We start from the raw sequence: 113,311 nt of genomic DNA on the forward strand, positions 1-113,311 counted from the left end.
GTCGACTTGCCCGCGCCGTTGGGACCGAGGATCGCCACGGTCTCGCCCGTCCCCACCGAGAAGGCCAGGTCGACGCCGCGCTCGGCGACCCGGGCCGACACCTCGAGGCTCACCGGGTGCTCCCCCGTCCCTGTCGGGCCAGCCCGATCACCACGACGGCGACCACGACCAGCACCAGCGCGAGCGCGACGGCGGCGTCGGGGTCGGTCACCCGCTCCTGGTAGATCAGCGAGGGCAGGGTCTGGGTGGTGCCCTGCAGACTGCCGGCGAAGGTGACCGTGGCACCGAACTCGCCGAGGGCCCGGGCGAAGGCGAGCACCGCCCCGGACAGCAGCCCCGGCAGCACCAGCGGCAGCGTGACCCGCCGGAAGACGGTGGACGGGCCGGCCCCGAGGGTGGCCGCGACGACCTCGTACCGCTGACCCGCCGTCCGCAGCGCGCCCTCGAGGCTGACGACCAGGAACGGCATCGACACGAAGGTCTGCGCCATCACGACCGCGGTCGAGGAGAACGCGATCTCGATCCCCCACGCGCTGAACGTCTCGCCGAGCAGGCCACGGCGACCGAACGTGTAGAGCAGCGCCAGCCCACCGACCACCGGCGGCAGCACCAGCGGGAGCAGCACCAGGGAGCGCAGCACGCCCTGGCCGCGGAACTCGGTGCGCGCCAGGACGACGGCCATCGGCACGCCGAGCAGCACGCACAGCACGGTGCTCACCGCCGACGTCCGCAGGCTCAGCCACAGCGCGGCCCGGGACGAGTCGGAGGTGATGAGCGGGACGAAGTTGGCCCAGTCGACCCGCGCCACGATCGCGACCAGCGGCAGCAGCACGAAGACCGCACCCAGGGCGGCGGGGACGAAGACCCAGCCGGGCAGACCCGTCGGGCGGGCGCGCGCCGTCACCACGCGGTCACCGGCTCATCACGCAGACATCATGGAGCAGGCGCGAACCCGGCGTCCCCGAGGACGCCTTGTCCGGCCTCGCCGAGCACCAGGTCGACGAACTCCTGGGCCAGGTCGCCCTCCTCGCTGTCGGCCAGCACCACGATCGGGTAGGTGTTGACGACCTCGGCGGCCTCGGGGAACTCGATGCCCTCGACCGCCTCGCCGGCCGCGATCACGTCGGTGACGTAGACGAGACCGGCGTCAGCCTCGCCCGAGGTCACCTTGCCGAGGACGTCGGTGACCGACTGCTCCTCGCTGACCGGGCTGAGGGTGATCCCGGTGTTCTCGGAGACCTTCTGCGTCGCGGCGCCGCACGGCACCTCGGGCGCGCAGACGACGAGCTTCACGTCGGCGCCCGCCAGGTCGGCGAAACCCGTGACCCCGGCCGGGTTCCCGGGCGGGACGACGATCTGCAGCGTGTTGGTGGCGAAGTCGACGGGGTCGCCGGCCTCGAGCCCGTCGGTGGTGATCTTGTCCATGTTGGGGAGGTCGGCGGAGGCGAAGACGTCGGCGTCCGCGCCCTCCTGGATCGCGGTCACCAGGTCGGAGGAGCCCGAGAAGTTCAGCTCGACGTCGACGCCGTCGTGCTCCTGCTCGAACACCTCCGCCACCTCCTCGAACGTCGCGGTGAGCGAGGCGGCGGCATAGACGTTCAGGGTCGTGCCCTCGTCGTCCCCACCGCACGCGGCGAGAGCGGGCGCCAGCAGGAACGCGGCGGCGAGCAGGGCGGTACGGCGCATCCGGGGTGCCTCTCGGTTGGACAGCTGCGGAGGTGGTTCAGGGGGTCTCGACCACGACGTTGGTGGACTTCACCGACGCGACGACCCGGGAGCCCGGCTCGAGCCCGAGCTCGTCGGCGGCCTCGGCGCTCATCAGCGACACCAGGCGGTAGGGCCCGCAGACCATGTCGACCTGCGCCATCACGACGTCCTTCTTGACCGCGACGACGATGCCCGCGAGCCGGTTGCGCGCGCTGACGTGCGCGGCCCGCGTGCTCTCACGGTCGGGGTCGTCGGCCAGCGAGACGGCCAGGGCCGCCAGGTCGGCCCCGGCGATCTCGGCGCGGCCGGTCGAGGTGTCGGCGACGACCCGGCCGGCGTCGATCCAGCGGCGCAGGGTGTCGTCGCTGACGCCGAGCAGGCCGGCGGCCTCGGAGACGCGGTACGTCGTCATGGCCCCACAGTAGCCGCACCTGCGGCAACTCGTCACCGAAAACTCCGCATCTGCGGTTCTGTTCGTCGTCGCCCGGGTCCGGGTCTAGGTTGACGGCGATGAGCACCGTCGCCGACCACGCCCTCTTCGGGCTCGGCCTGCTGGTGCTGTGCGGCTCCACCCTGGCCCTGGCGCGGTGGGCCCGCCTCGACCTGGGGTGGTTCCCCCTCTGGGCGCTGGTGCGTGCGACGGTCCAGCTGAGCGCGATCGCCCTCATCCTGAGCGGGGTGCTCGCCGCCCCGGCGACGGTGGCGGCGTTCCTCGTCCTCATGGTCTCCACCGCCTCGCTCACCGCCGCCGGTCGCCTCAAGGGGTTGCGGCACGGACGCCGGGTCGCCGTGCTCGGGGTCGTCGTCGGCTCGGCGGTCACCCTGGCGCTGGTGCTGGCGCTGGGCCTGGTCGACCTCGAGGCCCGCTACGTGGTCGCGGTCGCCGGCATCGTGATCGGCAACACCATGAGCGCCGCGACGCTCACCGGCCGGCACTTCCTCCACGACACCCGTCAGCGACGCGACGAGGTCGAGGCCTGGTTCGCGCTCGGCGCGAGCCCCAGCCAGGCCCACGACGAGATCGGACGCACCGCCGTGCGGGAGGCGCTGCTGCCCAACCTCGACCAGACGAAGTCCACCGGCCTGGTCACGCTGCCCGGGGCGTTCGTGGGTGCTCTCTTCGGCGGCGCCGACCCCGTGGAGGCGGCCCAGTTCCAGCTCGTCGTCCTGGCCGGGCTCGGCCTGGCGATGACCACGACCGGCGTCATCGTCGCGCGGCTGGCCGGCCGGACGCCGTACCTGCCCGAGCAGGACGGCTGAGGAACGCGATCCCCGTCGTGCGGGATCCCCGTCGTACGGGATCCCCGTCGTACGGGATCCCCGTCGTACGGGATCCCCGTCGTACGGGATCCCCGTCGTACGGGATCCCCGTCGTACGGGATCCCCGTCGTACGGGATCCCCGTCGTACGGGATCCCCGTCGTACGGGATCCCCGTCGTACGGGATCCCCGTCGTACGGGATCCCCGTCAGGCCTCGCGCATCGGCACCCGGACGTCACGTTCGACCGCGACCTCCACGGCGCGGTCGTAGCCGGCGTCGACGTGCCGGATGACGCCCATGCCGGGGTCGTTGGTGAGCACGCGCTCGATCTTGGCCGCCGCCAGCTCCGTCCCGTCGGCGACGCAGACCTGGCCGGCGTGCAGGGAGCGGCCCATGCCGACGCCGCCGCCGTGGTGGAAGGAGACCCACGTCGCGCCGGAGGCGGTGTTGACCAGGGCGTTGAGGATCGCCCAGTCGGCGATCGCGTCGGAGCCGTCGAGCATCGCCTCGGTCTCGCGGTACGGCGAGGCGACCGACCCGCAGTCGAGGTGGTCGCGACCGATCACGACGGGGGCCGAGAGCTCGCCGGAGGCGACCATCTCGTTGAACCTCAGCCCGGCGAGGTGGCGCTCGCCGTACCCGAGCCAGCAGATCCGGGCCGGCAGGCCCTGGAAGGCGACCCGCTCGCCGGCCATGGTGATCCACTTGTGCAGGCGCTCGTTCTGCGCCGACTCGTGGGCGGGGAAGAGCTCGAGGATCGCCCGGTCGGTGGCGGCGATGTCGGCCGGGTCGCCCGAGAGCGCCGCCCAGCGGAACGGCCCCCGGCCCTCGCAGAACAGGGGCCGGATGTAGGCCGGCACGAAGCCGGGGAACTCGAAGGCGCGGTCGTAGCCGCCCTTGCGGGCCTCGTCACGGATGGAGTTGCCGTAGTCGAAGACCTCGGCGCCCTTGTCCTGGAACTCCACCATCGCCCGCACGTGGGCGGCCATCGAGGCCTGCGCGTCCTTGGTGAAGCCGGCCGGGTCACGGTCGGCGGCGTCGGCCCAGTCGTCGACGCCGACGCCGACCGGGAGGTAGCTGAGCGGGTCGTGCGCCGACGTCTGGTCGGTGACGACGTCGATCGGGGCGTCCATCTCGAGCAGCAGCGGGAAGATCTCGGCGGCGTTGCCGAGCAGCCCGATCGACAGCGGCCGCCTGGCGTCGCGCGCGGCGACGGCGCGGGCGACGGCGTCCTCGACGGAGTCGGCCTGCTCGTCGAGGTAGCGGTGCTCGATGCGGCGGGTGATCCGCGCCTGGTCGACCTCGACGCAGATCGCCACGCCGTCGTTCATCGTGACGGCGAGCGGCTGCGCGCCGCCCATCCCGCCGAGGCCGGCGGTGAGCGTGATGGTGCCGGCCAGGGTGCCGCCGAACCGCTTGTCGGCGACCGCCGCGAAGGTCTCGAAGGTGCCCTGGAGGATCCCCTGCGTGCCGATGTAGATCCAGGAGCCGGCGGTCATCTGGCCGTACATCGTGAGGCCGAGGTCCTCGAGGCGCCGGAACTCCTCCCAGTTCGCCCAGTCGCCGACGAGGTTGGAGTTCGCGATCAGCACCCGCGGCGCCCACGCGTGGGTGCGCATGACGCCGACCGGGCGACCCGACTGCACCAGCATCGTCTCGTCGTCGCCCAGCGTCGTGAGCGTGCGGACCAGCGCGTCGTAGGAGGGCCAGTCGCGCGCGGCCTTGCCGGTGCCGCCGTAGACGACGAGGTCCTCGGGACGCTCGGCGTTCTCGGGGTCGAGGTTGTTCATCAGCATCCGCAGCGGCGCCTCGGTCTGCCACGAGCGCGCGGTCAGGTCGGTGCCGCGCACGGCGCGGATGGGCAGGCGGGGGTTGGCCGGGTTCACCGAGGGGGTCACTGGAGCTCTCCGATCACTTCTTCGACGGCGGTGACGACGGCGCCCGACGCGACCAGCGTGACCGCGGCCTCGATCTCGGGCGCCAGGTGGCGGTCGGGGCCGGGGCCCGCGACGCCGGACGAGCGGAGCAGGGCGACGACGGCGGCGGTGGCCGGCGACGGCACGAGCGGGGCGCGCAGGTCGAGCGCGCGGGCGGCGGTGAGCACCTCGACCGCGACGACGCGGGTCAGCCCGTCGACCGAGTGGCGCAGCTTCCGCGCCGCCGACCACCCCATCGACACGTGGTCCTCCTGCATCGCGCTCGACGGGATCGAGTCCACCGACGCCGGCACCGCGAGCCGCTTGAGCTCCGACACGATCGCCGCCTGCGTGTACTGCGCGATCATGTGGCCGCTGTCGACGCCCGGGTCGTCGGCGAGGAACGGCGGCAGCCCGTGGCTGCGGTTGCGGTCCAGGAACCGGTCGGTGCGCCGCTCGCTCATCGAGGCGACGTCGGCCGCGGCGATCGCGAGGAAGTCGAGCACGTAGCCGACGGGCGCGCCGTGGAAGTTGCCGTTCGACTCCACCCGCCCCTCGTCGGGCAGCACGACGGGGTTGTCGACGGCCGCGCAGAGCTCGCGGCCGGCGACGGTGGCGGCGTGCTCGAGGGTGTCGCGCGCGGCGCCGTGCACCTGCGGTGCGCAGCGCAGCGAGTAGGCGTCCTGGACGCGGTTGCAGTCGGGCCCCCGGTGCGAGGCGACCACCCCGGAGTCGGCCAGCAGCCGCACCAGGTTGGCCGCCGAGGCCGCCTGGCCCGGGTGCGGGCGCAGCGCCTGCAGCTCGGCCGCGAAGACCCGGTCGGTGCCGAGCTGGCCCTCCACCGACATCGCCGCGGCGACGTCGGCGGTGCGGAGCAGGCGGCGCAGGTCCTCGATCGCCAGGACCAGCATGCCGAGCATCCCGTCGGTGCCGTTGATGAGCGCCAGGCCCTCCTTGGCGGCGAGCTCGACGGGCTCGAGCCCGACCGCGGCGAGCGCCGTGGCGGCGTCGACCAGCGCACCGGACGCGTCGCGCACCGGCCCCTCGCCCATCAGCGCGAGCGCGCAGTGCGAGAGCGGCGCGAGGTCGCCCGAGCAGCCCAGCGAGCCGTGCTCGTGGACCACGGGCGTGATGCCGTGGGTGAGCAGCCCGGCCAGCAGCTGCGCGGTCTCCCGCCGGACGCCGGTGTGGCCGGTCGCCAGCGTCGAGAGCCGCAGCAGCATGAGCGCCCGCGTCACCTCCCGCTCCACCTCGGGCCCGGAGCCGGCCGCGTGCGACCGCACCAGCGAACGCTGCAGCTGCGCCCGCATCTCGGTCGGGATGTGACGGGTCGCGAGGGCCCCGAACCCGGTCGAGACGCCGTAGGCCGGGGTCGCCCCGGCCGCCAGCTCCTCGATCACCGCGCGCGCCCGGTCGATCGCGGTGAGCGCGTCCTCCCCGATCACGACCGGGGCCCCGCCACGGGCGACCGCGACGACGTCGGCGAAGGAGACGGGACCGGTGCCGACGACGACGGCGTCGAGGGCGGGGCGCGAGGAGGCAGTCACCCGCCCATCCAAACGCCTCCGCACCGCCACGGCCACCCCGCGCCCCGACGCCCGCGCCCCGACGCCCCGGCCGGCCCCACGCGTGCAATTGCCGAGCTTGGCTCGATTCTCGGCGGCGGAGTCGAGCCAGTCGCGGCAATTGCGGCGATGGGGCCAGTTCGCGCCGGCGGGCGGGGCCGGGTCGGGTGGGCTGACCTCGCACGGCAAGTTACCAGCGGGTAGGATCCATCTCACCCCGACGCAGTCCTGACGACCCCCGAGCCCGACCCCTAGGCTCGCAGCCGCCCCTGGGTGCACCGGGAGCACCCGAACGACTGGAGTCCCCCGCATGCAGATCGCCGCGATCGTCATCGCTCTCGCCCTGACGGCCGTCGCCGTCGTGTCCGTGACCCGGGCCGTGCGCCAGATGGTGGCGGTCATGAAGCAGGGCCAGCCCATCACGGGACGGACCGACCGGCCCGGCCGTCGCACGGCGACGATGTTCGTCGAGACCTTCGGCCACACCCGGATGCTGCAGTGGCACTGGGTCGGGATCATGCACTGGTTCGTCTACCTGGCCTTCATCGTCCTCAGCTCGGCCGTGCTCACCGGCTACTTCCAGCTCTTCGACCCCGAGTTCGCGCTGCCGCTCATCGGCCACTTCTTCCTGTTCGAGTGGCTCAGCGAGGGCATCGGCCTGCTCGGCACGGTCGGCATCGTCTTCCTCATCGTCTACCGCCAGATCAACCACCCGCGGCGCCAGGGCCGCGACAGCCGCTTCTACAAGTCGAACTTCTGGCAGGCCTACTTCGTCGAGGCGATGGCGCTGCTCGAGGGGTCCGCGATCCTGTTCATCCGCGGCGCGGAGTACAACCTCGGCCAGATCGCCAGCGACCACCCCGAGGACTTCGACCGGTTCCACTTCCCGATCAGCTCGTTCTTCGGCAACCTCTACCCCGACGGCGTCGAGGGCAACGAGGCGACGCTCGAGAACATCATCATCGCGATCGCCCTGTTCAAGATCGTGCTCGCGATGGTCTGGCTGCTCGTGATCTCCCGCAACCTCACCATGGGCGTCGCCTGGCACCGCTTCACCGCCTGGCCCAACATCTGGTTCAAGCGCGAGGGGTCGGGCCGCACGGCCCTCGGCGCCGTCAAGCAGCTGACGTCGGCCGGCAAGCCGATCAGCCTCGACGACATCGACGACCTCGACGAGGACTCCCCCCTCGGCGTCGGGACCGTCGAGGACTTCTCGTGGAAGGGCATCCTCGACTTCACGACCTGCACCGAGTGCGGCCGCTGCCAGTCGCAGTGCCCGGCCTGGAACACCGAGAAGCCGCTGTCGCCCAAGCTCCTCATCACCGCCCTGCGCGACCACGCCTACGCGAAGGCCGGGGCCACCGGCGACGACCGCGAGGACGCCGCCGCCCGCTCCCTGATCGGCAAGGCCGGCGAGGGCGACTGGTTCTACAACCCCGAGGGTGCCGACTTCGTCATCGACGAGGACGTCCTGTGGTCCTGCACCTCCTGCGGGGCCTGCGTGCAGCAGTGCCCGGTCGACATCGAGCACGTCGACCACATCATCGACATGCGCCGCCACCAGATCCTGGTGGAGTCGAACTTCCCCGCCGAGCTCAACGGGCTCTTCAAGGGCCTGGAGAACAAGGGCAACCCGTGGAACATGTCCGCCTCGGCGCGGATGGACTGGGCCAAGGGCCTCGACTTCGAGGTCAAGGTCGTCGGCGAGAGCATCGAGTCCCTCGACGAGGTCGACTGGCTCTTCTGGGTCGGCTGCGCCGGCGCCTACGAGGACCGCGCGAAGAAGACCACCCGCGCCGTGGCCGAGCTGCTCGACATGGCCGGTGTCTCGTTCGGCGTCCTCGGCAACGGCGAGACCTGCACCGGTGACCCGGCCCGCCGCGCCGGCAACGAGTTCGTCTTCCAGGGCCTCGCCACGCAGAACGCCGAGACCCTCAAGGAGTACAAGGTCAAGAAGGTCGTCTCGACCTGCGCGCACTGCTTCAACACGCTCAAGAACGAGTACCAGGAGTTCGGCGTCGAGCTCGAGGTCGTGCACCACACCCAGCTCCTCAACCGGCTGGTGCGCGAGGGCAGGCTGACGCCCGTCAGCGACGGTGCCGGCGCCCAGAAGCGCTCGATCACCTACCACGACCCCTGCTACATCGGCCGTCACAACGGCGTCTACACGCCGCCGCGCGAGCTGCTCCAGATCCTCCCGGGCGCGACCTACGTCGAGATGGAGCGCAACTCCGAGCGCTCCTTCTGCTGCGGCGCCGGCGGCGCGCGGATGTGGATGGAGGAGAACATCGGTGAGCGGATCAACGTCAACCGCACCACGGAGGCCATCGAGACCGGCGCCGACCAGATCGCCGTCGGCTGCCCGTTCTGCCGCGTGATGCTCTCCGACGGCCTCACCGCCGCGCAGGACAAGGGCAACGCCCGCGAGGAGGTCGAGGTCCTCGACGTCGCGCAGATGCTGCTCGCCTCGGTCAAGGGCGAGCAGGCCACCAAGCTCGCCCCCGGCGCCGGCGCAGCCGCGGCTGCCGCCGCGAACGGTGCCGCCCAGGACGTCGCGACCAAGGCCGAGCCCGAAGCGGGCGACGAGACCGACACCGCCGACACGATCACCAGCACCGAGGACGCCGGCCCCCTGGCCAAGGCGTCGGGCGGGTCGTCGCTCTTCGACGACCCGGAGGCGAAGGACGAGCCCGCCGCCACCGCGTCCGCCGACGCCACCCCCGCCGAGGAGGCGAGGGCCGCGACGCCGGCGTCGTCCGGCGGTTCGCTCTTCGACGTCGACGACGCCGCGGACGCCACGGGCACCGACGAGCCGGCCCAGGACGAGCCGACCACCGCGCCGGCGTCCGGCGGGTCGCTGTTCCACCTCGGCGGCGACGACCAGCCCGCCGCGAAGTCCGAGCCGGCAACGCCGGAGCCCGCAAAGGCCCCGGACGACGAGCTGAGCCCGACGACCGACCTCGGGTCGGGCGGCTCCCTCTTCGACCTCGGCAACGACGAGCCGGCCGCGAAGGCAGAGCCGGCTGCGAAGGCGGAGTCGGCTGCGAAGGTGGAGCCGGCTGCGAAGGCCGACCCGGAGCCGACCACCGAGCTCGGCGCGGGCGGCTCGCTCTTCGACGTCGCAGCCGACGAGCCGGCCGCCAAGGCCGCCGAGCCGGAGCCCGCGGAGGAGCCGACCGAGCCGGCGAAGCCCGCCGAGCAGCCGTCGGTCGACCTCGGGTCGGGCGGCTCCCTGTTCGACATCGCCGCACCCGAGCCGACGACCACCTCGGCACCCGCCGCCCCGGCGCCGGCCGAGCCGGAGCAGCAGCCGGCCGCGGCGGAGCCCGTGGTGGAGCAGCCCGCCGCGACCACGACGACCCGTGCGGCAGCCACGCCGGTCGCCGAGGTGCCGGAGGGCGGCTCGCTCTTCGACATCGTCGCTCCGGAGCCGGTCGCCGTCGCGGCGCCCGCCGAGCCTGCCGCTGCCCCGGAGCCCGAGCCGGAGCCGACCCCCGAGCCCGCCCCCGAGCCCACGCCCGAGCCCGAGCCCACGCCCGAGCCCGAGCCCGAGCCCACGCCCGAGCCCGAGCCCGAGCCGGCAGCGGACCCCACGCCGGCGGCGTCCGCGACGCGGACGGCCACGGTCCCGGGGTCCGAGATCCCGGAGGGCGGCTCGCTCTTCGACATCATCGCGCCCGAGCCGGTCGCCGTCGCCGCCGCACCCACCCCGACGGTCACCCCCGCGGCCGAGCCGGATGCTTCCGCCGAGCCGGCGCGGGAGACGAGCCCCGAGCCCGCCGAGGAGCCGACGGCCGCCGCCGAGCCCGAGCCCGAGTCGGAGGCGGAATCTGAGTCGGCACGGTCCGTCCGCGAGGGCGAGCCGGGCACGCTGTCCGGTGGCGCGGCGGTCAGCGCCGCCGCGACCGCGATCGCCTCCGACGAGCCCGAGCCCGAGCCCGCCGCCGCGGTGGCCGAGCCCGAGGTCCAGACCGAGCCCGAGGCCCAGGCCCAGGCCCAGGCGGAGCCTGAGGCCGAGCCCGACGTCGGGCCGGACCCGGAGCCCGAGGACGAGCCCCGGCCGACGAGCACGAGCAGCGGCGAGGCCCACCAGCCCCGCACGGACGTGGAGATCGGCGAGGGCTCGCTCTTCGACCTCTGAGCCCCGAGCTCGATCCCCTGATGACGGCGGCGGACCCGGAACCCGGGTGCGCCGCCGTCGCTGCGTCGGCGACACTGACGCGTGCTCGCCGACATCTGGCCCACCTACGGTCTCCGCGTCCGGACCGGACGCCTCTGCCTCCGCCTGCCCGACCTCGACGAGCTGGCCGCGCTGGCCGAGCTCGCCGGCCGCGGCGTGCACGGCCCGGAGGAGCGCCCGTTCCTGACGCCGTGGACCGACGGCACCCCCACCGAGCGGGCCGCGCGCGTGCTCCGCGGTCACTGGTCCCAGCTGCACGCGTGGCGACCCGAGGACTGGTCGCTGGGGCTCTGCGTCTTCCTCGACGACCGGCCGGTGGGCGCGGTGTCGCTGCGCGCCCGGGACTTCCGGGTCGTGCGCGAGGTGACGACGTCCTCGTGGCTCGGCGTCGAGCACCAGGGGGCCGGTCTCGGCACGGAGGCCCGGGTCGGGCTGCTGACGCTGGCCTTCGACCACCTCGGCGCCCTCGACGCCACCACCGAGGTCTTCCCCGACAACCGGGCGTCCCAGGGCGTCTCGCGCAGGCTCGGCTACCTGCCCGACGGGATCTCGCGCGACGCGCGCGGCGAGGAGGCGCTCGTCTCCGACCGGCTGCGCCTCACCGCGGCGCGCTGGGCCGGGCAGCAGCACCCCGACGTCACCGTCGAGGGCGTGGACGCCGCCCGGGCCATGTTCCTCGGCTGACGACCCGGACCGCCCGCGTCAGCGCTTCGGCGGGGTCAGGTCCTCGGGCGAGTCGACGTGCTCGGGCACGACGATCGGGCGCACCCGCGACCAGATCATGAACCCGGCGCCGACGGCGGCCAGCGCGAGGCCCGCCCACAGGTTGGCGTTGACGCCCGCGGAGTTCTCCCCGCCCTCGTCGCCCGAGACGAGCCGGGTGACGAGCAGGATGGCGCCGTAGACGAACAACAGCGCGCCGATGACGTTGCGGATGTCGAGCGCGCCCGCGGTGTGCTTCTTGGAGCCGGTCGGCTGAGCCATGGTCGCTCCTTCCCTAGAAGATGAAGTTGAGGACGACGACGAGACCCAGCGCGACGCCCGCGAGCGGCACGGTGCGCCGGTACCAGGGGTACCCCGCCTCGTTCTCGTCGACGAGCGTGTCCTTCGGCGTCTCGGAGTAGACCAGCCCGACGAGCTCGGACGCCGGCCGGGGCTTGGTCACCAGCGAGATCACGACGCTGAGCACGATGTCGACGGCGAAGGCGGCGCCGGCGGCCACGAACGAGGCGCCCTGACCGCTGAGCCCGATCACCCCGAGGCTGGCGCTGCCGAAGGCGTCCTCGCTGAGGAACGCCACCGCCACCGCCGAGAGGGTGCCGGCAACCAGGCCGATCCAGGCGGCGGTCGGCGTCATCCGCTTCCAGAACATGCCGAGGATGAACGTCGCGAACAGCGGCGCGTTGAAGAACCCGAACAGCGTCTGGAGGTAGTCCATGATGTTGTCGAAGTTGGCCGCCAGCCCGGCGGTGAAGATCGCGACCACGGTGGCGCCGATGGTGGCGAGGCGCCCGACCTTCAGGTAGTAGCCGTCGCTGCGGTCCTTGACGGCGTAGGACTGCCACAGGTCGTAGCTGAAGACGGTGTTGAACGCCGAGATGTTGGCCGCCATGCCGGCCATGAACGCCGCCAGCAGGCCGGCGATCGCGATGCCGAGCAGGCCGTTCGGCAGGACGTCGCGCATCAGGTAGAGCAGCGAGTCGTTGAACTTCACGCCGTCCCCGGACGCGCCGCCCGCCACCGTCTCGCCCGCCTTGGTCTGGACGATCTCGGCCACCGCGACGGCGGCGATCATGCCGGGCAGGATCGTGATGAAGGGGACCAGGATCTTTGGGAAGGCACCGATGATCGGGGTCTTGCGCGCCGAGGAGATCGAGTCGGAGGCCATCGCCCGCTGCACCTCGACGAAGTTCGTCGTCCAGTAGCCGAAGGAGAGCACGAAGCCGAGGCCGAGGACGATGCCGATGACCGACAGCACCTCGTTGTCGATGCCGGTCAGGTTGGTGCCGGGCCACGAGTTGAGCTGGGCGTCGGCGTCGGCGGCCGTCGGCGCCGCCTCGGTGATCTTGTCCTTCAGCCCGCTGTAGCCGCCGACCTGGTGCAGGCCGATCAGGGTCAGCGGCAGCAGGGCGGCCACGATCACGAAGAACTGCAGCACCTCGTTGTAGATCGCCGCGCTCAGCCCGCCGAGCGTGATGTAGGTGAGGACGACGACCGCGGCCACCACGAGGGAGATCCAGAGCTCCCACCCGAGCATCGCCTTGATGATGCTGGCGAGCAGGTAGAGGTTGATGCCGGCGATGAGCAGCTGCGCCACCGCGAAGGAGAGCGCGTTGACCAGGTGCGCCGCGGGACCGAAGCGCCGGAGCATGAACTCCGGCACCGAGCGGACCTTCGAGCCGTAGTAGAAGGGCATCATCACCACGCCGAGGAAGAGCATGGCCGGGATCGCGCCGATCCAGAAGTAGTGCAGCGTCGGCAGCCCGAACTCCGCGCCGTTGGCCGACATGCCCATGATCTCGACCGCGCCGAGGTTGGCCGAGACGAAGGCCAGGCCGGTCACCCAGGCCGGCAGCGACCTCCCGGACAGGAAGAAGTCGACCGAGTCGGAGACCTGACGGCGCGCCATCACCCCGATCCCGAGCACGAACGCGAAGTAGATGCCGACGATCAGGTAGTCGACGAAGTTCGCGTCGATGATCGTGGCCATCGGCAGCACCGAGGACATGTGGGTTCCCTCCCGGGGGGTCAGCAGAGCCTTCCGAACCTAGGACCGCCCGGCCGTGACGGCCTTCACCCCTACGGACGGGCGGAACCACCCGGCTGACACCACCTGACATCATCTGATGTCACTGTGACGTCAGAATGGGTTGACATGACATCACCGGCGATGTCAGAGTGGTGCGCATGGACATCACCCCCTACGTCGACCACCTCCGGCGCGACCTGCTGGCCGCGGCCGAGGGGGCCGGCGACGAGCTGCGCAACGCCGCCGAGCGGCTCAGCTTCGCGCTCGACCCCGCCGCCCGACTCGCGCTGATGGAGGCGATCAGCCAGGCCTGCGCCGAGATCACCGCCGAGATGCCGGCCGGCGGCGTCGACGTCCGGCTCGACGGCCGCGACCTCGCCTTCGTCGTCGACAGCGCCGCCGCCCAGCACCTCGCGGGCCCGCCCGCGCCGCCGGCACCGCCCACGCCGCCGCTGCCGCCGGCCCCGCCCGAGGAGGCCGAGGACGGCGGGATGGCGCGGATCACCCTGCGCCTGCCCGAGTCGGTCAAGGCTCGCGCCGAGGACGCCGCCGCCGGCGCCGGGCAGTCGCTCAACACGTGGCTGGTCAACGTCATCCGGTCCGCCACCCGGGGCCAGGGCGACGCCGCGATCAACGTCGACATCGACCTGTCGAGCCTGCCGTTCTTCGGCGGCGACGGCTTCCCCAACACCCGCGGCAACCGTGGGTCCAAGCGGATGAACGGCTGGGTCTGACCACTCGGTAGCACCCCGCCCAGCAGCACCCCGGGACCGGCAGCAGGCCGGCCCCGTGGACGAGCACACCCTCCACCACCCGAGCACGACCAGCCAGGGAGCAGCCACCATGAGCGAGCACCAGTTCGAGACCCACCAGCCCGTCGAGGTCTACGTCGAGATCGGCAAGGGCGCGGTCGAGGTCCACGCCACCGACACCGTCGAGACCCGGGTCACCCTCGACGGCCCCGACGCCGCCGAGACCCTCGTCGAGCTCGACGGCGACCGCCTGCGGATCATCGCCCCCCGCCAGCGCGGCGGGTTCCTCGGCGGCGAGCGCCGGCTCGACGTCGTCGTCACCGTCCCCGACGGCAGCGGCGTCGTCACCAAGCTCGGCAGCGCCGACCTGCACGTCACCGGCACCATCGGCACCTGCCACCTGCGGTCGGGCTCCGGCGACGTGCGCGTCCAGGACGTCGCCGGCGCGGGCCTGGTGGAGACCGGCTCGGGCGACATCACCCTGGTCTCGGTCACCGGGTCGCTGCGCGTCAAGAGCGGCTCCGGCGACGTCACGATCGGCACCGCGGGCAGCGACGCCGCGGTCTCGACCGGCTCGGGCGACGTCCAGATCCGCGAGTCGAACGGCGCCACGGCCGTCAAGACCGGCTCCGGCGACCTCCACATCGGCCAGGCCCGCACCGACGTCGGCCTCACGACCGGCTCCGGCGACCTCCAGATCGCCTCGGTCAGCGCCGGCCGGGTGCAGGTCAAGGGCGCCTCGGGCGACGTCCGCGTCGGCATCCCCGCCGGCGTCCCGGTGTGGACCGACGTCTCCACCGTCACCGGGCGCATCCACTCCACGCTCGAGGGCGCCGGCCAGCCCGAGGACGGCGCCGACTACGTCGAGCTGCGGGCCAAGACGGTCAGCGGCGACATCGTCCTCACCCAGCTCTGAGCCCGTCCCCGTCCCCCGTCCACGTCACCCACGAACCGGCCGCGCACCCGTCCCGGCCACGAGGAGCACCGCCATGAACAACGCCACCCAGCTGCTCGACTACGAGCTGCGCCGCAACCACTCCGCCGTCCTCGCGACCGGGCTCACCGGCCAGGACCGGGCCCGCACCGACCTCCTCAGCGCCCGCCGCCAGACCCGGCGCCGCCGGATGGCCCAGCGCGTGCGCGCCGTCGCCGACCGCCTCGACGCCTGAGTCCTCCCGGCGTCAGGACCGCATCGCGACGCCGTGGCGCCAGTAGCCCATGAAGGCCACCTGGTGGCGGTCGATGCCGAGGTCCTTGACCAGCGCGCGGCGCAGCCCGGTGACGATCTTCGACTCGCCGGCGATCCAGGCGTAGAGCCCGTCCCAGTCGTGACCGACGGGACCCGCGTGCTCGGCGACGTCCTCGCCGGACGACGAGTGCGTGGGGGTCTCCCACAGGTCGGGGTCGACCTCGTCGTCGGACACGTCGAGGTCGACCGGGCCGGCGCCGAGGTAGCCCAGCACGGCGACGTCCAGGGCCTCGCCGCGCGGCGCGCCGTCACGGGGCACCCAGTGCACGCTGATGCCGGGCGGGTGCTGCAGCGTCAGGACGTCGTCGCTGAACGGCACCTCCAGGAACGCGGCGCCCTGCGCGCCGACGTCGAGCTGCTCGAGGATCGCCGCGATCGCCGGGACGGCGGTCTCGTCGCCGACCAGGAGCAGCCGGCTGGCGTCCCCGGGCACGAACTCGATGCCGCCGTAGAGGTACCCGCGGCGCGGCGCCATCAGCACCAGCCGGTCACCGACGCGGGCGCGCGCACCCCAGGTGCCGCCGGGACCGCAGTCGCCGTCGTGGACGATGAAGTCGACGACCAGCCGGGTGTCGACGCCCTCGCCGCGCACCTCGCGGACCGTGTAGGTGCGCATGTGGCCACGCTCCGAGAGCGGCTTGGTCATCCAGGTCGCGTACCAGGAGTCGTCGGCCCCGGCGAAGGACGGCAGCGGGTGGTCGCCGTCGGCGAAGATCAGCTTGACCCGCTGGTCGTAGGAGCGGTCGTTCCGGTCGAGCTCGGCGAGCGCCGGCGACCCGAGCTCGACGCGCACGAAGCTCGGCGACACCCGCTCGACCGACACGCACTCCACCTCCTCGATCAGCATCGGGAGATCGGTGGTGGTGGTAGTCATGGTGGCCTCTCGAGTCAGGTTGACCTTACTTAGGGTCACCTTATCCGGAGCCGCCGGGATTTCCCCGGTCGGCCGGGGATCCCTGAACTTGGGGGGCGATATCCCGGCCCCCCAGTTCAGACTTCCCCGGTCGACCGGGGAAATCCCGGACGCCGGCCGACCCGGCTCAGATCGGCGTGCGGTGGAAGCTCTGGAACGACCGGGACGGCGTCGGGCCGCGCTGGCCCTGGTAGCGCGAGCCGTACTTCTCCGAGCCGTAGGGGTGCTCGGAGGGCGAGCTGAGCCGGAAGAAGCAGAACTGGCCGATCTTCATGCCGGGGTAGAGCTTGATCGGGAGGGTCGCCACGTTCGCGAGCTCGAGGGTCACGTGCCCGGAGAAGCCGGGGTCGACGAAGCCGGCGGTCGCGTGGGTGAGCAGGCCGAGCCGGCCGAGCGACGACTTGCCCTCCACCCGGGCGGCGATGTCGTCGGGCAGCGACACGACCTCGTAGGTCGAGCCGAGCACGAACTCGCCGGGGTGCAGGATGAACGGCTCGTCGCCCTGGGGCTCGACCACCCGGGTCAGGTCGGACTGGTCGGCGGCCGGGTCGATGTGGGGGTAGCGGTGGTTCTCGAAGACCCGGAAGTAGCGGTCGAGGCGCACGTCGACCGAGGACGGCTGCACCATCCCGGGGTCCCAGGGGTCGAGGCCGACCCGGCCCGCGTCGATCTCGGCCATGATGTCGCGATCTGACAGCAGCACGCTGGCACCCTACCGTCGGCGCGCCCGGGCCGGCCGAGCACAATCGCCGGGTGAGCACGCACCCCTACCGCCGCTACGTCGCGCTCGGCGACTCCTTCACCGAGGGCGTCGGCGACCTGCACCCGGGCCGGCCGAACGGCGTCCGCGGCTGGGCCGACCGGGTGGCCGAGGTGCTGGGGCACGACGAGCCCGCGTTCGGCTACGCCAACCTCGCCATCCGCGGGCGCAAGCTGCGCGCGATCATCGCCGAGCAGGTCGGCCCCGCCGTGGACCTCGAGCCCGACCTGGTCACCATCTACGCCGGCGGCAACGACATCCTGCGGCCCCAGGTCGACCTCGACGCCCTCGTCGCCGACTACGACGCCGCCCTCGGCCGGCTCGCCGCGACCGGCGCCCGCCTGCTCGTGTGGACGGCGTTCGACCCGGGTGGGTCGGCCACGTTCAAGTTGCTCCGCGGCCGGTTCGCGCTCTACAACGAGCTGGTGCGCGAGAGCGCCGACCGGCACGGCGCGAGCATCGTCGACTTCTGGCGGATGCGCGAGTACCGCGACTGGGGCCTCTGGGACCCCGACCGGCTGCACATGGGACCGGCCGGCCACCAGCGGATGGCGACCGCCGTCCTCGACGTGCTCGGGGTGCCGCACGAGCTCGCGCCGCTGGCCCCGACCCCGCTGGCGACGTCGGACCGCCGCGCCGACGTGCTGCGCCAGAACGCCGTCTGGGTGCGCACCTCGGCCGCGCCGTGGGTCCACCGCCGGCTGACCGGGCGCTCCTCGGGCGACGGCCTCGCGCCCCGCCACGGCACGTTCTCCCGACCTGTCGCCGACTGACCCGACCGGGGTGGGCTAGCATCGTCGCCGCAGCAGTGCGGATGTAGCTCAGTTGGTAGAGCGCGACCTTCCCAAGGTCGATGTCGCGAGTTCGAGTCTCGTCATCCGCTCGAGATCGCCGACACCTCGTGAGGAACGAACGAGGTGTCGCGGGCGATCGAAGGTCGAGCAAGCGACGCGCCCGAGGAACGAGGGCGCACAAGCGTGCCGAGACCCCCGCAGCCGGTCCGGGGAGAGCAACGGGGCCGCTCGTACCTGACGGTCGTCGGCCGCGACGGCCGACGTAGCCTCGACCCGTGCAGTTCCAAGGCTTCCCCGTCGCCGCGCTCGACTTCTACGACGACCTCGAGATGGACAACACCAAGTCCTTCTGGGAGGCCCACAAGGAGGTCTACGACGAGTCGGTGAAGAAGCCGTTCGCGGCTCTGTCGGCGGCGCTCGAGCCCGAGTTCGGGGCGGTGAAGATCTTCCGGCCCTACCGCGACGTCCGGTTCGCGAAGGACAAGACGCCGTACAAGACCCACCAGGGCGCGTTCGTCGCGGCCGGCCCGTCGATGGGCTGGTACGTCGAGCTGTCGCCGCGGGGCGTGCGCGTCGGCGCCGGCTTCTACGAGGCCAGCGGCGCCCGGCTGGGCGCGATCCGCGCCGCCGTCGCCGACGACAGGACCGGCCCGGCCCTGCGGCGCGTCGTCTCGAAGCTGGAGCGGTCCGGGTTCGAGCTCGGCGGCGACCGGCTCAAGACGACCCCGCGCGGCTTCGACGCCGACCACCCCCGCATCGACCTGCTGCGGCACCGGCAGATCATCCTCGGCCGGCCGTACGGGTTCGAGAAGGTCATCCACACCCCGGCGGTCCTCACGCTGATCCGCGACGACTGGCGCGCTCTGAAGCCCCTGGTGACCTGGCTCCAGCGCGCGGTCGCCGGCGTGCCCGAGGACCTCCGGGTCCGCTAGGACGCCGCCCCGTCGCGACCCCGCCCACCGGGTGCCGCGCGGACGACGTCCCGCGTTCACCTGCCGGCCACGACGGCGGGGGACGCTGCGCCCATGCCCCGCAAGCGTCAGGCGTTCGTCCACGTCGGCCTGGACGACGGGTCCGGCGACGTCGTCGGCACCGCGCTGGACTCCCACGCGCACGCGCTGCTCGATCTCGGCGTGCGTCGTCCGGCCGAGCCGGCCGAGGGCGACGGCACCTGGGCGGGCCTGCGCCGCGACGCCGGTCGCGGCCGGGACACCGTCGTCCTGAGCCGGCCGCTGCTCGCCGCCGCGCCCCCGGACCGCGCCCGGACCCTCGTCGCCGCGCTCGACGCCTTCGACGTGCACGTGGTGGTGACCGCCCGCGCCCCCGACGCCTGGACCATCCCCGGCGACCCCGGTCGCGACCTCGCGTCGGTCCTGGACCGCTGGGCGGCGGCCGTGCCCGACCCCGGCCGGCTGCACGTCATCGTCGGGTCCGACGGCGCCGGCACCTGGCGCTCGTTCGGCCGTGTCGTCGGGTTCGGGACGGCGTCGCTGCGGGTCGGTCCGGAGACTCCCTCGGTCACGTCGGGTCAGGACGTCGTCCCCGCGGCCCGGGCGGCCGACCTGCGCCGGCTCGCCGGCACGTGGGCCGACCTGCTGGCCTCCTCGCCGTACGACGTCGTCGGCGACCTCGCCGCCCTCGAGCCCGACCTCCGGTGCGCCGACTCCGTCGACGACCTCACCGCCGCCCTCGACCTCGCCCGCCACGAGGTCGAGCTGCTCCGCCGTCGCGCCGACGACCTCGAGCGGCAGCTGGCGAAGTCGGAGAAGAAGAAGCGCAAGCTGAAGCGCCGCCTCTCCGAGGTGGCGTAACCCGGAGGCTGAGCAAGCGAGCGCCAGCGAGCGCCGACGAAGCCCCCGGCCCCGCCACGCCGACCGCAGCCAGCGTCAGTGCGGCTGCCAGGCGTCCTCGTCGGCGGTGCGCGAGGTGACCGCCTTGGGCAGCTTGCCGTCGGCCAGCTGCTGGATGGAGACCTGCTCGAAGACGTCGCGCAGGGAGCGACGCGCCGCGATCCAGACGTGCTGGAGGACGTCGGCGGACTCGTTGTAGGTGACCGACTCCGGGCGCAGGCCGTAGACCGAGACGAGCGGACCGTCGACGGCGCGGATGACGTCGGCGACCGAGACGTCGGTGGCCGGGCGTCCCATCCGCCAGCCGCCCGACTGCCCGCGCTGCGACATCACGACGCCGGCGCGGCGCAGGTCGGCCAGGATCGCCTGGAGGAAGCCGTGCGGGATCTCCTGCAGCCGGCCGAGCTCCTCGGCGCTGACCGCCTTGCCGTCCTCGCGCCCGGCCATCTCGATGAGGGCACGCAGCGCGTAGTCGGACTTGGCGGAAACTCGCATAGGGCCAGTGTGTCAGATATGTCGGGTCGATCACTGGACATGGCACCCCCGGAAGCATCCGGTCTCCGCCCTGGTCGCCGCGCCGAACGCCGTGCCGCTCGTCCGGGACGCCCCTCGTCGACGTCACCCGGTTCTTGCACAGGCCGAGCCGGGCTCCTATCATCAAGTTACTGGTCGGTAGCCCGCACTGTTGAGCGGCGGGCAGGACCGAGCTCCACGACGAGATCAAGGAACGGTGAGCCCGTGAGCCACTACAAGAGCAACCTGCGCGACATCGAGTTCAACCTCTTCGAGGTGCTCGGTCGCGACGAGATCCTGGGCACCGGCCCGTTCGCCGACGTCGACGGTGAGTCGGCGCGCTCGATCCTGGCGGAGGTGGAGCGGCTCTCCCGCGAGGACCTCGCCGCGTCGTACGAGGACAGCGACCGCAACCCGCCGGTCTTCGACCCCGCCACGAACACCGCGCCGATCCCCGAGTCGTTCCAGAAGAGCTACCGCGCCTGGATGGACGCCGAGTTCTGGCGCCTGCAGATCAACGAGGACCTCGGCGGCACGCCGGCGCCCTCCTCGCTGGTGTGGGCCACGGCCGAGATGGTGCTCGGCGCCAACGCGCCGGTGTGGATGTACGCCGCCGGCCCCGCGTTCGCGCAGGTCGTGCACCGCAACGGCAACGACCGCGACAAGCGGATCGCCCAGATCATGGTCGAGCGCCAGTGGGGCTGCACCATGGTCCTCACCGAGCCCGACGCCGGCTCCGACGTCGGCGCCGGCCGCTCCCGCGCCACCGCCAACGCCGACGGCTCGTGGAACATTGAGGGCGTCAAGCGCTTCATCACCTCGGCCGAGCACGACATGAGCGAGAACATCATGCACCTCGTCCTCGCCCGCCCGGTGGGCGTCGAGGGCGTCGGCGGCCCGGGCACCAAGGGCCTCTCGCTGTTCCTGGTGCCCCACCACCACTTCGACCACGAGACCGGCGAGCTCACCGGCGAGCGCAACGGCGTCTACGTGACCAACGTCGAGCACAAGATGGGCATCAAGGTCTCCAACACCTGCGAGGTCACCTTCGGCGACTCCTCCGTCGGCAACGGAGAGCCCGCCCGCGGCTGGCTGCTCGGCGAGGTCCACCACGGCATCGCGCAGATGTTCCAGGTCATCGAGAACGCCCGGATGATGGTCGGCACCAAGGCCATCGCCACCCTCTCGACCGGCTACCTCAACGCCCTCGAGTACGCCAAGCAGCGCCAGCAGGGCGCCGACCTGACGCAGTCCGGCGACAAGACCGCGCCGCGCGTCACGATCACCCACCACCCCGACGTCCGCCGCTCGCTGATGGTGCAGAAGTCCTTCTCCGAGGCGATGCGCTCGCTGGTGCTCTACACCGCGACGTGGCAGGACCGGATCCAGCTCGCCGAGCACCACGGCGAGGGCCTGGGCGAGGACGCCAAGCTCGCGAACGCCGTCAACGACCTGCTGCTCCCGATCGTCAAGGGCTACGGCTCGGAGCGCTCGTGGGTGCTGCTCGGCACCGAGTCGCTGCAGACCTTCGGTGGCTCCGGCTTCCTGCAGGAGTACCCGCTGGAGCAGTACGTCCGCGACGCCAAGATCGACACCCTCTACGAGGGCACGACCGCGATCCAGGGCCAGGACTTCTTCTTCCGCAAGATCGTCAAGGACCAGGGCAGGGCGCTCGGCACCATCGCGGCCGAGATCCAGAAGTTCCTCGACGCCGAGGGCGGCAACGGCCGCCTCAAGAGCGAGCGCGCACTCCTGGCCACCGCCCTCGACGACGCCAACGCCATCGTCGGCCACATGATCAACGAGCTCATGTCGGCCCAGGACGACATCCGCAACATCTACAAGGTGGGGCTCAACACCACCCGCCTGCTGATGGTGCTCGGCGACGTCGTCTGCGCCTGGCTGCTGCTGCGCGGCGCCGACGTCGCCCTCGGCAAGCTCGGCGGCGAGGTCTCGCCGAAGGACAAGTCGTTCTACGAGGGCAAGGTCGCCGCGGCCCAGTTCTTCGCCCAGTACAACCTGCCGAAGATCTCCGCCGAGCGCGCCATCGCCGAGGCCACCGACCTCTCCCTGATGGACCTCGACGAGTCCGCGTTCTGACCCACCCGCACCACCAACCCCGCCGACCCGTCGCTGATCAGCGACGGGTCGGCGTCGTTGTCGCACTGACCCGTCGCTGATCAGCGACGGGTCAGCGTCCGGGGTGGTCAGCGAGCAGGTCGGAGCGCCGGCGCGGCGGCCGCCCGGACCGTCTCGGTCAGCCGGGCCAGGACGGGCGAGTCGAGCCGCCAGCGCTGCCAGTGCAGCGGGACGTCGACGCGGTCGCGGGCCGAGAGCAGCACCAGCGCGCCGGAGGCCAGGTCGGGGTCGAGCTGGGGTGCCGGGAGCAGCCCCCAGCCCAGGCCGCGGCGGACCGCCTCGTGGTAGTCGGTCGAGGTGGGCACGCGGTGCGCGACCGGCGGCGGGCCGAGGCCGCGCGCGGCCAGCAGCTCGTGCTGGAGCGCGTCCTTCTCGTTGAACACCACCACCGGCATCCGCGCCCAGTCGGCGCCGCGGCCGTGCCGCCAGCGCTCCGCGAACGCCGGGGACGCCGCCGGCCGGTAGCGCAGCGAGCCGAGCGGCTCCACCGCGCAGCCCTGCACCGCGACGGGGTCGGAGGTGACCGCGCCGAGCACGTCGCCGCGGCGCAGCAGGTCGGCCGAGAAGCCCTGGTCCTCCACGTGCAGCCGCAGCGCGACACCGTCCCAGCCGGCGACCTCACCGACGACGTCGCGGAACCAGGTGGCGAGCGAGTCGGCGTTCACCGCGACCGGGAGGTCGGTGCGCGCCCGGGTGCCGGCGTCCAGGAGCGCACGGGCCTCGTCGTGGAGCAGCGCCGTCTGCCGCGCCAGCCGGACCAGCGTCTCCCCCGCGGGCGTGGCCACGCACGGCGTCGAGCGGCGCACGACGACCTGGCCGACCGACGTCTCGAGCGCCCGGATCCGCTGGCTGACCGCGCTGGTGGTGACGTGCAGCTGCCGGGCCGCTGCCTCGAAGGTCCCGTGGTCGACGATCGCGGCGAGGGCGGCGAGCTGGTCGGGCTGCATGAAGCCAGCCTAATCAGGTTGAAGATTATTTCGCTGGCCTGAACGGCGTCCGGGTCCCTAGCGTGGTGCCGTGCTCTCCTCCAGCGTCGCCGGCCTGCTCACCGGGCTGAGCCTGATCATCGCCATCGGCGCGCAGAACGCCTTCGTGCTGCGCCAGGGCCTGGCCCGCCGGCACGTCGGCGCGGTGGTGGCGGTCTGCGCGGTCTCCGACCTCGTACTGATCGTCGCGGGGATCGCCGGCATCGGCACCGTCATCGAGCAGGCCGGGTGGGTGGTCGACGTCGTCCGCTGGGCCGGCGTGGCGTTCCTGACCTGGTACGGCGTCCGCAGCCTGCTCCGCGCCCGCCGGGGTGAGTCCCTCGAGGCCGCCACCGGGCAGGACGCCACCCTCGGCGTCGCCGTCCGGACGGCGGTCGCGCTCACCTGGCTCAACCCGCACGTCTACCTCGACACCGTGCTGCTCGTCGGCTCGATCGCCCACACCCACGACCACGTCTGGTGGTTCGCCGCCGGCGCCGGCACCGCGAGCATCGTCTGGTTCGTCGGCCTCGGGTACGGCGCCCGGCTGATGCACCGCACCCTGTCGACGCCGCGGGCGTGGCAGGTGCTCGACGTCCTCATCGGCGTGACCATGCTCGGCATCGCCGCGCTGCTGGCCACCGGCGGCTGACGGGCAGGGTTGACCCGCGCCCGCGCGGGACACAATGACGCCCATGTCGCAGCAGCCCCCGCCGTACGGCGCTCCGGAGCCCCAGCAGCCCTACCCGAACCCGTACGGCCCCGGCGCCTACCCGAACCCGTACCCGCCCCGCAACAACAACGGCACCCGCAACGTGCTGCTCATCGTGGGCCTGGTCGTCGTCCTCTTCTGCGGCGGCCTCGTGGCTCTGACCGCCTGGGGGGTCGTGAGCGTGAAGAACGGCATCGAGGACTCCTTCGACACCGACTACCGCGGCTCGAGCAAGGACCCCCTCACGATCAAGGAGGGCCAGGCCTTCGAGATCCGCGACTTCGAGTACGCCGAGGGCTGGAGCTTCGTGCGCCCGACCGGCCCCGACGACCTCGGGTCCGACCAGATCACCGGGCTCTCGGTCACCAGCTCGCGCGAGGACGCCGAGTCGTGGGACCGCCCCTCGATCACCTTCACCTTCCGTGAGGGCACCCGCGTCCTGGCCCAGGTCGACTGCCGCCTCGACGTCACCCTGAGCGAGGGCGACACCGCCGACATGGACTGCAGCGGCTACGACGACCTTCCCCAGGAGTTCGAGACGCTCCAGGTGCACGACCGCTCCACCTACGAGTGATCGCCAGTTCATGAACGTGAACGCCTGCCTCCAACAGTGGACGCGATGACCACTCTGTCCACATAACGGAACCAGTTTCGACATTACGAACCTCGAGCCCTACCGTCGGCAGCACCAGTTGTGGCGCGTGTCACAGCCATGCCTCGGAGGAGCCCGCCGTGTCCCGTCCCCTGTCCGCCCGAGCCGTCCGCCGGACGCTGAGCGCCCTGGCCGTCGTGGCCGTCGGTCTCACCGGCGTCGGCACCGTTCCCGCCGCCGCTGCCGACCCCGCGAACCCGAGAGCCGTCGGCGACACCGTGATCGCCTTCGTCGAGGTCGAGGACGGCGTCATCAGCGGCGGCCCGGCCCTGAACTCCGGCGACCACGGCAACTTCTCCGGCACCGGGTCCTACACGTTCCGCGAGACCGGGATGACCTCGACGATGACGGTCACGGCCCCCGAGGCCGGCACCTACCCGGTCTACATCCGCTACGCGGCCGGTCTGCTGGGTGCCGACGAGAACGTCACCCGGTCGATGGGCCTGACCACCAACGGCAGCCGCCAGATCGTGTCCTACCCGATGACCGGCGACTGGGAGACCTGGCGCGTCGCGCAGGCGCAGGTCAACCTGAACGCCGGCAGCAACACGCTCGCGATCAACTGCAACCGGGGCACCGACTTCTGCCGCCTCAACTTCGACGCCGTCCAGGTCGGCGGCACGTCCTTCGACACCTGCGCCCCGACGCCGGTGAACCCCGGCTGGACCCGCCTCTTCGACGGCACGTTCGCCTCGTTCGACGTCTGGCGCAAGGCCGGTGGCCCCGGCGTGTTCGGCCGTCAGGCCGACTGCACCCTCCGCAGCTTCCGTGGCACCGCCACCATGTGGACGACGACGACCCAGACCGGGCCGCACACCGTCGAGGCCGACTGGAAGCGCTCCTCGGCCGGGGAGTCCGCGACCCTCCACCTCGCCTCGGCCGGCCGCGACACCGCTGCCAGCATCGCGGTGCCGCTGGGCACCGGCAACGCCGTCGGGCGGCCGGTCGGCGAGTGGAACACCACCCGCGTCGAGGTCACCGCCTCGGCCGTCCGGATCTACCTCAACGGCGCCCTGATCGAGACCCGCGCGGCCCCCAGCACGCTCAACGGCGCCATCGGCATCACCAACGCGGCGTCCACCGAGGGGATGCGCTTCCGGGACGTCCAGGTCCTGGACGACTACGAGCTCGGCCCGATCGCGGGGCCGGTCACCCGGGCCCGCCTCGCCGACGACACCGTCTCCCTCGGTGGCGAGTCGCGACTGGCGAACCTGGTGGCCGAGGCGCAGCGCGCCACGAGCACCTCCAACGGCGCGAACGGCGCGGCCCAGATCTCGTTCGTGCACCCGGACGCCGTCAAGGCCGACCTGGCCGGCCCGACCGTGGCCACCTACAAGCAGGCCGCGGCCGTGCAGCCGTCGACCGCCGACATGCGCAACTTCAAGCTGACCGGCGCCCAGGTCAAGAGCCTGCTCGAGCAGCAGTGGAGCCCGTCGCAGCCGTTCGTCCGCCTCGGCACCTCGGCGGGCTTCCGCTACACCTACGACCCGACCCGGCCGCAGGACTCGCGGGTCACCGACGTGCGGCTCAACGGCGTCCCCGTCGCCGCCGGGACGAGCTACTCGGTCACCACGTCCGGGGCGCTGCGCAGCGACGCCCGCTTCCCGGCCTTCTCCGGCCGCACCCTGGACCGGGCGGCCAACAAGACCGAGCGGGCGGCGCTCGTCGAGCACCTCGGCACCGCCCCCACCGTCGACGACACCCAGCACTCCGTCGGCGTCTCCACGCCGAACGGCACGACCGTCGTCGCGGGTGAGGTCCTCGCCGTCGACCTCACCTCGCTCGCCTTCCCGGGAGCGGCGAGCGCCACGGACTCCTCGCTGAGCGTGACCCTCGACGGTCAGCCGCTCGGCGGGCCGGTCCCGGTCGACAGGACCAGCGGCCAGGCGCCCACCGACGAGTACGGCACCGCCGCCGTCCGTGCGCTGGTCCCGGCCACGACGCCCGCGGGCCCGGCGACGCTCGTCGTCTCCGGCGCGACCACCGGCTCCGTCACCGTCCCGATCACCGTGACCGCTCCTGCGGTGGTCACCGTCGACTCGACCACCACGGTCTCGGTCGCCGCGGGCTCGCTGCCGGTCCGGCAGGGCACCTCGTCGGTCTCCATCAGCGTCGCCAGGCCCGGCGGGACGCCGACCGGCCAGGTCGAGCTGTGGGTCGGCGGGGCGAAGGTCTCCACCGTCGCGCTGGTCGCCGGCCGCGCGAGCGCCAAGGTCGGCCCCTTCCCCACCGTCGGCAACCGCACCGTCCAGGCGCGCTACCTCGGCGACGCCGCGACCAACCCGAGCAGCAGCGCGGTCGCGACCGTCGCGGTCGTCAAGGCCGCCCCGAGCCTCGCGGTCGCCGTCCAGCCGGGGAAGGTCGTGGCCGGGAGGACGAGGGCCAAGGTCGTCGTCGCCGTCCGGGCCGCGGGGTTCACGCCCACCGGCAAGGTCACGGTGAAGATCGGTGCCAAGACCTACGCCGGCACCCTCAAGGCCGGCAAGGTCACCATCACGCTGCCGAAGTTCAGGAAGGCCGGCACCGTCAGGGCCGCCGTCACCTACGCCGGCGACGCGCTCACCGTCTCGCGCCAGACCACCAAGAAGATCGTGGTCCGCAAGGCTCCCCGGCGCTAGCACCGGCAGCCCCGCACCGAGCCGGGCCCGGAGGACGTCGTCCTCCGGGCCCGTGCTGCGTTTCGCGACAGCCGGACCCCGGGAAGACCAGGCGTTCGGCCGGTGTTGAGGGCGGTGTGAAGAAGAACATCGGGTTCCTGAACTTCGGGCACTGGACGCCGTCGCCGCAGTCGGCCGTGCGCACGGCGTCCGACTCGCTGCTGCAGTCGATCGAGCTGGCCGTCGCGGCCGAGGAGCTCGGCGTCGACGGCGCCTACTTCCGCGTCCACCACTTCGCGCGCCAGCTCGCCTCGCCGTTCCCGCTGCTCGCCGCCATCGGCGCGCGGACCAGCCGGATCGAGATCGGCACCGGCGTGATCGACATGCGCTACGAGAACCCGCTCTACATGGCCGAGGACGCCGGCGCCGCCGACCTCATCTCCGGCGGCCGGCTGCAGCTCGGCATCAGCCGGGGCTCACCGGAGCAGGTCGTCGACGGGTTCCGCTACTTCGGCTACGACCCCGGTCCCGACGGCGACCACGCCGAGATGGCCCGCAGGCACACCCGGGTCTTCCTCGACGCGCTGCGCGGCGAGGGCTTCGCCGAGCCGAACCCACGTCCGATGTTCGCCAACCCTCCGGGGCTGCTGCGCATCGAGCCGCACGCCCCCGGGCTGCGCGAGCGGATCTGGTGGGGCGCCGGCACCCGCGCCACCGCGGAGTGGACCGCCAAGCAGGGCATGAACCTGATGAGCTCCACCCTGCTGTCCGAGGACACCGGGGTGCCGTTCCACCAGCTGCAGGCCGAGCAGATCGAGCGGTTCCGCACCGCCTGGGCCGCGGCCGGTCACGAGTTCGAGCCGCGGGTCTCGGTGAGCCGCAGCATCTTCCCGATCGTCGACGCCCGCGACCGCGCCTACTTCGGCGGGGAGTCGCGCAGCAACGACCAGGTCGGCATCATCGACGGCACCACGGCCCGCTTCGGCAAGACCTACGCGGGAGAGCCGGACCAGCTCGTCGCGGCGCTGGCCGAGGACGAGGCGATCGCCGCGGCCGACACGCTGCTGCTGACGATCCCCAACCAGCTCGGTGTCGACTACAACGCCCACGTGCTGGAGTCGATGCTGACCCACGTGGCGCCCGCCCTCGGCTGGCGCTGACGCCGGACCGGACGGGGCGGCGCGCTCACGCGCCGTCCCAGAACGGCCGCAGCTCGATCCGGCCGCCGCGGGCCATCTCGTGCTCCGCGGCGACCGCGATCGCGGCGTCCAGGTCGGGGCACTCAAGGACGTCGAACCCGACGATCCACTCGGTCGACTCGGCGTAGGGCCCCGCGGTGACGACCACCCGGCCGTCCCGCTTGCGGACGACGCGGGTCTCGGACTCGGGGCTGATCCGGTCACCGAGCAGCCGGGTCCCGGCCGCGTCGTGCCTGGCCACCCAGTCGTCGACCGGGGTCGCGTCGGGGTCGGGAGCGGTGTCGGGCTCGGGGTCGGTGCACACGAACATCAGGAACTTCACGGGGTGCCTCCTCGGCGGTGCTGCGGACGGTCGGTCGTGAGGATGACGGGCCGCCCGGCCCGGGATCGACATCCTGCCCCGACGAGCACGCCGCCGCGACGAGATCCACCCGCGCGGGGCCGGGGCCTCAGAGGTGGTCGGGCACGACCAGCGCGTCGGGGTCCTGGCGCGGCGGCACGCTGGCCAGCGCGATCCGCACCAGCGCCACCCGCGCCTCGAGGAGGGCGCGGCGCCGGATCCCCTTGTGGTCGCCGAGCTGCTCCTCGACGGCGGCCCGCACCTGCTCGTCGGTGAACGTCGGCCGCTCACCGGTGGCCACGGCGACGTCGGGGAGCCCGACGAGGACCGGCAGCAGGTGGCCGCCGAGCCCGTCGAGCAGCTTGAACCGCTGGTAGCGGTCCATCTCCTGCCACGCCTGGTCGACCGTGCGCCGGCCCCTGCGCACGTCCTTGTCCTGGGTGGCGAGGATGCTCTTCCCCGCGCCGTGCAGCGCGGCCGTCAGCTCGTGCTCGGTGAAACGCATGGGGGCAGTCTCCCCGATCCGCCGGCACTGTCGGAGCGCGGCCGGAGTCGGGCAGGATGACGCCATGGCAGACCCCCGCGCAGGACAGCTCGCCGCACCCTCGGACCTCGTCGACGTCGCCCACCTCGTCACGGCCTACTACACCGGCGTGCCCGACCCCGACGACGTCGACCAGCAGGTCGCGTTCGGCACGAGCGGGCACCGCGGCACGTCGTTGAGGACGTCGTTCAACGAGACCCACATCCTGGCGACCACCCAGGCGATCTGCGACTACCGGCGCGAGCAGGGCTACGACGGCCCGCTGTTCATCGGCCGCGACACCCACGGCCTCTCGGAGCCGGCCTGGGCCACGGCGCTCGAGGTGCTCGCCGCCAACGACGTGACGGTGCTCGTCGACTCGCGCGACGCCTACACCCCAACCCCGGCGGTCTCCCACGCGATCATCCGCGCCAATGCCGGCAAGGGCCCCGGCGCGGCCGGCCTGGCCGACGGCATCGTCGTCACGCCGTCGCACAACCCGCCGTCCGACGGCGGCTTCAAGTACAACCCGCCGCACGGCGGTCCTGCCGACAGCGACGCCACCTCGGTGATCGCCGCACGGGCCAACGAGCTCATCCGGGCCGGGCTCGCCGAGGTCCGCCGGACGCCGTACGAGCGGGCGCGGCGTGCCGCCCAGGGCTACGACTTCCTCGGCACCTACGTCGAGGACCTGCCGTCGGTGGTCGACCTCGCGGCGATCAAGGACGCCGGCGTGCGGATCGGCGCCGACCCGCTCGGCGGCGCGTCGGTGCACTACTGGGGCGAGATCGCCGACCGGCACGGCCTCGACCTGACCGTGGTGAACCCACTCGTCGACGCGACGTGGCGCTTCATGACGCTCGACTGGGACGGCAAGATCCGGATGGACTGCTCCTCCCCCGACGCGATGGCCTCGCTGGTGGGCAAGCGCGCGGAGTTCGACGTCGCGACCGGCAACGACGCCGACGCCGACCGGCACGGCATCGTCACGCCCGACGCCGGCCTGATGAACCCCAACCACTTCCTCGCCGTGGCGATCCAGTACCTCTTCGGCGGCGCCCGCCCGGGCTGGCCCGACTCGGCCCGGATCGGCAAGACCCTGGTGTCGTCGTCGATGATCGACCGCGTCGCGGCCGACCTCGGCAAGCCGCTGGTGGAGGTGCCGGTCGGGTTCAAGTGGTTCGTGCCCGGGCTGATCGACGGCTCGTTCGGGTTCGGCGGCGAGGAGTCGGCCGGGGCGTCGTTCCTGCGGATGGACGGCGGCACCTGGACCACCGACAAGGACGGCCTGCTGCTCTGCCTGCTGGCCTCGGAGATCATCGCCAAGACGGGGCGGACCCCGAGCGAGCACTACGCCGACCTGGTCGCCCGGCACGGCGAGCCGGCGTACGCCCGCGTCGACGCCCCCGCCACCCGGTCGCAGAAGTCGGCCCTGGCCGCGCTCACCCCCGACGCCGTCACCGCGACGACCCTCGCCGGCGAGGAGATCACCGGCAAGCTCACCGAGGCCCCCGGCAACGGCGCCAAGATCGGCGGGCTCAAGGTCACCACCGAGTCGGCCTGGTTCGCCGCCCGCCCCTCGGGCACCGAGGACGTCTACAAGATCTACGCCGAGTCCTTCCGCGGCCCGGACCACCTGGCCGAGGTCCAGTCCGCCGCGCGCGAGGTCGTCGGCGCCGCGCTGGGTGGCTGACCGCCACCGCCGGTCGCGCGGTCCCGGTCTCGGTCGGGTCTACGTCCGGAGGGGGTAGGCCTCGCCGGTCGCGTGCGCCCGATGGTGGTGGAACGGGCAGAGCAGGACGGCGTCGCGGGTGTCGGTGGTGCCGCCCTGGGACCAGGGCGTCGTGTGGTGGGTGTGGCAGTAGGCGGCTGGGGTGGTGCAGGTCGGGTGCTGGCAGCGCTGCTGCTCGAGGGTGATCGCGAGGCGCTGGGCCGGGGTGTGGAACCGCCGCTTGCGACCGAGGTCGAGGACGTGGCCGGCGCCGTCGAGGACGGCGGGGATGATGCCGGCCTCGCAGGCCAGTCGGCGGGCCTGGTCGGGTGCGAGCGCAGCGCCGGTGTCGAGGTGGGCCGCTGCAAGCCCACCGTGGAGCGCGTCGAGGGTCATCGTCACCACCACGGTGGCGTTCACCCCGCCCATCGCGGGCAGCTGGTCGGCGGGGTAGCGCTCGACGTACTCACAGAGCGCCTGTCCGAGGCGCTCGGCCGTGGGTCGCTCGTGGTCGTAGGAGCCGGCGCCGTGCTCGGCGCGCACGTGCTTGGGTGCCGCGATCGCGGTGAGCGCCTTGCGCAGCATCGAGGCCTGCGCCGACGGCATGGTGAACCGGCCGTGGGCGAGACCCTCGCCGTCGTCCCACATCGCGAAGCGAGTCTCCTTCCGGGCCCGGGCCTCCTCGGCCTCCAGCAGGCGGGCCTCGTGCTCGTCGGCCTTGTCGGGGTCGATCGTCTCCAGGATCCGTCGACCCAGGGTCTTCAGGTCGTGGGCGTCGTGATGAGTCGCCTCGTCGACCAGGTGCGCCTCGACTTTCCCCACGCCAAGCAAGGTGCTCGCCGTCCAGGTCCCCGACCGCGGCGGCGATGACCTTCGCCTGCTCGCCGTGGACCCGACCGGACGCCATCGCCACCCGCAGGGTTTCGTGGGCAGTCAGGTCGCCCGCCAGACGAGCCTTCCGCGCAGCCTCGGCGCCGGTCACCCGGGTGGTCCGAGCGAGCCACGCCGCGAGCGACCTGGCGCCGATGGAGCCGGGTAAATCGAGCACCCCGGCGTGCCCGACGACGCGGGCCTCGAGCTCCTGCACCCCCGCGACCAGCCCGGCCAGCCGCGGCACGAGGTCCGCCGTCGCGGCGGCGTCCAACGACCAGGTCGGAAGCGTCCACCAGGGCCGCCAGCTCGGCCTCGAGCAGCGCGACGAACCGGGCGACGGGGTGCCCGTCGCTACGGTCGCCGGGGTGCTTGCTCATGGCCCGATTCTACGCGTCACCACCGACAACCGACACTGTGTTCGACCGCTTGTGGAGAACCGGAGACGGCACAGAAGTTTCCGGTTCGCGGCGCCAAAACGTCCTCGAAGCCCGTGAGGATGGGCCGATGACCACCTCTTCCGACGCCCAGGACTTCGAGGGCGCGACCTTCGTCCAGGCCAACTTCAAGGGAGCCACGCTGAGGTTCTCCGACGTCAGCGGCATGACCATGCGCAGCGTCGACGTCGACGGGCTCGACATCGACAGCCACGACCTGTTCCAGGGGCGCCTCCTCGTCAACGGGGTCGACGTCGTCCCGCTCGTGGACGCCGAGCTCAACCGGCGGTTCCCGGGCCGCGAGCTCCAGGACGCCCAGACGCCCGAGGGCCTGCGCGAGGCGTGGGTCGCGGTGCAGGCCGCGTGGCGCGAGACGGTGGCGGACACGCCTGCGGACCTGGTCAACGCCCACGTCGAGGACGAGTGGTCCCTGGCGCAGACCCTGCGGCACCTCGTCCTGGCCACCGACGCCTGGCTCCGGGGCGCGATCCTGCAGGTCGACCAGCCGTTCCACGAGATCGGTCAGCTCTTCACCGGCGCCGCCGACATGGGTTTCGACACCTCGATCTTCCGCGCCGAGACACCCGGGTTCGACGAGGTCCTGGCCGTGCGGGCGGAGCGGCAGCAGCTGGTCACCGACTTCCTGGCCACGGCCACGCCCGAGCTGCTCGCGGAGGACCGGGCCAACCCGTGGGGCGGTGGCGACTGGCGTCCGAGCGTCGGTGACTGCGTCCGCGTGATCCTGGAGGAGGAGTGGGCGCACCTGCGCTACGTCCGGCGCGACCTCGCCCTGCTGCGGTGAGCCGGCTCCCCGGAGCGGGGCAAGTCCGGGCCTACTCGCCGGTGTAGAGCGGCATCGGCTCGTGGGCGACGTCCGCGGCGAGCAGGGTGGGGTCGAGGGCGAGCGCGCGCAGCGCCGCCACCGGCACCTTCCAGTCCGCCGTCTCGACGTCGTCGCCGCGGACGTACTCCGAGGCCCGCGTGCTCACGTTGCCGATCGAGTCGACGGCGACCACGCGTGACCAGGCGAAGGTGCCGGGGTCGCGGCCCTCGACCTCGTCCGTCGTGAGGAGGCGCGGGGCGTCGCCGCCGACCTGCGAGATCGGCCCGACGCTGACCGTGAGCAGGGAGCCGTCGGCCAGGGTGGTCTCGGTGCACTCCACGAGGGTGCCGCGGTCGAGTCCCGCCGCGCAGGCGCCCTCGAACGGGTAGTTCTCGCGGGTCGGCCTGGGCGAACCCCCCGACCGTGAGGTTGACCTGCGGCGTCCCGGCGGGCCGGAAGTCGAGCAGGAAGTTCTGCGCGGCCGGGTCGCCGGGCTCGACCGGCTGTCCGAGGACGTCGTTGACGCTCCAGCGCGGTTCGCCGAGCGCACCGACGTGGGGCGTGAACCCGTCGGCCGCGACGGCCTCCATGACGTCGGCCAGCGTCTCCGGGGCGGCCTGGGCCACCGGCGCCTCCTTCGCGACCGGGTCGGGGTCGCTCCCCCCACCGAGGACGCCGGTCCCGCCGAGCGTGGCGACGGACGCGACCGCCAGGGCGCCCGCGCCGGCGGCGAGGAGCCGCACCCGGTGGGTCTGGCGACGGCCCGTGCGGATCGCGTCGGCGGGGAGTGAGCGAGGTGGGCGGCTCGTCGGAGAGGTGCTCGCGGAGCAGGGTCGAGAGGTCGCGCTCGGTCATCAGTGGCTCCAGTGCTCGGTGAGGGTGGGAAGGTGATGGCGCAGCGTGGCGATGGCCTTGGCGGTGTGGCTCTTGACCGTCCCCTCCGCGAGGCCGAGCGCGGCGGCGGTCTCGGCCACGGAGCGGTCGTCGACGAAGCGGAGGGCGACCACCGCGCGCTGCTGGGGCGGCAGGGTCGCCAGGGCGGCGTCGAGGTCGAGCGGGGAGTCCGGCTCGACCACCGCCCTGTCGGGGAGCCCGTCGACGACGACGTCCCGCGGTCCGCGGGTCACCCAGCTCAGGGACTCGTTGACCACGGCCCGGCGCACGTAGGCCTCGAGCGTCTCGGGCCTGATCCTGGGCCAGGCCCGGTAGACCTTGACGAGCGCGCGCTGGGTGACGTCCTCCGCGGCGTGCCAGTCCCGGGTGACGATGTAGGCCACCCGCCGCAGGGCGGCGACGCGGGCACGGTAGAACTCGCTGAACTCCTCGTCCCGCCCGGCTCGCTGCATACCGTTCATACTCCGCCGACGGCGCCGCAGGTTCACCCCTGTCGGGTTCCTGACCTGTCCTCCGCCGTCCTGGCGCTCGCGCGCGCCCTCGGACCCGAGGTCAGGTCCCGTCCTGGGTGAGGGCCGTGGGCGGCAGCCAGTCGGCGCCGAGCAGCTCCGCGAGGTCGGTGAGTCCGGCGGTGTCGCTCCCGACCGTCTCGGACGCCGCGGCGATCCGCTCGACCATCACCCGGCCGACCCGCTCCTCGACGGTGCCCTCGGCGTACGCGACGTGCCACGGGGACACCTGGTGGTCACGGTGCGTGCGACCGGTGACCTGCCGGGCGGCGATGCCCGAGAAGCGGGCCTGGTGGAAGATCCCGACCCGGGGCTCGGTGCTCGCCGGTCGTCCGTCGGCGAGCGTCTCGCCCGCGTGCAGGCTGATCGAGGCGACCGTGGTGAAGACGCAGACCTTGGCCTCCCCGGTCTGGAAGCGGAGCCGCTCGGCCTCGACGTCGAACCGGTCGCGGCCGTAGATCGTGGCCACCTCGAGCCCGGCGTCGCGCAGCCGGTCAGTGATGGGGTCGGCGGCGGTCGAGACGAACTCGACCGAGCAGGCCACCTGTCGCTCGGCCTGGACCTGCTGGGCGATCCAGGCGACGGTCGACTCGACGCGGATCAGCCCGGCCTTCTGCCGGAAGCGCAGCAGCGCGGCGCGCCCCTTCGCGGTGTTGCGGCCGCGGCGGGCGAGGTCCATCTCGCGGCAGAACTCCCCCCACTCCGCCTCGTACGCCGCCCGCTCGGCCGGCGTCAGCGCCACCGGCATGCCGGAGATCGGGACCGGCCCCCACGGCGCCGCGCGGTGCAGCATCGCCGGCGGACGCTCGTCGGCGAGCCAGCCGCGCACCGCCTTCAGGTCCGCGGCGCGGCGCGCCGGATCGGTGGTCCACGTCGCGCCGTACCGGCCCGGCTCCACCGCGACGCCGTGGCGCTCGAGCGCGGCGGCGAACGTGGCTCCGGGCTGCGTCGCCGAGGTCCACTCGCGCATCGGCTCGCCGAGCACCTGGGCGTAGGCGGGCGCGAGGTACGGCAGCTCGAGCGGCGTGTGTCCGGGCGTCGCCGTCGTCAGGATGACGAACGGCGCCTTGTCGTGCGCCCGCCCGTGCCCCGAGATCCGCGCCCAGGCCTTCCACCGCTTCGTCGTCGTCCGTCGCAGGGCGTGGGCCTCGTCGGCGACGATCACGTTCCACGCGTGGTCGGCGACCTTGTCGAGCCGGTCCCACGTGATCACCACCCACTCCAGTCCTCCGTCCCCCAGGGCCGTGATCGTGCGGCACCAGTGGCCGATGGTGATCGCGGCGGGCCGGTCGGCCACGACGAGCACCCGTTGCGCCCCGCGCAGGTCACCCACCGCCGTCGCCCCGAGGACCGCGGCGATCGTCTTCCCCACGCCGGGCTCGTCGGCCAGCAGGAACTGACGCCCGCCCGCCGCCGCGCGCGCCGCGATCGCGTCGGCCGCCTCGAACTGGATCCTCCGCGGCTCGAGCTCCTCGGTCGGCTCGGGCGCCGGCGTCGGGCTGTCCGGGTTCAACGTGTTCTCGACGAACCGCCCGAGCGTGTGCGGACCAGGAGCGTAGGGCGCGAGGTGCGGGGGCAGGGCGCGCCCGACGTACAGGTGGGCCTTGACGGCCGGGTGCCACGCGGCGCCGTCCACCTGGGTGCCGTACGGCACGTCGAGCACCCACAGCCGCTCCCCCGGACCGGCCACCGGCAGCGGCCGCTGCGCCCTGCCCTGGCGCGGTGAGGTGGTGCGCCGACGAGCACTGGATCTACGAGCGCTGGCCACCCCCGGACGCTACCGAGGCCCGCGCCGTGCGTCGGGCTGGCTCGCCCGAGTCGGCTGGCACGCGCCGCGCGAGCGCAGCGTCGGGGGCGTAAACGGGCGGAGCACCCGGGTGTCTGGCGGGACCTGAGATCGTCGTTCGACCCGTGGGGTGGTGAGGAGGACCGGCCCACGCGGGGAGCTTGGTGGTGCTCCACGACCGGACCTGGACGGCTCTGGTGGCCAGGAGCTCGGGCCTCTTCCGGGCCGGAGGACGACAGCATTCGCCGGCCGAGCTGTTCGCGCGCACCCACTCGCGTTTGCCCTCGACGGGGCAGGTGTGACACCAATGGAGGCATCGCACCACCCGTGAGGGGGTGCCCACCCGAGACAGGAGGCGGCGCCTCCGGCGCCGACACGATGACGACCCAGCAGGATCGCACCCCGCCCAAGACCCGTCGCACGGCGCGCGACGTCGTCCCCCACCGCGAGCCCACCACCCAGGCGCACCCCGCACTCGACGTCGAGCACGAGAGCAGGGCGGAGGTGCGACGCGGCCTCGACGTCTGGGTCTTCGGCGTCCCGGCAGCCCTCGCTGCCGGCTTCCTGGCCTGGGGCTTCCTCAGCACCGACTCCCTGAGCTCGGTCTCGGGCTCCGCGCTCGACTGGGTGCTCATCAACACCGGGTGGCTCTTCGTGCTCAGCGCGAGCGGCTTCGTGGTCTTCGTGCTGTGGCTCGCCCTCGGCAAGTACGGGCGCATCCCCCTGGGTCGTGACGGCGAGGAGCCGGAGTTCAAGACCGTCTCCTGGATCGCCATGATGTTCAGCGCCGGCATGGGCATCGGCCTGATGTTCTTCGGCGTCTCCGAGCCGGTGTCGTTCTTCGACGCGCCGCCGCCGGGCACCGGCGCTGCCGGCAACCCCGAGGCCGCCGAGACCGCGATGGCCACCACGTTGTTCCACTGGACCCTGCACCCCTGGGCGATCTACGCCGTCGTCGGGCTCGCCATCGCCTACGGCGTCTACCGCAAGGGGCGGGTCCAGCTCATCTCGGCGGTCTTCGAGCCGCTCCTCGGCAAGCACGCCCACGGGCCCGCGGGGCGCGTCATCGACATGCTCGCCATCTTCGCCACCCTCTTCGGCTCCGCGGCCTCGCTCGGCCTCGGCGCCCTGCAGATCCGCAGCGGGCTCGAGATCGTCACTGGCATCGGCGCCGTCGGCAACGCGGTCCTCGTCGCCATCATCGCGGTGCTGACGGCGGCGTTCGTGCTCTCGGCGATCTCCGGGGTCTCGCGCGGCATCCAGTGGCTCTCCAACATCAACATGGTGCTGGCGGTCTCGCTGGCGGCGTTCGTCTTCGTCGTCGGCCCGAGCATCTTCATCCTCAACCTGGTGCCGACGTCGATCGGCACCTACATCGGCGACCTGCCGATGATGGCGGCGCGCACCGGCGCCGAAGGCCAGGCGACGAGCGCCTGGCTCGGTGACTGGACCGTCTTCTACTGGGCCTGGTGGCTGTCCTGGACGCCGTTCGTGGGCATGTTCATCGCCCGCATCTCCCGGGGCCGCACGATCCGTCAGTTCGTGACCGGCGTGCTGCTGGTGCCGAGCGCGGTCAGCCTGGTGTGGTTCTGCATCTTCGGCGGCACCGCCATCGACCTCCAGAGCAAGGGCACCGACATTGCCGGCGCCGCGAGCTCCGAGTCACAGCTCTTCGGGATGCTCGACGCGCTCCCCCTGACCACGCTGGTCAGCGTGGTCGTGATGGTGCTCGTCGCCATCTTCTTCGTCTCCGGCGCGGACGCCGCCTCGATCGTCATGGGCACCCTGTCCGAGCACGGCACCTCCGAGCCGCGCCGCCGCACCGTCATCTTCTGGGGCGTCGCCACCGGCGCCACCGCGGCGGTGATGCTGCTCGTCGGCGGCTCCGACGCCCTCGACGGGTTGCAACAGCTGACCATCGTGGCCGCGCTGCCGTTCGTCCTGGTGATGGTGGGTCTGTGCGTCTCGTTGGTCAAGGACCTGCGCCAGGACCCGCTCGTGGTGCGTCGTGAGTACGCCGTGGACGCGGTGGAGCAGGCCGTGGTCGCGGGCGTGACCTCGCACGGCGAGGACTTCGTCATCAGCGTCGGGCGCGACCCGGAGGCAGCACCGCCAGCACCTGCGCCCGAGAGCAAGGGGCCGGTCGGGTCCTAGGGCGTCGTGTCCGCACGATGGCGGGGTGCCTGTGCGTCGAGCCTGCGGAACGCCCAGGTGCTGTCCACGACTGCGTCCACGTATCACGGGCTGCCCCGCCACCTCCTAGAGGTCAGTGGGCACGCCCACGTGCCTCGAGAACCGAGACCTGGAGGTCCGATCATGCGACGAGCCGCACTTGTCCTGTCCGGGGTTGCCCTGACCCTGGCCACGTCGATGACACCAGCCGATGCGTTCACCAGGCTCGGCAGCCAAGGCACCTTCCACGAGCCCAACGTCGTCGACGAGTCGAGCTCACCTGGAGCGCTCTGCGTGTACCGCGACGGCGCGGGGACGGTCGACGACACGCTCGCCCAGATCAGGGTGCCGAAGTTCTTCACCCATGCGCCGTACCGCCGCAAGACGTGGGTCGGCTACCAGATGACCGTGCTGCGCAACGGCACGCCCCACTTCACCACCAAGCTGGTCAAGGCGAAGGCCAACCTGGAGGAGGTCGCGTTCTTCGGCCCGACCACGTGGAAGACGAACCGTGACCTCACCGGGGAGTACCAGGTCGTGCTCAAGCTGACCTACTACAACCAGAAGGGCAAGGTGAAGGGCACCTACCGCGGCAGGATCGACGTCTACAACCAGAAGCTCGGCACGGCCGCCGCCAGTCACAGTCTCGGCGACCCGGGCGACGCGTGGGACTACACCGACGCCAGCACACCAGGACACTGCACGGCGGTGTACGCGCCGCCCGTGCTGCCCTAGTCACCAGGGTGGACGCCCAGCTGCGGCAGGAAGACGGGCTTCCGCTCCTGGTTTGGGCCTGGCCGGGCTCATGCGGCCGACCTCGGTCGAGCCGCGCGAGCGGAAGCGTCGGGCTCGAGTTGGTCTGGCCGCCGAAGCGAGAACGTGATGCGTCCAGCAGCGCGTCAGCCCTCCCGTAGCCGCCGAACGGCTGGAGCCAGATCGAAGTCGTTTCCTCGGCCCGCCGCGAACTGCGAGAACAGCCGGTTGGCGTCCTGGACGTCTCCCTCCATGCAGTCCTTGGGGATCGAGATCCGGATCCGTCCTTCGCCCCAGGAACCTTCGAGCCCGGAGCATGGGCGTGGGTTGAGGTCGACGTGGTCGAAGAAGAACAACCTCACCCTCGCTGCTGCCCCAGGCCTCTTGCTGATCTGCCCGACCCACCCGGCTTCGAAGGTCGTGAAGTGGGTGACCGAGAGTTGAGCTCGTCCTCGGTCGCCCAACCCAGGTACTCGGGCCACGGCGACTACTCGAGACGCCGAATGCACGTACCGCACCGCTGTGACGTCGTAGGCCGCCGGAGCGTCGCCTTGATCGTCCTTCAGGCGAGCGGTCGCGCCCGAGGCCGTTGGCACAACGGTGGCTGTCAGCAGCACAAGCGCGATGGACGCAGTCGCGAACGTTCGGACACGGGCCATCTGGCGATCGTGCCCCGAGCTCGGCCGGTGCACCATGGTCAGATCGGGCCACGCCGGCCGGCGCGCTCACCCAGGCTGCTGACGTGGGACTCGACGAAGTCTCGCAGCACGCCACGGACGCCCACAGGCGGCGGTACAACGCACTTCGTGCGCGATCCGGGTGCAGAGTTGCGCCGGTGGCTTGTGCGGGCTCCGGTGCTCCCGACGCAGGGCGTGCGTCAAGAGCTCCGGCCGGGAACTAGATGGTGGGGACTGTTCCACCATCGATGACGTACTCGGCTCCCACGATCGACGAGGCGCGGTCCGAGACCAGGAACCCGACGAGGTCCGCGATCTCCTCGGTCTTGGCGAACCTCCCGAGCGGCACTCCTCCGAGGGAGTCGAAGATCGTCTGCTTCGCTTCCTCGCGCGTGATGTCGTTGCCCTCGGCGATGCGGTCGAGGAACTCGGCGTACCCCTCGGTCTGGATCCCGCCGGGGCTGACGGCGTTCACCCGGACCCCGCGGGGCGCGAGCTGGTTGGCGAGTCCCTTGCTGTACGTGCGCAACGCGCCCTTGGCTGACGCATAGGGCAGCGTCGCGTCGTGCAGCGGCAGCTGGCGCTGGATCGAGGTGACGTGGACAACGACCCCGGACGCAGCCTCGACCATGGCCGGCAGCAGGGCTCGATCCAATCGGACCGCTCCCATGAGGTTGAGGTTGAGCTCGGCCATCCACTGCTCCTCGCCTGCCGCGGCGAACCCGCCGGGCGGCGTTGACGAGCCGCCGACGACGTGCACCAGGATGTCGAGACGGCCTTCCTTGGCGATCCTTGCTGCGACGGCCTCCACCCCGGCGATGGTGGAGGTGTCGGCCTCGATGAAGCGGTCGGGGAGTTCGTAGTTGGCCGGCATGGTTCGTGCCGTGGTCCACACGTCCGCGCCCATCTCGCGCAACCGCTCCACCACCGCCTCCCCCGCACCCTTCGACCCGCCGGTGACGAGTGCGCGCCGGCCGTCGAGGCGGTCGCGATCCTGCTTGGCCATGCTGCTCTCCTGGTGGCTCGGTGTCGATCGTCTTGACGTTGGACGTCGGGGCGTGTGCACGGGCGAGGGGTCAGACGGTGATCTCGAGCTTTCGGATCGCGTCGTCGGCGAGGGTGAAGAGCATGCGGAGGTCGACCTCGCCACCGGGGAAGTTGCCTGAGAGGTGCGTGTCCACCTCCCACACGTCATCCGCCGGCCTCGAGATGGAGCGCAGCGTGATCTCGACCTCGTAGTCGTTCGCCGACTTGTCGAAGACCTCGAGCGTCTCTTCGCGACCGTGCAGCACGTGGCCGTCGTCGAGGACGGTGACGCCCTCGGACAGGTGGGTCACGGCGGTGGCGTAGTCCTGGGTGACGTGAGCGCGGAGGTAGAGCGCCACGATCTCGGGGAGCTCGTCCCAGGCGAAGGTGTTGTCGTCCGTGCTGGTGTGGGTGGTCATGCCGCCACTGTCTTGTGTCCCTGAGCGGCAGGGTCAAGGACGGGACTCTCCCCCGGGGGGAGGGTGCAAACTGCGGCCATGCTGGCCATCGGTGAGTTCTCGCGTCTGACGCACCTGAGCGTCAAGACCCTGCGTCGCTACCACGAGGCGGGACTGCTCGTTCCTGCTGCGGTCGACCGGTCCACGGGCTACCGCTCCTACGACGGGAGCCAGATCCCGACCGCGCAGGTGATTCACCGTCTGCGGGAGCTTGACGTCCCCCTCGTCGACGTGCGAAGCATCATCGAGTCGACCGACCCCGACAGCCGTGCCGCCCTCGTGTCTGATCACTTGGCGCGGCTGGAGGCCGAGCTGGACCGGACCCGGGCCGCGGTCGTGTCGCTGCGTCGGCTCCTCGATCCCGACCCGGTGCCCCTGCGCGTTGAGCTGAGGGCGGTGCCGGAGGTGACGGTCGCGGCGATCGAGGCTGATGTCGACAGTGAGGGCTTGGCCGCGTGGTACGCGGGCGCCCTGGCCGAGCTCGAGGCCGCGGTCGACGTCCGCACGGGGCCCGCCGGCGGGGTCTACGACAACGCACTCTTCGAGGAGGGCCGGGGCCACGTCACGCTGCACGTGCCGACGGCGGACCCGCCGCGTCGTGGCCGGGTACGCCCGGTGACACTGCCGGCAGTTGAGCTGGCGGTCGCGACCCACGTCGGCCCGCATGATCATGCTGACGTCACCTACGGCGAGCTCGGGTCGTGGGTCGTCGCCAACGCCCTCGCGGTGGCGGGCCCTGTCCGGGAGACCTACCTCGTCGCGCCCGCCGACGACCTCAACCCGTCCGCCTGGCGCACAGAGATCGGGTGGCCCATCTTCAGGATGTCCTAGTCGCGTGGGCGGCCACCGGGCCGGACCTCGATTCGATTGCGAGATCCTTCGTGGTGCCGGTACCCGGCCAACCGCTCATCCGCAGGCACGGGTGTGATGCGAGAGCCGCCGGATGACGGTGCATCGACGCGCGCTGGAAGTCGCGCATCAGCATCGGCAGCGGGACGTCGCTCCCGCTAGCTGATCGGGTGGTCGTGCACCGCCGATGAGAGGTGCACGCCGTTCAGCTCCAGGTAGAGCTGCCGCTCGGTCACGGTGAGCGTGATCGTGTTGCGGCGCTCCATGGTGTCCACCGCTGAGTCGATGAACCCGGGATCGAAGCTGTGCAGCACGATCTCGGCGGCGCGGTGGATCCTCGCCCCTACCCACTGCGCGAGCACCTTGGCCGGGTCGCGGTGCGTGTAGATCGTCGTGCGCTCGGCGGCCTTGCTGCCCGTGTGGAGCCGCGCGGCATCCGGTGCGCCGACCTCGATCCAGGCGAGCAGCTTCCCGCTCAGGTCACGCACCAGAACCGCCGGGGCGTCGGTCGCCGAGATGCCTTCGCTGAATGCGATGCCCTCTTCGTGCTCCAGGCAGTAGGCCAGCACGCGCGTCACGAGGTACGCCTCGGTCTCTGACGGATGCCGCGCCGCGCGCAGCGTGAACTCCTCGTAGACGCCGCGATCCGTGTCGGCCAGCTCGACTTCGAACGTGTGCATCGTCGCGCCGGCTGCCATGGGGCTCAGCCTAGTCCGGGAAGTCGACCGCCCCGCGGCGCGTTGAGACGACGTGATGCTCTCCCTGCTCGACCGGTCCCGGACGCGCGCCGGCCTGCCCGACGCCGCGGCGCTCGAGGCGACGGTGGCGCGGGCGGTGCACGCGGAGGCGGTCGGGTACGAGCGGTTCTGGGTCGCCGAGCACCACGCGGTGCCCGGGATCGCGTCCGGGACGCCGGCGGTGCTGCTGGCGGCGATCGGGGCGCGGACGTCGCGGATCCGGATCGGGTCGGGCGGGGTGATGCTGCCGCTGCACCAGCCGCTGGTCGTGGCCGAGCAGTTCCTCGTGCTCGACGCGCTGCACCCCGGCCGGGTCGACCTCGGGCTGGGTCGGTCGGTCGGGTTCACGGCGCCGGTGCGTGCGGCGCTGCGGCGCGAGGTCGAGGCGGCGGACTCGTTCGAGGACGACCTCGTCGAGCTGCACGGCTACCTCGACGGCAGCGCGGAGGTGACCGCGCGGCCGGTGGCGGGTAGGTCGCTGCCGACGTACCTGCTCGCCACCGGGCGGGGCATCGAGACCGCCGCGCGGCACGGGATGCCGGTCGTCGTCGGTGGGCCCGTGCTCGACTCCGAGGAGCTGCCCGGGATGCTCGCGCGGTACCGGCGCGAGTTCCGGCCCCGCCACGACAGCACCCCGTGGGTGACCATCTCCCTCGACGTCACCGTCGCCGACGACGACGCCACCGCGCGCGAGCTCGCGCTGCCCGAGGCGTGGGCGATGGCGGTCTCGCGGCAGACCGGGGAGTTCCCGCCGCTCGAGCCGGTGGCCGCGATCCGCGCCGCCGACTGGCCGAGCCAGGTGCGGCGTCGGGTCGAGGCCTCGCTGGAGCGGGCCGTGGCCGGCAGCCCCGAGACCGTGCGACGGCGCGTGGACCGGCTCGCCGAGCGCACCGGCGCCGACGAGCTGATGGCCAGCACCTCCACCCACGACCGCGACGCGCTGCTCGCCTCCGACCGGGCGCTGCGCGACCTCGTCACCGGCTGAGGTGCGCGCTGAGGAGCGCCGCCTCAGCCCTCGCGCTGCAGCTGGACCACGAGGCTGACGTCGCTCACGACGTCGTCGAGGTCGACCTCCCAGCCCTCCCGCGTCGCGGAGCCGCACGGCCGGGGCACGGCGCTGCGCACGCAGGCCACGTTGAGGATCTCGCCGTCGGCGCTGACCCGGCGTCGCACGGGGCCGGACTCGTCGAAGTACTCGAGGTCGAGCACGGGCACGAACACCAGCGACCGGCCCTCGACGGCGGCCTCGGCACCGTCCTCCGGCGGCACGACCCGGTACGTCACGGTGAAGTCGTGGACGAGGCGCCCGAACGAGACCGACTGCGCCCGCTGGCCGACGGCGACCTCGCTCGCGATGCTCGTCCCCCCGGCGCTCACCTCGACGCCGGCGACCTCCGCGACCCCGAGCCGCCCGTACCCCGGCCCCGGCCGCAGCAGGATCGAGGTGACCGGGGCGGCCGTGACGACCCGGTGCACGACCTCGACGGAGCCGTCGCTCGCCACGACGGCGCGCACGTCCTGGCCGACCGGCTCGTCGGGCGACGCCGCCGACGCCGCGGCGGCGGCGGCCGAGCGCTCGGGCCGACCCACGTCGCCGAGGGAGCCGACGACCAGCACGGCGAAGCCGGCGGTCGCGGCGATCCCGACCAGCCCGGCGAGCACACCGACGGCCCAGTCCCGCCGGGTCCGCGTCATCGGGCTCGCCGCTCGGACGGCTCGGCGACCGGCACCGCGGAGATCACGGCCAGGTTCTGGTAGCCGCCGCGGTCGACGACGTACGGCGGGGCGCAGGTCACCAGCACGAGCCGCCGGTCGCCGTCCGGCGAGAGCAGCTGCGGCCGGCGCTCGAAGGAGGACCTCGGCACCAGCTGCAGCGAGGTGACCCGGAAGACCTGCTGGAGCCGGCGCGAGCGCAGCCGGACGGTGTCGCCGCGCTGGGCCTGCAGCAGGGAGGCGAACGGTCCGAGGCCCTGGGTCGTCGAGTCGACGTGGGCGGCCACGAAGGTGCTGCCGAAGGGATCACCGACGCGGGATCCCCCCGGCCACCAGCCCGCCGCGCGGACGTCGGGCGGCACGTCGAGGAGGCCGTCGGCGGTGGTGCCGGCCGCCATGACGCGCATCGAGGTGCCGTCGGGCAGCCGGATCGAGACGGGTGGCTCCGGTGTCGAGGCACCGACCCGGGGGGCCGTGGCCGCGGGCGGCGGGGACGTCGTGGGGGGAGGGCTGGGTGCGGCCGCCGCGGCCGGGTCGTCACCGAGGGCCGCGGGCCGGTCGGCGTCGGCGTCCGGAGCGGCGCAGCCGGCGAGCGCGAGCGCGACGGTGGCCGCCGCGGCCGGGGCCGTGCGGAGGAGACCTCGTGACGGTCGCCGGGGCGCCGTCCTCGACCCGCGTCCGGTCGGACCGGTCGAGCGGGGCACGGGCACGGTCAGCTCACGGGACTGGCGAGGACTGCGAGGCCGGCCGAGCCGGTCTCCACCCGCGTGGGCGCCTCGGTGCCGTCGCCGCGCAGCGGGGTCTCACGGACGATCACCCGCATCGAGCCCCGGCGCGGGTTGCCGACGGCGTAGACCGAGGTCAGCGTGCCGGCGCGCAGCGTGACCTCCAGGGGGCCGAGGATCGGCTCGCCCTTGATGCCGCTGGGCAGCAGGGCGACCTGGTGGGCGCCGGCGGCGACGTCGGCCTCGGCGTACTCGCCGTTGGCGATGTTGGTGAAGACGACCTGGCCGTCGACCTCGACGTCGGCCGGTGCTGTCGTCGCGGTGTGGGCCAGGACGACCCGGGCCTTGCCCGGACCGATCGGGTCCATCGGGGTCGGGTAGATGCTGACCACCGGCTCGCCGTCGACCGCGGCGGGGTTGTGCACCACCACGTCGCTCGCCGAGCCCGCGCCGACCTCGACGGTCGCCTCGACGGACCCGCCGTCGAAGGCGAACTCGACGGCGTGCGGGCCGGCGTCCAGCGTGACCGGCGGCGCGACGGCACCGTCGGCGAGGCCGGCGGCCACCTCCTCGCCGTCGACGCTCACGACCATCTCGGCGCCGGGCACGGCTTGCACGAACACGACCGACCCGGCCCCGCGCGGTGGCGGACTCGCCGCACCGGCGCCGGAGCCCGGCGCGGCCGCTGCGGTCACCGCCGCGAGGGCACTGGTGACGACTCCGACGATGAGCAGACGCGCAAGCCCCATGACCAACCCCCCGGTAGGTGCACGCAGCAGCGCGCTACCTCATGGTGGGCCGAATGACGGAACGACGCGCCACCCCTCGGGGCGATTTCCTCGATGTTGAGGATGCGCGCCGACCGACCAGGGGTCAGGCGGCGGCCTTCTCGGCCTTCTGACGCTTCTCCAGCTGGACCAGGCGGGCCTGGGCGGCGCGGCGGATCTTGGGGCCCTTGGTGCTCATCGCCCACAGCAGCTTGGCCTGCTCGGGGACGTTCTTGACCTCGGTGGTGGCCAGGAAGCCGTTCGGCAGCGAGAGCCGGACGACGCGGTGCCAGGCGCTCGCGACCTGCTGCGGCAGCGGGGCCGAGTGGTAGCGCAGGCCGTACTTCTCGAACAGCGCCTCCACCTGCGGGGCGATCTCGGCGTACCGGCTGCTGGGCAGGTCGGGGAAGAGGTGGTGCTCGATCTGGTGACTGAGGTTGCCGGTCATCAGGTGCATGAACTTCGAGCCGGAGATGTTCGCCGAGCCGAGCATCTGGCGCAGGTACCACTGGCCGCGGGTCTCGTCGGCGGGGATCGACTTGCGCTCGAAGGTCTCGACGCCCTCGGGGAAGTGACCGCACATGATCACCGAGTGCGACCAGAGGTTGCGCACCAGGTTGGCGGTGAAGTTGGCGGCCAGGGTCGGCAGGAACGAGCCGGTCGGGACCGACAGCGCCGGGTGGACGACGTAGTCCTTGGTGGCCTGCTTGCGGATCTTGGCCAGCGTCTTGCGGGCGTTGGCCTTGAAGGTCTCGCTGCGCTTCTCCTTCGGGATCGACAGGTTCTTGCCGAGCTCGAGGTCGTAGGCGGCGATGCCGTACTCGAAGAAGCAGGCGTTGATGAAGTTCCACAACGGCTGGCCGAGGTGCATCGGGTGCCAGCGCTGGTCCTCGTCGATGCGCATGATGCCGTAGCCGAGGTCGTTGTCCTTGCCCACGATGTTGGTGTAGGTGTGGTGGATCTCGTTGTGCGAGTGCTTCCAGCCTTCGGCGGTGGAGGCGTTGTCCCACTCCCACGTGGTCGAGTGGATCTTCGGGTCACGCATCCAGTCCCACTGGCCGTGCATGACGTTGTGGCCGATCTCCATGTTCTCGAGGATCTTGGCGATGCTCAGGCCGACGGTGCCCGCGACCCAGGCCGGGGGGAAGACGCTGGCCAGCAGGACGGCGCGCGAGCCGAGCTCGAGCTTGCGCTGCACGTCGACGACCCTGCGGATGTAGGCCGCGTCCTTCTCGCCGCGCGCGTCGAGGATGTCCTGGCGGATCGCGTCGAGCTCGAGGCCGAGCTGCTCGACGTCGGTGTCCGAGAGGTGCGCGGTCGGGTTGACGGGGAGCTTGGTGATGACGGTCATGAGCAGTCCTGTTCTCGTGGAGATCAGTGGTCGATGGTGCAGGCGCCGGCGGCGGCGCTGATGCAGGTCTGGATCGGGACGCCCTCGGGGCCGGTCTCGCCCGGGACGGCGACGGTGAGGGCGCCGTTGCGCAGGTCGCGGACGGCGCCGGAGCGCATCGGCAGCACGCAGCCGAAGCAGACGCCCATCCGGCAGCCGCTCGGCATCAGGACGCCGGCGCTCTCGCCGGCGTCGAGGATCGGGGTGGTGCCGTCGGCGTCGACGGTGATGCCGTTGGTGAAGGTGACGGTGCCGCCGTCGCCGGTCGCGCCGAGGGTGACCGGGCGGAACCGCTCGGTGGTCAGCTCGAGGCCGCGCTCGGCGTGGTGCCGCTCGAGGGCGTCGAGCAGGCCGGCCGGGCCGCAGGCGTAGGTGAGCCGGTCGGCCAGGTCGGGGACCAGCTCGGCGAGGTGGTCGACGTCGAGGATGCCGTCGCGCACGTCGTAGCGCTCGACGAGGCGCAGGTGGCCCGCGGCGTCGTGGGCGCGCAGCTCGTCGCGGAACATCGCGGAGTCCTGCGAGACGTTGATGTGCACCAGCACGATGTCGACGGTCGGGACGACGGCGCGCGAGTAGAGGTTGCGCAGCATGCCGATGACCGGCGTGATGCCCGAGCCGCCCGTGACGAGGAGCAGCTTGTCGGGCATCGGCACGGGCAGCACGAAGTCGCCCTCGGCCGGGGCCATCTGGATCATCTGGCCGACGCGGGCGCGGTGCACGAGGTGCCCGGAGACGACGCCGCCGGGGATCGCCTTGACGGTGATCGAGACGTGGCCGTCGGGGCGCGGGCCGTGGGTCAGCGAGTAGGTGCGCCACAGCCGGACGCCGTCGACGTCGACGCCCACGCGGACGTACTGGCCGGGCACGTGGCCGCCCCAGTCCTTGCCCGGCTTGAGGACGATCGTCGCGGAGTCGGCGGTCTCGGGGCGGATCTCGACGATCCGGCCGCGCAGGTCGGCGCCGGCGCGCAGGGGGTGGAAGACGTCGAGGACGTCGTCGAGCTGGAGCGGCGTCACGGCGGCGTCGGCGAGGGCGCGCAGGCGCTGCCTCAGCGTCGGTCGCGGGGTCGGCCGGGCCGGGCCGGCCGCGGTGGCGGCCTCGCGGGGCGGGGCGGTGGACGTCATACCTTCAGTCTGCCCGTCTCTGGCGCTAAACTCCTGACCTCACCACGTGAACCTCCGCTGCGCTCTTGTTCACAAAGGACAAAGAATGGCCCCACGGCCCCGCAGGACCGCCGACCACGGCCTGCTCCTGCCCCCCGAGGTGGTCAGCGGCATCCGCGCCGACCTGCCCCGCGTCGCCGACGACGTCGTCGCGGCCATCATCGAGGAGGTGCCGGGCTACACCGACGCGTTCAGCGGTTCCATGGGCGAGACGATAGCCAGCGCGGTGCAGATCGCGCTCGGAGGATTCCTCTCCCTGGCCAGCGGACGCCGCGGCTCCGACCCGCGCACGCCGGCCGCGCCCGCCGTCGAGGGCGCCTACCAGCTCGGCCGCGGCGAGGCCCGCAGCGGTCGCAGCACCGACGCGCTGCTCGCCGCCTACCGGATCGGCGCGCGGGTCTCCTGGCAGCAGATGGCGAGCGGGGCGGTGCGCGCCGGGCTGGACGCCGACACGCTGGCCTCGTTCGCGGCGCTGGTCTTCGCCTACATCGACGAGCTCTCGGCGGCCAGCGTCGCCGGCCACACCGACGAGCTCGCCACCACCGGCCGGGTGCGCCAGCGCCACCTCGAGCGGCTGGCGCAGCACCTGGTCGGCGACTCCACGCCCGAGCAGGTCGTCGCGGCGGCCGAGCGGGCCGACTGGCCGCAGCCGACCACCCTGACCGCGGTGATCCTCCCCGACTCCCAGGTGCGGCCCGCCCTGGCCTCGCTGCCCGCCGCGACGCTGGTGGCCGTCGAGGCTCCCGGGCTCGACGGCGTCGTCCTGCTGCTCGTGCCCGACTCGCACGACCGCTCCCGCGGCGTGCTGCTGCGGACCCTGCGGGGTCGCGGCGCCGTCGTCGGCCCGGCCCGGCCCTGGCTGGAGGTGCGCACGTCGTACCGGCGGGCGCTGCGGGCCCGCGCCCTCGGCCTGCCCGACGACACCGAGCGGCACCTGCCGACCCTCGTGCTGACCGCGGACGCCGACGCGCTCGCCGACCTGCGCGCCCGGGCGCTGGCGCCGCTGGCCGAGCTGCGCCCGGCGACGGCCGAGAAGCTCACCGAGACCCTGCGCGCCTGGCTCCTCCACCAGGGCCGGCGCGACGACACCGCGGCCGCGCTCTTCGTGCACCCCCAGACGGTCCGCTACCGCATGACCCAGCTGCGCGAGGCCTTCGGCGAGGGCCTCGAGGACCCCGACACCGTGCTGGCCCTCACCCTCGCGCTCGGGGTGGCCCCGTAGGTTGGCGCGGTGCGTCGACTCGTCCCCCTCCTCCTCGCCGGCACCCTCGCGGTCGGCGTCAGCGGCTGCTCGGGCGGAACCGACACCACGCCCCCACCGGAGCCGACCTCGACGTCCGGGCCGGCGTCCGAGGGCGCCGGCGCGGACGCCGTCTCCTACGTCGCGCTCGGCGACTCCTACGCCGCCGCGCCCGGCGTCCCGAACACGTCCGGCGCCGACGGCTGCTTCCGCTCCGACCAGAACTACGCCCACCTGCTGGCCGCGGCCGACGAGACGATCGCGCTGACCGACGTCACGTGCAGCGGCGCGACCACCGACACCCTCCTCGCCCAGCAGGTGCCGGCGCTCGACGCCGGGACCGACCTGGTCACCCTCGGCATCGGCGGCAACGACTTCGAGCTGTTCCTCACCCTGATCAGCCAGTGCAGCGGTTTCGGCCCCGACGCGCCCGGCACCCCGTGCACGGAGGCGGTCGAGGCCCGCTCGGAGCAGCTGCTGCCGAAGATCGAGAAGAACATCGGCGCCACCCTGGACGCCGTCCAGGAGGCCGCGCCGGACGCCCGGGTGATCGTGGTCGGCTACCCCGCGCTCCTGCCCAGGCGGGGCACCTGCCCCGAGCTCGTGCCGCTCGCCGCCGGCGACTACCCGTTCCTCAACGAGGTCACCCAGGGGCTCTCCGACGCCCTGCGGTCGCAGGCCGAGGAGCGCGACCTCGACTTCGTCGACGTCGCCCGGGCCAGCCGCGGCCACGACATCTGCTCCGACGACCCGTGGGTCAACGGCGCCGAGACCGCCGCCGACGGCACCATCCCGTTCCACCCCTTCGCCGCCGAGCAGGCCGCCGTCGCCGACCTGATCGCCGCCCTCCGCTGACCCACCCCCGCTGACCCGTCAGTGATCAGCGACGGGTCAGCGCCCCACTCCCGGTGACCCGTCAGTGATCAGCGACGGGTCAGCGCTCCACCCCCGCTGACCCGTCAGTGATCAGCGACGGGTCGGCGGCTAGAGGGTGCGGTGGACGACGTCGCCGCCGACGAGGGTGAGCGCGACGGTCATGGAGCGCAGGTCGGCCGCGGGGTCGCGGTCGGGGGCCGCCGGGCTGACCGGGGCGAGCGGGTCGCGGTCGAGGAGGGCGAGGTCGCCGCGGGAGCCGACGCGGACGCTCGGCTGCTCGTCGACCGACGCCGCCAGCGCCTCGCGCGCGGTGAGCGCGTGCTCGGGGTGCCACGGGTCGCGCTCGTCGGCGCTGCGGTGGACGGCGGCCGCGATCGACAGCCACGGGTCGAGCGGCGAGACCGGGGCGTCCGACCCGAGCACCAGCCGGACGCCGGCGTCGAGCATCCAGCGGAACGCGAAGGAGCGGTCGCCGCGACCGGGCCAGATCAGCTCGGTGAGGTCGCGGTCGTCGAGCAGGTGCGAGGGCTGGACGCTGGCGCGCAGGTCGAGCGCGGCGAGCCGGGCGACGTCGTCGCGGGCGATCAGCTGGGCGTGCTCCACCGAGCCGGTCGCGCCGGTCGCGGCGTAGGCGTCGAGGGCCGCGCCGACGGCGGCGTCCCCGATCGCGTGCGTGGCGACCTGCAGGCCCGACATGTGCGCGCGGGCGAGCAGCGCCCGCAGCTGGTGCGGCGCGAGGTTGGCCGCACCCGAGGGGTCGGGCAGCCGGTCGCCGTCGGAGTACGGCTCGCAGCACCACGCCGTCCGGGTGTTGAGGGAGCCGTCGCTGATGATCTTGAGCGAGCCCATGACGAGCCGGTCGTCGCCGTCGAGCGGGTGACCGGTGCGCAGCCCGGCGGCGATGACGTCCTCGAGGCCCTCGGCGTAGGTCGCCATCCGCACCCGCAGCAGGTCGCAGCCGGCCCCCCACCGCTCGACCCACTCGGCGGCGCCGCCGGTGAACTCGAAGTCGACCAGCCCGACCAGGCCGCGGGCGGCGGCGTCCTCGAGCGAGGCGCGGTAGGCCGGCGCCGCGGTGCCGTCGTCGCCGGTGAGCCGGGTGAGTCGCTCGTAGGCCGCGAACCACTCGGTCTCGCGCACCACCTCGTCGCGGGCGCCGAGGCCGAGGGCGGCGAGCGCGGCGCTGTTGAGCCAGGCGTGGTGGGCGTCCCCGGCGATCAGGACCACCGGCGTGACCCCCGAGACGGCGTCCAGCTCGGCGACCGTCGGGTCGCGCGTCCAGACGCCGGGGCGGTGCCCCCAGCCGATGACCGGGCGGCCGGGCGAGGCGCCGACCAGGGCGCCGACCAGGGCGCAGGCCTCGTCGGGCGAGGCGGCGCCGGCGGTGTCGACCCGCTGTCGGGTGAGCGTCCACTGGCCGAGGTGCACGTGCTGGTCCCACAGGCCGGGAACCAGCCAGCGGCCGCCCGCGGCGACCTCCTCGACGCCGTCGGGGCGCGTCAGCGACGACCCGACCTCGGCGACCCGCCCGTCGCGCACGAGGACGTCGACCGGCTCGCCGCCCGCCGGCGCGGCCTCGCCGTCGCCCAACGGCACGATCCGGCACTCGCGCAGCAGCAGGTCGCCCACGCGAGGACGCTAACGGACCGGGATAGGGTCTCGCCCGTGAGGTGGTGGGTCTCGGGTGCCGTGCTGCTGGCGCTCCTCGTCGGCGGTGCGGGCGGCTACGCCGTCGCGACCCGCGACGAGCCCGCCGAGCCGGGCCGCACCACGTTCGCCGAACCGGCCCCGGTCGCGGCCGACCACCCCCGGCTGCCGGTCCAGCTCTACGAGCCGGACCCCGACGACGACCCCCTCGAGCCGGACATCCCGCTGGAGCAGGTCCGGCTGACCGCGCTCAACGCGAAGGGGCAGCCGTCGAGGTACTCGGTGTCGGTGCCGATCCCGAAGGAGTGGGACGACTCCTTCAACGGGGTGTCCAGGTGGACCTTCACCAAGGAGGGCAACGACTCGATGTCCTACGGGATGCGCCTCGACATCATCGCCGGTGAGGAGGAGACGATGGACCGCGCCATCTCGATCCGCCAGGCCCAGCTCAGGTCGGCGGACGCCCAGGGCAACCTGGGCGACGTCGAGTTCTCCGCGCAGGACGACTCCGGCTTCACCGTGACCTTCGTCGAGGACGGGTACCGGCGCGTCAGCATGGAGCTGTTCATCCCCGACGCCGACGGCAACGCCTTCGCCGCCATCGCGGTCTACGGTCGCGAGCGCGACCTGAGCGGCATCGAGGACCTGGTCTCGCTCGTCGACGCGAACATCACGACGATTCAGAGGCCGTAGGTCCGCACCGCGTCGAGCACCCGGACCGCGGAGCCCCGGTCGCTGCTGCGCAGCTGGACCCACAGCAGCTGGCCGTCGTTGACCCGCACCACCCGCTCGACGATGACCGCGGCGTCGCCGCTGCACCCGGCGTAGAAGACCGTGACCGACGGCGGCGCCGGGCCGAGCTCGTCGCGCTGCGGGTCGCCCGCGGACGTGCACTGCTCGTGGCCCGGCACCGCCTCGGGCAGCTCGGTGCCCGGGAGCAGGCCGAGGAAGACCCCCTCCCCGTCGGTCGTCCACGACGCCGACGTGCCGACCGACAGCGCGGCGTACTCGGTGTCGGTCGCGTTCGGCGGCATCCAGGGCGCCCCCGACTGGGCGTCCCACCCCGGCGGGACGGTCACCTCGAGCTGACCCGAGTCGTCCTCGACGGTCGCCGCCGCGGGCTCGGGCTCGGGCTCACCGGCCTGCTCGGCGTAGAAGCCGGCGGCGGCGCCGGCCCCGAGCGCGACGAGGACGGCGGCCGCGACCGCGAGGCCGCGGACGGCGCGGCTGCGCCGCCTCGGCGGCACCGGGTCGGGCAGCGGGCCGGTGCTCGACAGCGGCGAGGGACGCTCGCCGGGCTGCGTGAGGGCCGGGTCGACGGGCAGGGCGCGGACGCCGTCGCCCGGGGCGTCCCACGCGTCGAGGGCGGCGGTCAGCTCCGCGACGTAGGCCGCGACCGACGACCAGCGGTACTCGCGGTCGTGCGCGAGCGCGCGGCGGACGACGGCCTCGACGCGGTCGGGCAGCTCGCGGTCGGGCGTCGAGAGCGGCAGCGGGTCGGTGGGCGCCGCGGCCGAGGACAGGCTGCCGTGGTTCCAGGGGAGCCGCCCGCTGAGGAGCAGGAAGGTCAGCACGCCGAGGCTGAACTGGTCCGCGCGCGCGTCGGGCGTCTCGCCCTGGGCCTGCTCGGGCGCGACGTAGGCCGGCGTGCCGGCGATCATCGTCAACCGCGACGAGACGTCGAGCGCCTTGCCCAGCCCGAGGTCGCCGACCATCGCGCGCACCTGGCCGGAGCCGTGCTGCCCGTCGATGGTGCGGAAGAGCACGTTGGCCGGCTTCACGTCGCGGTGCAGGATCCCGCGGTCGTGCAGCGCCTGGAGCCCGGCGCCGACCTGGCTGACCACCTCGAGCGCCTGCGGCACCGTCACCCCGCCCGACGCGAGCCGGTCGGCGAGGGTGCCCTGGTCGGCGTAGGCCATCACCAGGTAGGGCCGGCCGTCGTCGAGGGCCCCGGCGTCGTAGACCGGGACGACGTGCGGCGACTCCACGCGCCGCAGGTAGCGGCCCTCCTCGACGAAGCGGGTGCGGACCTCGTGCTGCTCGGACCAGTTGTCGGCGAGCACCTTGACCGCCACGGGGGCGTCGAGCTGCTCGTCGTAGGCGAGCCAGACGGTCGCGAAACCGCCGCTGCCGATCCGCCGCCGGACCGCGTAGCGACCCAGGTGGCTCGGACCGGGACTCGACACCCCTGCATTATGTTCGACGCCACAGGGGAAGGAGCACCGGCATGACCGCCACCAGTGGAGACGTCGCCACGCCCGACGAGATCGACGAGCTCGCCCACCGCGCCCAGGACGGTGACCGCGAGGCGCTCGAGCTGGTGCTCGCCGCGATCCGGCCGCGCACGCTGAACGTCTGCCGCGGGGTGCTCCCCTACAGCCCCGACGCCGAGGACGCCTGCCAGGAGGCGCTGCTCAACATCGCCACCAAGATCGGCTCGTGGGGCGGCCGCGGCCGCTTCACCACCTGGACCCACGTGGTCGCCGTCAACTCGGCCCGGACGACGTACCGGCGGATGAAGAACCAGGCCGTCGCGACCGACCCGCAGGAGCACAACGTCGTCGGGGAGAAGCCCGACCCGCGCACCACCAGCGTCATCGCCGGCACCCGCCTCGACCTCCTCGAGGCGATGGAGACGATCGAGCGCGACCACCCCCAGTACGTCGAGCCGCTGCTGCTGCGCGACGTCTACGGCATGGCCTACGACGAGATCGCCACGCTGCTCGGCGTCCCGCTCGGCACCGTGAAGGCCCAGATCCACCACGGCCGCAAGCTCGCCCGCCCGCTGCTGCGGGGCGAGGCGTGACCCGGCGCCGGCAGCGGGTCCTGGCCGGCACCACCCTGGTCTCCCTGGCGCTCCTCGCCGCCGGGTGCGGCACCGCCGGCAAGATCGCGACGTCGTCCGAGCCGTCGTCCTCGGCGGCTCCCTCCTCGCCCGGCTCGTCGTCGGCCGGCGAGGACCCGACGGACCCGGCCCCCGAGGCCGACCTCGACCTCGCGCTCAGCGAGCCGGCCGAGGACTCCTACTACCCCGAGGTCGGCGACCCGTCGGTCGACGCGCTGCGCTACGACCTCGACCTCACGTGGGACCCCGCGACCGACACGCTCACCGGCACCGAGACGCTCACCTTCCGCTCCACCGGCACCGCCGAGGAGTTCCAGCTCGACTTCGCCGAGCCGCTGGAGATCACCTCGCTGACGCTCGACGGCGCCGAGGTCGACCACGAGCACCGCGGCAAGGACCTGATCGTCTCCGCGCCCGTCGAGGAGGACGCTCGCCACGAGCTCGTCGTCGAGTACTCCGGCACCCCCGCACCGGTCCCGGCACCGACCGAGCGCTCCGACCTGGCCACCACCGGGTTCACGATCGACGCCGAGCACCAGACCTGGACCATGCAGGAGCCGTTCGGCGCCTACACCTGGTACGCCGTCAACGACCAGCCGGCCGACAAGGCCCTCTACGACTTCACCCTGCACGTGCCCGACCCGTGGACCGGGGTCGCGAACGGCGCGAAGGTCTCGGACGAGACGGCCGACGGCACCCACACCACGGCGTTCCACCTCGCGGAGCCGGCGGCGGCCTACCTGGTGACGCTGGCGTTCGGCGACTACCGCGAGACCACCGACGTCGGCCCGAACGGCGTCCCGATCACCTACTGGACGCCGCGGGACATGGAGCCCGGCAGCGGGCTGCGCTACTCCCCCGAGGCGATGGCCTGGCTCGAGACCTACCTCGGCCCGTACCCGTTCGACACCGCCGGGATCCTCGTCGTCGACTCCGAGAGCGGCATGGAGACCCAGACCATGATCACGCTGGGCGACACGGAGTACTCGATGGCCGAGAACACGGTCGTGCACGAGTTCGCCCACCAGTGGTACGGCGACCAGGTCACCCCCGACGACTGGCGCGACGTCTGGATGAACGAGGGCATGGCGATGTACCTCCAGCTGATGTGGGAGGCCGAGCAGTCCGACGTCCCGCTCGACTCCTACCTCGAGGGCTACGCCGGCTACGAGTCCGACTACCGCGCCCAGTCCGGCCCGCCGGCCGACTACGACCCCGACGCCTTCGGCAGCTCCAACGTCTACTTCAGCGGCGCCTTCTTCTGGCACGCGCTGCGCGAGCAGGTCGGCGACGAGGTCTTCTTCGCGGCGGTCAAGGGCTGGCCGCAGTCCCAGGACAACCGCAGCACCGACCGCGAGACGCTCCTGGCCTACCTCGAGGACCAGACCGGCGAGGACCTCGACGTCCTCTGGGACGCGTGGTTGCTCGGCGACACGAGTCCCGAGCTCCCCTGACGCGCTCCGGTCGGCGTCCGGTGGGTGAGTGGGTGAGTGGCCCCAGCCGCGCAATTGCCGACGTTCGCTCAGTTCGCGCGGCCGGAACTGAGCCAGTCTCGGCAATTGCGCGCGTGGGGCACTCGGACGGGCGGTGGGCGGCCCCAGCCACGCAATTGCCGACGTTCGCTCAGTTCGCGCGGCCGGAACTGAGCCAAGTTCGGCAATTGCGCGCGCTGGGCCAGCCGGACGCCGGCGCCGACGCCGGGGCGGAGCGGTCAGGCCTCGTTCGGGAGGACCAGCCGCGGGACGCCGCCGAGACCGAGGCGGTAGCGGACGTGGGTGGCGTGCTCGGAGAGCTTGGCCCAGAGGGCGGCGTGCGCGGCCCACGGGAGCGGGTCGTCGCCGTGGTACCAGCTGTCGCCGAAGGAGATCCAGACCGGCGTCCAGGAGCGCGCGTCGTCCCAGGCGCCGCGCTTGGCCTCGACCATCCGGCGCCGGATCTGGAAGGCCTGCCGCGGGCCGTCGGCGCAGATCGGTGCGGTCGCGACCGGCCACACCCACAGGTCGAGCGGCATCAGGTCGAGCTCGAGCTCACGCAGCATCGCGGGGTCGACCAGGACGGTCGCCACGTTCTGGTGGGGAGGCCTCACCCGAGGCAGGTTACGTCGCGCCCCAGGCCCTGAGCACCTCCCGCTCGTGCTCCCGGGACAGTCCCGTGCGCGTCGCGTCCGGGTGCGCGCGCAGCCAGGCCAGGGTGTCGCGCGCGGTCTCCGCGACCGGCCGGACCACCAGGCCGGCGTCGAGCGAGGGACGCGCGTCGTGGGCGAGCATCCCGTCGTGCTCCGGGCGCGGCAGCCACAGCGGCAGGCCGCGCTCGCCCGACCACGGCTCGACGCCGTGCTCGGCGAGCACGTCGTCCGGCACCCAGGTCAGGGCGGCCTCCGAGCCCACGCCCTCGGCCACCCCGGCCAGCAGGTCGCCGATCGGCGTCGCGGGGCCGACGCCGTCGTACTCGCCGGCGGTGCGCTGCTCGGCCAGGGTGACGAGCCAGGCCGCCAGGTCGCGCACGTCGACGACCTGGACGACGTCCTCCGGGCTCCCGCCGGCGAGGACCTCCGACCCGTCCGCGGCCTCGACGAGCCGCTCGGGCCAGTAGCCGAACCGCGACGTCGGGTCGCCGGGCCCGCAGATCAGCCCCGGCCGGACGATGGTCGAGGACGCCGCGCTCGCCGTCACCGCCAGCTCGCAGCCGCGCTTCATCGCGCCGTAGACGTCGGAGTCGCCGGGCACGAGGTCGCCGTCGGTGTGCACCGGCTCGACCAGCGGCAGCGTGCCGGGCCGGCCGCCGGGCGTGCCGGTGTCGGCGTAGACGTTGATGGTCGAGACGAAGACCCAGTGCGCGTCGGTCCACGCCGACAGCCCGGCGCGGACCCACGACGGGTGCCGGGCGACGTCGACCACCGCGTCGACGCGGCCGACGTCGTCACCCGGGGCCGGGTCCCCGGCGCCGCGGTCCCAGCGCACCAGCCGCGCGCCCTCCGGGACCGCACCCGAGGCGCCGCGACAGGCGCAGACCACCTCGTGCCCGCGACGCACCGCCTCCGCCGCCACCTCCTCGGACAGGAACACCGTGCCGCCGAGCACCAGGAGTCGCATGGACCCACCTCACCTGCTCACCGCGCGCCGGGCAAGCGAATCTGCCCAGGGCAGCAGGGCACGAGGACCGGCGCGACGGGGTGGGGGCGGGTCAGGGGGCCGGGGGCGAGCTGCTGAGCAGGTCGCCGATGCAGCTCAGCCCGGCCTGGAGGATCGGTCCGGCGATGGCGGGGTCGTCGGCGTCGGCGAGGAACTGGAGGTCGTCGTCGAGGATGCCGAGCTGCTGGAGCCCGTCGACCCCCTCCTGCTCAACGAGGTTGCGGGCGATGCAGGCGCTGCTCGCCGGGTCGGAGCCGGCGGTCGGGTCCTCGAGGAAAGCCGCGGTGAGGTTGGCGATCGCCCGCTCCTCCTCCTCGCTGCTCCCGCCGCCGGTCGTCGGCCCGGTCGTCTGCCCGGTCGTCTGCCCGGTCGTCTGCCCGGTCGTCGGGTCGGCCGCCCCGCCACCACCGCCACCGCCCGCGCCGTCATCGCCGTTCACGAGCAGCACGGTGGTGACCACCCCGCCCACGCCGAGCACGACGGCCAGGACGGCGACCACGACCCAGGTGCGCCGGCGGCGGGTCGGTCCCGACGGACCTGGGCGCGACGGCGGGCCGGAGTCGTTGAACGTCGGGGGCGCCGGCGACGGCGTGCGGAACGGCGGCGCGGCCGGAGCCGGCGTCCGCGAACCCGGGGCGGGGGTCGGCGTGGGCGTCGGCAGCTGGGGCGGCGCGAAGCGCCACGGCTGCCCCGGCCGGGGCGTGGTGACCTCGGAGGCGCGCTCGGTGTCGTCGAGCGGGCGCACCGGCGTCGGGTCGTCGGGGAGCCGGACGACCCGGCGCAGGTCGTCGCGCATCGCGGTCGCCGACGGGTACCGGTCGCCCGGCTGCTTGGCCAGCGCCCGCTGGAGCACCCGGTTGACCTCGGCGGCCAGCGGGCCGGTCGGCGCGAGCTGCGGGACGTCGTCCTCGAGGTGGGCCATCACGATCTGGTAGTCGGTGGCACCGCTGTAGGGCGCCCGTCCGCTCAACGTCGCCCACAGCAGGCAGCCGAGGGAGTAGATGTCGGAGGCCGGGCCGGCCACGGAGCCGGTGTGCAGCTCGGGCGCCATGTAGGTCGGCGTGCCGACGGTGCCGCCGACCTGCGTGAGCTGCGTCGCGGCGCCGACCTGGCGCGCGATCCCGAAGTCGCCGAGGTAGGCGGTGAGGGCGTTGTCGCGGTTGCGGAGCAGCACGTTCGCCGGCTTGATGTCGCGGTGGATCAGCCCGGCGGCGTGCGCGTCGGCGAGCCCGTCGGCCACCTGCGAGATGAGGTTGACCGCGATCCGCGCGGGCGGGCGGCCGTGGCGCGCGAGCATCTGGCCGAGGTCGCCGTCCGGGATGAGCTGGGAGGCGATGTAGAGCCGCCCGTCGGCCTCGCCGAAGGAGTACACCTGCACGACGTGCGGCGAGTCGAGCGAGGCCTGGGCCTGCGCCTCCCGGGTGAACCGCGCCCGGAACCCCTCGTCGTCGCCGATGCGCGGGGTGATCACCTTGAGCGCGACCTGGCGGTTCAGCTGGGTGTCGAGGGCCTGGAAGACGATGCCCATCCCGCCGACCCCGAGGCGTCGTCCGAGCCGGAAGGGGCCCAGCAGGGCGCCCTTCTCGGGGGTCTCGGACGACGTGGTCATGACAACCTCTCTACCCGTTCGGGGCGGTGGCAGTCGCCGGTCCCCCCGCTCGGACCGTGCCCAGTTTGCCCAATCGCCGTCCGGGCGCCACCAGGTGGTGTCACCATCGAGGTTCCCCCCAGGCTTTGCGCGAGCGCGTGGCCGCCGGCAGGAAGGCCACCGTGACGACGGCGACGGACGCGACGAGCGCACCGGCTGCGTTCCTGCGCTTCGCCGACGCCGCGCTCGACTGGGCCCTCGGCGACCAGGACGACGACGCGGCGACCGCCCTCGCGCACGCCCGGGAGGACCTCGCCACCGACCCGACGGCCGAACCCGCCACCGACGGCTTCACCGCGCTCTGCGCCAACGCGGGCGCCGACGCGGCCGCGCGCGAGCTGCTCGCGATCCTCCTCGCCTGCGAGACCGACCTGACCCGGACCGCCCGCCTCGCGACCCTCACCGGGAGCGGCCGCCCGGGGCGGCTGACGCTCGGGGCCGCGGCGCGCCTCCTCGGCGGGGTCGGCGCGTGCGTGGCCGCGACCGGGCCGTCGTCCGCGCTGCGGCGGGCCGCGCTCGTCGGGCTGCTCGAGCACCAGGGGCCGTGGTCGACCACCGAGGTCGTGCTCGCCCCCAGCGTCGTCTGGGCCATCGGCGGCGACCAGTCGCCCGACCCCGACCTGCCGGTCGGCGCCTGGATGATGGAGGGCCCGCCGGGCGGGTCGACGTCCACGGCGGTCGAGGACGGGCTGGTGCTCGTGGCCGGGCCGGACCCGGTGCGCCGCCGCGCGCTGGTCGCCCAGCAGCGCGGCGCCGACGTCTACCTCGTCACGCCGGCCCCGACCACTCCCGACGGCTGGGCCGCCGTCGTCCGCGAGGCGACGATCACCGGCAGCGGCGTCCTGGTCGAGGTCGGCGACGACCTCCCGCCCGCCGGCCGCCAGTGGATCGACCGCGCCACCCACCTGGCCTGGGCGCTCTCCAGCACCGACGACATCCCGCTCGCCGAGCTGCCCGAGCGCCCGCGCGTCGAGCTGCGCGCCTCCGACGACGTCGTCACCGAGGAGGAGTGGCGCAGCGTCTTCGGGCCGGACGCCCCCCGCACCCACCGCCTCACCGCGCACCAGCTCGAGCAGGTCGGCTCCGCGCTGCCCGCCGTGGGCGGCGACCTCGACCTGGCGGTGCGCCGGCTGCTCGCCGGGCCGATGGGCCGGTTGGCCCGTCGCATCCGCCCCCGCAAGACGTGGGACGACCTCATCCTCAGCGAGCCGCGCGTCGACCAGCTCCGCACCGTCGTGGCCCGCTTCCGTCAGGCCGGCACGGTCTACGACGACTGGGGCGTCACCTCGGCGTCCGGTCGCGGCATCATCTCCCTGTTCACCGGCCCCTCGGGCACCGGCAAGTCGCTGGCCGCCGAGGTCGTCGCGCACACCCTCGGCCTCGACCTCTACCGCGTCGACCTCTCGTCGGTGGTGAGCAAGTACATCGGCGAGACCGAGCAGAACCTCGAGAAGCTGTTCGCCGCCGCCTCCGCCGGCAGCGCGGTGCTGTTCTTCGACGAGGCCGACTCGCTGTTCGGCAAGCGGTCCGAGGTCAAGGACGGCCGCGACCGCTACGCCAACCTCGAGGTCTCCTACCTGCTGCAGCGGCTCGAGAGCTACGACGGCGTCGTGGTGCTGGCGACCAACCTGCCGAAGAACATCGACGACGCGTTCCTGCGCCGCATCCACGAGGTCGTCTCGTTCACCCTGCCCGCCGTCGACGAGCGGCGCGCCATCTGGACCCACCACCTCGCCGACGGCGACATCCCGCTCGGCGAGCTCGACGTCGACCGGCTGGCCCAGCGCTTCGAGGTCGCCGGCGGCATCATCCGCAACGTCGTCGTCTCGGCGGCGTTCCGCGCCGCCGACGAGGGCACCCCCGTCACCATGGACCACCTGCTCGCGGCGCTCGCCGGCGAGTACAAGAAGCTCGGCCGCATGCTCAACCCGGAGGACTTCGATGCCTGACCACGACGCGCCCGCCAAGGCCGACCACCAGACGCTGGAGCGGGTGCCGGTGACCACCGCCGAGCCCGTGCGCCGGGTGATGACCGTCGGTGCCGCCGACGACCACGCCGAGCGCGACGCCGACCGGCGCGCCGACGACGCGCTCGGCTGGCTGGCCAGCCAGCAGCCTCTCGACCGGCAGGCGGCCGAGCCGCACGTGCACACCGCGGCCTGCGGCATCGCGCGCAGCCACGCACCGCAGCCCGGCACGGCGACGATCGGCTACGAGGGCGGCGACCTCGACGCCGGCACCCAGGGCGAGATCGAGAGCTCGGTCGGTGGCGGCGAGTCGCTCGAGACCCCGGTCCGCAGCACCATGGAGGCCGCGTTCGGCACCGACCTGGGCAAGGTCCGCATCCACCGCGGCGCCTCGGCGGCGAAGATCTCCCGCACGATCTCGGCCGAGGCCTTCACCACGGGCAACGACATCTTCTTCGCCGACGGCGCCTACGACCCGTCGTCCGCGCGCGGCCAGAAGGTCCTGGCCCACGAGCTCGGCCACGTGATGCAGGGCGGCGCCGCCGGGCTGCGCCGCAAGATCACCGCGACCGCCGGCGCCGCGCCCGCGCTGACCGGTGCGGCCGCGGCGAAGGCCGTCAAGGACGAGGCCGTCCGCAAGGCCAAGGAGGCCGAGCAGGCCAAGAAGGACGCCGCCGCGAAGAAGCGGGTCGACGACAAGAAGAAGGCCGACGAGGCGAAGGCGGCCAAGCTGGCCGCGGACAAGAAGGCCAAGGACGACAAGGCCGCGGCCGACCGTCAGAAGAAGGCCGAGGAGAAGAAGGCCCAGGACGAGCGGGCCGCCGCGGCGAAGGAGAAGAAGGCCGGCATCTCGGGCGGGCGCGCCGCCAACAGCGCCTCCGCCCAGGTGGCGAAGGCCGGCGCAAAGGTGCAGAACAAGGAGAACGCCGCGGTCGCGGCGACCATGAAGGCCGCGATGGAGGCCGGACCGGTGTCCACGCTGCCACCCGACCAGCTGGTCGAGTTCTGGGTGCAGGTCGAGTCCTGCCTCACCGCGGAGATGGAGGCGCGCACCCGCGTCTTCGACAAGCTCACCGACGGCTACACCAAGGACGTCGCCGACATGGCGCCCATCGAGCAGGCCGCCGAGCTCGAGGGCGCCAAGGTCTGGGACGAGGCACCCAAGGAGGTGCGCGCCTACCGGCCGTTGCGCTTCGACGAGTTCGACAAGGCGCTGACGCGGGCCAACCAGGCCGCCCAGGACGCCCGGGTCCGCCGCCAGGCGGACGCGGAGAAGGTCCGCACGACCAGCACCGTGCCGATGACGGGCAAGGAGGCGCACGAGCAGGTCAAGAAGCAGCGCGAGCAGGACCGGCTGGTGGCTCGCGCCAACGCCGCGTCCGGCGACGGCGGCAAGGCGCTCGCCGAGAAGGCGACGGCCGCCGGCGACGAGGCGGTCGCCCGGGCGGACGGCGTGACGTCGGGCGGCGTGACGGAGGCGCGCCTGCGGGCCGCGGCCGAGGAGGCGGTCAGGACCGACGCCTCCGGCCCGATGCTGGTCGACGAGCGCGACACCGTCGACACGCTCAAGAAGGTCTCCAACCCGCTCGGCAAGGGCACCAGCAAGGTCACCGAGTTCGGCCTGGCCGACGCCGGCACGATGAGCGAGACGGGCGCCGCCAGCGTCGGCGACCTGATGGACGGCAGCACCACCGGCGTCGGTGACGTGCTCGACATGGTCGGCAAGGTCATGACGCTGACCGCCACCATCGACGCGATGAAGAAGGGCACCGCCGACCGCGGCGCCAAGGTGACCCTCACCAAGGACGGCGTCGCGGTGCTGCTGAGCGCCGCCCAGGTCACCAAGACGACGCTGGCGACCATGGAGAAGGGCCTCAAGGCCTTCGACACCGGCAGCCCCGTCCTCGACCAGGTCGGCTCGGCCCTGCCGATCGTCGGCATCATCACCTCCAGCCTCGGCCTCATCCACACCGCGCTCGACGCGATCCCGACCTTCGAGCGGCACTTCTCCGGCGTCGCGGCCGTCGAGGAGGCGCTGCTGGGCAAGAACGCCCCGCTCGCCGCGGCGATGGACCGGATCAACTCGCGCACGGCCCAGATGATCGAGATGTCGACGTTCAAGATGGCCAAGCACGCCACGATGCTCGGGCTCAACATCGCCGAGGTGGCCTCCGCCGGTGGCTTCGGCATCCCGGCAGCCGCCAAGCTGACCATGAGCCTGGTCGACGTGCTGCACAGCGTCGGCCACGGGATCTACGACACCGTCAGCGAGTCCCAGTCCTCGACCGCGCTCAAGGGCTTCAACGTCGAGCACAAGGAGGGCGCCTCCCGCGACGTGCTCAAGCACGACATCGGCTCCGGCGTCCGGCAGCTCGTGCTGGCCGCCCAGGACGGGCTGCCCTACGCCCGCGCCACCCTCCTCGAGTACGGCATCAAGGCCGCCGAGATCGAGTCGATGGACTTCAACGAGCTCACCGACCAGGTGCTCAAGGGCCTGCAGGCCACCGGCGACCCGAAGACGGTCACCGAGAAGGTCAACAGCGCGGTCAAGACCGTCACCGACACCCTCGGCGTCTCCGCCGCGCCGGCCGGCACCCCCGCCGACGAGCGCGGCATCCTGCAGAAGGTGAGCGACGGGATCAAGTCGGTCAAGAAGGGCATCACGGACAACTTCGACGACGCCCGTCAGCTGGTGGAGGCGAAGAACGCCGACAACCACAACGGCAAGTCCGACCGCGGCACCGGCTCGAAGCTGTACTACGCGATGCGCGGCGCGAAGGACAACGAGAAGTCGCTCGACAAGGTCCGCACCAGCATGACCGACAAGGCGAAGGCCAAGGGCACCACCGTGCCCGAGGCCCTGCTGCCCCGCTCCTCCGCGGACCGCAAGCAGCAGGCCGAGACCGCGGCGGCCCAGGCCAAGGGCCCGGACGCCGGCATCTCCGGGCCGGTCGCGCTCGAGAACGCCTGGGTCAAGCAGATCACCACGATGACCACGCCCGAGCTCGCGGCCTACTTCGGCCAGTTCGACGTCAGCCGGCAGAACGACCCGGTCGTCAAGGCCAAGCTCACCTTCATCGAGGGCGAGGTCGCCAACCGCATCCGGCGGGCCGAGGAAGAGCACGCGAAGAAGCCCCAGAAGTGACCGACCCCCTCCACGCGGCCGCCGGCCGGGTCTACCAGGGCTGGCCGGCCGCCGAGAGCTCCGACGGGCTCGGCTACACCATCGACGTCACCGGCAGCGACAGCTCGTGGACGGCGGTCGCGATCACCGACGACGCAGGACTGGTGTTCTGCATCTACTCCTACTCGCCCTTCGACGTGCCGGCCGAGGACGCCGAGGCGCTGGCCCGGATGTCGGAGTTCGTCGACCGGGTCAACCACGGCCTGGTCCCCGGGACGTTCGAGCTCGACCGCGACACCGGGGAGGTGCGGGTGCGCTCGGGCTACGAGCTGGGCACGCTGCCGCCCACCCTGACCCAGGACCCGGACTTCCTGGAGACCGTCGTCCGCGACCTCTCGGCGGCCAACGTCGGGCTGATGGACCGCTACGTCACCGGCCTCGCCGCCGTGCTCCTCGGGCACGTGCCGGTCGCCGAGATCATCCGCGACATCGAGGCCGCCGACTCGCTGACCACCTGAGGACGGGTCAGCGCGCGATCCTCGCTGACCCGTCAGTGATCGTCGACGGGTCAGCCCGCGATCCTCACTGACCCGTCAGTGATCGTCGACGGGTCGGCGCGAAATCCTCTCTGACCCGTCAGTGATCACTGACGGGTCAGCGGGGCTCAGAACAGCAGGGCCGAGGCCGGGTCCTCGAGGATGCCGGCGACGTCGGCGAGGAAGCGCGAGCCCTTCTCGCCGTCGATGTGGCGGTGGTCGAAGCTCAGCGCGAGCGTGGTGACGTGGCGGACGGCGATCTCGTCGACGCCGTCGCGCGTCACCACCCACGGCTGCTTGCGGATCGCGCCGAAGCAGAGGATCGCCGACTCGCCGGGGTTGATGATCGGCGTGCCGGCGTCGACGCCGAACACCCCGACGTTGGTGATGGTGAAGGTGCCGCCGGCCATGTCGGCCGGCTGCGTCCTCCCGTCGCGCGCGGTCGCGGTGAGGTCGCCGAGCGCCCCGGCGAGCTCGGGCAGCGAGAGCCGGTCGGCGTCCTTGACGTTCGGGACGACGAGCCCCCGCGGCGTGGCCGCGGCGATGCCGAGGTTCACGTAGTGCTTGAGGACGACCTCCTGGGCGGCCTCGTCCCAGAAGGAGTTGACCTCCGGGGTGCGGCGCACCGCCAGCAGGACCGCCTTCGCCAGCACCAGCAGCGGGTTGATCCTCACCTCGCGCAGCTCGCGGCGCTGCTTGAGCCGGGCCACCAGCTCGACGGTCGCGGTGGCGTCGACGGTGACCCACTCGGTCACGTGCGGCGCGGTGAAGGCCGACTGCGTCATCGCGCCGGCCATCATCTTGCGCACGCCCTTGACCGGCTCGCGCGTCTCGCGGACGCCGGCCGCGAGGCTCGTCGACATGACCGAGCTCGGCCCCGGGTCGACCGCGCCCCGGTAGGTCGTCCCCGCGGCGGCGTCCTCGACGTCCGCGCGGGTCACGGTGCCGTTCGGCCCGGACGTCGCGCAGGTGGCGAGGTCGACGCCGAGGTCCTTGGCGAGCTTGCGCACCGGCGGCTTGGCCAGCACCCGGACGTCGGCGGGCTGGGCCACCTCGGCCGCACGGGCCGGGACGGCGTCCTCGAGCTCGGCCGCCTCGACCAGCGGCGAGGCGAGCCCGGTCTCGAAGGAGGCCTGGGTCTGGATGTGGGTGGCCAGCGAGCCGCTGGCGACCTTGCGCGCCCGGCGGATCGGCCCGCGGTCGGCCTTGTTGCGACCGACCAGGCTCTCGCCCTCGCCGCCGCCGCTGGCGGCGGGGTTGGAGAGGTCGATGACCATGTCGCCGGGACCCGGCGGAGGGGCGTCGGGCGGGGTCGGGTCCTCGGCGGCGTCGGCCAACGCGGGCTCGCCGATCCGGATGATCGGGGTCCCGACGGCGACCATCTCGCCCTCGGGCACGAGCAGGGCGGTGACCTCGCCGGCGTAGGGCGACGGCAGCTCGACGAGCGACTTGGCGGTCTCGATCTCCACGACGATGTCGTTGATCGCGATGACGTCGCCGACCTTGACCTTCCAGGTCACGATCTCGGCCTCGGTGAGGCCTTCGCCGACGTCGGGCAGGAGGTACTCGGGCATGGGGGTCTCCTGGCCTAGAAGTCGAGGGAGCGGTCGACGGCGTCGAGCACCCGGTCGAGGTCGGGGAGGAAGTCCTCCTCGATCCGCGACGCCGGGTAGGGCGTGTCGAACCCGCCGACGCGGAGCACCGGGGCCTCGAGGGAGTAGAAGCACTCCTCGGTGATCCGGGCGGCGAGCTCGGAGCCCAGGCCGAGGTTGACGTGCGCCTCGTGGACGACGACGGCCCGGCCGGTGCGGCGCACGGACTCGTGCACCGGCGCCATGTCGAGCGGGGAGAGCGTGCGCAGGTCGATGACCTCGAGCGAGCGGCCCTCGGTGGCGGCGGCCTCGGCGGCCTTCATCGCGGTCTTCACCGTCGGCCCGTAGGCGAGCAGCGTGGCGTCGGTGCCACGGCGCACGACGCGGGAGGTGAACAGCGGCGCGACGTCGGCCAGGGTCTCGGAGTCGTCGAGCTCGGCCTTGTCGGCGTGGTACTGCCGCTTCGGCTCCAGGAAGATCACCGGGTCGTCGCAGGCGATGGCCTGCTGGATCATCCAGTAGCCGTCGACGGGGTTGGAGCAGGCGACGACCTTGAGTCCCGGGGTGTGCGCGAACTGCGCCTCGGGCGACTCGCTGTGGTGCTCGACCGCGCCGATGCCGCCACCGAACGGGATCCGGATGACGATGGGCATCTTGGTGCGGCCCTTGCTCCGGTAGTGGATCTTCGCGACCTGGCAGACGATCTGGTCGTAGGCCGGGTAGACGAAGCCGTCGAACTGGATCTCCACCACGGGGCGGTAGCCGCGCATCGCCATGCCGACCGCGGTGCCGACGATGCCGGACTCGGCGAGCGGGCTGTCGATGACGCGGTCCTCGCCGAAGTCCTTCTGGAGGCCGTCGGTGATGCGGAAGACGCCGCCGAGCTTGCCGACGTCCTCGCCCATGAGCAGGACCTTCGGGTCGTCCTCCATGGCCTGGCGCAGGCCCATGTTGAGGCCCTTGGCGAGGGTGATCTTCTGGGTGGCGCTCATGCGTGTGCTCCCTCGAACGAGGCCTGGTAGGCCGCGAAGCCCTCGCGCTGGAGGCGCAGCTCCTCGGTCTCCTCGGCGTAGACGTGCTCGAAGATGGCCGAGGGCAGCGGGTCGGGCATCGCCTTGCAGCCCTCGCGCAGCGTGTGGCCCAGGTCGTCGGCCTCGGCGGCGATCTCCGCCATGAAGGTGTCGTCGACCAGGCCGTTGCGGCGCAGGTAGACCTCGACCCGGGCGATCGGGTCCTTGAGCTTCCAGCTCTCGACGTCGTCGGAGAGGCGGTAGCGGGTGGGGTCGTCGGTGGTGGTGTGCGCCCCCATCCGGTACGTGTAGGCCTCGACCAGGGTGGGCCCCTGGCCGTCGCGGGCGCGCTGCAGCGCGGCCTGGGTGACGGCGTAGGTCGCGAGGACGTCGTTGCCGTCGACGCGGACGCCGGGGAAGCCGAAGCCCAGCGCGCGCTGGTAGAGCGGGATCCGGGTCTGGCGCTCGATCGGCTCGGAGATCGCCCACTGGTTGTTCTGGCAGAAGAACACCACGGGGGCGTTGTAGGAGGCGGCGAAGATGAACGCCTCGTTGACGTCGCCCTGGCTGCTGGCGCCGTCGCCGAAGTGGGCCACGACGGCCGCGTCGCGCTCGGCGTCGCCGGTGCCGACGTCACCGTCGCGCTGGATGCCCATCGCGTAGCCGGTGGCGTGCAGCGTCTGGGCGCCGATGACGATCGTGTACTGGCCGAAGTTCACCTCGGCGGCGTCCCAGCCACCGTGGTCGACGCCGCGGAAGAGCCCGAGGAGCTTGAGCGGGTCGAGCCCGCGGCACCACGCGACACCGTGCTCGCGGTAGGTCGGGAAGACGTAGTCCTGCGGGCGCAGGGCGCGACCGGCACCGATCTGCGCGGCCTCCTGGCCGAGGAGCTGGGCCCAGATGCCGAGCTCGCCGTGGCGCTGCAGGGCCGTGGCCTCGGTGTCGATGCGCCGGGTCAGCACCATGTCGCGGTAGAACCCGCGCAGCTGCTCGGCGGAGAAGTCCATGTCGAACTCCGGGTGGTGGACCCGCTCGCCCTCCGGGGTCAGGAGCTGGACCAGCTCGGGACCACCGGCACCCTGGCTGGGCCCGAAGACCTCCGCCAGGTCGGGGCCGAAGCCGGGGCCGTTCGCGGTGCTGCTCGCGTCGGGGGGTGCGTTCATGGCTGCTCCTTCTCGTCGCCCGGCGGACGGGGTCTCCGTCGCCGGGTGCCTGGGCTTCGCCGGTGTGCCTGCGGGTCGGTCCGCAGGGGTGGCGCGGCTGTGACCCGGGACACAGTCCGGACGAGGAGAACCTACCGTCGTCCTGGTCGACGCCGCCAATCACACCCCCACCCGGGGACCCGCCGGCCCGGCGCGCCTGGTCGGGTGAGGACCGGGGTGGACGACGTCCCTAGGCTGGCGGCATGGGTTCGAGGAGCAGGTCCGCCGGCACGACGATCGCCGCCCCGCCGTCCGTGGTGTTCGCGATCCTCAGCGATCCGCGCCAGCACACCCGGATCGACGGGTCCGGCACCGTGCGCGCCTCGGTCTCCGGTCCGGAGCGCCTCGAGCTGGGCTCGGAGTTCGGCATGGACATGAAGAACGGCGCGAAGTACAAGATCAGGAACAAGGTCGTCGAGTTCGAGCCCGACCGGCTGATCGCCTGGCGCCACATGGGCAAGCACCGTTGGCGCTACGAGCTCACGCCCACCAACGGCGGCGGGACCCAGGTCGTCGAGACCTGGGACCTCTCGCACTACGACCCCGTCTCCCGCGCCGCACTCAAGGCGCTGTTCGGCTCGCGGACGCAGAAGGCGCTCGACGAGACCATGGTCAAGCTGAAGGCCGCCGCCGAGGCCGACGCCGCCGGCTGACCCGACCGCGGCGCCCCCCGGGGCTCTCCTTCGGGTCACGTCGTCAGGAGCCGTGCAGCTCGCCGAGGTCCTCGTGGGCCTCGTGGGAGACCGGCTCGACCTGGAAGGTCGCGTGCCGGACGTCGAAGTGCTCGGCCACGCACGCACCCAGCTCGTCGAGGATCGCGCCGACCCCGCGGGCGGCGAGGGCCTCGTCGGTGACCGTCACGTGCGCCGACAGGCTGGGGATGCCGCTGGTGATCGTCCAGGCGTGCAGGTCGTGGACGTCGACGACGCCTGCGACGTGCCGCAGGTGGTGCCCGACGTCGTCGAGGTCGAGGCCGTTCGGCGCGATCTCGAGCAGGACGACGGCGGCGTCGCGCGCGAGCACCAACGACCGCGGCAGGATCATCGCGGCGATCACCAGTGAGGCGACGGCGTCGGCCTGCAGCCAGCCGGTCACCCAGATGACGACGCCGGCGACCACCGCGAGCACCGAGCCGAGCAGGTCGGCGTAGACCTCGTAGAGCGCGCCGCGCATGTTGAGGGAGTCGGTGTCGCTGCGGTTGAGGATCGCCATCGACACCGCGTTCGCCACGAGACCGACGGCGGCGAAGAGCACCAGCCCGCCGGCGTCCACGTCGGCGGGGTCGAACAGCCGGCCGACCCCCGCCCACACCAGGTACCCGCAGACACCGAGCAGCACCAGCGCGTTCAGCAGCGCCGCCAGCACCTCGGCGCGGTGGTAGCCGAACGTGGAGCGCCGCCCGGCCGGCAGCGAGGCGACGTAGGACGCGCCGAGCGCGAGCAGGACGCCGCCGGCGTCGGTGGCCATGTGCGCGGCGTCCGCGAGGAGCGCGAGGGACCCGGTGAGCAGCGCACCGACGACCTCGACGACCAGGACGCTGGCGGTGACGGCGAGCACCCAGCGCAGGCGACGGCGGTCCGCCGCCCGCCCCGCGGCGTGACCGTGACCGTGCCCGTGTCCCATGGCTCCAGCGTAGGAGGGTCAGCCCCGGCCGTGCGGCTCCAGCCAGACGGCGGGATCGGGGCCGGCCGGGACGATGCCGGACGGGTTGATGTCGCGGTGCACGACGTAGTAGTGCTGCTTGATCTGCTCGAAGTCGATCGTGTCGCCGAAGCCGGGCGTCTGGAACAGGTCGCGCGCGTAGCCCCACAGGTTCGGCATCTCGGTGAGCTTCTGCCGGTTGCACTTGAAGTGCCCGTGGTAGACGGGGTCGAAGCGGGCCAGCGTCGTGAACAGCCGCACGTCGGCCTCGGTGATCGCGGCGCCCATGAGGTAGCGCCGGGTGCCGAGTCGCTCCTCGAGCCAGTCGAGCGCGGTGAACAGCCGCTCGTAGGCGGCGTCGTAGGCCTCCTGCGACCCGGCGAAGCCGCAGCGGTAGACGCCGTTGTTGACCTCGGTGAAGACCCGCTTCATCACGTCCTCCATCTCCTCGCGGAGGTCGACGGGCCACAGGTCCGGCGCGTCGGCGCGGTGGAACTCGCGCCACTCGTGGAAGAGGTCGTGGGTGATCCACGGGAAGTCGTTGGTGACGAGCAGGCCGGTCGACTCCTCGACCACGGCCGGCACGGTGATGCCGCGGGGGTAGTCCGGGAAGCGCTTGAGGTAGGCCTCCTGGAGCCGCTCGATCCCGAGCACCGGGTCGCGCCCACCGGGGTCGAGGTCGAAGGTCCACGACCGGGCGTCGTGCGTGGGGCCGGGCAGACCGAGGGAGATGACGTCCTCCAGGCCCAGCAGGCTGCGCACGATGATCGAGCGGTTCGCCCACGGGCAGGCCTTGGCGGCCACCAGCCGGTAGCGGCCGGGCTCGACGGGCCAGAGCTCGCCCTCGACCGGTCCGTGCTCGGGACGCCGGGCGTCGCGGGTGATGCGGTCGGGCACGTAGTTCATGTCCCGGTCGAAAGCCTTGCCCTGCTCGACGTAGGTCCCTTGGTCAGCCATGCGCCCAATCTACGGGCGCCCCCGCCACTCCTCGGGGTGGGCCCGACCCCGGCTCAGGAGGTGCTCGCGACCTTCCAGTCGCCGTCCTCCTTGACGAGCTCGACGGTGGCGTCGTCCTCCTCCTCGAGCTCGTCGGTGCCGTAGGCGTCGCGGAAGCCGTCCGGGTCGTCGCCGGTGTACTTGGACTTCACGGTGCCCTTGACCGTGGCCTCGTCGCCGTCCTCCTCGACGTCCTCGACGTCGAAGTCGAAGTCGATGTCGTCCTGGAGGGCCTGGAAGTCGCCGCCGAACTCCTCGAGCTGGGCCTCGACCTTGTCGGCGTAGTCGCCGCAGTCGCTCGCCTCGAGGTTGTCGAGCAGCTCCTGGCGCGGCTCCTCGGCCGTCAGCTCGCAGACCTCCTCGGAGTCACCCTCGACGCTGGCCTCGAAGTAGTCCTTCGCGGCACCCTCCGGGCCCCCGCCGCCGAGCACGACGGTGAGGAGGAGGACCACCACGACCAGCAGCAGGGCCGCGCCGCCGGCGATGATCGCGATCAGCTTGCCCTTGCCGCCGCCCGACGAGGACGCCGGGAGCTGGTTGCCCCAGGCCGGCTGCTGCCCGTAGCCCTGCTGCCCGTAACCCTGCTGGCCGTACCCGGGCTGCTGGCCGTAGCCCTGCTGGTCATAGCCCGGCTGCTGGCCGTACCCGGGCTGCTGCCCGTAGCCCTGCTGGCCGTACCCGGGCTGCTGGCCGTAGCCCTGCTGGCCGTACCCGGGCTGCTGGCCGTAGCCCTGCTGGCCGTAGCCCTGCTGCTCCGGCTGGGCGGGCTGGCCGTGCTCCGGGGTGGCCGGCGAGGACCCGCCGGCGCCCTTGTCGAGGTTGGGCGTCGCCGACGAGGACGACGGCCCGCCCCCGAGCCCGGCCGCGGGGTTGAACCGGGTCGGCTCGCTGTGCGGGTCGCTCGCCGGCGCCGGCTCCGGCTCGGCCGGCTGGGCGGGCTGCTGGTCGCCACCCTGGGTGTGCTCGGTCCACTGCGACCCGTCCCACCAGCGCTGGGCACCCTGGCCGTCGTCGTACCAGCCCGGGGGCGTGCTGCCGTGGGTCATCGGGGTCTCCTCGCGGGTCGGGACGGGGCCGGGACGGCGCCGTCGTCCAGCCGGCGCATCATGTCACGCACGGCACCGGGTCGAGCCGGACCGGTCAGCCGTCGAGCGGCAGCAGGCCGGCCACGAAGTCGAGCTTGTCGAGCACCGGCGGCGCGATGACGAAGGGGTAGACGTCGTCCTTGCCCATCGAGCGGTTGATCTGGTTGAGGGCGATCGAGAGCGGCACCCAGACGCCGGTGACGACGTCGCGGAACTGGGCGAAGGCACCCACCGCGGCGATGGTCAGCAGGCCGTACTCGCGGGCGGTCTCGACGGTGTCGGCGATGTGGAGGAAGTGCGCCCACGTCTCGGCGAAGTCCTCGAACGGGTGCATCGTCGCGTAGGTCGAGATGTAGGACTCCTCCCACCCCGGCGGCGGCCCCTCGTCGTAGTGGCGCTGGAGCTCGGCCTGGTAGTCGACCGACTCGTCGCCGAACAGCTCGCGGCACCGGGCCATCAGCTCGTCGCCGCGGACCAGCTGCCACTCGGCGTAGTGGCCGAACTCGTGGCGGAAGTGCCCCAGCATCGTGCGGTACGGCTCGGCCAGCTGGGCGCGCACCTTCTCGCGGTGGGCGTCGTCGCTCTCGGCGAGGTCGATGGTGATGACCCCGTTCTCGTGCCCGATGACGACGTTCTCCTCGACGCTCGAGAGCAGGTCGAAGGCCAGGCCGTTCTCGGGGTCGCCGCCCCGGGCGGGGTCCTTGCCGACGACCTTCATGCCGAGGGTGTCGAGCTCGACCAGGAGGTGCCGCTTGGCCTGCTCGGCGGCCGGGAAGTGCTGCAGGCCGACGACGTCGTCGTCGCTGGGCCGGGTCCGGGTCAGGTCACAGCTCGAGCACTGACCGCCCTGCAGCGGGGCCAGCCAGGCGCACCCCGACAGGTTCAGGTTGGCGCAGACGTGCCAGACGAGCCCGGTCGCGTCGACGTACTGGCCGGTCGCGTCGACCGGGACGAGGGCACGCTCGGACCGGGAGAAGCCGAGCGCCGTCCCGCACGACACGCACACGGTGTTCTCGAGGTGGAGGGCGTTGTCGCAGACGCGACACCGGAAGGCCTTCACTCGGTCGGGAAGTCGGTCGGGAAGTCGGTCGGGAGATCGGTGAGGAAGTCGGTCGGGAAGTCGGTCGGGAACTCGCTGAGGAACTCCGAGGGGAAGTCCGAGGGCAGGTCGCTCAGGAAGTCCGACGGCAGGTCGGTCGGCAGGTCGGTCGGCACGTCCGACGGGAGGTCCGGGGTGACGCTGCCGGCCGAGGGGGCGTCGGCCGTGGGCTCCTCGCCGTCGCCGTCGAGGCTGCTGATCAGCCAGTCGCCGTCGACCTTCTCGAGCTCGAACGAGGCAGTCTCCTCGAACCCGCTGCTGGTGACCGTGACCGGCACCGTGGCGGTGTCGCCGTCGACGTCGGACTCGCCGACCTCGAAGTCGATGTCGTCGAAGGCCTCGGTGCCCTCGGTCTCGCACTCCTCGACGTCCTCGGCGGCGTCCCCGGTGGTCAGGGCGGCCGCGGCGTCGCAGTCGTCGTCCTTCAGCGCGTCGATGAACTCCTGGACGGTGTCGGCCGGGTCGGCGTCCTGCCCGCCGCCACCGCCGTTGTCGTCGTCGCCGCCGGTGAGCACCAGGATCAGGACGACGGCGACCACGGCCAGGGCCACGACCGCGCCGACGATGCCGAGGATCAGGCCGGTCTTCTTCTTCCTCGGCTGACCGCCGCCGGGGTAGGGCTGGGCGTGGTCGGCCTGGGTGCCGTACTGGCCGTAGCCCTGCTCGGTCGGGCCGTGGCCAGGCTGCTGGCCCGGGTACCCACTGGGCGGCGGGCCGCTCGGCGGCGGGCCGCTCGGCGGCGGGCCGCTCGGCGGCGGGGACGCCGGCGCGGACGGCGCCTCGCCGGGGGCGGCCCACTGGCCGCCGTCCCACCAGCGCTGACCGCCCTGGCCGTCGTCGTACCAACCCGGAGGGGGCGTGTTGTTCATGGGGGCTCCTGCAGGTGGGGTGGACGACGCGTCGACGCCACGGCGCACCGACCCGGTCAGTGTCCACCAGCGTGGCGGTCCACGGGAAGGTGGGCCCCACCCCCGAGGGGCCCCCTCAGCCGGTGCGGAGGGAGTTCAGCGCCCGTCGGACGTGCCCGATCGCGGCGTCGCCGGCCGCGTACCCCACCAGGTTGCCGGCCAGCAGGGCCTCGCTGCGGCGCTCGACGGCGGCCGCGGCGAAGACGGCGGGGTCCTCGGCGGCGAGGACCTGGGCCGAGGCGGGGTCGTCGAAGACCAGGACGACGGCCTCCCCGGTTCCGTCGGCGACGACGGCCAGCAGCCCGGCGACCGCGCCGGAGTCGAGGGCGTAGGCGTCGGCCTCGACGGAGGCGGGCGTGCTGGACGTCGCGCCCGACGATCCGGCGTCGGTCAGGGCGGCGGCGACCTGGTCGCCGGTGGCGGCGGCGGGCACGGCGGCCGCGAGCACCTCGACGCCGGCCGTCTCGAGCCCCGGGGCGTCGACCACGCTGGCCTGCGAGCCGTCGTCGACCGGGCCCTCCTCGCCGCCGCAGCCCTGCAGCAGGGCGAGGCCGAGCACGAGCGGGACGAGCAGGCGGGCGGAGCGGCGGACGAGCACCCCACCATCATGCCGGGGCACCCCGCGGCGCCCCGTCACGGCGCCTCGAGCGGGGCGACGTCGACGGCGACCCGCATCGTGGAGCGCCGCGCCTCGGTGAAGATGACGCCCTTGAGCGGGGGGACGTCGCCGTAGTCGCGGCCCCAGGCGACGGTCACGTGCCGGTCGCCGATCCTCTGGTCGTTGGTCGGGTCGACCGCGAGCCAGGTGTCGTCGCCGAGCCACACCTCGACCCACGCGTGGCTGGCGTCGGCGCCGACCAGCCGTGGCTGGCCGGCCGGCGCCTCCGTGGCCAGGTAGCCGCTGACGTAGCGCGCGGCGAGCCCGTGCCCGCGCAGGCAGGCCAGCATCAGGTGGGCGAAGTCCTGGCAGACCCCGGCCCGCGCGTCGAGGACGTGGGCCACGGTCGAGGTGACCGTGGTGGCGGTCCGGTCGTACTCGAAGTCGGCGTGCACGCGGTGCATGAGGTCGGTGACGGCCGCGCCGACGGGCCGCCCGGGGGTGAGCGAGGTGGAGGCGTAGGACGCCGCGGACGCGGGCTGGTCGACCAGCGGCGAGGCCAGGGCCACGTCGGCGGCCCGCCAGGCACCGGCGCGGGCCGGCTCCCGCACCGGGCGCAGCGCCTCCCAGGGCGTGCGCAGCGCCGCCTCGGGCACGTGCGGCGCCACGACGTCGACGTCGCCGAGGCCCTCGACCACCAGGCTGTCGTGCGGCTCGGTGAGCTGGAAGTAGGTGACGTGGTTGCCGTAGTGGTCGAGGTCCTCGCTGACGTCGCCCGGCGCGGGCCGGACGGCGACGGTGTAGCCCGACACCGCCTGCCACGGCAGCGAGCGCGGCACGAGGTGGGCGACGCCCAGGCTGTCGGTGACCGGCTCGTCGTAGGTGTAGGTCGTGGTGTGGCGCACGCGGTACCTCATGCGGTGGCCACCTCGAAGGAGTCGACGAGGTCGAGCGCCGCGAGCGGCCGCGGCGCCGGGCCGGTGGTCAGGTGCAGCTCGGCGACGGCGTCGGTGAGGCGCAGCAGCTGGCCCGTGCACTGCTCGAGGAACGCCGCGAGGTTCGGCCGGGCCTCGCCGCCGATGGCGACCAGGGTGGCGATGTCGGTGCCGGCGAGCTCGTCGCGCAGGTCGCCCGCGAGCCGCTCGGGGCGGCTCGACCCGGTGGAGGCCGGCAGCCGGGCCAGGTGCTCGAGGGTCCGGTCGAGGGCGAAGGCGAGCGAGCGCGGGTTGTCGGGGTCGGTGAGCAGCAGCTCGAGGACGCCGCCCGGGCGGACCGACCCGCGGTAGCGGCGGCGGTGCGTGACCGAGCTCTCAGCGGTCAGCAGGACGGCGTTGAGCACCTCGCGGTCGACGTCCATCCCCCGGCGGCGGGTCGTCGTCGGGGTCAGCAGGTGCACGACCTGGAGGGCGCGCTCGACCGACCGGCCGGCTCCGAGCATGTGCCAGCCGGGGTCGCGGATCATGCTCGCGGTGATGCCCTGCAGCGCCAGGATGCCGGTGAGCATCCGGCCCGCGGACTCCGCGACCTGGTGGCTGTGGGTGCTGCGCTGGAGCACCTCCGCCGCGCGGTCGATGGTGCCGAGGGCGCGCCACACGTCGAGGGAGAGCTGGTCGCGCACCCCGGAGCCGGCGCGTCGCAGTCCCTCCAGGGCGTGGGCCACCGAGCCGGCCCGGGCGCCGTCGAGCAGCACCGAGCGGAACTCCGCGTCGAGGTCGTCGAGCCCCGGCCCGGCGAGCCGGGTGACGGCGCCCATCATCACCTCGAGCCCGGCCGCACCGGTGGAGCGCGGGCGGTCGCGGAAGTCCTCGGCGAGGCTGTGCGCGGCGAGCACCAGGCGCAGGAGGTCCTCGGCGCGCTCGGCGTACCGGCCGAACCAGAACATGTCCGCCAGGATGCGCGGCACGGTGCCGGTGCTGGCCCGGTTGTGGGTCATCGGCAGCACGTCGACCAGCCCCTGGTCGGGCGCGCCCGGCTCGCTCTTGAGCACCCACAGGTCCTTGCTGCTCACCGACCGGCCCCCGTCGTCGCCGGAGGGCTCGACGACGGTGACCAGTCCCCCGACCAGCGGCCGGTAGGCCGAGCCGTAGCGCAGGGTGAAGGTCCGCAGCGTGAGCGGGCGGGCGGCGACCCGCCCCGGCGCCACCCACGTCGGCGCCTGGGACAGCGCCAGGCGCTCCTGCCCGACGAAGCGGTGCGGGGCGGCCACGAGCTGCTCGACCAGCGCGCCGCGCGGCAGGTCGGAGGGGCGGGACGCCGGCGCGTCGAGCGCCAGCACCGTCAGGTCGTCGAGGTGGTCCAGCACGTGCCCGAGCCCGTCGGGGTCGCCACACCACCAGGTCGGCACCGCCTCGAGCCGGAGCGGCTCGCCGAGCAGGGCCTCGCACATCGCCGGCATGTAGGGCAGCAGCCCGGGGTTCTCCAGGACGCCGGCACCGAGGCCGTTGACCACGCGGACCCGGCCGCGGCGCACCGCCTCGGCGAGGCCGGCGACGCCGAGCTGCGAGTCGCCGCGCAGCTCGAGGGGGTCGCTCCAGCCCGCGTCGACGCGCCGCAGGATCACGTCGACCCGCTCGAGGCGTCCGAAGACCCGCATCTGGACCCAGCCGTCGCGCACCACCAGGTCGCTGCCCTGCACCAGCGGGAAGCCGAGCGCGGAGGCGATGAAGGCCTGGTCGTAGGCCGTCTCGGACCGGCTGCCCGGCGTCAGGACGACGACGCGCGGGTCGGGCAGCTCGCCCTGGGCCGACTGCAGCAGCGCCGAGCGCAGCGCGCTGAAGAACGGCTCCATCCGGTGCAGGCCGGCCTCGCGGTACAGCTCGGGGAGCACCCGCGACAGCACCCGGCGGTTCTCCATCGCGTAGCCCAGCCCGGACGGCGCCTGGGCCCGGTCGCCGAGCACCCGCCACTCGCCGCGGTGGTCGCGGCCGAGGTCGGTCGCGGCCAGCACGAGCGGGCGCGGGTCGCGTGCCGAGGCCCGCGCCACGGGCCGCACGAAGCCGGGGTGACCCAGCACGACGGCCGGCGGCAGCACGCCCTCGGCCAGCAGCCGCTGCTCGCCGTACAGGTCGGCGAGGACGGCGTTGAGCAGCTCGGCGCGCTGGGCCAGCCCGACCTCCAGCCGGGTCCACTGCGCCGCGTCGAGGATGAGCGGCATCGGGTCGAGGCGCCACTCGGCGGGTCGGGCACCGCGCTCGCCGGCCCGGCCGGCCCGGGCGTAGGTGACGCCGTCGTCGGAGAGCGCGCGCCGGATGTCGTCGTCGAGGCGGCGCAGGTCCTCGGGCCGCAGCCCGACCGCGACCTCGGCCAGCCCCTTCCACGAGGGCCGCAGCGCGCCGTCGGGACCGACGACCTCGTCGTAGCGCCCGGACGCACCTCCCCCACCGTCGAGCGTGGGCTGGAGCACGCCGGCGGCGTACTCCCGCAGCACCGTCACGGCGCTAACCCTGACACGCGCGGGGGCTCAGGCCCTCCTGAGGTCCAGGGTGTGCGGGTACTCCTCCGAGGCGGCCGCCCGGCCGGCGCGGCGCAGCGCCGCGACGTCCAGGACGCCGGCGGTGTGGCCGTGCGGCTCGAAGCGGCTGGCCCGCCGCGCCTCGGCCTCGTGGGCGTTGACCGGCGGGGCGTCGTAGGAGCGCCCACCGGGGTGGACGACGTGGTAGGTCGCGCCGCCGAGACTCACCCCGGCGCCGCCGTCCTGCACCGCGACGACGTCGAGGCGCAGCGGGGCGTGCACCTCGATGCTCGGGTGCAGCGCCGACGAGGGCTGCCACGCGCGGTAGCGGACGCCGGCGACGTGGCCGCCCGCGTGCCCGGCGCCGGCCGGGGTCAGCGGGAGGGGCACGCCGTTGCAGGTGACGAGGTGCCGCGCCGGGTCGTAGCCCCGGACGGCGACCTGGAGCCGCTCGACCGAGCTGTCGACGTAGCGGGCCGTGCCGGTGCCGGTGGCCTCCTCGCCGAGCACGTGCCACGGCTCGATCGCCTGCCGCAGCTCGACCTCGACGTCGCCGGCGCGGGTGACGCCGATGCGCGGGAAGCGGAACTCGACGAAGGGCGCCAGCCACTCCTCCTCGAAGGCGATCCCGGCCGCGCGCAGGTCGGCGACGACCTCGGCGACGTCGGCCGCGGCGCCGTGCGGGAGCAGGGCGTCCTCGTGCAGGCGGGTGCCCCAGCGCACGAGCGGCGCCCGCAGCGGCTGCTCCCAGAACATCGCGACCAGGCTGCGCACCAGCAGCGCCTGGACCAGGGCCATCTGGGCGTGCGGCGGCATCTCGAAGCCGCGCAGCTCGAGCAGGCCGAGCCGGCCCCGCGAGGAGTCGGGGCTGTAGAGCTTGTCGATGCAGAACTCGGCGCGGTGGGTGTTGCCGGTCAGGTCGGTGAGCAGGTGGCGCAGCGCCCGGTCGACCAGCCAGGGCCGCGGCTCGAGGCCCTCGTCGCGCTGCTCGCGCACCAGGCGCTCGATCTCGGCGAAGGCGATCTCCATCTCGTAGGCGGCCTCGGGCCGGCCCTCGTCGAAGCGGGGTGCCTGCGACGTGGGACCGACGAACCGGCCGCTGAACAGGTAGGACAGCGCCGGGTGCCGCTGCCAGTAGGTGAGCAGGCTGACCAGCAGGTCGGGGCGCCGCAGCAGCGGGCTGTCGACGGGCACGCGTCCGCCGAGGGTGAGGTGGTTGCCGCCCCCGGTGCCGGTGTGGGTGCCGTCGAGGTCGAACTTCTCGGTGGTCAGGCCGGCGCGGCGGGCCTCGTCGTACAGCGTGGTGGTGAGGTCGCGCTGCTCGGCCCAGCTGGTCGTGGGCTGCACGTTGACCTCGATGACGCCGGGGTCGGGCGTGACGACGAGCTGGGTCAGCCGCGGGTCGGGCGGCGGGCCGTAGCCCTCGAGCACGACCGGGCAGCCGATCCGGCGGGCGGCCACCTCGACGAGCCGGAGCAGGTCGGCGTAGTCGTCGAGCCGCTCGGTCGGCGGCAGGAAGACGTGCACGTGGCCGTCGCGGGCCTCGACGGCGAGCGCCGTGGTGGGCGCGTCCTCGGGGTCGACGACGCCCACGACCGGCACCCGCGGCTCCAGCGGCGGCCCGGCCTCGAGGTAGGACGCCGCACCGGGCGACGCCGGGTCGCGCCACGCGATCGCGTCGAGCGGCAGGCGCAGCCCGGCGGCCGACGTCCCGGGGAGCAGCACGAGGCGACCACGCCGGAAGGTCCAGGCCGGGCTGGTCCACTCCTCGCCGGGGACGAGCGGCAGCACCCACCCGGTCGGGGTGTCGACGGCGGCGTCGAGGACGCCGAGGCCGTGCGCGTCGAGCCTCTCGGCGGCGCCGTCGGGCCGGTCGCCGGCGGGTTGGCGGACCTCGGAGGCGAGCGCGGCCAACGGGTCCTCGTGGGCCGCCAGCAGGTGCTCGCCGGGCAGCCCGAGCACCCGCGTGATCCGGCGGGCCAGCGCCTCGGCCCGCTCGACGGCGACCGCTTCGTCGCCGGCCGTCGGGGCCGGACCCCACGGGTCGGACAGCAGCGAGGGGTCCTGCCAGAGCGGGACGCCGTCGGTGCGCCACTGGAGTGCGATGTTCCAGCGCGGCAGCGGCTCGCCCGGGTACCACTTGCCCTGGCCGCGGTGCACCACGCCGCCGCGGGCGTAGGTCTCGCGCAGGCGCTCGGCGAGGGTGCTCGCGAGCGCGCGCTTCTCGGGGCCGTCCGCCTCGGTGCTCCACTGCGCGGTCGTGGCGTCGTCGCGGCTCACGAACGTGGGCTCGCCGCCCATCGTGAGCCGCACGTCGCCGTCGGTGAGCCGCTGGTCGACGGCGGCGCCGAGCGCGTCGACGCGGGCCCACTGCGCCTCGGAGTAGGGCCGGGTGACGCGGGGGTCCTCGTGGACCCGGCGCACCTGGTTGTGGAAGGAGAAGGCGACCTCGACCGGGTCGGTGGCGCCGCTGATCGGCGCGGCGCTGCTCGGGCGCGGCGTCGCGCTGAGCGGGATGTGCCCCTCGCCGGCGAACAGGCTCGACGTCGGGTCCATCCCGACCCAGCCGGCGCCGGGCAGGTAGACCTCGGCCCAGGCGTGCAGGTCGGTGAAGTCGGACGTCGGCCCGGACGGACCGTCGAGGCCGACCATCGCGTCGGGGTCGGCGGTCAGCTGCACGAGGTAGCCGGACACGAACCGGGCGGCGAGGCCGTGCTGGCGCAGCAGCGCCACCAGGAGCCAGGCGCTGTCGCGGCAGCTGCCGATCCGCCTCGCCAGGGTCTCGTCGGGGGTCTGGACGCCGGCCTCCATCCGGACCGAGTAGGCGACCTCGCCGTTGACGGCGGCGTTCAGCCCGGCGAGGAAGGTGATGATCGGGGTGCCGTCACCCGGGTCGGGCTGCGGCTGCGCGCGGCGGAACGCCTCGGCCGCGCCGGCGTCCTCGACCGGGTGCAGGTAGGGCGCGAGGTCGGCCGCGAGCGAGTCCTCGTAGGTGAAGGGGAAGTGCTCGGCGTACTCCTCGACGAAGAAGTCGAAGGGGTTGATCACCATCAGGTCGGCGACGAGCCCGACGGTGATGTCGAGGGTCTTGACCTTCTCGGGGAAGACCAGCCGGGCGTTCCAGTTGCCGAACGGGTCCTGCTGCCAGTTGACGAAGTGGTTCCGCGGCTCGACGGTCAGCGAGTAGGCCTCGATCGGCGTCCGGGTGTGCGGGGCGGGGCGCAGCCGGACGACGTGCGGCCCGACGTGCACGGGTTCGGCGAAGTCGTAGGTGGTCCGGTGCTCCAGGGCGACCTTGATCGACATGCCCCCACCCTGCCCGGTCCGCGTTGCCGGGGGGTAACGGGTCCACGGCGACCGCCCCGACGTCCGCAAAGAATTGTTTGCAAATGACTCTTTGCGGTTCTACGGTGGCGGGGTGGACCGCACCTCGATCACCCCCGAGCCGCACCAGCTCCGCGCCCTCGCGCACCCCGTCCGGCTCCGGATGCTGGGGATGCTGCGGGTCGACGGGCCGGCGACGGCCACCTCCCTGGCGACCCGGCTCGGCCTGAACAGCGGCGCGACGTCCTACCACCTGCGCCAGCTGGCCCAGCACGGCTTCGTGGTCGACGACGAGGAGCGCGGCAACGGCCGCGAGCGGTGGTGGCGGGCGGCGCACACGAGCACGCGCACGGCCGGCGGGCCGGCCGGCACCGAGGCCGGCGACAGCGCCGACGCGTTCCTCCAGGCAGCGGTCGTGGTCTACAGCGAGTGGCTGCAGCAGGCCGTCGAGGAGGGCCCGCTCCTGCCCGAGCCCTGGCGCGACGCGACGTCGTTCAACGACTGGATCCACCGGCTCACCCCGGCCGCGGCCCGGCACCTGATGCGCACCGTCGGCGAGATGATGGAGGCCGTCGAGGACGACGAGGACGACCCCCGGGCCCGCTCGGTCGTCGTCCAGGTGCACGTCTTCCCGCGGCCCGGTCAGGAGTACGACGCGCAGGAGCGGCACCCGTGAGGCGCCCGCTCCACGGCTGGCTGGTCGCGGAGGCGCTCTCGCTCACCGGCACCCGCGTGTCGATGATCGCGATCCCGCTGTTCGTGCTCGAGCAGACCGGGAGCGCGACGCAGACCGGCCTGGTGGCCCTCGCCGAGATGCTGCCGCTGGTCGTCCTCAAGGTGCTGGGCGGCCCGGTCATCGACCGCGTCGGCGCGCGCCGGGTCGCGGTCACGTGCGACCTGCTCTCGCTCGTCGTGGTGGCCGCGATCCCGCTGCTCTTCGACCTCGGCCTGCTCTCCTTCCCCGGCTTCCTGGCCCTCGTGGCCGGCGCGGGGGCGCTGCGCGGCCCGGGCGACGGGGCGAAGCACGCCATGGTCCCGGCGCTGGTCACCTCGGCCGGGATCGCCATGGAGCGCGCGACCGGGCTCTCCTCGACGGTCGAGCGGACGGCGTCCATGCTCGGCGCCGGGCTGGCCGGCGTCCTCGTGGCCACCCTGGGTGCGCAGAACGCGCTGCTCGTCGACGCCGCGACCTTCGGGCTGTCCGCCCTCGTGCTGTCGTGGGCGACGAAGGGCCTCCCGGCGACGAGCGGGACTGGGGGCGGGACGGTGGTCGGGTCCGAGCCCGTCCCCTACCTCGAGCAGCTGCGCGAGGGCTGGGACTTCCTGCGCCGCGACCCGCTGCTGCTCGGCATCTCGGTGATGGTCGCGGTGACCAACCTGCTCGACGCGGCGTGGTCGTCGGTGCTGATGCCGGTGTGGTCGATCGAGTCCGGCGAGGGCGCGGCCACGCTCGGCGTCCTGTTCGCGGTGATGAGCGGCTCCTCGGCCCTCGGCGCGGTCTGCGCGGCCACGATCGCCGCCCGCCTGCCGCGCTTCCGCACCTACCTGTTCGCGTTCCTCCTCTGCGGGCTCCCCCGCTTCGCCGTGTTCGTCGTCGACACCCCGCTGGCCGGCGTGGTCGCGGTGTTCGTCGTGGCCGGCTTCGCCTCCGGGTTCATCAACCCCGTCCTGGGCGCGGTCATGTTCGAGCGGATCCCCGACCACCTGGTCGGCCGGGTCTCCTCCCTCACGAGCGCGATGTGCTGGGCCCTGATGCCGCTCGGCGGCCTGGTCGGCGGCGTCCTCTTCGACACCGGCGGCCTGGCGCTGGCCATGGGCGCCTGCGGCCTCGCCTACCTCGCGGCCACCATGCTGCCCGCCGTCGACCCGCGCTGGCGCGACATGGACCGCCGTCCGGAGCCGACGACCGTCGCGAGCGGCGACGCCTCAGTGCGGGGGTAGACCCCCCAGCGGCGTGGTCCGTCGGCGGGAGTTTCACCGCTGGAGCGGTGAAACTCGCGCTCCCGGTACGAAACTTCACACCACAAGCAAGAGTTTCAGCCGACCCACCGGGAGTTTCAGTCGGCCCGCCGGGATATTCACCGCTGGAGCGGTGAAACTCGCGCTCCTGGCATGAAACTTCGCACCACAAGCAGGAGTTTCAGCCGACCCGCCGGGATATTCACCGCTGATGCGGTGAAACTCCCGCACCCGCGGCGCCCACCCGACACGGCGGGTCGGAGGCCGCTCAACGCAGGGTGGCGGCGGCCTCGATCAACCGGTCGTTGGCCTCGGGCTCGCCGATCGAGACGCGGACGCCGTCGCCGGCGAACGGGCGCACGGTGACGCCGACGGCGTCGGCTGCAGCCGCGAGGTCGCCGGCGCGGTCGCCGAGCGGGAACCAGACGAAGTTGCCCTGGGCGTCGGGGATGTCCCAGCCCTGGGCGAGCAGCGCGTCGCGGACGCGGGTGCGCTCGAGGGCCAGGGCGTCGACGCGCTCCAGCAGCTCGGCCTCGGCGGCCAGCGACGCGATGGCCGCGGCCTGGGCGACCGCGGAGACGCCGAACGGCAGCGAGACCGCGCGCAGGGCGGCGGCGATGGGGGCCTGGCTGACGGCGTACCCGACGCGGAAGCCGGCAAGTCCGTAGGCCTTGGAGAAGGTGCGGAACAGCACGACGTTCGGGTGCGCGCGGTAGGTGGCGACGCCGTCGACGGCGTCGGCCATCCGCACGAACTCGAGGTAGGCCTCGTCGACGACGACGACCACGTGCTCGGGCACACGGGCGAGGAACGCGTCGAGCTCGGTCTGGGTGACCGCCGGCCCGGTCGGGTTGTTGGGGGTGCAGACCAGGACGACCCGGGTGCGGTCGGTGATCGCGGCGAGCATCGCGTCGAGGTCGTGGCGGCCGTCGGCGAGCAGCGGCACCTGCACCGACGTCGCGGCAGCGGCGGTGACCGCGATCGGGTAGGCCTCGAAGGAGCGCCACGCGTAGACGACCTCGTCGCCGGGCTCGCAGAACCCGGTGACGACCTGGTAGATCAGGCCGACCGAGCCGGTGGCGGTCGCGATGTCGTCGACCGGGACGCCGAGCCGCTCGGAGAGCGCGGCGTACAGCGCGACGCTGCCCATGTCGGGGTAGCGGTTCATCGTCGCCACGGCGGCCGTGGCGGCCTCGACGACGCCGGGCAGCGGCGGGTACGGGTTCTCGTTGCTGGAGAGCTTGTACGCCGTCACCCCGGGCCGCACGACCGGCGGCTTGCCGGGGACGTAGGCGGGGATCCGGGCGATGTTCGCGCGCGGCTGCGGGTGGGCCATGGCACGAAGGCTAGTGGGCGGCGTACCTCAGCAGCGCCACGCCCGTCGCGAACGAGCGGGCCTCGAGCAGCCGCAGCCCGGAGGCGCGGTGACCCTCGGGGAACAGGCGGGTCCCGCGGCCCTGCACGACCGGGTGCACGAACAGGCGGTACTCGTCGACCAGGTCGGCCTCGACCAGGGTCGGCAGCAGCGTGAGGCTGCCGGTGCACACGACGTCCTTGCCGGGGAGCGCCTTGAGGGCGCGCACCTCCTCGACGACGTCGCCGCGCAGCGCCGTGGAGTGCTGCCAGTCGAGGTCGTCGTCGGCCAGCGTGGACGTGACGACGTACTTGCGGACGCCGCCGAGGTAGTCGGCGATCCCGGTGGCGTCGTCCTCGAGGTCGCGCCAGTAGCCGCGGAAGTCGGTGAAGGTCTGCCGGCCGACGAGCAGGGCGTCGGCCGCGGCGTCCTGGCGGTGGTTCTCGGCCAGGAGCTCCGGGTCCTCGGCGACCAGCTGGTCGTCGAACCAGTCGTCGAGCATCTGGATCGAGCCGTCGAGGGTGATGTTCTGGGTGATCACGAGCCTGCGCCGGTCAGTCATGCCGGTCACGACCGCGCCACGGCCGCAGAATCATCGCCAGCACGACGCCGAGACCGACCCCGACGACCGCGCCGGTGACGTTGTCGATGATGTCGGTGACGTCGCACGCCCGGTCGATCCGGGCCAGCTCGAGCTGGGTCCACTCGATGCCGAGGGAGTACGCGGCGAGCAGCGCCAGGCCCAGGGGCACCAGCGCGAGCGCCGCCCGGCCCCAGCGGGCGGCGGCGACCACGAGGAACGCCCCCGGCGCGACGAAGACGACGGTGTTGAGCAGCCGCTGACCGCCGGAGAAGATCCAGAACCCGTCCGGCGCCGGCCCGCCGATGTCCCACGAGCAGGTGTCGAGGCGGCCCTCGGCCGGCACGACCCCCGGCGCCGCGGTCGCCGGCAGCAGGGTGATCAGCCCGATGATCGCGATCGACCACAGCAGTCCGCCGACGGCGACGGCGGCCACCGGGCCGAGCCGCCGCGACAGGACCACGGCGAGCAGCCCGCAGACCACCCCGGCGACGGCGACGCCGACGAGCATGACGCCCACACCACCGACCGGGAACACCCGCGCGAGGCTACCCGGGCCCGGGACCGGGACCGGGGTCGGGAACGCGCACGGAGTCACGGACCGAGCCGGGGACGCCGGGGACGCCGGGGGCGGCCAGGAGGCCGGCGACCAGGTTCGCCACCAGCGGCTGGAGGAGCTCGCCCTCCGGGTCCTCGACCACCCGGTGGAAGCCGGACTGCTCGAGCATCGTGTAGCCGTGCAGGGCGGTCCAGAGCTGGGCGGCGACCGACGCCGGGTCGGCGGGGCGCAGTACGGCGGCGTCCATCGCGCGGCGCACGCCGGCGACGAGCTGCCCGAACGCCGCCATCCCGACCTGCTGCTCCTCGTGGGTGAGCCGGTAGCCGCCGAGCGTCGTCGCGCCGAACATGACGGCGTACAGGTGCGGGTGGGCCAGCGCGTGTGCCCGGTACGCCCCGGCCATGGCGGTGAGGTCGGCCAGCGGGTCCTCGGTGACCGGGACGGCGTCGACGCGGGCGTGGAGCCGGTCGAAGCCGTCGGCCACGATCTCGCGCACCAGGGCCGGCATGCCCCCGAAGTGGGTGTAGACCGCCATCGTCGAGGTGCCGGCCTCGCGGGTCAGCCGGCGGGCGGTCAGCGCCGAGGGCCCCTCCTCGGCCAGGACGTCGGCCGCCACCTCGAGCAGGCGGCGGCGCAGGTCGGGCTCGTCGGGCCGGGCGGGCCGGTTCGGCTGGTCGGACACCCTTGCCATCCTGTCATAACGCCGTTATCGTCCTCGGATAACACTGTTATGAGGAGACGCCGATGAGCCGGTACCTGCAGGACGAGTTCGCGCCGGTCGCCGAGGAGCTCACCGCGCTCGACCTCACCGTGTCCGGCCGGCTCCCGGCGCACCTCGACGGTCGCTACCTGCGGATCGGGCCGAACCCGGCACAGGACCCCGCGGCGCTCGCCGCCGCGGGCTACCACTGGTTCCTCGGCGAGGGCATGGTCCACGGCGTCCGCCTCGAGGACGGGCACGCCCGGTGGTACCGCAACCGGTGGGTCCGCCCGGACGCGTGCGACTTCGCGCCGAACACCAACGTCGTGCAGCACGCCGGGCGGACGATGGCGCTGGTCGAGGCCGGCGCGCCGCCGTACGAGCTCGACGACGAGCTCGACACGGTCGGCCGTTGCGGCTTCGCCGGCGACCTGCGCGCGGGCTACACCGCCCACCCGCACGAGGACCCCGCGACCGGCGAGCTGCACGCGGTCTCGTACTCCTGGACGCGCGGCAACCGCGTCGACTACTCGGTGCTCGACGCCGCCGGGTCGCTGCGCCACCAGCTCGAGATCGAGGTGCACGGCAGCCCGATGATGCACGACTGCGCGCTCACCGAGCACCACCTCGTGGTCTACGACCTGCCGGTCACCTTCGACATCGACATGGTCGCCGGGAAGGCGCCCCGCCCGCTCCGGCTGCCGACTCGGCTGGCGCTGAACCGCGTCGTGGGCCGCAACCCGGTCTCCGACAAGGTCGTCGAGGCGATGACGCGGGGCCGCGGCGTACCGACGCAGCTGCCGTACTCGTGGGACGACGACTACCCCGCGCGCATCGGGCTGCTGCCGCGCGACGCCACCGACGGGTCCGCCGTGCGCTGGTTCGACGTCGACCCCTGCTACGTCTTCCACACCCTCAACGCCTTCGAGGTGCCCGGCACCGACGAGGTCGTCGTCGACGTCGTCCGCCACGACCGGATGTTCGCGACCCGGTTCGACGGACCCGACGAGGGCCCGGCCTCGCTGGTGCGCTTCACCCTCGACCTCGCCTCCGGCCGGGCCAGCGAGCACCGCTTCGACGAGCACCCCCAGGAGTTCCCGCGCCACGACGAGCGCCTGACCGGCCGCCGGCACCGGTTCGGGTACTCCGTCGGGTTCGACGACGGCCGGCTCGGCGACACCGTCCTCAAGCACGACACGGTCGCCGGCACCACCCAGGAGCGCCGGCTCGGGGCCGGCCGGCTCGCGGGCGAGATGACCTTCGTGCCGTCGTCGCCCGACGCGGCCGAGGACGACGGCGTGCTGATGGGCTACGTGCACGACCTCGCCCGCGGCCTGAGCGACCTGGTGCTGCTCGACGCCGGCACGCTCGAGGACGTCGCCACGGTGCACCTGCCCGGCCGGGTGCCGGCCGGGTTCCACGGCAGCTGGGCGCCGGCGCCCTAGCGGCTACTCCGGCGGCAGGACGACCTCGCCGCCGGGGACCAGCGGCAGGTCACGGCCCAGGGTGATGTCGACGGGGTTGGTCAGGCAGCGGATCGAGCCGCCGCCCTTGTGGAACTCGGAGACGTCGACGACGACGACCTCGAAGCCCCAGGCCTCGAGCTGCGCCCGCACCCGGTCGGGGCACGACGGCATGACGACGGTGCGCCCGACGACCACGGAGTTGGCGCAGAACGTCGTCAGCGCCTCCTCCTCGGTCAGCACGAGCGGCTCGGGCACGAGGTCGAGCAGGGCCGCGGCCGAGGCGTCGTCGAGCGCGGAGGGGCACACCAGCGCCCGGCGGTCGTCGAGCGGGCAGAAGGCCAGGTCGAGGTGGTACATGCCGGGGTGGGTGATCCGCAGGCCGCGGACCCGGACGCCGAGCTCGGTGGCCAGGTGCTTGAGGGCCAGCTCCTCGGTGCGCGGGCCGTAGCCGACGACCAGCGCGTCGCCGAAGGCGAAGGCGTCGCCGGCCTCGAGGTGCGCGCCGACGCCGTCGCGGCCGACGTAGGACGTCGTCGCGCCGTGCTCGGCGAACCAGGGCTGCGCGGAGCGGGTCTCCATCCGGCGCTGCGGGTAGCGCATGTGCGACATCACCACGTGGGGCGCCGGCCCGTCGGGACCGGGACGGACCACGCCGAGGCCGAGGTTCATCGCGTAGACCATGTCGGGGGCGTCGGGCCGCTGCGGCAGGACGTCGACGACCGCGCCGAGCCCCCGCAGGGTCCCGACCATGTCGTACCACTGGCGCCACGCCAGGGCGGGGTCCGGCTGGACGTCGGGGTCCATGAACGGGTTGATGACGTAGTCGACCCTGAAGTGGGTCGGCTCGACGGCCACGTAGTGACGACCCCAGCCCAGCTCGCTCATCGACTCTCCCTCACGCTCGCCCGAGATTGTCAGACAATCTGACAACACCATGGTGCCGCACGAACGCGCCACGGACAAGCCGTCGACTCCGCACCGCCGTCCCGACCCGGCATGATGGGCCCCATGAGCACCGCTCCCGGCCCCGTCGGGCCGTTCGCGACGCTCCACGTCGAGCACACCTCGACCGTCGACCGCGCCGCCGAGGAGCTGCGCCGGGCGATCTTCGAGGGCGACATCGAGAGCGGGACCGCGCTGCGCGAGGTCGCGCTCGCGGAGTCGCTCGGCGTCTCGCGCCCCACGATCCGCGAGGCGCTCGGCACCCTGGTCGCCGAGGGGCTCGCCACCCGCGAGCCGCACCGCGGCGTCCACGTCTCGACCCCGGAGGCCGGCTCGGTGCGCGACGTCTGCCGTGCGCGCTGGGTGCTCGAGGGCGCCGGCGTCGCGCGCTGGCTCGACGCCTCCGAGGAGGCCCGCGACCACGTCCGCGCGTCGTTGCGGGCCTACACCGACGCCGTCCGCGCCGAGGGCACCTACCAGTCCCTCAACGCCCTCCACCTCGCCTTCCACGTCTCGCTCGTCGGCCTCGCGGGCAGCCCCCGCCTGGTGGCGATGGCCGAGAACCTCGTCGTCGAGCTCAAGCTGGCCCTGGCCCAGGTCGAGCGGATCGCCCGCAACGCCCACGACCAGGCCGACTCCCACGTCGCGCTGGTCCGCCTGCTCGAGGACGACGACGTCGACGGCGCCCTCGCGTTCCTGCGGACCCACCTCGACGACGCCGAGCACGAGATCATCGAGGCCCTCCGGCTCTGAGCCCCGCCCGCGGCCCGGCGGCGGCCCGGCCTCGCCCCGGGGTGGTACCAAGGACGGGGGCGACCCGCGCCCGCCCGTGCCCGAGGAGACCCCCATGCCCACCGTCGCCGCCACCATCGTCGCCAGCCTGAGGGCCAACGGCGTGCGCCGGGTCTACGGACTCCCCGGCGACTCGCTCAACGGCTTCACCGACGCCCTGCGCAAGGAGGGCTCGATCGCCTGGCAGCACGTGCGGCACGAGGAGACGGCGGCGTTCGCGGCCGGGGCCGAGGCGGCGCTCACCGGCGAGCTCGCCGTCTGCGCCGGCAGCTGCGGGCCGGGCAACCTGCACCTGATCAACGGGCTCTACGACGCCCACCGCAGCCGGGTCCCGGTGCTGGTGATCGCGGCGCACATCCCCAGCTCCGAGATCGGCTCGACGTACTTCCAGGAGACCCACCCCCAGCAGCTCTTCGCCGAGTGCAGCGTGTACTGCGAGATGGTCGGCGACCCCGCGCAGATGCCGCGGGTCCTGGAGATCGCGATGCGCACGGCGGTGGAGCGGCGCGGGGTCGCGATCGTGGTGATCCCGGGTGACGTGGCCCTCGCCGACGCGGGGTCGACCCGCACCGTGGTCGTCCGCCGCGCCCGGCCGGTCGTCGTCCCGTCGCCGGAGGAGCTCGCCGAGGCCGCCACGATGCTCGACCACGGCACCAAGGTGACGATCCTGGCCGGCGCCGGGGTCGAGGGCGCCCACGACGAGGTCGTCGCGCTCGCCGAGGCGCTGGGCGCCCCGATCGTGCACGCCTACCGGGGCAAGGAGTTCATCGAGCACGACAACCCCTACGACGTCGGGATGACCGGGCTGCTCGGCTTCTCCTCCGGCTACCGGGCGATGGAGTCGTGCGACGTGCTCCTGATGCTGGGCACCGACTTCCCGTACCAGCAGTTCTACCCCGACGACGCGAAGGTGATCCAGGTCGACGTCCGGGGCGAGCAGCTGGGCCGGCGGGTGCCGCTCGACCTGGGCCTGGTCGGGACGGTCAAGGACACCGCTGCGGCCCTGCTCCCGCTCGTCACCCGCAAGAAGAAGCGCAAGCACCTCGAGTCGTCCCTCGAGCACTACCGCAAGACCCGGGAGAAGCTCGACGACCTCGCCACCGACGACCACGACCGCACGCCGATCCACCCGCAGTACGTCGCCCGGCTGATCGACGAGCTGGCCGACGACGACGCCGTCTTCATCCCCGACGTCGGCTCCCCGGTGGTGTGGGCGGCCCGCTACCTCCGGATGAACGGGCGGCGCCGGCTGATCGGCTCGTTCAGCCACGGCTCGATGGCCAACGCCGTGCCGCAGGCGATCGGCGCGCAGGCCTCCCACCCCGGCCGGCAGGTGGTCACGCTGTCGGGCGACGGCGGGCTGGCGATGCTCCTCGGCGACCTGATCACCCTGACCCAGCAGCGGCTGCCGGTGAAGATCGTCGTCTTCAACAACTCCTCGCTGAACTTCGTCGAGCTGGAGATGAAGGCCGCCGGGTTCGTCACCTTCGGCACCGACCTGGAGAACCCCGACCTCGCCGAGGTCGCCACCTCGCTCGGCGTCCGCGGCTTCCGCGTCGAGAAGCCCTCGGAGCTGCCCGGCGCCCTGGCCGCGGCCTTCGCCCACGACGGACCGGCCCTCGTCGACGTCGTCACCTCGCGCCAGGAGCTGAGCATGCCGCCGGCCGTGACCGCCGCGCAGGTCAAGGGCTTCACGCTCTACGCGATCCGCACCGTGATGTCGGGGCGGGGCGACGAGCTGGTCGACCTCGCGGCCACCAACCGGCGCCAGATCTTCTGACGCCCCCGCCGGCGGACCTGCCAGACTCGACCCATGCGGATCCTCCTCAGGCTGGTCACGACGGCGCTCGGCGTGGCGGCGGCGGCCTGGTTCTTCGACGGCATCGCGTTCACCGGCGGGCCGCGGCAGGGCTGGGCCGAGGTCGAGCACAACCTCGTCCCGCTGCTGCTCGTCGCGGCGATCCTCGGCATCATCACCTCGTTCGTGAAGCCGCTGCTGACCTTCTTGTCGATCCCGCTGATCATCCTCACCCTGGGCCTGTTCCTGCTGGTCATCAATGCCGCGGTGCTGATGCTCACCGGCGCGCTGGCCGACGGGTTGGGCATCCCGTTCCGGGTCGACGGGTTCTGGACGGCGGTCGGCGGCGCGATCGTCATCACGCTGGTCACCTGGGTGGTCGACGGCGCGTTCGGCGCGTCCGACGACGGGCGATGAGCCTGCCCCCGCCCCGCGAGGCCGGCCGCTACCGGATCGGGGTGGTCTGCCTGGGCAACATCTGCCGCTCCCCGATGGCGCACGTCGTGCTCGAGGCGAGGGTCGCGGCCGCCGGGCTCGCCGACGAGGTCACGGTCACCAGCAGCGGCACCGGCGGCTGGCACGTCGGCGACCCGATGGACCCCCGGGCGGCCGCCACCCTCGCCGCCGCCGGCCACGACGGGAGCCGCCACCGCGCGCGGCAGTTCGCGACGTCCTGGCACGACGAGCACGACCTCCTGCTGGCGATGGACGCGGCCAACCTCGCCGACATCGGCGGCGGCACCGACCGGGTGCGGCTGTTCCGGTCCTTCGACCCCGAGGAGCCGGGCGCCGACGTCCCCGACCCGTACTACGGTGGGGACCGCGGATTCCAGGAGGTGCTGGCGATGGTCGAACGCTGCAGCGAGGCGATCGTCTCCGAGCTCGCCACCTCGCTCCCCACCTCGCTCCCCTCGTCGCCGGACCGATGACCCGCCAGCCCGGGCTCGCGCGCCGCGCCGAGGCCCTGCTCGACGCCGCCGTCGTCTCGACCGCCCCGGTGGCCGGCGGTGACGTGGCCACCGCCACCAAGCTCCGCCTCAGCAACGGCACCACCGCGCTGATGAAGACGCTGTCGCCGGCGCCCGCGGGGTTCTTCGAGCAGGAGGCCCAGGGGCTGCGCTGGCTCGCCGAGGCGGCCGGCGGGGTGCACGTGCCCGACGTCCTCGCCGTCGACGCCGACTGCCTGATCCTCGCCTGGGTCGAGCCGGGTCGCCCCACCGCCGACGACGCCGCCGCGTTCGGACGCCGGCTCGCCACGACCCACGCCGCCGGCGCCCCGGCGCACGGTGCCGACCACGACGGCTTCATCGGCCGGCTGCCGCTGCCGCACCGCACCGCCCCCACCTGGGCCGAGTTCTACGCCGTGCGCCGGCTCCTCCCCTACGCCAAGCTCGCCCGCGACCGCGGTGCGCTCAGCGCCGACGACGCCGCGGCCGTCGAGGCCGTCGTCCGCCGCCTCCCGGCGCTGGTCCCCGAGGAGCCGCCGGCCCGGCTGCACGGCGACCTGTGGAACGGCAACGTGCTGTGGGGTCTCGAGGGCCGCGCGTCGGTCGTCGACCCCGCCGCGCACGGCGGGCACCGCGAGGTCGACCTCGCCATGCTCGCCCTCTTCGGCCTCCAGAACCTGCCGCGCGTGCTCGACGGCTACCAGGAGGTCGCCCCGCTCGCCGACGGCTGGGAGGACCGGGTCGGGCTCTTCCAGCTCTTCCCGCTGCTCGTGCACGCCTGCCTCTTCGGCGGTGGCTACGGCGCCCGCACGGCGGCGCTGGCGCGCTCCTACGCCTGACTCTCAGACGCCGTTCAGGGCGTCGTGCCACAGTGTCGCTGTGTCTGCACCGTCCAAGCCGCGCGTGCTCGTCGTCGACGACGACAAGGCGGTCCGCGAGTCCCTGCGCCGTTCCCTGGAGTTCAACGGCTACGACGTCCACCTCGCCTCCGACGGCGCCGAGGCGCTGGCCGGCATCGGCGCGCTGGCCCCCGACGTCGTCGTGATGGACGTGATGATGCCCCGCCTGGACGGGCTCGAGGCCACCCGCGCCCTCCGCACGGCGGGCAACGACGTCCCGATCATCGTGCTCACCGCGCGCGACGCCGTCGGCGACCGCGTCGAGGGCCTCGACGCCGGGGCCGACGACTACCTCGCCAAGCCCTTCGCGCTGCCCGAGCTGCTCGCCCGGCTCCGCGCGCTTTTGCGCCGCGCCGTCCCGGTCGAGGGCGAGGTGGAGGAGTCACTGGCCTTCTCCGACCTCACCATGAACCTGGCCACCCGCGAGGTCCGCCGCGGCGACCGGTCGATCGACCTGACCCGCACCGAGTTCACCCTGCTCGAGCTGTTCCTGCGCCGGCCGCGCCGGGTGCTCGACCGCTCCTTCATCCTCGAGGAGGTCTGGGGCTACGACTTCCCCACGACCGCCAACTCCCTGGAGGTCTACGTCGGCTACCTGCGGCGCAAGACCGAGGCCGGCGAGGAGCCGCGACTGCTGCACACCGTGCGAGGGGTCGGCTACGTGCTGAAGGAGTCGTGACCCCGTGAGCACGACGCCCGACGGCGAGCCCGAGGCCTCACCCGCCGACGTGTTCCCGGCTCCCGAGGCGCGGTGGCACTACCGGCGCTCCCTCGCCAGCCGGGTGACGCTGCTGACCACGATCGCGGTCGGGATCGCGGTCGCGGTGCTGTCGGCCGGCGTCTACATCACCGCGCGGATCCAGCTGCAGTCGCAGCTCGACGACTCCCTGGAGGACCGCGCCCACGCGACCGCCAAGGAGTTCCGCTACAGCGGCAACATCTCGCTGCCGAAGTACCTCGCCAACGCCTCCGACGTCCAGCTGTACCGGATCGCGGCCGGCGAGGGCGGCACCGGACCCCCGCTCAACGAGACCGACCTCCCGCTCGAGGCCGACGACCCCGAGATCGCGGTCGCGGCCGGCGAGCTCGACCTCAGCGTGCGCACCCTCGTCGTCAACGGCGAGGAGCGGCGGGTCGTCGCCGTCCCGATCGTGGACGGCGAGGCACTCGTCATCGCCGAGTCGCTCGACGACCAGCGCGAGGTGCTGGCGCGCCTCGGCGGCGTCAGCCTGCTCTTCGGCCTGCTCGGCGTCCTCGGCGCGGGGATCGCCGGCTGGGGCGTCGCGCGCAACGGCCTGCGACCGGTCCGCCGGCTCACGACCGCCGTCGAGCAGATCGCCCGCACCGAGGAGCTCGACCCGCTGCCGGTGGAGGGCGCCGACGAGGTCGCCCGGCTGGCAACGGCGTTCAACGGGATGCTCGCCTCGCTCTCGGCCTCCCGCGACCGCCAGCGCCGCCTCGTGACCGACGCCGGGCACGAGCTGCGCACCCCGCTCACCTCGCTGCGCACCAACGTCGACCTCCTCACCCAGGCCGACCACGACCAGAAGGCGATCGACCCCCAGGCCCGCGTCGAGCTCCTCGACGACATCCGCGCCCAGATCGACGAGCTCACCACGCTCATCGGCGACCTCACCGAGCTGGCCCGCGACGAGCCGCTCGCACCGGTGGTCGGCGAGATCGACCTCAGCGAGGTCGTCGAGATGGCGGCCGCCCGGGTCCGGCGGCGCGCGATCGACGTGACCTTCGACGTCGTGACCGATCGCTGGTTCGTCGTCGGCGAGGCCGGCTCGCTGGAGCGCGCCGTCACCAACCTGCTCGACAACGCCGCGAAGTGGAGCCCCTCGGGCGGCCGGGTCACGGTCCGCCTGGGCGCCGGCGACGGCGTCGGCGTCCTCACCGTCGACGACCAGGGTCCCGGCATCCCCGAGGACCAGCGCGAGAAGGTCTTCGACCGGTTCTGGCGCACCGAGGAGTCGCGCTCGATGCCCGGCTCCGGGCTGGGGCTGTCGATCGTGCGCCAGGTCGTCGAGCGACACTCCGGGTCGGTCACGGCGACCGAGTCCACGAGCGGGGGTGCGAGGCTGGTCCTCGTGCTCCCTGGACGACCCGATGCGTAGCCGCACCACCGCCGCCGCCGTGGCCGGCCTGCTCGCGCTCACGACCGCGCTGACCGCCTGCTCGGGCGAGGACGACGAGCCGACCGGACCCCCGCCGACGCTGCCGACCCGGGCGCCCGCCCTCTGGAACCCCTGCGACGGGCTCGACCCCGCCGAGGTCTCCACCGCGTTCGGCGCCACCTTCGACACCCGGACCGGCACCGCCGAGGAACCGCTGTGCTCGTTCACGCCGCAGGAGGAGGGCGGCCCGGCGCTGGACGTGAACTACCAGCTCTTCGCCGGCTCGCTCGAGGACCTCGTCGAGACCTTCGGCGTGCTGGCCGAGGGCGCGACGACCGAGGTGACCACGCCCGAGGTGCCCGACGCCGACGACGCCCGGCTGATCGTCGACGTCACCGGCGACGACACCCTCGCCGTCACCGCGTTCGTGCAGACCGGCGACCTGGTGCAGGTCGTCAACGCGCTCGACCCGTCGCCGTTCGACCGCGCCGAGGTGCTGCGCGGGGTGCGCACGGTGATCGCCGGGCTGGCCACCCACGCCGCCGGGTCCGACCTCACCGGCTGACGTCGTCGAGCGTGCGCAGCAGCCGCTCCGCCTTCAGCTGCGCCTCGGCCCACTCGGCGTCCGGCTCGGACAGCACGGTGACGCCACCGCCGGTGCCGAGGGTGTAGCGGCCGTCGCCGGCGGTCACGAGGCTGCGGATGACGACGCCGAGGTCGGCGCGACCGTCGGCCGAGATCCAGCCGAAGGCACCGGCGTACGGGCCGCGCGGCGTCGCCTCCACCTCCTCGATCACCTGCATCGTGCGCAGCTTCGGCGCCCCGGTCATCGACCCGGCCGGGAACAGCGCGCGCAGGGCGGCCACCGTCGAGACGTCGTCGCGGAGCCGGCCGCGGACCGTCGAGACGAGCTGGTGCACCGTCTCGTAGGACTCCACCGCCATCAGCTCCGGCACCGTGACGGTCCCGACCTCGCAGACCTGGGCGAGGTCGTTGCGCAGCAGGTCGACGATCATCAGGTTCTCGGCGCGGTACCTCGGGTGCGTCGCGAGCTCGGCGCGGTGCGCGGCGTCCTCCGCGGCCGTCGCGCCGCGCGGCGTGGTGCCCTTGATCGGCTTCGTCTCCAGCACCCGCTCGGCGCTCACCAGGGCGTAGCGCTCCGGGCTCGAGGCCAGCAGCCAGGCCCGGGCCCCCGGCACGTCGTGCTGGAGGAACCCGGCGTACGGCGCAGGGTTGAGCGCGCGGAGCCGCAGGTAGGTCGCCACCGGACCCCCGGGCGCGGCCGGACCGGAGCGCTCGATCCGGTGGGTCAGGTTCACCTCGTAGGTGTTGCCGGCGTGGAGGTGCTCCTGGACGCGGCCGAAGGCGCCGGCGTAGGAGGCGGGCGGGGCGCCGGGGTCCCCGGTGGGCCCGGCGCCCGCGCCGCTCGCGGGCCGGTCGTCCACCCGGGACGGCCCGACCTCCCCGGGGAGGTGGTCGTACCTCCGCACGTGCGAGGGGCGCATCCAGACGGCGTCGGGCAGCGTGGGGTCGGGCGCGGCCGGGAGGTCGGGGCGGGCGGCGTAGCCGAGGTAGCCGAACCACTGCCCCTCACCGGTCGCGAGCTCGGCCTCGAGCACCGCGAAGACGTCGTCGCCGACGACCGTGCCGACCAGCGCGCCGGCGTCGTCGTCGGGGTCGGCCGCCCAGCGCGTCACCTCGCGCCGGGCCGCGGAGTAGGTGAGGGAGACGTCGCCGGGGTCCAGCCAGCCGAGCACCGAGCGCCGGCCCGACCACTCGCGCGCCCCGCCGCCGTCGAGCCAGAGGCAGCGGGGGTGCGTGGCGGCGACCGCGGCGAAGTCGGCGGCCACGTCGCCCGGGGAGCCGGCCGCGCTCACCGGGCGCCGGCCAGGAAGTTCGCGACCAGCGCGGCGCCGTGCCGCGACAGGATCGACTCCGGGTGGAACTGCACGCCCTCCAGCGGCAGGGTCCGGTGCCGCACGCCCATCACGACGCCGTCGCCGGAGCGGGCCGACACCTCCAGCACCTCGGGGACGACGACCGCCGCGAGCGAGTGGTAGCGGACCGCCTCGAACCCCTCGGCGACGCCGGTGAAGACGCCGCGCCCGTCGTGGTCGATCCGCGCCACCTCGCCGTGCGCCGGCCGGACCCGCCCGACCCGCCCGCCGTACGCCGTCACGAGGCCCTGCATGCCGAGGCAGACGCCGAGCACCGGGCGGGTCGCCGCGGCCAGGACCGACCGGCCGACGGCGAAGTCGGCGGCGTCGTCGGGGTGCCCGGGCCCGGGCGAGAGCACCACGTGGGAGTGGGCCAGGACGTCGCTGACGGACACCTCGTCGTGCTGGACGACGGTCGGCAGCACGCCGGTGACGGAGGCGACCAGGTGCACCAGGTTCCACGTGTACGAGTCGTGGTGGTCGACCACGACGACGTCCGGCGGAGGGCTCACGGGGAGCCACGCTAGCGGCGGTTCGGCGACCGCCTTCCTGGGTAGGTTGTGGGCGTGAGCGTCTACCTCGTCCTCGGCCTCGTGGGGCTCGCCGTGCTCGCGGTCTCCCTGGTCGTCGGCGACCTCCTCGACGGGGTGCTCGACGGGCTCTCCGGAGACTGGTTCTCCACCGAGGTCGTCGGGTCGTTCGTCGCCGCGCTCGGCTTCGGCGGCCTGGCCGCCGAGCAGGCCGGCGCCCCCGGCGTGGTCGCTCTCGGCGTCGGGATCGGCTGCGGCATCTTCTTCGGCGCCCTCGGCGCCGCGCTCACCCGGCTCGTCAGGGGCGGCGCCACCGACCACACCCCGGCCACCGACGACGTCGTGGGCCACGAGGGGCTGGTCGTCTCCGGCATCCCGGCCGACGGCCTCGGCAACGTCCGGGTCTACCTCGGCGGCCACACCCTCAGCCTCAACGCCCGCGCCGACGTCGTCCTCGACGCCGGCACCCGGGTGCACGTGACCGGCGTGCTGTCACCGACGGCCGTCACGGTCGCCCCGGTGTGGAACGCGCTGCCCAGCACCGACGCCTGACCCGTACCCCCCCCCGCACCACCGCGCCACCGACCACCGACGCCGCTCCACCGACGCCGATCGCCGGCGCTGCCGGGCACCCCCGGCCCAGACCCCGACAGAAGAGAGATCCCCGTGTTCGACTCCGCCCTCGGCGCCATCATCGGCCTCGTCGTGCTGCTCCTGCTGGTCGTCCTGCTGGTCACCAGCCGCTACAAGGTGGCCGGCCCCAACCAGGCGTTCATCATCACCGGCCGCAAGGGCAAGGCCGTGCTCAACCCGGAGACCGGCCAGCTCAGCACCGACCTCTCGGGTCAGAAGGTCGTGCTCGGCGGCGGCGTGTTCGTCATCCCGTTCGTGCAGAAGCAGGCCACCCTCGACCTCTCCAGCCGCCGGATCTCGGTGCAGATCCGCGGCGCCGTGTCCGGCCAGGGCATCAAGCTGAACGTCGAGGGCGTCGCGATCGTCAAGGTCGGCGGCAACGCCGACCAGATCCGGCTCGCCGCCCAGCGCTTCCTGAGCCAGCAGCAGGACGTCGAGGCCTTCACCCAGGAGGTGCTGGCCGGTGCGCTCCGCTCGATCGTCGGCGGGCTCACCGTCGAGCAGATCATCCGCGACCGCGCCGCGTTCGCCCAGCGGGTGGCCGACGAGTCCGAGAACTCCCTCACCGGCCAGGGCCTGATCCTGGACACCTTCCAGATCCAGGACGTCACCGACGACGGCAGCTACCTCGCCGACCTCGGGCGCCCGGAGGCCGCGCGGGTCAGCCAGACCGCCCGGATCGCGGAGGCCAACGCCCGCCAGGCCGCCGAGCAGGCCCAGATCGCCGCCGAGCAGGAGATCGCGGTCGCCCAGCGGACCCTGGCCCTCAAGCAGGCCGAGATCAAGGCCGAGACCGACGCCGCCTCGGCCCAGGCCGCGGCGTCCGGACCGCTCGCGCAGGCCGACCGCGACCAGGCGATCCTCACCGAGCAGGAGAAGGTCGCGGTGCGGCAGGCCTCGCTGACCGAGCGCCAGCTCGAGACCCAGGTGCGCAAGCCCGCCGACGCGGCGCGCTACAAGCTCGAGCAGGAGGCCGAGGCCAACCGCAACGCCGAGATCGCCGGCGCGGAGGCCCGCAAGGCCGCCACCATCGCCTCGGCCCAGGCCAAGGCCGAGGAGGCCCGGCTGTCGGGTGAGGCCGAGAAGTCGCGACGCACGGCGCTCGCCGAGGCCGAGGCCATCGAGGGTGCCCGGCGCGGTGAGGCCGAGAAGGCCCGCCGCGTCGCCGAGGCCGACGCCACCCGCGCCGAGGGCGAGGCCACCGCGGCCGCGACCCTGGCCATCGGGGCCGCCGAGGCCGAGGCGATGGACAAGCGGGCCGAGGCGTTCGCGCACTACAACGACGCCGCGGTGCTGCAGATGCTGATCGAGGTGCTCCCGCAGATCGCCCGCGAGGTCGCCGCCCCGATCGCGGCCATCGACCAGCTCACCGTCGTCTCCACCGACGGCGCCGGCGCCATGCCCAAGCAGGTCACCGACAACGTCGTCCAGACCCTGTCGATGCTCAAGACCACGACCGGTCTCGACCTCGAGGCCCTGATCAAGAAGTCGGTCAGCGGCGCCGCCGGCGCCATCGGTGGCAACGGTGGCAGCGGCGGGAACGGCGCGAGCGGCCCCGACGCCTCCTGAGCACCCCGCCGACCCGTCAGTGATCACTGACGGGTCGGCGGTTCAGAGCAGGGAGCCGACGATCTCGTGGAGGAGGTCGTAGCCGTGCTCGGTGAGGATCGACTCGGCATGGAACTGGATGCCGCGGTAGTGCGGTCCGGCCAGGTGGTGGACGTCGCCGGTCTCGGGGTCGACGTCGACGCGGACGCCGTCGGGCAGGGTGTCGCCGGGCCCGACCCGGCCGACGAAGGTGTTGTAGAAGCCCACCCGCTCGGTGCGGCCGTCGAGGTCGATCGCCGACTGCGTGCCCTGGAAGACGATGTCCTTGTAGGCCAGCGGGATGCCGAGCTCGTGGCAGAGCGCCTGGTGACCCAGGCACACGGCGAGGAACGGCGTCCGCTTGGCCAGCAGCCAGGCGACGGCGTGGCGCAGCCTGACCATCTTCGGGTCGTCGTCGTCACGCGGGTCGCCGGGGCCGGGCCCGATGATCACCAGGTCGGCGCGGTCGAGGCAGCCGGCCTCGTAGTCGGCGTGGCGGACCACCGACGACGTGAGGCCGAGGACGCCGAGCACGTGGCGCAGCATGTTCACGAAGTCGTCCTCGCCGTCGAGGATGACCACGTGCCGGCCGGCCAGCCGCGGGTCGGGCGGCGCGCCCATCTGGTCGCGCAGCCAGAAGCCGCTGAGCCGGCGGTTGCGGGCGTTGAGGGCGAGCAGGACGTCCTCGTCGGCGACGAGCTCGGCGAGGTTGGTGCTCGGCACGGGTGCCGGCGGCACCAGCCCGAACGCCGACAGGATGCCGCCCGCCTTGGCGTGGGTCTCGGCCACCTCGTGGGCGGCGTCGGAGTCGCGCACCAGCGTCGCGCCCGCGGTGACGGTGAGCCGGCCCTCGAGGTCGACGTCGGCGGTGCGGATCACGATCGGGCTGTCGACGACCGCGCCGCCGACCTCGTCACGCCCCAGGATCGCGAGCGCCGCGCCGTAGTACCCGCGCCCGACGCTCTCGTACTGCTTGATCAGCCGGCAGGCGTTCTCGACCGGTGACCCGGTGACGGTGGCGGCGTACATGGTGTCGCGCAGGACCTCGCGGGGGTCGCGGTCGGTGCGGCCGGCGAGGAGGTACTCGGTGTGCACGAGGCGGCTCATCGGCTTGAGGAACGGCCCCAGCACCTGGCCGCCCTCGTGGCAGATGTCGCACATCATCTTGAGCTCCTCGTCGACGACCATGAAGAGCTCGTAGATCTCCTTCTCGTCGTGCAGGAAGTCGAGGAGCTGCTTGCGGGCGTCGCCGCCGTCGGCCGAGGGGATGCGGAAGGTGCCGCTGATCGGGTTCATCCGGACGTCGCCGCCGTGCACGCTGACGTGCCGCTCCGGGCTGGCGCCGATCAGGTAGCGGTCGCCGGTGAAGAAGACGTAGGTCCAGTAGGCGCCGCGCTCGCGCTCGAGGAGCCGGCGGAAGACCGCGAGCGCCTTGTCGCGGCCCCAGTCGGCGACCTGGGCCCGGTAGTGCCGGCCGATGACGAGGTTGGCGCCCTCGCCCTGCCCGATCTCGTCGGCGATGATCGCGCCGACCAGCCGGCCGTACTCCTCGTCGTCGGTCTCGAAGCCGCCGCGGTCGGTGAACTCGACCGGCACGTCGTCGATGGCGTCGATGACCTCGGCGACGGAGAACTCGCGCTCGGTCGCGATGTCGACCACGACCAGCGGGGTGCCGTCGTCGTGCGCCTCGAAGCCGCGCTCGGCGACCTGGCGGAACGGGATCGCCACCAGCCGGTCGGCGATGTGCCCCTCCTGCGGGACGCCGTCCTCCAGCGGGACGTCGAGGATCGAGGCGACCTCGCTGCGCGCGCCGCCGACCAGGCCCACGGTGTCGCGGTCGCCCGCGCGGGTCGAGCGCCGGATGATCGCCCAGGCCTCGTGCTCCGCGAGCGCGTCGATGGCGGCGCGGACGTCCGGGGACGAGGTGGGAGAGGTCATGGCCGAACTCTAGGAGAGAGCGCGGACGGGGCCGGTCGCGGATCAGACCCCGAGCGCGACGAACGCCGTCGCGGTCGGGTCGCCCGGTGCCGCGGCCCGGACGGCGTGCAGCGCGGCGCCGGGGTCGAGGCCGGCGTCGAGGTGGGCGTGGAGGTCGACCATCAGCGCGGCGGTCGCGGCGTCGTCGACCTCGGCGACGCTGCACACCAGGCCGGCGGTGCCGAGCGCGAAGAGGGCCGAGGCGAGGCCGAGGAGCTCGTCGGCGCCGACCGGCGCGAGCACGCCGGACTCGCAGGCCGAGAGCACCACCCGGTGCGGGGCGACCCGCAGCCGCTCGAGGTCGTGCACGGTGAGCGGGCCGTCGGCCAGCTCGAGGGCCGAGAAGAGCGGGCTGTCGGCGCGGAACCGGCCGTGCGCCGCGACGTGCGCCAGCCGGACGCCGTCGAGGGCGGCCATCGACGCGGCGACGGTGGCGTCGGCCCCGTCGAGCAGGACGGCGTCCGGGCGCCGCCGCCCGAGCACCGGTACCTCGGCGCCGCCGGTGCCGAGGCCCGGCCCGGCCAGCAGGACGACGTCGCCGGGACGCGCCGCGGGCACCGGCACGGCCCGCGCCCGCAGCCACTGCGCGGCCGAGGGGACGACGGCGAACGGCCGGGCGGCCAGCGCCGGCAGCAGCGCCCACGGGACGCCGTGAAGCCGGCTGGTCGGGACGACGGTGACCGGGCCGTCGGGCAGCAGCCGGGCGGCGGGCCCGAGGAGCGTGTCCTGCAGCCGCCGCCGGAGGTCGCCCGGCGTGAACGGCCGCCCGCGCGCCGCGCGCCGGAGCACGAACGCCGCCGAGCCGGTGAGCGCGAGCGCGTCGGCCGTCGTCCCGGCGACCGCGCGGCGGACCCGGCCGCGGTGCACGACGAGCACGTGCAGGACGCCGTCGACGTCGACGAGCTCGACCAGGCAGCCCTCGCCGACCTCGTCGACGAGGTGGTCGACGTCGAGGTGCTCGGCCACGGCCGCCGGGCCGGCCTGTCGCCCCGACTGGCGGTGGTGCTCGGCGCGCACGGCCCGCTCGAGGCGGCGCCGCTCCTGGTCGAGCTGGTCGGTGGCCTCTCCGCCGGCGCGGGCCTCGGCGAGACGTCGTCCGTTGTCGCGCAGGGCCGCCAACGACGCCAGCACCGGCTCGTCGCCGGGGGTGACCGGTGGCTGCGCGAGCGCGGTCGCCCGCCACCGCTCGCTCCACCGCAGCAGCGTGCGCGGCCCCCCGGCCAGGGCCGCGTGCCGCAGCGCCAGCGCCGCCAGCTCGCGGCCGTGGCCGGTGGCCAGGGCGCGCAGCTCGGTGCTGCCGAGGGTGGTGCGGTGCTCGTCGAGCGCGTCGAGGCCGCGCCCGCAGGCCCGCAGCACGCCGCCGCTGTCGCCGACGTCGTCGCGGGCCAGGGCGGTGGCCCACCAGCCGCTGGCCCGCACCAGGGCCGGGCGCCCGGAGCGGTAGGTGGCGGCCGCGGCGAGCAGCGCGGACCGCTCGGACGCCGCCGACCGCTCGGCGGCCAGGGTCAGCGCGAGCGGGGCGTCGTCGATCCGCTCGGCGTGCAGCAGCGCCGCGACCTCGCGCGCCTCCCGGTCCCACCGGACGCCCCGCTCGCCGCGGCGGGCCCGCACCAGGACCAGCCGGGCCTGGGCCTCGGCCCAGGTGTTGCCCAGCCTCCGGTAGCCGTCGCGGGCGGCGCGGGCCAGCACCGCCGCCTCGGGGCGCTCCTCGACCTGCACCAGCGCCGAGGCCGCGACGAGCTCGAGCGCCGCGCGGTCCATCGGGTGCACCGTCGTCCCGGCGAGGGCCTCCCGGGCGACCTCGACCGCCTCTCGGGGCAGTCCCGCCGCCCGCAGCGCACGGCAGCGGGTGACGGCCAGGTGCGGGCGGGGGCGCCCCAGGCGCAGGTACTCCGCCGCCACGCCGTCGAAGACCGCGAGCGCCCGGGCCAGGTCCCCGTTCGCGACGGCGATCTCGCCGAGGTTCTGCTCGGCCCACAACGGTTCGAGGGGGTCGTCGTCGGGGGTGAAGAGGGCGATCGCCTGCCGGGTGTGCTCCGCCGCCGCGTCCAGGTCGCCGAGGGCCAGCTCGACGAGGCCGAGGTGGTGCAGCGTGCGGGCGTGCCAGAGCCGGTCGCCCTGCTCGGCGAACGCCCGCGCCGCGCGCAGCATCTCCTCGTGCGACTCCGCGCGGCGCCCGACCCACAGCAGCGCCATCGAGCGGCGCAACCGGGTGCGCGCGGTGGGGTGGTCGACGTCGAAGGTGGCCCGGTCGAGCTCGTGCAGCCCCCGCCGGCGCTGGCCGGCCTCGACGAGCGTGAGCCCGTAGGTCGCGCGGACGTCGCTGACCAGCGCGGCGTCGCCGAGGGCGGTCGCGGTCAGGACGGCGTCGCGCAGGTCGCCGAGGGCGAGGTCCGGGCTGCCCCGGTCGCGGTGCACGATGCCCAGCGCCTGGAGCGCCCGGACCCGGCGCTCCGGTGACGGGGACGAGCCCAGCACGGCGCGCGCGCCGCGTTCGGCGGCGTCCGGGTCGTCGAGCGCGAGATCGACGAGGTCGACGTCGGCCATGCCCACCTCGGCCCTCCTGTCAACGCTCGTCCGGGCCATTTACCGGCCCCGGCGGGGCTACTAGCGTCGGGGCACGACGCCGGGTCGGCCGCCGGTCCGGGCACATTGTCATCCTTCGCACCTGGAGCGTCCATGGCCGAGCCGCGCAGACCGCACCTGTTCTCCCGGATCGCGGGCCTCGCGCGGGGCGTCCGACCCCGGGGTGCCTGGTGGCCGCCGCGGCTGCCGGGGCGCGAGCGCGTCGTGCGCAACCAGGACGCCGAGATCGCGCGGATCCAGCTCCGCATCCTGACCGAGGCCCTCGACAAGACCGGGGGCGTCGCCGTCCACGAGGGCAAGGGGCGCGACGACAGCTACCTCTACCGGCCGGAGCAGGTGCTCACCCTGGCCGACGAGGTCGGCCGCGTGGAGTCGTTCTTCCGGGAGCGGACCGAGCAGTTCGCCGGCGAGGTGCGCACCATCGAGCGGATCGGGAACGTCCGGCGCCTCTCCCTCCCGGCCCGGCTCGACGCCCAGGGGGTGCCCGAGACGCTCGACGAGCTCGACGAGGCGCTGGGCGAGGGCGTGGTGCGCCCCGACCACGTCCTCTACGTCACGCCCGGCGGCTCCGGCAAGCTGTGCCCGGCCGACGAGCCCGAGACCTGCGGCGTGGCCGCCCCCGTCCCGGGCCTGAACCCGGACGCCGGCGCCGGCCGGGGGGTCAAGGTCTCCGTCGTCGACACCGGCTGGTGGGAGCCGGCCGGCTCGAGCAGCACCACGCCCTGGCTCAAGGGCGTCCACGGCGACGCCGAGCACGTCGACCCGGCCGCGATCCACCCCTACGCCGGGCACGGGACGTTCGTGGCGGGCGTCGTGCGCTGCCTCGCGCCCGGCACCGAGATCGAGGTGGAGGGGATCATGCCGCACGGCGGTGCGTGCTACGAGTCCGACATCGCCCGCGAGCTCAACGAGGCGCTGAGCGACCCCGAGCGCCCGCAGCTGATCTCGATCTCCGCCGGCACCTACACCCGGCGCAACCTCGGCCTGCTCACCTTCGAGGCCCTCTCGCGCGCCTTCGACCTGGAGGAGGGCGAGAAGGCGCCGCTGGTCGTGGCGGCGGCCGGCAACGACACCAGCACCCGGCCGTTCTGGCCGGCCGCCTACCCGTGGGTGGTCGGCGTGGGGTCGCTCGACAGCGGCGGGGTCGTCTCCAGCTTCTCCAACGTCGGGCCGTGGGTCGACGTCTACGCCCACGGCCGCGACCTGGTCAACGCCTACCCGGTCGGCCGCTACGTGTGCCACGAGCCCCCGCACCGCGGCGAGGTCCGCCGCTTCGACGGCATCGCCCGGTGGAGCGGGACGTCGTTCGCGACCCCGGTGGTCACGGGCTCCCTCGCGGCCTACATGGCGGCGCACGACGTCCACGCACGGCGGGCCCACGCCGACCTGGTCGCCGGCGGGCGGCACCTGCACGACCCGCGCGCCGGCGACATCGTGGCGCTGGGGCCGCCGTTCGTCTGAGCCGGCTCAGCCGACGTGCCAGTGCCGGCGCACCAGCTCGGCCCGCGCGTCCGGGTCCTTGCGGACCTTCTTCACCAGCGCCCGGTCCTCGTCGCTGCGCAGCCGCTCGAGGACGGCGTCGACCAGCGAGGCGGGGAAGACGCCGTCGGCCTCGAAGCGGTCCCGGGCGGCCTCGAGCGCGTCGGCCGACTCCGCGCACGACGTCGGGAGCTGCTCGAAGTCGTCGTGGTCGGCGGTGTTGAGCCGCTCGGCCACCTCGAGGCTGTCGGGGTCGGCGAGCCCGGCCCGGGCCGCGACCGCCATCCCGGCCAGCAGCAGGTGGACGTCGGCGGAGCCGTCGGCCAGGCGCAGCTCGATCGTCTGCGGGTGGACGTCCGGCTCCGGGATCGTCGCGGTGCTGCCGGGGTTCGCGTGCGCGACCATCGCGGGCAGCACGTCACCGACCCACGCCAGGGGCACGCGCACGAGCCCGGTGCGGTCGGTCTCGCCCCAGCAGATCCCCTCGGGCGACTCGTCGCCGTCGCTGAAGCGCAGGTACGACGTCGACACGGGTGTTGCCGAACGCGGTCAGGGCCCGCGCCGCGGTCAGGTAGCCCGCGACCAGGCGCCGGCCGGTGTCGTCGATCCCGTCGGCGTCGACGATCGCGCTCGCCCCGTCGCGGACCAGCCGGCTGTGGACGTGCAGGCCGCTGCCCGCGCCCTCGCCGCTGACCGACGGCGCGAAGGTGGCCTCCAGACCCTGGGCGTGGGCGACCTCGCGCACCACCCACTTGGCCAGGACCAGGGCGTCCGCCGCCTGCTCGACCGGCACCGGCCAGAACTCGATCTCGTGCTGCACCAGCTGGCGCTCGTCCTCGAGGATGTTCCCGACCTCGCCGTGGGCGTACTTCATCCGCACCCCCATCGCCGCGAGGTGGCCCAGGACCTGCTCGCGCACCCGCCTGGCCCTTCGAGAACGGCATCGACTCCTGGTAGCCCCGCTCCTCCTCCACGGGGAAGAACGGGTCGATCTCGCCCACGAGGTAGTACTCGAGCTCCCCGAAGGCCTCCAGGGCGCACCCGGTCTCGGCCGTGAGCACCTCGGCCGCGCGGCGCAGGATCTGCTCGGCGGCGTAGGGCAGCGGGGCGCCGTCCTCGTCGTAGAAGGAGCAGAGGACGTCGAGGGAGGTGCGCTCCCCGAACGGGTTCAGGAACGCCGTGCGGTGGCGCGGCACGATGTAGACGTCGCTGGCGTCGGTGGCGGTGCCCTCGAAGACGCTCGAGCCGTCCACGCGCTCCCCGCGCACCAGGATCTCCAGCACGCGCTCCCGCGACTCGACCGGGAACGCGATCGTCTTGAGCCGGCCGTCGCCGCCGACGTAGCGCAGGTTCACCTGCCGCAGGTCGAGCTCCTCGACGGCCCGCACCAGGTCGGCTGCGGTGAAGTCGGACGCCGGCTTGTCGAGCAGGCGGACGAGGGGGTGCGGTTCCAGGGGGTCGATGGGCATGGCTCGTTGTACCAGCAACGCGGGCCCAGAGGGGTGGCCCGCAGGGGTGGTCCGCCCGTGCTCAGCCCGTGGTCAGCCCGTGGTCAGCCGGCCTCAGAGCACGACCCAGGGCGTGGTCAGGGTGCCGGCGACGAACCGGGCCGGGCCCGCGGCGACGTCGTCGAAGCGGAAGAAGCCGGACGGGTCCACCCCGGCCGCGGTCTCGGCGCCGTCGGCGCGGCGCAGCAGCACCACGGTGGCCACGACCACGTCGCCGCCCGCACCCACGACCTGGCCCAGCACGGTGTCGCCGTCGACCTCGAGCTCGAGGACGACGTCGCCGTTGCCGTAGGAGAGCGTGCGGACGGCGTCCAGGACGCCGGCCGAGCGGACGGCGCCGGCCTCGAGGGCGGAGTCGTGGAGCAGGTCGGCCAGCTCGGCGTCGACGGTGCGCCAGGTGAAGGCGGCGCGGGCCGCCTCGCGGCGCCCGTCGGTCACGGCGGCCTCCTCGGCGACGGCGCGCCCGAGCTCGGCGAGCAGCGCGTCGTCGGCGAGGCCGTCGGGCCCGTCGAGCCCGTCGGGGCCGGGGGTGCGGTCATCGGGACTCATGTCGGGACTCCTCCCAGGTCGCGCAGCGCGCGGGTCGCCCGCAGCTGGTCGAGGGCGCGGGCCCGGGTCGGGCCGATGCTCCCGACCGGGATGCCGAGCCGGGCGCTGATCTCGGCGTAGGCGAGGGGCGGGTCGGTGAGCAGCAGGAGCAGCAGCTCCCGCCGGGCCGCCGGGAGCTCGGCCAGGCCCTCGCGGAGCGCCTGGCGGCGCTCGAGGGCGAGCAGGTCGTCGCCGGCGACGTCGTCGGTGGCGACGTCGAGGGTGTGGTCCTCCTGGGGGTCCGCGACACGGGTGCGGCCCCGGGCGGCCAGCACCCGCAGGCACTCGTGGCGGGCCGTCGTCCGGATCCAGCCCGGGAGGGCGGCCGGCTCGCGCAGCTCGTGCAGGTGCTCGACCAGGCGCAGCCACACCGTCTGGCCGACGTCGTCGCCGTCGGCCTCGGAGAGCCGGTGCTGTCGGGCGATCGCCCCCACGAGGGGGAGGAACCGGTCGACGATCGCGTTCCACGCATCCTGCTCACCGTCCTGGGCTGCCGAGACGAGGTCGGTCAGGGGGTAGGACGCGTCCACGCGCATCGACCTCCTCCGCTCGGCGTCATCAGGGCACCCAGCGGCATCGTCTCGCAGTCAGGAGCAGCGGGCCACCGTCCTGATACGTGCTGGACGACTTTCTGCCCCGGTGTATCACGGGCACCGCCGACCGCTCCTCCCCTCGGACAGGCGACGAGGGACGTCGCCCCGACCGTGAGGACCGCCCATGGCACACCACGAGACCCACGAGCGCACCCGCATCATCCGCGAGGTGGAGGCCGTCGCCGTCGTCGACATGACCGGCCGCCTGCCCTGGAAGGCGAGCTGGGCGATGCACTTCGGCGACCGCGAGGGACTCCTCGAGGCGCTGCGCGAGCGGTGGGAGCGGATGTGTGTCGTGCAGGGCGGGCCGGACGGGCACCAGCGGCTGCGGCGCACCCACGCCGGGATGCTCCGCATCCTCGACGCGCACGCGCCGGGCGCCACCGAGCCGCGGCGGCTGGCCGGCTGAGCCGGGCAGCGCCGCACCTGCGTGTCCCCGGGGTCGGGGGACCTCCGGGGACACGCAGCACCCTCAGCTGACGGTCGTGAGCAGCTGGGTCGCGCGGGTGAGGACGACGTACAGGGTCGAGCGGCCCGTGAGCGACTCCTCCTCGATCTCCTGCGGCCGGACGACGACGATCGCGTCGAACTCCAGCCCCTTGGTGTCGAGGCCGGTGAGGACGACGACGCGGTCCTCGCCCGACGGCGTGACCGACGAGTCGACCGCCGCGCGGGCGCCGCGGGCGTCGTCGGCCAGCTCGGGCCACGAGGCCAGCCACGCGTTGACCTCGGACCGCCGCGCCACCGGGACCACGACGCCGACCGTGCCGCCGACCTGGCCGGCCACCTCGACCACGGCCTCGCGCACCGAGGCCTCCAGCTCGGCGGCGCTGCCGGCCGGGCCGACCCGCCTCGGCTCGACGCCGGTGGAGCGGACCGCGGTGGGCAGGTCGACGTCGAGGCCGACCCGCTCGGCGTAGGCCGCGGCGAAGGCGTAGATCTCGGCCGAGTTGCGGTAGTTGGTCGAGAGGTGGAACTCGTGGATCTCCTTGCCGGCGAGCGCCTCGGCGCGTGCCTCGGCCGACTCGGCCGGGACCGGCCACGACGACTGGGCGGGGTCGCCGACGATCGTCCAGGACGCCGTGCGCCCGCGCCGGCCGACCATCCGCCACTGCATCGGCGTCAGGTCCTGCGCCTCGTCGATGAGGACGTGGGCGAACGGGTCGTCGTCGATGGAGTGCGTCGGCGCCGACCACGCGCGCCCGGACGGCGCGTACTCGCGGTCGGAGGCCGTCATCAGCTCCTGGATGTCGACGCCGCCCTCGATCAGCGAGATCGGGTCGTCGCGCTCGTCGTCGGTGCGGGCCGGGACGTCGCCCAGGGCGTAGCGCAGCTCGTCGAGCAGGGCGACGTCGGCGACCGAGAGGCCGCCGCCGGTCGGCGCGTCGCCGAGGCCGGCCCACGACTTGAGCAGCAGCCGCTGCTCCTCGGGCGTCACGACGCCCTCGCCGACGCGGGCGAGCAGGTCGGGGTCGCGCAGCCAGCCGAGCACCTCCGGCGCGGTGACCGGCGGCCACCAGGCCAGCACGAAGTCGAGGAAGTCGTCGTTGCCGAGCATGTCGTCGTCGAAGGACTCCCGGCCCTGGTCGCGGCCGCGCTCGCTGCGCACCTGGCGCCACATCGCGTCGAGCAGCGTCGGCGTGACGCGCGGCAGCTGCCGGTTGCGGCGCCCCTGCGACATGATCTGGCGGCGCAGCCGCCCGAGCAGGCCGCGGTCCAGCACGATCGTGGTGTCGTACCAGAACACCCGGTACGACGTCGGGCTGCCGGGCGCCTGCTGACGCGCCGCGCGGCGCATCAGCTCCGCCATCCGGACCGCGCCCTTGATGTCGGCCACCGCCGGCTCGTCGTGCCGGGTGGCGCGGACGCCGTCGACGACCTCACCGAGGGAGCGCAGGGCCACCGCGGTCTCGCCGAGCGAGGGCAGCACCCGCTCGATGTAGCGCATGAACACCCCGCTGGGGCCGACGACGAGGACGCCGCCGGACTCGTAGCGGCGCCGGTCGGTGTAGAGCAGGTACGCCGCGCGGTGCAGCGCGACGACGGTCTTGCCGACGCCCGGGCCGCCGGAGATGGTGGTGACCCCGCGGCTGGGCGCCCGGATCGCCTTGTCCTGCTCGGCCTGGATCGTGGCGACGATGGAGTGCATGGTGCGGTCGCGGGCCCGCGACAGCTGGGCCATCAGCGCGCCCTCACCGAGGATCGGCAGGTCCTCGGTGTTGCCCTCGGCGTCGAGGAGCTCGTCCTCGACGCTGGTCACCGTCGTGCCGGCCGAGCGCAGCACCCGGCGGCGGACGACGTCCTGCGGGGTGGCCGCGGTGGCCTGGTAGAACACCGCGGCCGCGGGCGCGCGCCAGTCGATGAGCAGGGAGTCGCGGTTCTCGTCGCGCAGGCCGATCCGGCCGACGTACCGGGGCTCGGGGTCGCGCTCGGGGCGCAGGTCGAGGCGCCCGAAGACCAGGCCCTCGTGCGCGGCGTCGAGCTGGGCGATCCGCTTGGCGGCCTGGAAGACCATCGCGTCGCGCTCGACGAGACCGCCCTCGTGGCCGAGGCGCCCGCGTTCGTGTCCTTCGCGGGCCAGCTGCTGCGCAGCCCTGCCCGCATCCTCGAGCTGGCGGTGAACGCGGTCCACGAACCGTTGTTCGCGCGCGATCTCCTGCTCGACGAGCTCTTCTGTCACCGACTGCCCTCCACTGCCCCGAATCCGGCAAGTCGGCCAGTCTACAAACGATTCGGCGACCGTGGTGACCGGTTCACCCCGCAGGCGGACCGAGCGGCCCGGGTGGTCAGGACCGAGGGCGCGACAGGAACGCCTGCATCGCCTCGCGGGCGGCGTCGGAGCCGAAGAGCCGGGCCGACAGCTCGGCCATCTCGTCGGCGTCCGCCTCGATCCGGGCGAGCAGGTCGCGGGCGAGCAGCGCCTTGGTCTCGCGCAGCCCCTGGGGCGAGCCGGTGGCGAGCTCGGCGCACACCGCCTCGACCGCGGCGTCGAGGTCCTCGGCGGGGACGGCGCGGGTCACCAGGCCCATCGGGACCGCCTCGGCGCCGGTGAAGACGGCGC

Annotated in this window: 103 protein-coding genes, 1 tRNA gene and 1 pseudogene (2 of these 105 cut by a window edge); 45 read left to right on the forward strand and 60 right to left on the reverse strand. The window is 73.6% G+C overall.

Going from position 1 to position 113,311, the window contains the following annotated elements:
* The 4 genes in view from FE634_RS19285 to FE634_RS19300 are tightly spaced (at most 37 nt apart) and all read right to left on the reverse strand, a layout consistent with a single transcriptional unit that may run on beyond the window.
* On the reverse strand, positions 1-113 hold the 5' end (the start) of the coding sequence (locus FE634_RS19285; RefSeq protein WP_138876813.1) for a sulfate/molybdate ABC transporter ATP-binding protein. 943 nt of this gene lie to the left of the window's left edge; only the first 113 of its 1,056 coding nucleotides appear in the window; it begins with the start codon at positions 111-113; the stop codon falls past the left edge of the window.
* On the reverse strand, positions 110-907 hold the full coding sequence (locus tag FE634_RS19290) for an ABC transporter permease (protein WP_138876814.1): 798 nt from the start codon (positions 905-907) through the stop codon (positions 110-112). The genes FE634_RS19285 and FE634_RS19290 overlap by 4 nt, the downstream gene beginning before the upstream one ends.
* Positions 908-933: 26 nt before the next feature.
* On the reverse strand, positions 934-1,686 hold the full coding sequence (gene modA, locus FE634_RS19295) for a molybdate ABC transporter substrate-binding protein (protein ID WP_138876815.1): 753 nt from the start codon (positions 1,684-1,686) through the stop codon (positions 934-936).
* 37 nt (positions 1,687-1,723) lie between these two features.
* Positions 1,724-2,119, reverse strand: a complete 396-nt coding sequence (locus tag FE634_RS19300; protein WP_138876816.1) for a TOBE domain-containing protein — start codon at positions 2,117-2,119, stop codon at positions 1,724-1,726.
* Between the two features lie 98 nt (positions 2,120-2,217).
* Between FE634_RS19300 and FE634_RS19305 the strand changes: the two genes are divergently transcribed.
* A complete protein-coding gene (locus FE634_RS19305) occupies positions 2,218-2,967 on the forward strand; it encodes an ABC transporter permease (RefSeq protein WP_137294049.1) in 750 nt (249 codons plus the stop codon).
* Between the two features lie 207 nt (positions 2,968-3,174).
* Here FE634_RS19305 and hutU read toward each other — a convergent pair whose 3' ends face one another.
* Both hutU and hutH read right to left on the reverse strand, forming a co-directional pair.
* Positions 3,175-4,866, reverse strand: a complete 1,692-nt coding sequence (gene hutU, locus FE634_RS19310; protein WP_148240887.1) for a urocanate hydratase — start codon at positions 4,864-4,866, stop codon at positions 3,175-3,177.
* Positions 4,863-6,431 (reverse strand): histidine ammonia-lyase, encoded by a 1,569-nt coding sequence (gene hutH, locus FE634_RS19315; RefSeq protein WP_138876817.1) that lies wholly within the window; start codon positions 6,429-6,431, stop codon positions 4,863-4,865. Before hutH ends, hutU begins: the two co-directional genes overlap by 4 nt.
* 328 nt (positions 6,432-6,759) lie before the next feature.
* Here hutH and FE634_RS19320 point away from each other — a divergent pair, with 328 nt between their 5' ends.
* Together FE634_RS19320 and FE634_RS19325 are read left to right on the forward strand one after the other, a co-directional pair.
* Positions 6,760-10,590 carry a heterodisulfide reductase-related iron-sulfur binding cluster gene (locus tag FE634_RS19320; RefSeq protein WP_187366758.1) on the forward strand — a complete coding sequence of 1,277 codons (3,831 nt, stop codon included), beginning with the start codon at positions 6,760-6,762 and terminating at the stop codon, positions 10,588-10,590.
* Positions 10,591-10,671: 81 nt separating this feature from the next.
* Positions 10,672-11,313, forward strand: coding sequence for a GNAT family N-acetyltransferase (locus tag FE634_RS19325; RefSeq protein WP_148240888.1), 642 nt, complete (start codon positions 10,672-10,674; stop codon positions 11,311-11,313).
* Positions 11,314-11,331: 18 nt separating this feature from the next.
* Here FE634_RS19325 and FE634_RS19330 read toward each other — a convergent pair whose 3' ends face one another.
* Positions 11,332-11,613 carry a hypothetical protein gene (locus FE634_RS19330; protein WP_148240889.1) on the reverse strand — a complete coding sequence of 94 codons (282 nt, stop codon included), beginning with the start codon at positions 11,611-11,613 and terminating at the stop codon, positions 11,332-11,334.
* Positions 11,614-11,626: 13 nt separating this feature from the next.
* On the reverse strand, positions 11,627-13,345 hold the full coding sequence (locus FE634_RS19335; protein ID WP_187366901.1) for a sodium:solute symporter family protein: 1,719 nt from the start codon (positions 13,343-13,345) through the stop codon (positions 11,627-11,629).
* A gap of 191 nt (positions 13,346-13,536) precedes the next feature.
* Between FE634_RS19335 and FE634_RS19340 the strand changes: the two genes are divergently transcribed.
* The 3 genes from FE634_RS19340 (at position 13,537) to FE634_RS19350 (ending at position 15,299) form a co-directional block, all read left to right on the forward strand.
* Complete coding sequence (locus FE634_RS19340) at positions 13,537-14,112, forward strand: toxin-antitoxin system HicB family antitoxin (RefSeq protein ID WP_138876819.1); 576 nt, start codon at positions 13,537-13,539, stop codon at positions 14,110-14,112.
* A gap of 109 nt (positions 14,113-14,221) precedes the next feature.
* Complete coding sequence (locus tag FE634_RS19345) at positions 14,222-15,046, forward strand: DUF4097 family beta strand repeat-containing protein (protein WP_137294057.1); 825 nt, start codon at positions 14,222-14,224, stop codon at positions 15,044-15,046.
* Positions 15,047-15,119: 73 nt separating this feature from the next.
* The gene (locus FE634_RS19350) at positions 15,120-15,299 is read left to right on the forward strand and encodes a hypothetical protein (RefSeq protein ID WP_137294058.1); all 180 of its coding nucleotides are present in this window, start codon (positions 15,120-15,122) and stop codon (positions 15,297-15,299) included.
* A 12-nt stretch (positions 15,300-15,311) separates the two neighbouring features.
* On the opposite strand, the gene FE634_RS19355 is transcribed toward FE634_RS19350, so the two are convergent.
* Together FE634_RS19355 and dcd are read right to left on the reverse strand one after the other, a co-directional pair.
* Positions 15,312-16,253, reverse strand: a complete 942-nt coding sequence (locus tag FE634_RS19355) for a siderophore-interacting protein (protein WP_137294059.1) — start codon at positions 16,251-16,253, stop codon at positions 15,312-15,314.
* Positions 16,254-16,419: 166 nt separating this feature from the next.
* The gene (dcd, locus tag FE634_RS19360) at positions 16,420-16,995 is read right to left on the reverse strand and encodes a dCTP deaminase (RefSeq protein ID WP_148240890.1); all 576 of its coding nucleotides are present in this window, start codon (positions 16,993-16,995) and stop codon (positions 16,420-16,422) included.
* 50 nt (positions 16,996-17,045) lie between these two features.
* On the opposite strand from dcd, the gene FE634_RS19365 reads away from it, so the two are divergent.
* From FE634_RS19365 to FE634_RS19380, 4 genes are all read left to right on the forward strand, one after another.
* On the forward strand, positions 17,046-17,825 hold the full coding sequence (locus tag FE634_RS19365; RefSeq protein ID WP_138876821.1) for an SGNH/GDSL hydrolase family protein: 780 nt from the start codon (positions 17,046-17,048) through the stop codon (positions 17,823-17,825).
* Between the two features lie 37 nt (positions 17,826-17,862).
* Positions 17,863-17,935: transfer RNA gene (locus tag FE634_RS19370), tRNA-Gly, on the forward strand.
* 186 nt (positions 17,936-18,121) lie between these two features.
* Positions 18,122-18,778, forward strand: coding sequence for a DUF2461 domain-containing protein (locus FE634_RS19375; RefSeq protein WP_137294062.1), 657 nt, complete (start codon positions 18,122-18,124; stop codon positions 18,776-18,778).
* A 93-nt stretch (positions 18,779-18,871) separates the two neighbouring features.
* Positions 18,872-19,657, forward strand: coding sequence for a hypothetical protein (locus FE634_RS19380; RefSeq protein WP_137294063.1), 786 nt, complete (start codon positions 18,872-18,874; stop codon positions 19,655-19,657).
* A 75-nt stretch (positions 19,658-19,732) separates the two neighbouring features.
* Here FE634_RS19380 and FE634_RS19385 read toward each other — a convergent pair whose 3' ends face one another.
* Positions 19,733-20,191, reverse strand: a complete 459-nt coding sequence (locus tag FE634_RS19385; protein ID WP_134766511.1) for an RrF2 family transcriptional regulator — start codon at positions 20,189-20,191, stop codon at positions 19,733-19,735.
* Between the two features lie 243 nt (positions 20,192-20,434).
* Here FE634_RS19385 and FE634_RS19390 point away from each other — a divergent pair, with 243 nt between their 5' ends.
* Positions 20,435-22,309, forward strand: a complete 1,875-nt coding sequence (locus FE634_RS19390) for an acyl-CoA dehydrogenase (protein ID WP_148240891.1) — start codon at positions 20,435-20,437, stop codon at positions 22,307-22,309.
* A gap of 107 nt (positions 22,310-22,416) precedes the next feature.
* Here FE634_RS19390 and FE634_RS19395 read toward each other — a convergent pair whose 3' ends face one another.
* Positions 22,417-23,295, reverse strand: coding sequence for a LysR family transcriptional regulator ArgP (locus tag FE634_RS19395; protein ID WP_138876823.1), 879 nt, complete (start codon positions 23,293-23,295; stop codon positions 22,417-22,419).
* 70 nt (positions 23,296-23,365) lie between these two features.
* On the opposite strand from FE634_RS19395, the gene FE634_RS19400 reads away from it, so the two are divergent.
* From FE634_RS19400 to FE634_RS19415, 4 genes are all read left to right on the forward strand, one after another.
* On the forward strand, positions 23,366-23,965 hold the full coding sequence (locus FE634_RS19400; protein WP_138876824.1) for a LysE/ArgO family amino acid transporter: 600 nt from the start codon (positions 23,366-23,368) through the stop codon (positions 23,963-23,965).
* Between the two features lie 43 nt (positions 23,966-24,008).
* On the forward strand, positions 24,009-24,599 hold the full coding sequence (locus FE634_RS19405) for a hypothetical protein (protein WP_137294080.1): 591 nt from the start codon (positions 24,009-24,011) through the stop codon (positions 24,597-24,599).
* A 158-nt stretch (positions 24,600-24,757) separates the two neighbouring features.
* On the forward strand, positions 24,758-27,295 hold the full coding sequence (locus tag FE634_RS19410) for a 5'-nucleotidase C-terminal domain-containing protein (RefSeq protein ID WP_138876825.1): 2,538 nt from the start codon (positions 24,758-24,760) through the stop codon (positions 27,293-27,295).
* A gap of 116 nt (positions 27,296-27,411) precedes the next feature.
* A complete protein-coding gene (locus tag FE634_RS19415) occupies positions 27,412-28,434 on the forward strand; it encodes an LLM class flavin-dependent oxidoreductase (RefSeq protein ID WP_137294764.1) in 1,023 nt (340 codons plus the stop codon).
* A 25-nt stretch (positions 28,435-28,459) separates the two neighbouring features.
* Here FE634_RS19415 and FE634_RS19420 read toward each other — a convergent pair whose 3' ends face one another.
* A complete protein-coding gene (locus FE634_RS19420) occupies positions 28,460-28,795 on the reverse strand; it encodes a YciI family protein (protein WP_137294765.1) in 336 nt (111 codons plus the stop codon).
* Between the two features lie 127 nt (positions 28,796-28,922).
* On the reverse strand, positions 28,923-29,318 hold the full coding sequence (locus FE634_RS19425) for a hypothetical protein (protein ID WP_138876826.1): 396 nt from the start codon (positions 29,316-29,318) through the stop codon (positions 28,923-28,925).
* A gap of 64 nt (positions 29,319-29,382) precedes the next feature.
* Here FE634_RS19425 and pgm point away from each other — a divergent pair, with 64 nt between their 5' ends.
* Positions 29,383-31,029 (forward strand): phosphoglucomutase (alpha-D-glucose-1,6-bisphosphate-dependent), encoded by a 1,647-nt coding sequence (gene pgm, locus FE634_RS19430; protein WP_138876827.1) that lies wholly within the window; start codon positions 29,383-29,385, stop codon positions 31,027-31,029.
* Positions 31,030-31,068: 39 nt separating this feature from the next.
* Here pgm and FE634_RS19435 read toward each other — a convergent pair whose 3' ends face one another.
* Complete coding sequence (locus tag FE634_RS19435) at positions 31,069-31,869, reverse strand: HNH endonuclease signature motif containing protein (protein ID WP_187366759.1); 801 nt, start codon at positions 31,867-31,869, stop codon at positions 31,069-31,071.
* A 555-nt stretch (positions 31,870-32,424) separates the two neighbouring features.
* Between FE634_RS19435 and FE634_RS19440 the strand changes: the two genes are divergently transcribed.
* Positions 32,425-33,156 (forward strand): DinB family protein, encoded by a 732-nt coding sequence (locus FE634_RS19440; RefSeq protein ID WP_148240893.1) that lies wholly within the window; start codon positions 32,425-32,427, stop codon positions 33,154-33,156.
* Positions 33,157-33,187: 31 nt separating this feature from the next.
* Here FE634_RS19440 and FE634_RS19445 read toward each other — a convergent pair whose 3' ends face one another.
* The 3 genes from FE634_RS19445 to FE634_RS19460 all read right to left on the reverse strand — a co-directional run bounded on the left by FE634_RS19445 (position 33,188) and on the right by FE634_RS19460 (position 36,348).
* The gene (locus tag FE634_RS19445) at positions 33,188-33,517 is read right to left on the reverse strand and encodes a hypothetical protein (RefSeq protein WP_148240894.1); all 330 of its coding nucleotides are present in this window, start codon (positions 33,515-33,517) and stop codon (positions 33,188-33,190) included.
* Positions 33,518-34,031: 514 nt separating this feature from the next.
* A complete protein-coding gene (locus FE634_RS19455; RefSeq protein WP_138876831.1) occupies positions 34,032-34,523 on the reverse strand; it encodes a SigE family RNA polymerase sigma factor in 492 nt (163 codons plus the stop codon).
* 100 nt (positions 34,524-34,623) lie between these two features.
* Complete coding sequence (locus tag FE634_RS19460; protein ID WP_138876832.1) at positions 34,624-36,348, reverse strand: DEAD/DEAH box helicase; 1,725 nt, start codon at positions 36,346-36,348, stop codon at positions 34,624-34,626.
* Positions 36,349-36,744: 396 nt separating this feature from the next.
* On the opposite strand from FE634_RS19460, the gene FE634_RS19465 reads away from it, so the two are divergent.
* Together FE634_RS19465 and FE634_RS19470 are read left to right on the forward strand one after the other, a co-directional pair.
* Positions 36,745-38,520: a BCCT family transporter gene (locus FE634_RS19465; RefSeq protein ID WP_138876833.1), complete on the forward strand. Its 1,776-nt coding sequence runs from the start codon at positions 36,745-36,747 to the stop codon at positions 38,518-38,520.
* A 216-nt stretch (positions 38,521-38,736) separates the two neighbouring features.
* Positions 38,737-39,273 (forward strand): hypothetical protein, encoded by a 537-nt coding sequence (locus tag FE634_RS19470; RefSeq protein WP_138876834.1) that lies wholly within the window; start codon positions 38,737-38,739, stop codon positions 39,271-39,273.
* 164 nt (positions 39,274-39,437) lie between these two features.
* Here the strand turns inward: FE634_RS19470 and FE634_RS19475 are convergent, their stop codons facing one another.
* From FE634_RS19475 to FE634_RS19485, 3 genes are all read right to left on the reverse strand, one after another.
* Positions 39,438-39,950, reverse strand: coding sequence for a hypothetical protein (locus FE634_RS19475; protein ID WP_138876835.1), 513 nt, complete (start codon positions 39,948-39,950; stop codon positions 39,438-39,440).
* A 238-nt stretch (positions 39,951-40,188) separates the two neighbouring features.
* Complete coding sequence (locus tag FE634_RS19480; RefSeq protein ID WP_138876836.1) at positions 40,189-40,974, reverse strand: SDR family oxidoreductase; 786 nt, start codon at positions 40,972-40,974, stop codon at positions 40,189-40,191.
* Between the two features lie 70 nt (positions 40,975-41,044).
* Positions 41,045-41,413, reverse strand: a complete 369-nt coding sequence (locus FE634_RS19485; protein ID WP_138876837.1) for a nuclear transport factor 2 family protein — start codon at positions 41,411-41,413, stop codon at positions 41,045-41,047.
* Between the two features lie 78 nt (positions 41,414-41,491).
* On the opposite strand from FE634_RS19485, the gene FE634_RS19490 reads away from it, so the two are divergent.
* Positions 41,492-42,283 carry a MerR family transcriptional regulator gene (locus FE634_RS19490; protein ID WP_138876838.1) on the forward strand — a complete coding sequence of 264 codons (792 nt, stop codon included), beginning with the start codon at positions 41,492-41,494 and terminating at the stop codon, positions 42,281-42,283.
* A 176-nt stretch (positions 42,284-42,459) separates the two neighbouring features.
* Here the strand turns inward: FE634_RS19490 and FE634_RS19495 are convergent, their stop codons facing one another.
* Positions 42,460-42,999 carry a YaeQ family protein gene (locus FE634_RS19495; RefSeq protein ID WP_138876839.1) on the reverse strand — a complete coding sequence of 180 codons (540 nt, stop codon included), beginning with the start codon at positions 42,997-42,999 and terminating at the stop codon, positions 42,460-42,462.
* A gap of 55 nt (positions 43,000-43,054) precedes the next feature.
* Here FE634_RS19495 and FE634_RS19500 point away from each other — a divergent pair, with 55 nt between their 5' ends.
* Entirely contained in the window at positions 43,055-44,023 is a 969-nt protein-coding gene (locus FE634_RS19500) for an MsnO8 family LLM class oxidoreductase (protein WP_222847625.1), read from the forward strand.
* 23 nt (positions 44,024-44,046) lie between these two features.
* Here FE634_RS19500 and FE634_RS19505 read toward each other — a convergent pair whose 3' ends face one another.
* From FE634_RS19505 to FE634_RS19525, 5 genes are all read right to left on the reverse strand, one after another.
* The gene (locus FE634_RS19505) at positions 44,047-44,733 is read right to left on the reverse strand and encodes a hypothetical protein (RefSeq protein WP_138876841.1); all 687 of its coding nucleotides are present in this window, start codon (positions 44,731-44,733) and stop codon (positions 44,047-44,049) included.
* Positions 44,730-45,461 (reverse strand): class F sortase, encoded by a 732-nt coding sequence (locus FE634_RS19510; protein WP_148240895.1) that lies wholly within the window; start codon positions 45,459-45,461, stop codon positions 44,730-44,732. The genes FE634_RS19505 and FE634_RS19510 overlap by 4 nt, the downstream gene beginning before the upstream one ends.
* 2 nt (positions 45,462-45,463) lie before the next feature.
* Complete coding sequence (locus FE634_RS19515; protein WP_187366760.1) at positions 45,464-46,099, reverse strand: DUF4397 domain-containing protein; 636 nt, start codon at positions 46,097-46,099, stop codon at positions 45,464-45,466.
* Between the two features lie 250 nt (positions 46,100-46,349).
* Positions 46,350-47,594: a fatty acid desaturase family protein gene (locus FE634_RS19520; RefSeq protein WP_138876844.1), complete on the reverse strand. Its 1,245-nt coding sequence runs from the start codon at positions 47,592-47,594 to the stop codon at positions 46,350-46,352.
* A 23-nt stretch (positions 47,595-47,617) separates the two neighbouring features.
* On the reverse strand, positions 47,618-48,757 hold the full coding sequence (locus FE634_RS19525; RefSeq protein WP_148240896.1) for a ferredoxin reductase: 1,140 nt from the start codon (positions 48,755-48,757) through the stop codon (positions 47,618-47,620).
* Between the two features lie 85 nt (positions 48,758-48,842).
* Between FE634_RS19525 and FE634_RS19530 the strand changes: the two genes are divergently transcribed.
* Positions 48,843-50,018: a PucR family transcriptional regulator gene (locus FE634_RS19530; protein WP_137294786.1), complete on the forward strand. Its 1,176-nt coding sequence runs from the start codon at positions 48,843-48,845 to the stop codon at positions 50,016-50,018.
* A 9-nt stretch (positions 50,019-50,027) separates the two neighbouring features.
* Positions 50,028-50,891, forward strand: coding sequence for an SGNH/GDSL hydrolase family protein (locus FE634_RS19535; RefSeq protein ID WP_138876845.1), 864 nt, complete (start codon positions 50,028-50,030; stop codon positions 50,889-50,891).
* Positions 50,892-51,020: 129 nt separating this feature from the next.
* Here FE634_RS19535 and FE634_RS19540 read toward each other — a convergent pair whose 3' ends face one another.
* Positions 51,021-52,541 carry an amidohydrolase gene (locus FE634_RS19540; protein WP_148240897.1) on the reverse strand — a complete coding sequence of 507 codons (1,521 nt, stop codon included), beginning with the start codon at positions 52,539-52,541 and terminating at the stop codon, positions 51,021-51,023.
* A 36-nt stretch (positions 52,542-52,577) separates the two neighbouring features.
* Here FE634_RS19540 and FE634_RS19545 point away from each other — a divergent pair, with 36 nt between their 5' ends.
* A complete protein-coding gene (locus FE634_RS19545; protein WP_138876846.1) occupies positions 52,578-53,252 on the forward strand; it encodes a hypothetical protein in 675 nt (224 codons plus the stop codon).
* On the opposite strand, the gene FE634_RS19550 is transcribed toward FE634_RS19545, so the two are convergent.
* On the reverse strand, positions 53,240-54,745 hold the full coding sequence (locus FE634_RS19550) for a serine/threonine-protein kinase (protein ID WP_138876847.1): 1,506 nt from the start codon (positions 54,743-54,745) through the stop codon (positions 53,240-53,242). The two genes, FE634_RS19545 and FE634_RS19550, sit on opposite strands and share 13 nt — an antisense overlap.
* 41 nt (positions 54,746-54,786) lie before the next feature.
* Between FE634_RS19550 and FE634_RS19555 the strand changes: the two genes are divergently transcribed.
* Together FE634_RS19555 and FE634_RS19560 are read left to right on the forward strand one after the other, a co-directional pair.
* Positions 54,787-55,365: an RNA polymerase sigma factor gene (locus tag FE634_RS19555; protein WP_137294791.1), complete on the forward strand. Its 579-nt coding sequence runs from the start codon at positions 54,787-54,789 to the stop codon at positions 55,363-55,365.
* A complete protein-coding gene (locus FE634_RS19560; protein ID WP_148240898.1) occupies positions 55,362-56,858 on the forward strand; it encodes a M1 family metallopeptidase in 1,497 nt (498 codons plus the stop codon). The genes FE634_RS19555 and FE634_RS19560 overlap by 4 nt, the downstream gene beginning before the upstream one ends.
* 257 nt (positions 56,859-57,115) lie before the next feature.
* Here FE634_RS19560 and FE634_RS19565 read toward each other — a convergent pair whose 3' ends face one another.
* The 3 genes from FE634_RS19565 to FE634_RS19580 form a co-directional block, all read right to left on the reverse strand.
* Positions 57,116-57,490 (reverse strand): hypothetical protein, encoded by a 375-nt coding sequence (locus FE634_RS19565; protein ID WP_246060867.1) that lies wholly within the window; start codon positions 57,488-57,490, stop codon positions 57,116-57,118.
* A gap of 10 nt (positions 57,491-57,500) precedes the next feature.
* Positions 57,501-58,496: an NAD-dependent epimerase/dehydratase family protein gene (locus tag FE634_RS19570; protein ID WP_187366761.1), complete on the reverse strand. Its 996-nt coding sequence runs from the start codon at positions 58,494-58,496 to the stop codon at positions 57,501-57,503.
* 91 nt (positions 58,497-58,587) lie between these two features.
* A complete protein-coding gene (locus FE634_RS19580) occupies positions 58,588-60,144 on the reverse strand; it encodes a serine/threonine-protein kinase (RefSeq protein ID WP_138876851.1) in 1,557 nt (518 codons plus the stop codon).
* A 161-nt stretch (positions 60,145-60,305) separates the two neighbouring features.
* On the opposite strand from FE634_RS19580, the gene FE634_RS19585 reads away from it, so the two are divergent.
* Genes FE634_RS19585 through FE634_RS19595 form a run of 3 tightly spaced genes read left to right on the forward strand, consistent with a single transcriptional unit; the run spans position 60,306 to position 65,792 of the window.
* On the forward strand, positions 60,306-62,132 hold the full coding sequence (locus tag FE634_RS19585) for an ATP-binding protein (RefSeq protein WP_148240900.1): 1,827 nt from the start codon (positions 60,306-60,308) through the stop codon (positions 62,130-62,132).
* A complete protein-coding gene (locus FE634_RS19590) occupies positions 62,125-65,295 on the forward strand; it encodes an eCIS core domain-containing protein (protein ID WP_148240901.1) in 3,171 nt (1,056 codons plus the stop codon). The genes FE634_RS19585 and FE634_RS19590 overlap by 8 nt, the downstream gene beginning before the upstream one ends.
* Entirely contained in the window at positions 65,292-65,792 is a 501-nt protein-coding gene (locus FE634_RS19595; RefSeq protein WP_138876856.1) for a type III secretion system chaperone family protein, read from the forward strand. Before FE634_RS19590 ends, FE634_RS19595 begins: the two co-directional genes overlap by 4 nt.
* Positions 65,793-65,938: 146 nt before the next feature.
* On the opposite strand, the gene FE634_RS19600 is transcribed toward FE634_RS19595, so the two are convergent.
* From FE634_RS19600 to pdhA, 3 genes are read right to left on the reverse strand one after another with little or no spacing between them, the layout of a single operon-like run.
* Complete coding sequence (locus FE634_RS19600; protein ID WP_138876857.1) at positions 65,939-67,384, reverse strand: dihydrolipoamide acetyltransferase family protein; 1,446 nt, start codon at positions 67,382-67,384, stop codon at positions 65,939-65,941.
* Between the two features lie 14 nt (positions 67,385-67,398).
* Positions 67,399-68,394, reverse strand: a complete 996-nt coding sequence (locus FE634_RS19605; RefSeq protein ID WP_137294799.1) for an alpha-ketoacid dehydrogenase subunit beta — start codon at positions 68,392-68,394, stop codon at positions 67,399-67,401.
* Positions 68,391-69,575 (reverse strand): pyruvate dehydrogenase (acetyl-transferring) E1 component subunit alpha, encoded by a 1,185-nt coding sequence (gene pdhA, locus FE634_RS19610; protein WP_137294800.1) that lies wholly within the window; start codon positions 69,573-69,575, stop codon positions 68,391-68,393. Before pdhA ends, FE634_RS19605 begins: the two co-directional genes overlap by 4 nt.
* A 242-nt stretch (positions 69,576-69,817) precedes the next feature.
* Between pdhA and FE634_RS19615 the strand changes: the two genes are divergently transcribed.
* Positions 69,818-70,267, forward strand: a complete 450-nt coding sequence (locus FE634_RS19615; RefSeq protein WP_137294801.1) for an SRPBCC family protein — start codon at positions 69,818-69,820, stop codon at positions 70,265-70,267.
* Between the two features lie 43 nt (positions 70,268-70,310).
* On the opposite strand, the gene FE634_RS19620 is transcribed toward FE634_RS19615, so the two are convergent.
* The 9 genes from FE634_RS19620 to FE634_RS19665 form a co-directional block, all read right to left on the reverse strand.
* Positions 70,311-71,237 carry a cation diffusion facilitator family transporter gene (locus FE634_RS19620; protein ID WP_138876859.1) on the reverse strand — a complete coding sequence of 309 codons (927 nt, stop codon included), beginning with the start codon at positions 71,235-71,237 and terminating at the stop codon, positions 70,311-70,313.
* Between the two features lie 18 nt (positions 71,238-71,255).
* Positions 71,256-72,212 carry a glutathione S-transferase family protein gene (locus tag FE634_RS19625; protein WP_138876860.1) on the reverse strand — a complete coding sequence of 319 codons (957 nt, stop codon included), beginning with the start codon at positions 72,210-72,212 and terminating at the stop codon, positions 71,256-71,258.
* Between the two features lie 53 nt (positions 72,213-72,265).
* On the reverse strand, positions 72,266-73,297 hold the full coding sequence (locus FE634_RS19630; protein WP_138876861.1) for a DUF2510 domain-containing protein: 1,032 nt from the start codon (positions 73,295-73,297) through the stop codon (positions 72,266-72,268).
* 94 nt (positions 73,298-73,391) lie between these two features.
* Positions 73,392-74,396, reverse strand: coding sequence for a zinc-binding metallopeptidase family protein (locus FE634_RS19635; RefSeq protein ID WP_138876862.1), 1,005 nt, complete (start codon positions 74,394-74,396; stop codon positions 73,392-73,394).
* A complete protein-coding gene (locus FE634_RS19640) occupies positions 74,393-75,304 on the reverse strand; it encodes an Rv0361 family membrane protein (RefSeq protein ID WP_187366762.1) in 912 nt (303 codons plus the stop codon). The genes FE634_RS19635 and FE634_RS19640 overlap by 4 nt, the downstream gene beginning before the upstream one ends.
* 115 nt (positions 75,305-75,419) lie before the next feature.
* Positions 75,420-75,941, reverse strand: coding sequence for a hypothetical protein (locus FE634_RS19650; protein WP_138876864.1), 522 nt, complete (start codon positions 75,939-75,941; stop codon positions 75,420-75,422).
* Between the two features lie 35 nt (positions 75,942-75,976).
* Positions 75,977-76,858, reverse strand: coding sequence for a transglutaminase family protein (locus tag FE634_RS19655; protein ID WP_138876865.1), 882 nt, complete (start codon positions 76,856-76,858; stop codon positions 75,977-75,979).
* Positions 76,855-79,374: a circularly permuted type 2 ATP-grasp protein gene (locus tag FE634_RS19660; protein ID WP_137294809.1), complete on the reverse strand. Its 2,520-nt coding sequence runs from the start codon at positions 79,372-79,374 to the stop codon at positions 76,855-76,857. Before FE634_RS19660 ends, FE634_RS19655 begins: the two co-directional genes overlap by 4 nt.
* A 27-nt stretch (positions 79,375-79,401) precedes the next feature.
* A complete protein-coding gene (locus FE634_RS19665; protein ID WP_148240902.1) occupies positions 79,402-82,698 on the reverse strand; it encodes a transglutaminase family protein in 3,297 nt (1,098 codons plus the stop codon).
* Positions 82,699-82,810: 112 nt separating this feature from the next.
* Here FE634_RS19665 and FE634_RS19670 point away from each other — a divergent pair, with 112 nt between their 5' ends.
* Together FE634_RS19670 and FE634_RS19675 are read left to right on the forward strand one after the other, a co-directional pair.
* On the forward strand, positions 82,811-83,392 hold the full coding sequence (locus tag FE634_RS19670; RefSeq protein ID WP_138876866.1) for an ArsR/SmtB family transcription factor: 582 nt from the start codon (positions 82,811-82,813) through the stop codon (positions 83,390-83,392).
* Positions 83,389-84,657: an MFS transporter gene (locus FE634_RS19675; RefSeq protein ID WP_138876867.1), complete on the forward strand. Its 1,269-nt coding sequence runs from the start codon at positions 83,389-83,391 to the stop codon at positions 84,655-84,657. Before FE634_RS19670 ends, FE634_RS19675 begins: the two co-directional genes overlap by 4 nt.
* 286 nt (positions 84,658-84,943) lie before the next feature.
* Here FE634_RS19675 and hisC read toward each other — a convergent pair whose 3' ends face one another.
* The 4 genes from hisC to FE634_RS19695 are packed head-to-tail and all read right to left on the reverse strand — an operon-like array spanning position 84,944 to position 87,850.
* On the reverse strand, positions 84,944-86,011 hold the full coding sequence (gene hisC, locus FE634_RS19680; protein ID WP_138876868.1) for a histidinol-phosphate transaminase: 1,068 nt from the start codon (positions 86,009-86,011) through the stop codon (positions 84,944-84,946).
* Positions 86,012-86,021: 10 nt separating this feature from the next.
* A complete protein-coding gene (locus FE634_RS19685) occupies positions 86,022-86,591 on the reverse strand; it encodes a dihydrofolate reductase family protein (protein ID WP_137294814.1) in 570 nt (189 codons plus the stop codon).
* On the reverse strand, positions 86,584-87,147 hold the full coding sequence (locus FE634_RS19690; RefSeq protein WP_148240903.1) for a VanZ family protein: 564 nt from the start codon (positions 87,145-87,147) through the stop codon (positions 86,584-86,586). The genes FE634_RS19685 and FE634_RS19690 overlap by 8 nt, the downstream gene beginning before the upstream one ends.
* 10 nt (positions 87,148-87,157) lie before the next feature.
* Positions 87,158-87,850: a TetR/AcrR family transcriptional regulator gene (locus FE634_RS19695; protein WP_187366763.1), complete on the reverse strand. Its 693-nt coding sequence runs from the start codon at positions 87,848-87,850 to the stop codon at positions 87,158-87,160.
* Positions 87,851-87,912: 62 nt separating this feature from the next.
* Here FE634_RS19695 and FE634_RS19700 point away from each other — a divergent pair, with 62 nt between their 5' ends.
* Complete coding sequence (locus tag FE634_RS19700; RefSeq protein WP_138876871.1) at positions 87,913-89,313, forward strand: carotenoid oxygenase family protein; 1,401 nt, start codon at positions 87,913-87,915, stop codon at positions 89,311-89,313.
* Between the two features lie 3 nt (positions 89,314-89,316).
* Here FE634_RS19700 and FE634_RS19705 read toward each other — a convergent pair whose 3' ends face one another.
* Positions 89,317-90,219 carry a dimethylarginine dimethylaminohydrolase family protein gene (locus FE634_RS19705; RefSeq protein WP_148240904.1) on the reverse strand — a complete coding sequence of 301 codons (903 nt, stop codon included), beginning with the start codon at positions 90,217-90,219 and terminating at the stop codon, positions 89,317-89,319.
* A gap of 123 nt (positions 90,220-90,342) precedes the next feature.
* Here FE634_RS19705 and FE634_RS19710 point away from each other — a divergent pair, with 123 nt between their 5' ends.
* The 8 genes from FE634_RS19710 to FE634_RS19745 all read left to right on the forward strand — a co-directional run bounded on the left by FE634_RS19710 (position 90,343) and on the right by FE634_RS19745 (position 97,397).
* A complete protein-coding gene (locus FE634_RS19710; protein ID WP_170981646.1) occupies positions 90,343-91,029 on the forward strand; it encodes a GntR family transcriptional regulator in 687 nt (228 codons plus the stop codon).
* Between the two features lie 94 nt (positions 91,030-91,123).
* The gene (gene poxB / locus FE634_RS19715; RefSeq protein ID WP_138876873.1) at positions 91,124-92,848 is read left to right on the forward strand and encodes a ubiquinone-dependent pyruvate dehydrogenase; all 1,725 of its coding nucleotides are present in this window, start codon (positions 91,124-91,126) and stop codon (positions 92,846-92,848) included.
* 33 nt (positions 92,849-92,881) lie between these two features.
* Positions 92,882-93,283, forward strand: coding sequence for a phage holin family protein (locus FE634_RS19720; RefSeq protein WP_137294821.1), 402 nt, complete (start codon positions 92,882-92,884; stop codon positions 93,281-93,283).
* Positions 93,280-93,795, forward strand: a complete 516-nt coding sequence (locus FE634_RS19725) for a low molecular weight protein-tyrosine-phosphatase (RefSeq protein WP_138876874.1) — start codon at positions 93,280-93,282, stop codon at positions 93,793-93,795. Before FE634_RS19720 ends, FE634_RS19725 begins: the two co-directional genes overlap by 4 nt.
* Positions 93,792-94,652 (forward strand): fructosamine kinase family protein, encoded by an 861-nt coding sequence (locus FE634_RS19730; protein WP_148240905.1) that lies wholly within the window; start codon positions 93,792-93,794, stop codon positions 94,650-94,652. The genes FE634_RS19725 and FE634_RS19730 overlap by 4 nt, the downstream gene beginning before the upstream one ends.
* 40 nt (positions 94,653-94,692) lie before the next feature.
* Positions 94,693-95,391, forward strand: a complete 699-nt coding sequence (locus tag FE634_RS19735; protein ID WP_187366764.1) for a response regulator transcription factor — start codon at positions 94,693-94,695, stop codon at positions 95,389-95,391.
* A gap of 4 nt (positions 95,392-95,395) precedes the next feature.
* On the forward strand, positions 95,396-96,832 hold the full coding sequence (locus FE634_RS19740) for a HAMP domain-containing sensor histidine kinase (RefSeq protein WP_246060868.1): 1,437 nt from the start codon (positions 95,396-95,398) through the stop codon (positions 96,830-96,832).
* Positions 96,825-97,397 carry a hypothetical protein gene (locus FE634_RS19745; RefSeq protein ID WP_138876875.1) on the forward strand — a complete coding sequence of 191 codons (573 nt, stop codon included), beginning with the start codon at positions 96,825-96,827 and terminating at the stop codon, positions 97,395-97,397. The genes FE634_RS19740 and FE634_RS19745 overlap by 8 nt, the downstream gene beginning before the upstream one ends.
* Here the strand turns inward: FE634_RS19745 and FE634_RS19750 are convergent.
* Together FE634_RS19750 and FE634_RS19755 are read right to left on the reverse strand one after the other, a co-directional pair.
* Positions 97,387-98,709, reverse strand: coding sequence for an anthranilate synthase component I family protein (locus FE634_RS19750; protein WP_148240906.1), 1,323 nt, complete (start codon positions 98,707-98,709; stop codon positions 97,387-97,389). The genes FE634_RS19745 and FE634_RS19750 overlap by 11 nt on opposite strands.
* The gene (locus FE634_RS19755; protein ID WP_138876877.1) at positions 98,706-99,281 is read right to left on the reverse strand and encodes an anthranilate synthase component II; all 576 of its coding nucleotides are present in this window, start codon (positions 99,279-99,281) and stop codon (positions 98,706-98,708) included. The genes FE634_RS19750 and FE634_RS19755 overlap by 4 nt, the downstream gene beginning before the upstream one ends.
* Positions 99,282-99,335: 54 nt before the next feature.
* Here FE634_RS19755 and FE634_RS19760 point away from each other — a divergent pair, with 54 nt between their 5' ends.
* Positions 99,336-99,851, forward strand: a complete 516-nt coding sequence (locus tag FE634_RS19760) for a hypothetical protein (protein WP_138876878.1) — start codon at positions 99,336-99,338, stop codon at positions 99,849-99,851.
* A 114-nt stretch (positions 99,852-99,965) separates the two neighbouring features.
* A complete protein-coding gene (locus tag FE634_RS19765; protein WP_222847626.1) occupies positions 99,966-101,501 on the forward strand; it encodes a flotillin family protein in 1,536 nt (511 codons plus the stop codon).
* A gap of 42 nt (positions 101,502-101,543) precedes the next feature.
* Here the strand turns inward: FE634_RS19765 and FE634_RS19770 are convergent, their stop codons facing one another.
* Together FE634_RS19770 and FE634_RS19775 are read right to left on the reverse strand one after the other, a co-directional pair.
* Positions 101,544-103,457 (reverse strand): anthranilate synthase family protein, encoded by a 1,914-nt coding sequence (locus FE634_RS19770; RefSeq protein ID WP_148240907.1) that lies wholly within the window; start codon positions 103,455-103,457, stop codon positions 101,544-101,546.
* A gap of 42 nt (positions 103,458-103,499) precedes the next feature.
* Positions 103,500-106,043 (reverse strand): CHAT domain-containing protein, encoded by a 2,544-nt coding sequence (locus tag FE634_RS19775; protein ID WP_138876880.1) that lies wholly within the window; start codon positions 106,041-106,043, stop codon positions 103,500-103,502.
* A gap of 132 nt (positions 106,044-106,175) precedes the next feature.
* Between FE634_RS19775 and FE634_RS19780 the strand changes: the two genes are divergently transcribed.
* Positions 106,176-107,543: a S8 family peptidase gene (locus FE634_RS19780; protein WP_138876881.1), complete on the forward strand. Its 1,368-nt coding sequence runs from the start codon at positions 106,176-106,178 to the stop codon at positions 107,541-107,543.
* Positions 107,544-107,549: 6 nt separating this feature from the next.
* Here the strand turns inward: FE634_RS19780 and FE634_RS21430 are convergent, their stop codons facing one another.
* From FE634_RS21430 to FE634_RS19795, 5 genes and pseudogenes are all read right to left on the reverse strand, one after another.
* Positions 107,550-108,092, reverse strand: coding sequence for a type I glutamate--ammonia ligase (locus FE634_RS21430; RefSeq protein WP_222847627.1), 543 nt, complete (start codon positions 108,090-108,092; stop codon positions 107,550-107,552).
* Positions 107,980-108,480, reverse strand: coding sequence for a type I glutamate--ammonia ligase (locus tag FE634_RS21435; RefSeq protein ID WP_222847628.1), 501 nt, complete (start codon positions 108,478-108,480; stop codon positions 107,980-107,982). Before FE634_RS21435 ends, FE634_RS21430 begins: the two co-directional genes overlap by 113 nt.
* A gap of 259 nt (positions 108,481-108,739) precedes the next feature.
* A pseudogene (locus FE634_RS21910) lies at positions 108,740-109,030 on the reverse strand (glutamine synthetase); the annotation flags it as partial.
* A gap of 93 nt (positions 109,031-109,123) precedes the next feature.
* Positions 109,124-109,618 carry a hypothetical protein gene (locus FE634_RS19790; protein ID WP_148240908.1) on the reverse strand — a complete coding sequence of 165 codons (495 nt, stop codon included), beginning with the start codon at positions 109,616-109,618 and terminating at the stop codon, positions 109,124-109,126.
* The gene (locus FE634_RS19795; protein WP_138876884.1) at positions 109,615-110,193 is read right to left on the reverse strand and encodes an RNA polymerase sigma factor; all 579 of its coding nucleotides are present in this window, start codon (positions 110,191-110,193) and stop codon (positions 109,615-109,617) included. The genes FE634_RS19790 and FE634_RS19795 overlap by 4 nt, the downstream gene beginning before the upstream one ends.
* Positions 110,194-110,374: 181 nt before the next feature.
* Between FE634_RS19795 and FE634_RS19800 the strand changes: the two genes are divergently transcribed.
* On the forward strand, positions 110,375-110,659 hold the full coding sequence (locus tag FE634_RS19800) for a hypothetical protein (protein WP_137295214.1): 285 nt from the start codon (positions 110,375-110,377) through the stop codon (positions 110,657-110,659).
* A gap of 63 nt (positions 110,660-110,722) precedes the next feature.
* Here the strand turns inward: FE634_RS19800 and FE634_RS19805 are convergent, their stop codons facing one another.
* Both FE634_RS19805 and FE634_RS19810 read right to left on the reverse strand, forming a co-directional pair.
* Positions 110,723-112,930 (reverse strand): HelD family protein, encoded by a 2,208-nt coding sequence (locus tag FE634_RS19805; protein ID WP_148240909.1) that lies wholly within the window; start codon positions 112,928-112,930, stop codon positions 110,723-110,725.
* A gap of 106 nt (positions 112,931-113,036) precedes the next feature.
* Positions 113,037-113,311: the 3' portion of an enoyl-CoA hydratase-related protein gene (locus FE634_RS19810; protein ID WP_148240910.1), read on the reverse strand. Its footprint extends 505 nt past the window's final position; 275 of the gene's 780 nt are visible here — the last part of the coding sequence; its start codon lies off the right edge, out of view; the stop codon is at positions 113,037-113,039.

The sequence above is a fragment of the Nocardioides sp. S-1144 genome, from assembly GCF_005954645.2.
Lineage (GTDB): Bacteria > Actinomycetota > Actinomycetes > Propionibacteriales > Nocardioidaceae > Nocardioides > Nocardioides dongxiaopingii.

Bases quoted from the DNA above. Each gene is read 5' to 3' on its own strand.
- modA (WP_138876815.1), bottom strand. From the start codon at position 1,686: ATGCGCCGTACCGCCCTGCTCGCCGCCGCGTTCCTGCTGGCGCCCGCT.
- FE634_RS19300 (WP_138876816.1), bottom strand. From the start codon at position 2,119: ATGACGACGTACCGCGTCTCCGAGGCCGCCGGCCTGCTCGGCGTCAGC.
- FE634_RS19305 (WP_137294049.1), top strand. From the start codon at position 2,218: ATGAGCACCGTCGCCGACCACGCCCTCTTCGGGCTCGGCCTGCTGGTG.
- FE634_RS19320 (WP_187366758.1), top strand. From the start codon at position 6,760: ATGCAGATCGCCGCGATCGTCATCGCTCTCGCCCTGACGGCCGTCGCC.
- FE634_RS19330 (WP_148240889.1), bottom strand. From the start codon at position 11,613: ATGGCTCAGCCGACCGGCTCCAAGAAGCACACCGCGGGCGCGCTCGAC.
- FE634_RS19340 (WP_138876819.1), top strand. From the start codon at position 13,537: ATGGACATCACCCCCTACGTCGACCACCTCCGGCGCGACCTGCTGGCC.
- FE634_RS19345 (WP_137294057.1), top strand. From the start codon at position 14,222: ATGAGCGAGCACCAGTTCGAGACCCACCAGCCCGTCGAGGTCTACGTC.
- FE634_RS19350 (WP_137294058.1), top strand. From the start codon at position 15,120: ATGAACAACGCCACCCAGCTGCTCGACTACGAGCTGCGCCGCAACCAC.
- FE634_RS19355 (WP_137294059.1), bottom strand. From the start codon at position 16,253: ATGACTACCACCACCACCGATCTCCCGATGCTGATCGAGGAGGTGGAG.
- FE634_RS19380 (WP_137294063.1), top strand. From the start codon at position 18,872: ATGCCCCGCAAGCGTCAGGCGTTCGTCCACGTCGGCCTGGACGACGGG.
- FE634_RS19385 (WP_134766511.1), bottom strand. From the start codon at position 20,191: ATGCGAGTTTCCGCCAAGTCCGACTACGCGCTGCGTGCCCTCATCGAG.
- FE634_RS19395 (WP_138876823.1), bottom strand. From the start codon at position 23,295: ATGCAGCCCGACCAGCTCGCCGCCCTCGCCGCGATCGTCGACCACGGG.
- FE634_RS19405 (WP_137294080.1), top strand. From the start codon at position 24,009: ATGTCGCAGCAGCCCCCGCCGTACGGCGCTCCGGAGCCCCAGCAGCCC.
- FE634_RS19425 (WP_138876826.1), bottom strand. From the start codon at position 29,318: ATGCGTTTCACCGAGCACGAGCTGACGGCCGCGCTGCACGGCGCGGGG.
- pgm (WP_138876827.1), top strand. From the start codon at position 29,383: ATGGCAGACCCCCGCGCAGGACAGCTCGCCGCACCCTCGGACCTCGTC.
- FE634_RS19440 (WP_148240893.1), top strand. From the start codon at position 32,425: ATGACCACCTCTTCCGACGCCCAGGACTTCGAGGGCGCGACCTTCGTC.
- FE634_RS19455 (WP_138876831.1), bottom strand. From the start codon at position 34,523: ATGCAGCGAGCCGGGCGGGACGAGGAGTTCAGCGAGTTCTACCGTGCC.
- FE634_RS19465 (WP_138876833.1), top strand. From the start codon at position 36,745: ATGACGACCCAGCAGGATCGCACCCCGCCCAAGACCCGTCGCACGGCG.
- FE634_RS19470 (WP_138876834.1), top strand. From the start codon at position 38,737: ATGACACCAGCCGATGCGTTCACCAGGCTCGGCAGCCAAGGCACCTTC.
- FE634_RS19475 (WP_138876835.1), bottom strand. From the start codon at position 39,950: ATGGCCCGTGTCCGAACGTTCGCGACTGCGTCCATCGCGCTTGTGCTG.
- FE634_RS19480 (WP_138876836.1), bottom strand. From the start codon at position 40,974: ATGGCCAAGCAGGATCGCGACCGCCTCGACGGCCGGCGCGCACTCGTC.
- FE634_RS19485 (WP_138876837.1), bottom strand. From the start codon at position 41,413: ATGACCACCCACACCAGCACGGACGACAACACCTTCGCCTGGGACGAG.
- FE634_RS19490 (WP_138876838.1), top strand. From the start codon at position 41,492: ATGCTGGCCATCGGTGAGTTCTCGCGTCTGACGCACCTGAGCGTCAAG.
- FE634_RS19495 (WP_138876839.1), bottom strand. From the start codon at position 42,999: ATGGCAGCCGGCGCGACGATGCACACGTTCGAAGTCGAGCTGGCCGAC.
- FE634_RS19500 (WP_222847625.1), top strand. From the start codon at position 43,055: ATGCTCTCCCTGCTCGACCGGTCCCGGACGCGCGCCGGCCTGCCCGAC.
- FE634_RS19505 (WP_138876841.1), bottom strand. From the start codon at position 44,733: ATGACGCGGACCCGGCGGGACTGGGCCGTCGGTGTGCTCGCCGGGCTG.
- FE634_RS19520 (WP_138876844.1), bottom strand. From the start codon at position 47,594: ATGACCGTCATCACCAAGCTCCCCGTCAACCCGACCGCGCACCTCTCG.
- FE634_RS19525 (WP_148240896.1), bottom strand. From the start codon at position 48,757: ATGACGTCCACCGCCCCGCCCCGCGAGGCCGCCACCGCGGCCGGCCCG.
- FE634_RS19530 (WP_137294786.1), top strand. From the start codon at position 48,843: ATGGCCCCACGGCCCCGCAGGACCGCCGACCACGGCCTGCTCCTGCCC.
- FE634_RS19555 (WP_137294791.1), top strand. From the start codon at position 54,787: ATGACCGCCACCAGTGGAGACGTCGCCACGCCCGACGAGATCGACGAG.
- FE634_RS19570 (WP_187366761.1), bottom strand. From the start codon at position 58,496: ATGCGACTCCTGGTGCTCGGCGGCACGGTGTTCCTGTCCGAGGAGGTG.
- FE634_RS19580 (WP_138876851.1), bottom strand. From the start codon at position 60,144: ATGACCACGTCGTCCGAGACCCCCGAGAAGGGCGCCCTGCTGGGCCCC.
- FE634_RS19590 (WP_148240901.1), top strand. From the start codon at position 62,125: ATGCCTGACCACGACGCGCCCGCCAAGGCCGACCACCAGACGCTGGAG.
- FE634_RS19600 (WP_138876857.1), bottom strand. From the start codon at position 67,384: ATGCCCGAGTACCTCCTGCCCGACGTCGGCGAAGGCCTCACCGAGGCC.
- FE634_RS19605 (WP_137294799.1), bottom strand. From the start codon at position 68,394: ATGAGCGCCACCCAGAAGATCACCCTCGCCAAGGGCCTCAACATGGGC.
- pdhA (WP_137294800.1), bottom strand. From the start codon at position 69,575: ATGAACGCACCCCCCGACGCGAGCAGCACCGCGAACGGCCCCGGCTTC.
- FE634_RS19615 (WP_137294801.1), top strand. From the start codon at position 69,818: ATGGGTTCGAGGAGCAGGTCCGCCGGCACGACGATCGCCGCCCCGCCG.
- FE634_RS19620 (WP_138876859.1), bottom strand. From the start codon at position 71,237: ATGGGACACGGGCACGGTCACGGTCACGCCGCGGGGCGGGCGGCGGAC.
- FE634_RS19625 (WP_138876860.1), bottom strand. From the start codon at position 72,212: ATGGCTGACCAAGGGACCTACGTCGAGCAGGGCAAGGCTTTCGACCGG.
- FE634_RS19630 (WP_138876861.1), bottom strand. From the start codon at position 73,297: ATGACCCACGGCAGCACGCCCCCGGGCTGGTACGACGACGGCCAGGGT.
- FE634_RS19640 (WP_187366762.1), bottom strand. From the start codon at position 75,304: ATGAACAACACGCCCCCTCCGGGTTGGTACGACGACGGCCAGGGCGGT.
- FE634_RS19655 (WP_138876865.1), bottom strand. From the start codon at position 76,858: ATGAGGTACCGCGTGCGCCACACCACGACCTACACCTACGACGAGCCG.
- FE634_RS19665 (WP_148240902.1), bottom strand. From the start codon at position 82,698: ATGTCGATCAAGGTCGCCCTGGAGCACCGGACCACCTACGACTTCGCC.
- hisC (WP_138876868.1), bottom strand. From the start codon at position 86,011: ATGGCCCACCCGCAGCCGCGCGCGAACATCGCCCGGATCCCCGCCTAC.
- FE634_RS19685 (WP_137294814.1), bottom strand. From the start codon at position 86,591: ATGACTGACCGGCGCAGGCTCGTGATCACCCAGAACATCACCCTCGAC.
- FE634_RS19700 (WP_138876871.1), top strand. From the start codon at position 87,913: ATGAGCCGGTACCTGCAGGACGAGTTCGCGCCGGTCGCCGAGGAGCTC.
- FE634_RS19705 (WP_148240904.1), bottom strand. From the start codon at position 90,219: ATGAGCGAGCTGGGCTGGGGTCGTCACTACGTGGCCGTCGAGCCGACC.
- FE634_RS19710 (WP_170981646.1), top strand. From the start codon at position 90,343: ATGAGCACCGCTCCCGGCCCCGTCGGGCCGTTCGCGACGCTCCACGTC.
- poxB (WP_138876873.1), top strand. From the start codon at position 91,124: ATGCCCACCGTCGCCGCCACCATCGTCGCCAGCCTGAGGGCCAACGGC.
- FE634_RS19720 (WP_137294821.1), top strand. From the start codon at position 92,882: ATGCGGATCCTCCTCAGGCTGGTCACGACGGCGCTCGGCGTGGCGGCG.
- FE634_RS19725 (WP_138876874.1), top strand. From the start codon at position 93,280: ATGAGCCTGCCCCCGCCCCGCGAGGCCGGCCGCTACCGGATCGGGGTG.
- FE634_RS19730 (WP_148240905.1), top strand. From the start codon at position 93,792: ATGACCCGCCAGCCCGGGCTCGCGCGCCGCGCCGAGGCCCTGCTCGAC.
- FE634_RS19745 (WP_138876875.1), top strand. From the start codon at position 96,825: ATGCGTAGCCGCACCACCGCCGCCGCCGTGGCCGGCCTGCTCGCGCTC.
- FE634_RS19770 (WP_148240907.1), bottom strand. From the start codon at position 103,457: ATGACCTCTCCCACCTCGTCCCCGGACGTCCGCGCCGCCATCGACGCG.
- FE634_RS19775 (WP_138876880.1), bottom strand. From the start codon at position 106,043: ATGGCCGACGTCGACCTCGTCGATCTCGCGCTCGACGACCCGGACGCC.
- FE634_RS19780 (WP_138876881.1), top strand. From the start codon at position 106,176: ATGGCCGAGCCGCGCAGACCGCACCTGTTCTCCCGGATCGCGGGCCTC.
- FE634_RS19790 (WP_148240908.1), bottom strand. From the start codon at position 109,618: ATGAGTCCCGATGACCGCACCCCCGGCCCCGACGGGCTCGACGGGCCC.
- FE634_RS19795 (WP_138876884.1), bottom strand. From the start codon at position 110,193: ATGCGCGTGGACGCGTCCTACCCCCTGACCGACCTCGTCTCGGCAGCC.
- FE634_RS19800 (WP_137295214.1), top strand. From the start codon at position 110,375: ATGGCACACCACGAGACCCACGAGCGCACCCGCATCATCCGCGAGGTG.